This window comes from Pectobacterium sp. 1950-15, from assembly GCF_037136835.1.
GTDB lineage: Bacteria > Pseudomonadota > Gammaproteobacteria > Enterobacterales > Enterobacteriaceae > Pectobacterium.
Window position 1 is genome coordinate 1 of the sequence record NZ_JBBBQR010000014.1, and the last position, 115,343, is coordinate 115,343.

96 protein-coding genes and 4 pseudogenes (1 of these 100 running past the window's edge) are annotated in these 115,343 nt (G+C 52.0%); 61 read left to right on the top strand and 39 right to left on the bottom strand.

The features are described from left to right. The 12 genes and pseudogenes from WCT94_RS15400 to WCT94_RS15450 form a co-directional block, all read left to right on the top strand. Positions 1-9,663: hemagglutinin repeat-containing protein (locus WCT94_RS15400; RefSeq protein WP_442955492.1), on the top strand; the 9,663-nt coding region annotated here is incomplete at its 5' end. Between the two features lies 1 nt (position 9,664). Continuing rightward, positions 9,665-9,922, top strand: a complete 258-nt coding sequence (locus WCT94_RS15405; protein ID WP_336870243.1) for a hypothetical protein — start codon at positions 9,665-9,667, stop codon at positions 9,920-9,922. A gap of 263 nt (positions 9,923-10,185) precedes the next feature. Further along, positions 10,186-10,528, top strand: a pseudogene (locus WCT94_RS15410) (VENN motif pre-toxin domain-containing protein); the annotation flags it as partial. A 61-nt stretch (positions 10,529-10,589) separates the two neighbouring features. After that, a pseudogene (locus tag WCT94_RS20845) lies at positions 10,590-10,754 on the top strand (hypothetical protein); the annotation flags it as partial. Further along, positions 10,751-11,029, top strand: coding sequence for a YrhB domain-containing protein (locus tag WCT94_RS15415; RefSeq protein WP_039512137.1), 279 nt, complete (start codon positions 10,751-10,753; stop codon positions 11,027-11,029). The pseudogene WCT94_RS20845 and the gene WCT94_RS15415, both read left to right, overlap by 4 nt. A 538-nt stretch (positions 11,030-11,567) precedes the next feature. Next, positions 11,568-12,035: a hypothetical protein gene (locus WCT94_RS15420; protein ID WP_336870245.1), complete on the top strand. Its 468-nt coding sequence runs from the start codon at positions 11,568-11,570 to the stop codon at positions 12,033-12,035. A gap of 290 nt (positions 12,036-12,325) precedes the next feature. After that, on the top strand, positions 12,326-13,879 hold the full coding sequence (locus WCT94_RS15425; RefSeq protein ID WP_336870338.1) for a VENN motif pre-toxin domain-containing protein: 1,554 nt from the start codon (positions 12,326-12,328) through the stop codon (positions 13,877-13,879). A gap of 4 nt (positions 13,880-13,883) precedes the next feature. Beyond that, positions 13,884-14,243 (top strand): hypothetical protein, encoded by a 360-nt coding sequence (locus tag WCT94_RS15430; RefSeq protein ID WP_203449034.1) that lies wholly within the window; start codon positions 13,884-13,886, stop codon positions 14,241-14,243. A 167-nt stretch (positions 14,244-14,410) separates the two neighbouring features. Then, positions 14,411-15,937, top strand: a complete 1,527-nt coding sequence (locus WCT94_RS15435) for a VENN motif pre-toxin domain-containing protein (RefSeq protein ID WP_336870246.1) — start codon at positions 14,411-14,413, stop codon at positions 15,935-15,937. A 2-nt stretch (positions 15,938-15,939) separates the two neighbouring features. Next, positions 15,940-16,230, top strand: a complete 291-nt coding sequence (locus WCT94_RS15440) for a barstar family protein (RefSeq protein WP_256543315.1) — start codon at positions 15,940-15,942, stop codon at positions 16,228-16,230. Between the two features lie 178 nt (positions 16,231-16,408). Next, a pseudogene (tnpA, locus tag WCT94_RS15445) lies at positions 16,409-16,801 on the top strand (IS200/IS605 family transposase); the annotation flags it as partial. A gap of 294 nt (positions 16,802-17,095) precedes the next feature. Continuing rightward, positions 17,096-17,386 (top strand): hypothetical protein, encoded by a 291-nt coding sequence (locus WCT94_RS15450; protein ID WP_336870247.1) that lies wholly within the window; start codon positions 17,096-17,098, stop codon positions 17,384-17,386. Between the two features lie 53 nt (positions 17,387-17,439). Here WCT94_RS15450 and WCT94_RS15455 read toward each other — a convergent pair whose 3' ends face one another. Together WCT94_RS15455 and WCT94_RS15460 are read right to left on the bottom strand one after the other, a co-directional pair. Next, positions 17,440-17,658 carry a SymE family type I addiction module toxin gene (locus tag WCT94_RS15455; RefSeq protein ID WP_336870248.1) on the bottom strand — a complete coding sequence of 73 codons (219 nt, stop codon included), beginning with the start codon at positions 17,656-17,658 and terminating at the stop codon, positions 17,440-17,442. A gap of 130 nt (positions 17,659-17,788) precedes the next feature. Next, positions 17,789-18,658 carry an alpha/beta fold hydrolase gene (locus tag WCT94_RS15460; RefSeq protein ID WP_336870249.1) on the bottom strand — a complete coding sequence of 290 codons (870 nt, stop codon included), beginning with the start codon at positions 18,656-18,658 and terminating at the stop codon, positions 17,789-17,791. A gap of 116 nt (positions 18,659-18,774) precedes the next feature. Here WCT94_RS15460 and WCT94_RS15465 point away from each other — a divergent pair, with 116 nt between their 5' ends. The 3 genes from WCT94_RS15465 (at position 18,775) to WCT94_RS15475 (ending at position 22,087) form a co-directional block, all read left to right on the top strand. Further along, positions 18,775-19,701 carry a LysR substrate-binding domain-containing protein gene (locus tag WCT94_RS15465; RefSeq protein WP_336870250.1) on the top strand — a complete coding sequence of 309 codons (927 nt, stop codon included), beginning with the start codon at positions 18,775-18,777 and terminating at the stop codon, positions 19,699-19,701. Between the two features lie 76 nt (positions 19,702-19,777). Continuing rightward, on the top strand, positions 19,778-20,383 hold the full coding sequence (locus WCT94_RS15470; protein ID WP_336870251.1) for a LysE family translocator: 606 nt from the start codon (positions 19,778-19,780) through the stop codon (positions 20,381-20,383). A gap of 582 nt (positions 20,384-20,965) precedes the next feature. Further along, a complete protein-coding gene (locus tag WCT94_RS15475) occupies positions 20,966-22,087 on the top strand; it encodes an ABC transporter substrate-binding protein (RefSeq protein WP_015840400.1) in 1,122 nt (373 codons plus the stop codon). Positions 22,088-22,304: 217 nt separating this feature from the next. Here WCT94_RS15475 and WCT94_RS15480 read toward each other — a convergent pair whose 3' ends face one another. The 3 genes from WCT94_RS15480 to WCT94_RS15490 form a co-directional block, all read right to left on the bottom strand. Next, positions 22,305-24,011 carry a pectate lyase gene (locus WCT94_RS15480; RefSeq protein WP_336870252.1) on the bottom strand — a complete coding sequence of 569 codons (1,707 nt, stop codon included), beginning with the start codon at positions 24,009-24,011 and terminating at the stop codon, positions 22,305-22,307. Positions 24,012-24,117: 106 nt separating this feature from the next. Continuing rightward, positions 24,118-24,870, bottom strand: coding sequence for an oligogalacturonate-specific porin KdgM family protein (locus tag WCT94_RS15485; protein ID WP_336870253.1), 753 nt, complete (start codon positions 24,868-24,870; stop codon positions 24,118-24,120). Between the two features lie 131 nt (positions 24,871-25,001). After that, a complete protein-coding gene (locus WCT94_RS15490; protein ID WP_181844915.1) occupies positions 25,002-25,820 on the bottom strand; it encodes an oligogalacturonate-specific porin KdgM family protein in 819 nt (272 codons plus the stop codon). A 760-nt stretch (positions 25,821-26,580) separates the two neighbouring features. Here WCT94_RS15490 and WCT94_RS15495 point away from each other — a divergent pair. Then, positions 26,581-28,341: a type III effector HrpK domain-containing protein gene (locus WCT94_RS15495; protein ID WP_336870254.1), complete on the top strand. Its 1,761-nt coding sequence runs from the start codon at positions 26,581-26,583 to the stop codon at positions 28,339-28,341. A 37-nt stretch (positions 28,342-28,378) separates the two neighbouring features. On the opposite strand, the gene WCT94_RS15500 is transcribed toward WCT94_RS15495, so the two are convergent. Further along, positions 28,379-28,555 (bottom strand): hypothetical protein, encoded by a 177-nt coding sequence (locus tag WCT94_RS15500; RefSeq protein ID WP_015840395.1) that lies wholly within the window; start codon positions 28,553-28,555, stop codon positions 28,379-28,381. A 147-nt stretch (positions 28,556-28,702) separates the two neighbouring features. Between WCT94_RS15500 and WCT94_RS15505 the strand changes: the two genes are divergently transcribed. Further along, entirely contained in the window at positions 28,703-29,710 is a 1,008-nt protein-coding gene (locus WCT94_RS15505) for a Gfo/Idh/MocA family protein (RefSeq protein ID WP_336870255.1), read from the top strand. Positions 29,711-29,731: 21 nt separating this feature from the next. On the opposite strand, the gene WCT94_RS15510 is transcribed toward WCT94_RS15505, so the two are convergent. After that, positions 29,732-30,628, bottom strand: a complete 897-nt coding sequence (locus WCT94_RS15510) for a helix-turn-helix domain-containing protein (protein WP_336870256.1) — start codon at positions 30,626-30,628, stop codon at positions 29,732-29,734. Positions 30,629-30,772: 144 nt separating this feature from the next. On the opposite strand from WCT94_RS15510, the gene WCT94_RS15515 reads away from it, so the two are divergent. From WCT94_RS15515 to urtE, 10 genes are all read left to right on the top strand, one after another. Then, a complete protein-coding gene (locus WCT94_RS15515; RefSeq protein ID WP_336870257.1) occupies positions 30,773-32,101 on the top strand; it encodes an MFS transporter in 1,329 nt (442 codons plus the stop codon). A gap of 114 nt (positions 32,102-32,215) precedes the next feature. Further along, positions 32,216-33,892, top strand: coding sequence for a glycoside hydrolase family 43 protein (locus WCT94_RS15520; RefSeq protein ID WP_336870258.1), 1,677 nt, complete (start codon positions 32,216-32,218; stop codon positions 33,890-33,892). 221 nt (positions 33,893-34,113) lie between these two features. Further along, positions 34,114-35,916, top strand: a complete 1,803-nt coding sequence (gene atzF, locus WCT94_RS15525; protein WP_336870259.1) for an allophanate hydrolase — start codon at positions 34,114-34,116, stop codon at positions 35,914-35,916. After that, positions 35,909-39,523 carry an urea carboxylase gene (gene uca, locus WCT94_RS15530; RefSeq protein ID WP_336870260.1) on the top strand — a complete coding sequence of 1,205 codons (3,615 nt, stop codon included), beginning with the start codon at positions 35,909-35,911 and terminating at the stop codon, positions 39,521-39,523. The genes atzF and uca overlap by 8 nt, the downstream gene beginning before the upstream one ends. 72 nt (positions 39,524-39,595) lie before the next feature. Next, entirely contained in the window at positions 39,596-40,384 is a 789-nt protein-coding gene (locus WCT94_RS15535; RefSeq protein ID WP_336870261.1) for a GntR family transcriptional regulator, read from the top strand. After that, complete coding sequence (urtA, locus tag WCT94_RS15540; RefSeq protein WP_336870262.1) at positions 40,381-41,649, top strand: urea ABC transporter substrate-binding protein; 1,269 nt, start codon at positions 40,381-40,383, stop codon at positions 41,647-41,649. The genes WCT94_RS15535 and urtA overlap by 4 nt, the downstream gene beginning before the upstream one ends. Before the next feature lie 56 nt (positions 41,650-41,705). Next, positions 41,706-43,295, top strand: a complete 1,590-nt coding sequence (gene urtB, locus WCT94_RS15545) for an urea ABC transporter permease subunit UrtB (RefSeq protein WP_336870263.1) — start codon at positions 41,706-41,708, stop codon at positions 43,293-43,295. Then, entirely contained in the window at positions 43,295-44,371 is a 1,077-nt protein-coding gene (urtC, locus tag WCT94_RS15550) for an urea ABC transporter permease subunit UrtC (protein ID WP_336870264.1), read from the top strand. The genes urtB and urtC overlap by 1 nt, the downstream gene beginning before the upstream one ends. After that, complete coding sequence (gene urtD / locus WCT94_RS15555) at positions 44,364-45,200, top strand: urea ABC transporter ATP-binding protein UrtD (protein ID WP_336870265.1); 837 nt, start codon at positions 44,364-44,366, stop codon at positions 45,198-45,200. The genes urtC and urtD overlap by 8 nt, the downstream gene beginning before the upstream one ends. A 1-nt stretch (position 45,201) precedes the next feature. Further along, positions 45,202-45,900 carry an urea ABC transporter ATP-binding subunit UrtE gene (urtE, locus tag WCT94_RS15560; protein WP_336870266.1) on the top strand — a complete coding sequence of 233 codons (699 nt, stop codon included), beginning with the start codon at positions 45,202-45,204 and terminating at the stop codon, positions 45,898-45,900. A 249-nt stretch (positions 45,901-46,149) separates the two neighbouring features. Here the strand turns inward: urtE and WCT94_RS15565 are convergent, their stop codons facing one another. After that, a complete protein-coding gene (locus tag WCT94_RS15565) occupies positions 46,150-46,545 on the bottom strand; it encodes a hypothetical protein (RefSeq protein ID WP_336870267.1) in 396 nt (131 codons plus the stop codon). 266 nt (positions 46,546-46,811) lie between these two features. Here WCT94_RS15565 and WCT94_RS15570 point away from each other — a divergent pair. The 5 genes and pseudogenes from WCT94_RS15570 to arsC form a co-directional block, all read left to right on the top strand. After that, a pseudogene (locus WCT94_RS15570) lies at positions 46,812-46,925 on the top strand (ABC transporter ATP-binding protein); the annotation flags it as partial. Between the two features lie 72 nt (positions 46,926-46,997). Then, a complete protein-coding gene (locus WCT94_RS15575) occupies positions 46,998-47,444 on the top strand; it encodes a hypothetical protein (RefSeq protein WP_336870268.1) in 447 nt (148 codons plus the stop codon). Between the two features lie 141 nt (positions 47,445-47,585). Further along, positions 47,586-47,906, top strand: a complete 321-nt coding sequence (locus WCT94_RS15580) for a metalloregulator ArsR/SmtB family transcription factor (RefSeq protein ID WP_336870269.1) — start codon at positions 47,586-47,588, stop codon at positions 47,904-47,906. Positions 47,907-47,952: 46 nt separating this feature from the next. Next, a complete protein-coding gene (locus tag WCT94_RS15585; RefSeq protein ID WP_336870270.1) occupies positions 47,953-49,245 on the top strand; it encodes an arsenic transporter in 1,293 nt (430 codons plus the stop codon). Positions 49,246-49,254: 9 nt separating this feature from the next. After that, the gene (gene arsC / locus WCT94_RS15590) at positions 49,255-49,680 is read left to right on the top strand and encodes a glutaredoxin-dependent arsenate reductase (RefSeq protein ID WP_336870271.1); all 426 of its coding nucleotides are present in this window, start codon (positions 49,255-49,257) and stop codon (positions 49,678-49,680) included. Between the two features lie 35 nt (positions 49,681-49,715). On the opposite strand, the gene WCT94_RS15595 is transcribed toward arsC, so the two are convergent. The 6 genes from WCT94_RS15595 to WCT94_RS15620 form a co-directional block, all read right to left on the bottom strand. Further along, positions 49,716-50,540, bottom strand: coding sequence for an amino acid ABC transporter ATP-binding protein (locus WCT94_RS15595; protein ID WP_336870272.1), 825 nt, complete (start codon positions 50,538-50,540; stop codon positions 49,716-49,718). A gap of 24 nt (positions 50,541-50,564) precedes the next feature. Further along, on the bottom strand, positions 50,565-51,509 hold the full coding sequence (locus WCT94_RS15600) for an amino acid ABC transporter permease (RefSeq protein ID WP_336870273.1): 945 nt from the start codon (positions 51,507-51,509) through the stop codon (positions 50,565-50,567). Positions 51,510-51,590: 81 nt separating this feature from the next. Then, a complete protein-coding gene (locus WCT94_RS15605) occupies positions 51,591-52,148 on the bottom strand; it encodes a GNAT family N-acetyltransferase (RefSeq protein WP_336870274.1) in 558 nt (185 codons plus the stop codon). 85 nt (positions 52,149-52,233) lie between these two features. Beyond that, positions 52,234-53,214: an ABC transporter substrate-binding protein gene (locus tag WCT94_RS15610; protein ID WP_336870275.1), complete on the bottom strand. Its 981-nt coding sequence runs from the start codon at positions 53,212-53,214 to the stop codon at positions 52,234-52,236. Between the two features lie 67 nt (positions 53,215-53,281). Further along, complete coding sequence (locus tag WCT94_RS15615; RefSeq protein ID WP_336870276.1) at positions 53,282-54,217, bottom strand: ABC transporter substrate-binding protein; 936 nt, start codon at positions 54,215-54,217, stop codon at positions 53,282-53,284. A gap of 22 nt (positions 54,218-54,239) precedes the next feature. Continuing rightward, entirely contained in the window at positions 54,240-55,568 is a 1,329-nt protein-coding gene (locus WCT94_RS15620) for an LLM class flavin-dependent oxidoreductase (RefSeq protein ID WP_336870277.1), read from the bottom strand. Between the two features lie 320 nt (positions 55,569-55,888). On the opposite strand from WCT94_RS15620, the gene WCT94_RS15625 reads away from it, so the two are divergent. After that, positions 55,889-56,434 (top strand): flavin reductase, encoded by a 546-nt coding sequence (locus WCT94_RS15625; protein WP_336870278.1) that lies wholly within the window; start codon positions 55,889-55,891, stop codon positions 56,432-56,434. 183 nt (positions 56,435-56,617) lie between these two features. Here the strand turns inward: WCT94_RS15625 and WCT94_RS15630 are convergent, their stop codons facing one another. After that, positions 56,618-57,814: a M20 peptidase aminoacylase family protein gene (locus WCT94_RS15630; RefSeq protein WP_336870279.1), complete on the bottom strand. Its 1,197-nt coding sequence runs from the start codon at positions 57,812-57,814 to the stop codon at positions 56,618-56,620. A gap of 341 nt (positions 57,815-58,155) precedes the next feature. Between WCT94_RS15630 and WCT94_RS15635 the strand changes: the two genes are divergently transcribed. The 3 genes from WCT94_RS15635 to WCT94_RS15645 all read left to right on the top strand — a co-directional run bounded on the left by WCT94_RS15635 (position 58,156) and on the right by WCT94_RS15645 (position 62,520). Continuing rightward, positions 58,156-59,136, top strand: a complete 981-nt coding sequence (locus WCT94_RS15635) for an LLM class flavin-dependent oxidoreductase (RefSeq protein ID WP_336870280.1) — start codon at positions 58,156-58,158, stop codon at positions 59,134-59,136. Positions 59,137-59,227: 91 nt separating this feature from the next. Beyond that, positions 59,228-59,752, top strand: a complete 525-nt coding sequence (locus WCT94_RS15640) for a ClbS/DfsB family four-helix bundle protein (RefSeq protein ID WP_336870281.1) — start codon at positions 59,228-59,230, stop codon at positions 59,750-59,752. Between the two features lie 815 nt (positions 59,753-60,567). After that, positions 60,568-62,520, top strand: a complete 1,953-nt coding sequence (locus tag WCT94_RS15645; RefSeq protein WP_336870282.1) for an autotransporter domain-containing protein — start codon at positions 60,568-60,570, stop codon at positions 62,518-62,520. Between the two features lie 77 nt (positions 62,521-62,597). Here the strand turns inward: WCT94_RS15645 and WCT94_RS15650 are convergent, their stop codons facing one another. Next, a complete protein-coding gene (locus WCT94_RS15650) occupies positions 62,598-63,623 on the bottom strand; it encodes a LacI family DNA-binding transcriptional regulator (protein WP_336870283.1) in 1,026 nt (341 codons plus the stop codon). Positions 63,624-64,116: 493 nt separating this feature from the next. Between WCT94_RS15650 and ascF the strand changes: the two genes are divergently transcribed. The 5 genes from ascF (at position 64,117) to WCT94_RS15675 (ending at position 68,969) form a co-directional block, all read left to right on the top strand. Then, positions 64,117-65,577: a PTS cellobiose/arbutin/salicin transporter subunit IIBC gene (gene ascF, locus WCT94_RS15655; RefSeq protein WP_336870284.1), complete on the top strand. Its 1,461-nt coding sequence runs from the start codon at positions 64,117-64,119 to the stop codon at positions 65,575-65,577. A gap of 34 nt (positions 65,578-65,611) precedes the next feature. Beyond that, on the top strand, positions 65,612-67,042 hold the full coding sequence (locus WCT94_RS15660; protein ID WP_336870285.1) for a 6-phospho-beta-glucosidase: 1,431 nt from the start codon (positions 65,612-65,614) through the stop codon (positions 67,040-67,042). Positions 67,043-67,288: 246 nt separating this feature from the next. Continuing rightward, a complete protein-coding gene (gene hisN, locus WCT94_RS15665; protein WP_336870286.1) occupies positions 67,289-68,089 on the top strand; it encodes a histidinol-phosphatase in 801 nt (266 codons plus the stop codon). A 60-nt stretch (positions 68,090-68,149) separates the two neighbouring features. Further along, complete coding sequence (locus WCT94_RS15670) at positions 68,150-68,536, top strand: VOC family protein (protein ID WP_336870339.1); 387 nt, start codon at positions 68,150-68,152, stop codon at positions 68,534-68,536. Between the two features lie 16 nt (positions 68,537-68,552). Then, positions 68,553-68,969 (top strand): hypothetical protein, encoded by a 417-nt coding sequence (locus tag WCT94_RS15675; protein WP_336870287.1) that lies wholly within the window; start codon positions 68,553-68,555, stop codon positions 68,967-68,969. On the opposite strand, the gene WCT94_RS15680 is transcribed toward WCT94_RS15675, so the two are convergent. Next, complete coding sequence (locus WCT94_RS15680; RefSeq protein WP_336870288.1) at positions 68,966-70,102, bottom strand: AAA family ATPase; 1,137 nt, start codon at positions 70,100-70,102, stop codon at positions 68,966-68,968. The two genes, WCT94_RS15675 and WCT94_RS15680, sit on opposite strands and share 4 nt — an antisense overlap. Positions 70,103-70,116: 14 nt before the next feature. Beyond that, on the bottom strand, positions 70,117-71,001 hold the full coding sequence (locus WCT94_RS15685) for an RNA ligase family protein (RefSeq protein ID WP_319847805.1): 885 nt from the start codon (positions 70,999-71,001) through the stop codon (positions 70,117-70,119). 499 nt (positions 71,002-71,500) lie between these two features. Between WCT94_RS15685 and WCT94_RS15690 the strand changes: the two genes are divergently transcribed. Next, complete coding sequence (locus WCT94_RS15690) at positions 71,501-72,094, top strand: hypothetical protein (RefSeq protein WP_336870289.1); 594 nt, start codon at positions 71,501-71,503, stop codon at positions 72,092-72,094. Between the two features lie 245 nt (positions 72,095-72,339). Beyond that, positions 72,340-73,404, top strand: a complete 1,065-nt coding sequence (locus tag WCT94_RS15695; RefSeq protein ID WP_336870290.1) for an MBL fold metallo-hydrolase — start codon at positions 72,340-72,342, stop codon at positions 73,402-73,404. Positions 73,405-73,579: 175 nt separating this feature from the next. Here WCT94_RS15695 and WCT94_RS15700 read toward each other — a convergent pair whose 3' ends face one another. Both WCT94_RS15700 and WCT94_RS15705 read right to left on the bottom strand, forming a co-directional pair. Then, positions 73,580-74,815: a sensor histidine kinase gene (locus WCT94_RS15700; RefSeq protein WP_336870291.1), complete on the bottom strand. Its 1,236-nt coding sequence runs from the start codon at positions 74,813-74,815 to the stop codon at positions 73,580-73,582. 24 nt (positions 74,816-74,839) lie between these two features. Beyond that, complete coding sequence (locus tag WCT94_RS15705) at positions 74,840-75,535, bottom strand: response regulator transcription factor (protein WP_336870292.1); 696 nt, start codon at positions 75,533-75,535, stop codon at positions 74,840-74,842. A 98-nt stretch (positions 75,536-75,633) separates the two neighbouring features. Between WCT94_RS15705 and WCT94_RS15710 the strand changes: the two genes are divergently transcribed. Together WCT94_RS15710 and WCT94_RS15715 are read left to right on the top strand one after the other, a co-directional pair. Beyond that, the gene (locus tag WCT94_RS15710) at positions 75,634-76,392 is read left to right on the top strand and encodes a phosphoethanolamine transferase domain-containing protein (protein WP_336870293.1); all 759 of its coding nucleotides are present in this window, start codon (positions 75,634-75,636) and stop codon (positions 76,390-76,392) included. A 26-nt stretch (positions 76,393-76,418) separates the two neighbouring features. Next, positions 76,419-76,673 (top strand): hypothetical protein, encoded by a 255-nt coding sequence (locus WCT94_RS15715; protein WP_336870294.1) that lies wholly within the window; start codon positions 76,419-76,421, stop codon positions 76,671-76,673. A 174-nt stretch (positions 76,674-76,847) separates the two neighbouring features. Here the strand turns inward: WCT94_RS15715 and ychF are convergent, their stop codons facing one another. Both ychF and pth read right to left on the bottom strand, forming a co-directional pair. Continuing rightward, positions 76,848-77,939, bottom strand: a complete 1,092-nt coding sequence (ychF, locus tag WCT94_RS15720) for a redox-regulated ATPase YchF (RefSeq protein ID WP_336870295.1) — start codon at positions 77,937-77,939, stop codon at positions 76,848-76,850. A 129-nt stretch (positions 77,940-78,068) separates the two neighbouring features. Then, a complete protein-coding gene (pth, locus tag WCT94_RS15725; protein WP_336870296.1) occupies positions 78,069-78,656 on the bottom strand; it encodes an aminoacyl-tRNA hydrolase in 588 nt (195 codons plus the stop codon). A 314-nt stretch (positions 78,657-78,970) separates the two neighbouring features. Here pth and ychH point away from each other — a divergent pair, with 314 nt between their 5' ends. Next, positions 78,971-79,240: a stress-induced protein YchH gene (gene ychH, locus WCT94_RS15730; protein ID WP_336870297.1), complete on the top strand. Its 270-nt coding sequence runs from the start codon at positions 78,971-78,973 to the stop codon at positions 79,238-79,240. A gap of 180 nt (positions 79,241-79,420) precedes the next feature. Here ychH and prs read toward each other — a convergent pair whose 3' ends face one another. The 3 genes from prs to lolB all read right to left on the bottom strand — a co-directional run bounded on the left by prs (position 79,421) and on the right by lolB (position 82,004). Continuing rightward, positions 79,421-80,368 (bottom strand): ribose-phosphate diphosphokinase, encoded by a 948-nt coding sequence (gene prs, locus WCT94_RS15735; protein WP_010274915.1) that lies wholly within the window; start codon positions 80,366-80,368, stop codon positions 79,421-79,423. A gap of 136 nt (positions 80,369-80,504) precedes the next feature. Beyond that, positions 80,505-81,377 (bottom strand): 4-(cytidine 5'-diphospho)-2-C-methyl-D-erythritol kinase, encoded by an 873-nt coding sequence (gene ispE / locus WCT94_RS15740; RefSeq protein WP_336870298.1) that lies wholly within the window; start codon positions 81,375-81,377, stop codon positions 80,505-80,507. A gap of 3 nt (positions 81,378-81,380) precedes the next feature. Continuing rightward, positions 81,381-82,004, bottom strand: a complete 624-nt coding sequence (gene lolB, locus WCT94_RS15745) for a lipoprotein insertase outer membrane protein LolB (RefSeq protein WP_336870299.1) — start codon at positions 82,002-82,004, stop codon at positions 81,381-81,383. A 232-nt stretch (positions 82,005-82,236) separates the two neighbouring features. Between lolB and hemA the strand changes: the two genes are divergently transcribed. The 6 genes from hemA to kdsA all read left to right on the top strand — a co-directional run bounded on the left by hemA (position 82,237) and on the right by kdsA (position 87,602). Next, positions 82,237-83,493, top strand: coding sequence for a glutamyl-tRNA reductase (gene hemA / locus WCT94_RS15750; protein ID WP_225084716.1), 1,257 nt, complete (start codon positions 82,237-82,239; stop codon positions 83,491-83,493). Positions 83,494-83,526: 33 nt separating this feature from the next. Beyond that, positions 83,527-84,609: a peptide chain release factor 1 gene (gene prfA, locus WCT94_RS15755; protein WP_015840345.1), complete on the top strand. Its 1,083-nt coding sequence runs from the start codon at positions 83,527-83,529 to the stop codon at positions 84,607-84,609. Then, positions 84,609-85,454, top strand: a complete 846-nt coding sequence (gene prmC / locus WCT94_RS15760) for a peptide chain release factor N(5)-glutamine methyltransferase (protein WP_336870300.1) — start codon at positions 84,609-84,611, stop codon at positions 85,452-85,454. Before prfA ends, prmC begins: the two co-directional genes overlap by 1 nt. 5 nt (positions 85,455-85,459) lie before the next feature. Continuing rightward, on the top strand, positions 85,460-85,861 hold the full coding sequence (locus WCT94_RS15765; RefSeq protein WP_442955493.1) for a SirB2 family protein: 402 nt from the start codon (positions 85,460-85,462) through the stop codon (positions 85,859-85,861). Positions 85,862-85,863: 2 nt separating this feature from the next. After that, complete coding sequence (gene sirB1 / locus WCT94_RS15770; RefSeq protein ID WP_319847789.1) at positions 85,864-86,673, top strand: invasion regulator SirB1; 810 nt, start codon at positions 85,864-85,866, stop codon at positions 86,671-86,673. Between the two features lie 74 nt (positions 86,674-86,747). Beyond that, the gene (gene kdsA, locus WCT94_RS15775; protein WP_180740953.1) at positions 86,748-87,602 is read left to right on the top strand and encodes a 3-deoxy-8-phosphooctulonate synthase; all 855 of its coding nucleotides are present in this window, start codon (positions 86,748-86,750) and stop codon (positions 87,600-87,602) included. 105 nt (positions 87,603-87,707) lie between these two features. Here the strand turns inward: kdsA and ydgH are convergent, their stop codons facing one another. After that, positions 87,708-88,661, bottom strand: coding sequence for a DUF1471 family protein YdgH (gene ydgH / locus WCT94_RS15780; protein ID WP_336870301.1), 954 nt, complete (start codon positions 88,659-88,661; stop codon positions 87,708-87,710). Between the two features lie 582 nt (positions 88,662-89,243). Between ydgH and pntA the strand changes: the two genes are divergently transcribed. Together pntA and pntB are read left to right on the top strand one after the other, a co-directional pair. After that, positions 89,244-90,770 (top strand): Re/Si-specific NAD(P)(+) transhydrogenase subunit alpha, encoded by a 1,527-nt coding sequence (gene pntA / locus WCT94_RS15785; RefSeq protein ID WP_336870302.1) that lies wholly within the window; start codon positions 89,244-89,246, stop codon positions 90,768-90,770. 10 nt (positions 90,771-90,780) lie between these two features. Continuing rightward, positions 90,781-92,169 (top strand): Re/Si-specific NAD(P)(+) transhydrogenase subunit beta, encoded by a 1,389-nt coding sequence (gene pntB / locus WCT94_RS15790; RefSeq protein ID WP_336870303.1) that lies wholly within the window; start codon positions 90,781-90,783, stop codon positions 92,167-92,169. Positions 92,170-92,302: 133 nt separating this feature from the next. On the opposite strand, the gene uspE is transcribed toward pntB, so the two are convergent. The 3 genes from uspE to ogt form a co-directional block, all read right to left on the bottom strand. Next, complete coding sequence (gene uspE, locus WCT94_RS15795; protein WP_336870304.1) at positions 92,303-93,253, bottom strand: universal stress protein UspE; 951 nt, start codon at positions 93,251-93,253, stop codon at positions 92,303-92,305. Between the two features lie 190 nt (positions 93,254-93,443). Continuing rightward, the gene (gene fnr, locus WCT94_RS15800) at positions 93,444-94,190 is read right to left on the bottom strand and encodes a fumarate/nitrate reduction transcriptional regulator Fnr (RefSeq protein ID WP_010274971.1); all 747 of its coding nucleotides are present in this window, start codon (positions 94,188-94,190) and stop codon (positions 93,444-93,446) included. 268 nt (positions 94,191-94,458) lie between these two features. Continuing rightward, positions 94,459-94,992, bottom strand: coding sequence for a methylated-DNA--[protein]-cysteine S-methyltransferase (gene ogt, locus WCT94_RS15805; RefSeq protein ID WP_336870305.1), 534 nt, complete (start codon positions 94,990-94,992; stop codon positions 94,459-94,461). A gap of 583 nt (positions 94,993-95,575) precedes the next feature. Between ogt and WCT94_RS15810 the strand changes: the two genes are divergently transcribed. Together WCT94_RS15810 and WCT94_RS15815 are read left to right on the top strand one after the other, a co-directional pair. After that, entirely contained in the window at positions 95,576-96,871 is a 1,296-nt protein-coding gene (locus WCT94_RS15810) for a Gfo/Idh/MocA family oxidoreductase (protein ID WP_336870306.1), read from the top strand. A gap of 116 nt (positions 96,872-96,987) precedes the next feature. Then, complete coding sequence (locus WCT94_RS15815; RefSeq protein WP_336870307.1) at positions 96,988-98,307, top strand: ABC transporter substrate-binding protein; 1,320 nt, start codon at positions 96,988-96,990, stop codon at positions 98,305-98,307. Between the two features lie 67 nt (positions 98,308-98,374). Here the strand turns inward: WCT94_RS15815 and sodC are convergent, their stop codons facing one another. From sodC to WCT94_RS15865, 10 genes are all read right to left on the bottom strand, one after another. After that, the gene (gene sodC, locus WCT94_RS15820; RefSeq protein WP_336870308.1) at positions 98,375-98,899 is read right to left on the bottom strand and encodes a superoxide dismutase [Cu-Zn] SodC; all 525 of its coding nucleotides are present in this window, start codon (positions 98,897-98,899) and stop codon (positions 98,375-98,377) included. Between the two features lie 44 nt (positions 98,900-98,943). Continuing rightward, positions 98,944-100,173, bottom strand: a complete 1,230-nt coding sequence (locus tag WCT94_RS15825; protein WP_336870309.1) for a cyclopropane-fatty-acyl-phospholipid synthase family protein — start codon at positions 100,171-100,173, stop codon at positions 98,944-98,946. Further along, positions 100,170-100,895 carry a DUF1365 domain-containing protein gene (locus tag WCT94_RS15830; protein ID WP_336870310.1) on the bottom strand — a complete coding sequence of 242 codons (726 nt, stop codon included), beginning with the start codon at positions 100,893-100,895 and terminating at the stop codon, positions 100,170-100,172. Before WCT94_RS15830 ends, WCT94_RS15825 begins: the two co-directional genes overlap by 4 nt. Then, on the bottom strand, positions 100,888-102,156 hold the full coding sequence (locus tag WCT94_RS15835) for an NAD(P)/FAD-dependent oxidoreductase (RefSeq protein WP_336870311.1): 1,269 nt from the start codon (positions 102,154-102,156) through the stop codon (positions 100,888-100,890). The genes WCT94_RS15830 and WCT94_RS15835 overlap by 8 nt, the downstream gene beginning before the upstream one ends. Before the next feature lie 4 nt (positions 102,157-102,160). Beyond that, positions 102,161-102,877 carry an SDR family NAD(P)-dependent oxidoreductase gene (locus WCT94_RS15840; protein WP_336870312.1) on the bottom strand — a complete coding sequence of 239 codons (717 nt, stop codon included), beginning with the start codon at positions 102,875-102,877 and terminating at the stop codon, positions 102,161-102,163. Beyond that, on the bottom strand, positions 102,874-103,353 hold the full coding sequence (locus WCT94_RS15845; protein ID WP_102116519.1) for a nuclear transport factor 2 family protein: 480 nt from the start codon (positions 103,351-103,353) through the stop codon (positions 102,874-102,876). The genes WCT94_RS15840 and WCT94_RS15845 overlap by 4 nt, the downstream gene beginning before the upstream one ends. A 254-nt stretch (positions 103,354-103,607) precedes the next feature. After that, the gene (locus WCT94_RS15850; RefSeq protein ID WP_336870313.1) at positions 103,608-106,067 is read right to left on the bottom strand and encodes a putative virulence factor; all 2,460 of its coding nucleotides are present in this window, start codon (positions 106,065-106,067) and stop codon (positions 103,608-103,610) included. After that, the gene (locus tag WCT94_RS15855) at positions 106,064-109,051 is read right to left on the bottom strand and encodes a virulence factor SrfB (protein ID WP_336870314.1); all 2,988 of its coding nucleotides are present in this window, start codon (positions 109,049-109,051) and stop codon (positions 106,064-106,066) included. The genes WCT94_RS15850 and WCT94_RS15855 overlap by 4 nt, the downstream gene beginning before the upstream one ends. Positions 109,052-109,053: 2 nt before the next feature. Then, complete coding sequence (locus WCT94_RS15860; RefSeq protein WP_336870315.1) at positions 109,054-110,454, bottom strand: SrfA family protein; 1,401 nt, start codon at positions 110,452-110,454, stop codon at positions 109,054-109,056. A 310-nt stretch (positions 110,455-110,764) separates the two neighbouring features. Further along, on the bottom strand, positions 110,765-111,454 hold the full coding sequence (locus WCT94_RS15865) for an expansin EXLX1 family cellulose-binding protein (protein WP_336870316.1): 690 nt from the start codon (positions 111,452-111,454) through the stop codon (positions 110,765-110,767). Between the two features lie 366 nt (positions 111,455-111,820). On the opposite strand from WCT94_RS15865, the gene WCT94_RS15870 reads away from it, so the two are divergent. From WCT94_RS15870 to WCT94_RS15890, 5 genes are all read left to right on the top strand, one after another. After that, positions 111,821-112,249: an OsmC family protein gene (locus WCT94_RS15870; RefSeq protein ID WP_336870317.1), complete on the top strand. Its 429-nt coding sequence runs from the start codon at positions 111,821-111,823 to the stop codon at positions 112,247-112,249. Between the two features lie 298 nt (positions 112,250-112,547). Then, the gene (locus WCT94_RS15875; RefSeq protein ID WP_336870318.1) at positions 112,548-112,943 is read left to right on the top strand and encodes a cytochrome b562; all 396 of its coding nucleotides are present in this window, start codon (positions 112,548-112,550) and stop codon (positions 112,941-112,943) included. Positions 112,944-113,048: 105 nt separating this feature from the next. Then, positions 113,049-113,603 carry a TetR/AcrR family transcriptional regulator gene (locus WCT94_RS15880; RefSeq protein ID WP_336870319.1) on the top strand — a complete coding sequence of 185 codons (555 nt, stop codon included), beginning with the start codon at positions 113,049-113,051 and terminating at the stop codon, positions 113,601-113,603. A 137-nt stretch (positions 113,604-113,740) separates the two neighbouring features. After that, complete coding sequence (locus tag WCT94_RS15885) at positions 113,741-114,937, top strand: MFS transporter (protein ID WP_336870320.1); 1,197 nt, start codon at positions 113,741-113,743, stop codon at positions 114,935-114,937. Between the two features lie 71 nt (positions 114,938-115,008). Next, positions 115,009-115,343, top strand: the 5' portion of a protein-coding gene (locus WCT94_RS15890; RefSeq protein WP_336870321.1) for a GNAT family N-acetyltransferase. The gene runs 142 nt beyond the window's last position; the window shows 335 of its 477 coding nt (coding positions 1-335); it begins with the start codon at positions 115,009-115,011; the stop codon falls past the right edge of the window.

Sequence of the window (115,343 nt, forward strand, 5' to 3'; positions counted from 1 at the left end):
AAGGATGTCCTCAACCACGGGCAGGTGCTGGGCTCGGATGATCTGCAAGTTGATTTGCGCAATACGCTGGATAACCGCGGTTTAATCAGCGGCAGCACTACACTGGGTATCGTTGCGAACCATATCGACCAGCAGGGGACGCTGGAAGCGCGCGCGCTGAAGGTGGACGCGCAGACGCTGGATAACCACGGAAAAATGCTGGGTGTCGATGCGCTGACGCTGGCGATTGCGGGGACAGCACGTAATCAGGGTAAATGGCTGAGTCAGGGCAGCAGCACGCTGACGGCGGATCGGGTCGACAATAACGGCGGCCAGTGGCAGGCGGGCGACATCACGCTGCAGGCCAGCGATCTGACCAACCGTGGACAGATTTTTGGTCTCAACGCCCTGTCGCTGACGACCACAAATGACCTTAGCAACCAGCAGGGCGGCACACTGCTGTCGCAGGGCATCGCGGTATTACGTGCCGCGAACGTGACAAACGACGGTGACTGGCAGGCAGACCGCCTGACGGTTGACGCGCAGCAGTTGACCAACCGCGGGCGCATTCAGGGGGACCACGGGTTAGCCATCACGCTGGATCGCGCTAATTCGGCTAGCCGGTTAACCAATCAGGGGACGCTGCTCTCCGGCGGTGACGGCTGGCTGAGCGCCAGCCTGCTCGATAATCAGGGCACCGTGTCCGGCGTGGGTAAGGTGACGCTCGACAGTGGTGCGATAAACAACGCGGGTAACGTGATTGCAGACGGTGCGCTGTCGCTCAATGGTGACTATCAGGGCGCAGGCCTGTTGCATACCGCCGACACGCTGACGCTGCGCGGCAATCAGTTGCACAATAGCGGACGCTGGGAAAGCCGGGCGCTGGCGCTAAACGGGGGGACGTTCAGCAATGGCGGCACGGTTATCGGTGAGCGCGGTATCACGCTGGAACTGCGTGATGGCCTGACGGTCGGCAGCACCGGCCAGATTCTGACCAACGGGGCCCTGCAGACGCAGGCGGGCACGGTCGTGAACGACGGGTTCTGGCAGGGCAAGACGCTGGAACTGTCCGCAAACGACCTGACAAACGGCGGCACGCTGCTCGGTCAGGATGCGCTGCGTCTTGAGCTACTGGGCAGCTATCAGGGGAATGCACAATCACGTTTGCTGAGCGACGGTGAGGCTGTTATCACGGCTGACCGTCTGATGCAGAGCGGTGAGATAGCGGCAGACACGCTGAGCCTGACCACCAACACGCTGGATAACAGTGGGCGCGTGCTGGGTAGCAATGGCCTGACGGTCACCAACCGTGATGAACTGCTTAACCGTGCCGGCGGTGAATTGCTGACCAACGGCGCAGGCCGTGTTGACAGCGGGTCGTTTACCAATGCGGGCACGCTGCAGGCGAATGACCTGCAACTGCGCGCGGGTGAAATCGACAATCAGGGGCGTATTCAGGGCACCGATGCGCTGCGTCTGCTCGATGTGCTGCGCTATGTCGGCGATAAAAGCAGCCAGTTGCTCAGCAACGGCGTCGCGACACTGCATGCCACACGGGTGGATAACGCCGGTTTATGGCAGGCGGGTACGCTGACGCTGAACGGCGACACGTTCAGCAATAGCGGCACGGTGGCGGGGCTGAACGGTCTGTTGCTTAACGGCGACGCACTCAACAATCAGGGTGAGCTGTTCTCGCAGGGGACGGTGACGTTAACCGGTAAGACGCTGGAAAACAGCGGCACGCTGACGGGCGTCGGCGGCTTTACGCTAAATCTCACCGACCGCGTTGATAATCTGGCAACGGGGCGGCTGCTGAGCGGCGGTACCGGGGAACTGACGACGGGTGTTCTGAACAATCAGGGGTTGTGGCAGTCGGACGCGTTACACCTGACCGCCCGCGATCTCGATCAGCAGGGCAATCTGCTGGGCGTCCAGCGCGGGACGCTGCAATTGACCGGTTCGTATCAGGGGGCGCAGGGCAGCCAGCTGGTCAGCGGCGGCGACCTGAACCTGACAGCGCATGACATCCTCAACCGTGGACAAATTCAGGGCCGCACGCTGACGTTGGGGGCCGATGAGCTCACGAATCATGGCACGTTACGTGGCGATAGTGCGCTTAACGCAACCGTCGCCAATCCGTTCAGCAATGCGCCACAGGCGCGTTTAAGCAGCGATGGCACGCTGAACGTGCAGGCGGCAACGCTGAATAACCAAGGTGAGATCAAAGCCGCCAACACCACGCTGGCGGGGAATACCGTCACCAACGGCGGCACGGTGCAGGGCACTGCGGCATTGCAACTGGATGCGACAGACCGCATCGTCAACCAGCAGGCCGGACAGCTGTTGTCCGACGGTACCACCACGCTGAACGCCGTAACGGTAGAAAACTACGGCTGGTTACAGGGGCGCGGGCTGGACGTAAATACCGCACAGTTTACCCAGCAGGGTAGCCTGATGGTGCAGAATAAACTGACGCTGAAAATTCCACAGTGGGTAAACAACGGGCTGGTGCAGGCGGGCGAACTGGAGATTATCGCCGATGAACTGGACAACCACGGCACACTGCTGGGCTTAACCCAACTGGCGCTGCAAACGCAGCGGCTGATTAACCGTCAGGGCGCGAAACTCTACAGCGCGCAAGATCTGCGCCTGAAAACCAATGAGCTGCAACAGGACGGGCAACTGGTGGCGCTGGGGAACCTAACCGCCGACATTACCGGGCCGTTGACCTTTACGCAAAGCATGGCAGCGGGGCAACAGCTGGAGCTGAATGTGGCGGGTGACCTCGATCAACGCGGGACGTTACAAGGAAAATCCGTCCAGTTAACCAGCACCGGCACGCTGACCAATCAGGGCAATATTCTGGCGGGCGGCGGGGAATCGCGTATCAGCGCGAAGGACATCGTGCAACTGGAGGCGGGCAGCGTTCAGGTGGGCGGTAATCTGACGCTGGTCAGTGATAACACGCTGAATAACAAAGGACTGATTGGCACCACGGGCGACCTGCTGGTGCAGGCCGGCGGCCTGTTACACAACAGCAGCATGCTCTATGCGGGCGGCAATATGCGCCTGCTGTCCGACTCGCTGACCAACGTCTTTGGCACCATTCTGGCGGGCAATAACCTGTGGGTGCAGCGCGATGCGCAAGGCACAGCCAGCACCTCGCTGCTCAACAGCTCCGGCACCATTGAAACCCAGTCCGGCGATATCACGATTAACACCGGCACGCTGACCAATCAGCGTGAGGGACTGGTGGTGACGGAAACGAAGTTGACGGATGAGTCGGTGCCTGATTGGGCGGGGAAAACGATAGCGAATATTCCGATTGGGTGGTTTAAACCTGAGGATTATGGGATTTACGCCTCAAGAAGTGATACTGGTGGCGGTGGAAATGGAGCTCCCAAATGGCAGACAGAATACATGTATCTCCCTTTTGAAGAAGCTGATACGCAGAGGGTTGTAATTGAGCATAAAACTATAGAAGTAAAATCTGATAATCAAGCTGGGATTATTCGTTCAGGGAGAAACGCTTTCTTATATTCTAATGATTTTGCAAATCAATCATCTATATTGGAAGCGATTAAAAATATCAGTCTGAAAGGTGGTAAATTAAATAATTTTTCATATAAATCAGGTGATTATTTTGGATATTTGGTTTATGAACATATTTCTTATAAAGAAAGGGGGAAAGTATCGAGGCCTAGTAAATTTATAGATAAGCATGATCGTGTAATGAACAAATATATGTCTTATAAATTATCTGGCACCCCAATTTACGAAAAAACCGAGGGCGAAAGCTATAACGCCTTAATTCAGGCGGGCGGCACCATTACCGCCGATTTCAAACAGGATATCAGCAATACCACGCTGCAGCCGGGCAGTGGCGGATTTATGCCGGCGACCACCAAACCGGTGCTGGATGCCATCACCACGCTGTCACCGCTGCAGAAGCAGACCACGCGCCAACTGGTCAGTCAGGATTCGTCGTTTAACGCCGGGGCGGTCGACGTCACCAAAGCAGGCAGCGGACAGGCTGCGCTCGCAGGCAATGCCGCAGGCGTGAATGCGACGGGGAAAACCGTGACGTTGACGCCGCAATCTGGCACCGCGCTGCATGCGGGCGCACAGGCGGACAACATCACGGCAACCATAGCGACGCCGACTGCCACCGGGCCGCTGACGCTGAACACCGGCGACGCAGTGGTGTTATCGCCTTCTGCTTCCGGTCATATCAGCAACCCCGATGCGGTCACGCTGACGCCACAGTCTGGCACCGCACTGCAAGCCGGCGTACAGGCGGACAACATCACGGCGGTCATCGCGGCACCGACTACTACAGGGCCGCTGACGCTGAACACCGACGGTGCGGTGGCGTTACAACCTTCAACCTCCGGCCATGTCAGCAACCCTGATGCCGTTGCGCTGACGTCAACAGGCCAGCGGCCTGATGCGGGCAAGAGCCTGACGCCGGTTAACGTGGACAACACCGCGGCGGGTATCACGATAGCGGGCACGGTGGGCACGCCTGCTGCGTTAGCAACACCGGGCATGGCCGTGATTGATGCACCGAAGCCAACGGTCAGTGCAGACACCCCGCCGGGCGGAACTGCACCTGCTGTACCACAACCTCTCTCTGCCGCAGACTTGCTGAGCGCCATCGGCAACGGGCTGCAAAACCTGAGCACCAACCCGCTTGCCGAGTACCCATTGCCGACCGGCAATAACGGGCTGCTGGTGGTCGACCCGAATGCCGACAGCCGCTACCTGATCCACACCAACCCGAAACTGGAACAGTTGGGGCAGGTCGACAATGCGCTGTTCAGCGATTTGCAGACGCTGCTGGGACAACAGCCGTCAACGGTGGTGCCGGTTGAGACACGCTCGCAGTGGACGCAGGCCGACAAAGTGCTGGGCTCGTCCTACCTGCTGGATAAGCTGAATCTGGATGCGGACCATGATTACCGCTTCCTCGGGGATGCGGAGTTTGATACCCGCTATATCAGCCAGGCGGTATTGAAACAGAGCGGACAGCGTCACCTGAACGGCACGGGCTCCGATTTGGCACAGATGCAAATGCTGCTGGATAACGCGGCGGCGGCGCAAAAAGGCATGAACCTGCAACTGGGCGTCAGCCTGACGCCGGATCAGGTCGCGAACCTCCGCCAGAGTCTGGTCTGGTGGGAAAATATCGAGGTTAACGGTCAGACCGTATTAGCACCGAAGCTGTATCTGGCGCAGGCGGATAAAAGCAACCTGCAGGGCAGCGCGATTGTCGCGAATAAGGTCGAACTGAACGCCGGCGGCAGCGTCACCAACAGCGGGACGCTCAGGGCGGTTGAGGTGCTGGCGATTGCCAGCGGCGACAGGATTGATAACCACGAAGGCGGGCTGATTAAGTCAGACGGCGGCCTGAATCTGGTGGCGCTCAACAACATCACCAACAGCGGCAGCCGGATGGAGGGTAATACGCTGCAGCTCGCCAGCATCAACGGCGATATCATCAACCGCACCGAAAGCCGCACCTTCCAGACCGCGCAGCCGACCTCGTCGCGCAGCGGTACCGGCTCGCTCACGTTCACCGAACTGGGCAAAACCGCTGAAATCGTGGCGGGCAACAGCCTGACGCTCAGCGCGGGCAAGGATATCCGCAACGTAGCGGCCACGCTCAATGCCGGGCAGGACATGGCGCTGAACGCCAAAGGCAATGTGGCGGTTGAGGCGCTGACGCTGACCAATAACCGTGTCGATATCGGTTGGGGCAGCAGCAACACCGCGCTGAATACGGCCGTGCAGGGCAGCACCGTCACGGCGGGCGGTGCGCTGAAGGCGGTCGCGGGTCAGGATATTCAGATTGCTGCCAGCGCGCTTTCCGGCGGCTCGGCGCTGACGCTGGCCGCGGGCAATGATATTCGCCTGACGGCACAGGATACGCTGAAAGAGACGCTGTATCAGGGCGGCAGTACGGCGCAGCGTCGTACGCAGGAGGTGGCTAACAGCCAGCTGCTGAGCGGCGGCGAGTTGAGTCTGGTGGCCGGGCGGGATGTGCTGTCCGAGGCGGCCAGCCTGAACGCCAAAGGCACGGCGACACTGGCGGCAGGACGCGACCTGAATCTGCTGTCTGAAACCGAAGAAACCTACAGCGGCAATTGGTGGAACCGCCACGCCGACTGGCAGCAAAGTATCACCCAGCAGAGTACTGAGCTGACGGCTGGAAAAGGTCTGAACCTGCAGGCAGGCAGAGATATCAATCTGCAGGCGGCGCAGGGCGTGGCGAGCGGTGCAGTGACGGCACAGGCGGGCAACAACATCAATCTGCTATCGGCGACCGAAACGCAGCACACCTTCTTTGAAGAAACCCAGGTCAAGAAGAAACGGCTCTCGAAGACGGTGACGCATACCCTGCAGGAAACGTTGCAGACGAATGAGAAAGGCAGCCTGCTGTCGGGTGACAGCGTCACGCTGGCAGCCAGTCAGGATATCAACCTGCAGGGCTCTTCGGTGGTCGGTGACAAACAGGTGACGCTGCTGGCGAACAACGACGTCAACACCGCTGCCAGCGTAGAGAACTACCAGAATTATGAAGAGCACAGCAAGAAAAAGAGCGGGCTGTTCAGCGGCGGCGGCATTGGCTTTACCATCGGCTCAACGTCAACCAGCCAGAAACTGCGTGACCAGGCGGCGACCCAAAGCCAGAGCATCAGCACCCTCGGCAGCACGACTGATTCGGTGACGGTGAAGGCCGGAAACGATGTCAGCATCAGCGGCACCGACATAGTGGCCGGGAAGGACATTCTCCTGCAGGGCAACAACGTCACCCTCGACCCGGGCTACGACACGCGCAAACAGCAGCAGGAGTTTGAGCAGAAAAGCGCGGGACTGACCGTGGCGCTGTCCGGCGTGGTGGGCTCGGCGCTCAACAGCGCGGTGCAGAGTATTCAGGCGGCGAAAAGTGAAAGCGATGGCCGACTGGCGCTGCTGCAGGGCATGAAGGCCGGGCTGGCCGGGTATCAGGCCTATCAGGGCAGTCAGTCCGAGCTGAACAACAAGGGGGAAGCCTCTTTTGTCGGCGTCAGCATTTCGCTCGGGGCGCAGAACTCACGCTCTAGCCAGACCAGCGAGCAGAAACAGAGTTTTGGCTCGACGCTGAATGCGGCCGGGGATATCGGTATCGAATCGCGCACCGGGGATATCACGGTCGCGGGCAGCCAGCTTAAGGCGGGCGGGGATGTTCTGATGAACGCGGCGCAGGATATCCACCTGCTCTCAGCCCGTAATAGTGAAGCGCTGAGTGGCAAAAACAGCAGCAGCGGCGGCAATATCGGCGTCAGTCTGGGCTTAAGCAACGGCAGCGCGGGGCTCAGCATTTTCGCCAACGTCAATGCGGCGAAAGGGCGGGAAACCGGCACGGGCAACACCTGGTCAGAAACCACGGTGGATGCGGGCAACCACGTCACGCTGAAAAGCGAGCGCGACACGCGGCTGACGGGCGCGCAGGTGAGCGGTGAACGCATTGATGTTGACGCCGGGCGTAACCTGCTGCTGCAAAGTCAGCAGGACAGCGACCGCTATGATTCCAAACAGGTGAGCGGGTCGGCGGGCGGCAGCTTTACCTGGGGCGGCGGGGGCGGCAGCGGCTATATCAGCCTCAGCAAGGACAAGATGCACAGCAATTATGACAGCGTGCAGCAGCAGACGGGGCTCTTTGCCGGTAAAGACGGATTTGGTATAAAGACCGGAGAACATACCCAGCTTGATGCCGCCGTCATTGGCTCCACCGCCAGCGCCGAGAAAAACCGGCTGGAAACGGGGACGCTGGGCTGGAGCGGGCTGAACAATAAAGCCGAATTCAAGGTGGAGCACAGTGGCGCCGGGTTCAGCGCCAGCCCGTCCCTGAACGGCAGTATGCTGTCGACGCTGGCGATGAACGTGCCGTCGGCGCTGATGGCGCTGGGGCACAGCGGCAATGCGTCCAGCACCACCTATGCGGCGGTGAGTGACGGCACCCTGCTGCTGCGGGATACGGCGAAGCAGGTGCAGGGCATCGCCACGCTGAGCCGTGACGTTGAGCACGCGAACAACGCGCTCAGCCCGATCTTTAACAAAGAGAAAGAGCAGAAACGCCTGAAGCAGGCGCAGCTGATAGGTGAAATCGGCGCGCAGGTGATGGATATCGTGCGCACGGAGGGCGAGCTGAAGGCGCAGAAAGCCGCAGAGGCCAAGGGCGACGCCACCGTCGAGCGTCCGAAAGAGGGCGATCCGACGCAGAAATGGGAGGAGTATAAAAAGGCGCTGACGGAATCACCGACCTACAAGGCCGAGATGCAGAAATACGGCACAGGCAGTGACTTCCAGCGTGCGGCACAGGCAGCCACGGCGGCGATTCAGGCCCTGGCGGGCGGTGACATCCAGAAAGCGATAGCCAGCGGTGCGTCGCCGTACCTGGCGCAACTGGTGAAAGACGTCACGCTACCGAAGGATGAGAGCAAAATCACGGCGTCGGATATCGCTACAAATGCGATGGCGCACGCGGTGGTGGGCGCGGTGGTCGCGCAGCTGTCGGGTCAGGATGCGGCGGCAGGAGCGATTGGTGCCTCCAGTGGTGAACTGGCCGCCCGTACGATTATGGCCTTGCAATATCCCGGTAAGACGGCGAACGACCTGACGGAAGCGGAAAAGCAGTCGGTCAGCGCGCTCTCGACGCTGGCCGCCGGGCTGGTATCGGGTCTGGCGAGCAACAGCACGGCCTCCGCCGCCAGTGGCGCACAGTCGGGGCGTAATGCGGTGGAGAATAACTATCTTTCCAGTGATATGTATGCGCTGGACAGAAAAGTGAAAGCCGCCAAAGAAAAAGGAGAGGATATTACTCCTATTCTTGAAGAGGCACGTAAGCAGGCAGAAAAAGACAGGGAAAAACAGATAGCATCGTGCCAAGAGAACCCTGATACGTGTGCATTTGGCCGTGAGGTCGCAAATGATGCTTATAATGAATATGTTGAAAATGGATTCTTACAGGGAATTGACCCGGATGTTGCCAGGTTTGTACAGCAGGAGACAGGTAACGATAATGCGGTTATAGACCGATATGCCAGTGAGTTTGGTAAAGGTCTGGCAGTTGTCTCTGAGGGGGCCGCTTTGCTTGCAGGGACCGGCGTTGGTGTGCTTTTACCCGGTAAAGCAGGTGTTTCAGCTAGAGATTCAAAATTAAGCCAATCTAAAATAAATGAGATTGTTAACACTCCAAAAGGACAACGGCCTGAGCCATCAACATACATGTCAAAAGCTGAAATAGATGCGCATTTGGCTAAGTTTGACGATGGGGCTGTGAGGTTTACCTCAATGGGTGATGTGAAAAAGTATGGAACTCTTGGTCCAGATAATGGGTTTGTGATGCCCAAATCTGAATTCGACAAATTGATAAAAGAATCAAGCGGTAATCTCAGAATTGTGGAGAAAAAACTGGGACTAGAGTCGGGCTACTTAGGTAATTCAAATACAGGAGTTTTTTATATCAAGAAGCAAGATATTAAGAATTTAAAAATCCCATCAGGGAATGAACTTGGCGCAAATAAATTTTGGTTGCCAGGAGGAAAAACATCTGGTGGTATTTCTGAGGCTGTAATGGATTTTTCACACAAGCCAAACGCTCAGTTGATTGATTTGAATAAATATAATGGTGGAAAGTGAAATGAATGATATGGATAAATACTACACAATGAAACCATTTTCATATCCTGAAAAGGCACCATTGGTAGATGACGAATTCTCAACCGAGGATTGGTGGAGAGTAAGAAAATTAAATAATTGCCAGTATGTTTTTTTCTGTTTGTCAGGAACTCAGGGTACTGAAGAACAAAAAGTAGAAATTACAGAAAGTGAATACAATGAGCTAATTAATGGTCGTTTAACAGCAAATGATATTTGTTTGAAATATAAAATTGGCTAATGGGATGCTGTAAAGCGTTTTGTGTACGGGTTCCTCTGATTATGTCCCATGTTGGTTACGTTGAATTAAAACATCCCTGTCCTAAAGCAGGGTAGGATTTTGTGTCTATCATTCAATTACTATTACTATATGGATCAGTACTTGTTCATGCTCAATAGTGATGATGACTGTGGTATCGGTCTCAAATCCCGTATCTTCCGGCTAGACACCTTTGGGATGTAGGCTGGGCTTCGGCTGTAATCGCGCGTCATTTCAGTCTGTATGAAATTGAGCACGCGAACAACGCGCTCAGTCCGATCTTTAACAAAGAGAAAGAGCAGAAACGCCTGAAACAGGCGCAGCTGATTGGTGAAATCGGCGCGCAGGTGATGGATATCGTGCGCACGGAAGGCGAGCTGAAGGCGCAGAAAGCGGCGGAGGCCAAGGGCGATACCACCGTCGAGCGTCCGAAAGACGGTGATTTGGCGCAGGAATGGGAAGTCTATAAAAAGGCGCTGACGGAATTGCCGACCATGCAGAAATACGGCACAGGCAGCCACGGCGGCGATCCAGACACTGGCGGGCGGGGACATTCAGAAAGCGATTGCCAGCGGAGCATCGCCGTATCTGGCGCAGTTGGTGAAAGACGTCACGCTACCGAAGGACGAAAGCTGCTAGCGGCGCACAGTCTGGGCGCAATGCGATTGAGAATAATCTCTTTGGTAAAGTGCTGGTTGAAGGATGTGCTATAGCGGCACCATGTCTAACTAAGTTCGATTTTGATGGGCAATCTGGCAAGGCTGCGGATCTGATTCAGTTTAAGTCATTCCAATTATTGAGGACGCATAAATGATCAGTTTTGATAATGCTTTAGAAAAAGCTAATAAATACTTGGAGGGGGATGAACTTCCCGTAGTAATAACGTTGATAGGCCGTTTTGCTGAAGGGTGGTTTTTTTGTTTTCAATCAAGAGAATATCTTGAAACAGGAAAAATATCTGCATTACTTGCAGGTAATGCTCCATTCATAATTGATAAAGATAGTGGTGAAATACACTCATTAGGAACAGCGTATCCTATTGAAAAATATTTGCAGGATTATGAAGAAAAGAAAAATAACCCGAGTTAACAAAATCTCTGTTCCTAAAAAGGCCGGGATTTTTATATCTGCCTGTCAGAACCGGAGTTCTGCCTCAATGAGCTGCTTACCGCGTTAGATGGTGACGATAACTGATTCGGTGATTCGGCGCAGGAATGGGAAGTCTATAAAAGGCGCTGACGGAATCACCGACCATACAAAAATATGGCACAGGCAGGCTGGGATTGCCAGCGGTGCGTCGCCGCATCTGGCGCAACTGGTGAAAGACGTCACGATACCCGAAGGATGAAAGCAAAATCACGGCGTCGGATGTTGCTGAAATCTCCAAGCTGACCAATAAGGCTAGTTTGGATATAATAAATGATATTGGTTCTAATCTTTATAAAGCTGTTGCCGGTAAATTTGCAGGTCAAGGGATTGAAAAAATGGTGTTAGCCGTGGAGATGTATTCTTTAGAATAAAAGGGGATGATGTTGTTGTGACTAAGCCTGATGGTAGTTTTGTTACTATCTCTTAAAGATGGAATTCATAATACATCTGTGAAAAATGTACTCAAGGGCGAACCGAAATGACGAATCCTTTAGCGCAGTATCAAGAATGGACTAGCTATGTTATTGGTGAGAGGCTTTCAGGAGTAAAGGGAGTGATATATTTTTTTGAAACTCCGGACCTTGAACATCCTCAGCAATTACAGCTTATCTTTTCCAATACTGAAAAAGCATTCAGTTTCAGGTGTGGTAAAGATGGTTCAACCCTTGAGTTAACAGACTCTCCTGTTCAGGAGAATGATCTTGGAGAATACGGTAAAGAAATAATTATGGATGTTTCAAGTTCAATGTCATTTGTTGATTATATTGGAAAGCCCCTATTGAAAGTTTATTCGATATTTTCTTCTATAGAGGATGCATATATAGGAGTGAAGCTGGTCTTTGACGGTGATCTGAATTTGATTGTTTTAAATATTGGTGATGAGATAAATATTTTTGGCTCTTTATCATCATGCGAAAATGATGATATAAAGTATCAAGAGTTATAATTTGTTGATCCCGCCCCCTAAAATAGGCCAGGATTTCTTGTCTGTAATTCAACCATAATACGGTTCTGCAGTTGATCGTGCTCAACGATGACAATTACAGGTAATCCTGCCGCTTTCAGCCTGTTCGTGGATGAGTTGCGGTCTGTTATTGTGGGATACGGCAGGATATCGCCACGCTGAGCCGTGACGTTGAGCACGCGAACAACGCGCTCAGCCCGATCTTTAACAAAGAGAACGAGCAGAAACGCCTGAAGCAGGCGCAGCTGATAGGTGAAATCGGTGCGCAGGTGATGGATATCGTGCGCACGGAAGGCGAGCTGAAGGCGCAGAAAGCCGCGGAAGCCAAGGGCGACGCCACCGTCGAGCGTCCGAAAGAGGGCGATCCGACGCAGAAATGGGAGGAGTATAAAAAGGCGCTGACGGAATCACCGACCTACAAGGCCGAGATGCAGAAATACGGCACGGGGAGCGACTTCCAGCGCGCGGCACAGGCGGCGACAGCGGCGATTCAGGCCCTGGCGGGCGGGGACATCCAGAAAGCGATAGCCAGCGGTGCGTCGCCGTACCTGGCGCAACTGGTGAAAGACGTCACGCTACCGAAGGATGAGAGCAAAATCACGGCGTCGGATATCGCTACAAATGCGATGGCGCACGCGGTGGTGGGGGCGGTGGTTGCGCAGGTGTCGGGTCAGGATGCGGCGGCAGGAGCGATTGGTGCCTCAAGCGGTGAACTGGCCGCCCGTACGATTATGGCCTTGCAATATCCCGGTAAGACGGCGAACGACCTGACGGAAGCGGAAAAGCAGTCGGTCAGCGCGCTTTCCACGCTGGCCTCTGGGCTGGTATCCGGTCTGGCGAGCAACAGCACGGTTTCCGCAGCCAGCGGTGCACAGTCCGGGCGTAATGCGGTTGAGAATAACTCGCTTACCGGGGATAAGGGGCGAGAGTTACTGAAAGAAAGTAAGGAATGGTGGAAAAAACAGGTCCGCGACAAGCTGGGTGAAGGCACTACATCGGCTATTGCGAACAGTATTATCAATGCTGTCGCTGATACTGGTGATGCTGCATTAGGTGGAACAGATTATGTTGCGGATGGTGCGATGGCACTGGCGTCATGTGCTGTCGGAGATGGTTATTGTAATAAGGCTTTAAGCGATCTGGCAGGTAAAAACCAGGCAGCAGCCGACTCGGTGAAAGCGCTGATGAAGAGTGAAACCTGGTCAGCAGTAGCCGACATGATCAAACAGGCGTCTGGTGGCAATCAGGCCGCGCTGGAAGCGACAGGCGGAATATTGGCGAGCATATTTTTACCTGGTAAGAAAGTGCCGGAGTTCGGTGCTGTACTGGGAAAAACAGAAAAGCTGGTCAAGAATGCAGATGGTATTTACGAAATAAAAGTCAATGTTACACCGCTGGAAGGACATGACCGACTTAATACACCGGATCTGGGAGGGAACGGTAAACTAAAACCGGCGGAAGCCGCATCTGCCGCACAATTAGAGCCTACTCTTGGTATAATGGAACGTTATACGCCACCACCAGAGATGATTACTGATAAAACACCTGATTTTGTAATTACGTCAGGCCCCAATAAAGGTAAAACCGTTGATGCCATGTATACGACCGATAGACTGTCACAGAAAGAAATAGACGGATTAAATAAGTTTTATGAGAAAAACATGATTTCTGGGAATGGACAAAAAGTAATTCAAGAACATTTGCAAAAAGCTGATTTTGTTTCTGTTGATTTTAGAGTGCTAACGCCTGCCAACCAAAATGTTTTCATGAATTATATAAAAACACTGCCTAAATCACAGCAAGCCAAAGTTATAATTATGAGGTAATGATATGGGAGCAAGTATTTTTTTTCGTAGAGATGAAACTATCGAAAAACCTGAAGATAGATTGACTTCTGCATTTATTCATAGCAGCTATTGGGATGCTTTTGGCGATCTGCTGGATACTGTGCTTTTACCAGACTATCCCCAACTTCATGAAATAATTAAATCTGAAGAAGGTGAATATCTAAAGTTTTATTCATTTGTTGAGTTAGATAAGGTGAGTTTTAATCAAGCTGTTAAGCTAATCAGAGATTATATTGGAAAGCAGCAAAATCCGACAAAATGGCAAAAGATGGCGAGTGTTGTGTGGGAAGATGTTGCAGAACCTTACATTATTCAGGATGAGCGTTATGACGTTAATTCATGAATAAAATAGCGGCTAGTTAGACTGATGTATTTTATTAAATTGACTAAAACTCTGGCTCCTAAAAGGCTGGGATTTTCTTGTCTGTCATTCAGCCACAATGTGTATCAGCAGTTGTCTTTTTTCAACTGTGATAATGACCGAGGTATCCGTCCCAAATCCAGTGGCGCTTGGTACTGGACATCGCTACGCTGAGCCGTGACGTTGAGCACGCGAACAACGCGCTCAGCCCGATCTTTAACAAAGAGAAAGAGCAGAAACGCCTGAAACAGGCGCAGCTGATTGGTGAAATCGGTGCGCAGGTGATGGATATCGTGCGCACGGAAGGCGAGCTGAAAGCGCAGAAAGCCGCGGAAGCCAAGGGCGACGCCACCGTCGAGCGTCCGAAAGACGGTGATCCGGTCGCGATGTGGGAGGACTATAAAAAGGCGCTGACGGAATCACCGACCTACAAGGCCGAGATGCAGAAATACGGCACGGGGAGCGACTTCCAGCGCGCGGCACAGGCGGCGACGGCGGCGATTCAGGCCCTGGCGGGCGGTGACATCCAGAAAGCGATAGCCAGCGGTGCGTCGCCGTACCTGGCGCAACTGGTGAAAGACGTCACGCTACCGAAGGATGAGAGCAAAATCACGGCGTCGGATATCGCGGCCAATGCCATGGCGCACGCGGTGGTGGGGGCGGTGGTCGCGCAGCTGTCGGGTCAGGACGCGGCGGCAGGAGCGATTGGTGCCTCCAGCGGTGAACTGGCCGCCCGTACGATTATGGCCACACAATATCCCGGCAAGACGGCGAACGACCTGACGGAAGCGGAAAAACAGTCGGTCAGCGCGCTCTCGACGCTGGCCGCCGGGCTGGTATCGGGTCTGGCGAGCAACAGCACGGCCTCCGCCGCCAGCGGCGCACAGTCCGGGCGCAATGCGGTTGAGAATAATGCTTTGGGAGCAGATGCCGGGACGGCGTTAGGGTTCTGGTTAGGCAAAAGCGACGAATGTGGTGTTGCCTGTAAGGCGGAGATTGCGAAAGGCGTTGCTGAGGGTAATCTCATAGTATCAGCCGGTGTGGCTGGCGTTGCCGGAGGCGCAATGATTGTGGGGGCCACGCCGGAAATTGTGGCGGCGGCAAAAGCGGCATTGGAAGGGTGTAAGGCTGCGCCGACGATTTGTCTGAACAATGCCGGATTGCAGGTAGCGGAAGCTGTCACTCTGGGAGGTGTGGGTGCTGCTGGGGCTATCGGGGTTGGCAGGACGGTTGCAGAAGCAACGGTGGCTAAGGCTGAAGCTGTGGCGGCTAATGCAGCAAGAAATGCTAACAATGCTGCGAGTTATGCTGGCTTGAAAATGGACTTAAAAACACCTGAAGCAGCCAATGAGGTTGTGGACAGTTTACGTAGGATAGGGCAACTGCCTCCGAATTACGTAAATAAGGCGCAGGCTAGGGCTAATGGATGGAAGCCAGGGAAAGCCTTAAATAATACGAATCCTGACAGTCAGTTAGGGAGAGATATCTTTGAAAACTCAAATAACTTATTACCTTCGGCACCGGGTAGGATGTGGCAAGAGGCAGATATAGGATTAAAAAACACTATGTCAAGAAGTAACCAGCCGGGGACAAGATTATTATATTCAAATGATGGTTTGCTTTATATCACAACAGATCACTATGAGACTGCGATCTCAATAGGCAAATGGAAATAAGTATGAGTGAAATAATTTTGGATGGGGTAAGTATAGAAACTGAGCTTGACTTCCATAATGCTATGTCTGACTTATTAGATTTTGGTCCTTATTATGGGCGAAATTTAGACGCTCTTAGGGATCGGTTAAGTAATGATGTAGAAAGGCCCGTAAAAATAGTCTGGGTGAATTCTGATTATTCAAAGAGTTGCCTTGGTGAGTGTTTTAATAAAATTGTTCAAATCTTCGAGCAGACGAAACAACAAGATATCCAATTTAACTGGGATGAGAAATTTGATTATATCTTAAAGTAAAAGAATCCCAGCCCTCAGAGGCTGGGATTCTTTTTGTGCCCAGAAAACCCCCAGCTAGGCTGGGGGTTCAGTAAAGCTTTCAGCTTTTAGCCAGTTATAAAAACCCCTTTTGATTTGTTAAAACAGTTTGCGGTCTGGCAACTGCAAACGTTCAACAAGAAATCAAAAGGGGGTCCCAATGAGGGACGAAAAGAGCTTAGCGCACACCCGATGGAACTGTAAATATCACATAGTTTTTGCGCCGAAGTACCGAAGGCAGGTGTTCTACGGGGAAAAACGCAGGGCGATAGGCAGTATTTTAAGAAAGCTGTGCGAATGGAAAAACGTGAATATTCTGGAAGCGGAATGCTGTGCGGATCACATCCATATGCTTCTGGAAATCCCACCGAAGATGAGTGTCTCGGGATTTATGGGGTACCTGAAGGGAAAGAGCAGCCTAATGCTTTATGAGCAGTTTGGCGATTTGAAGTTCAAATACCGTAACAGGGAATTTTGTTGCCGAGGGTATTACGTTGATACGGTAGGTAAAAACACGGTCAGGATACAAGAATACATAAAGCACCAACTTGATGGTGGGTATGCTACAACTGAACAAAATGTGGGGCGTAATGAAACTGCTGTATATAAAAATGAAGCACAGATTAAAATTCCAGAAAATACAAAAATTAATATAGGGATCGTTGGTGAACAAAGACCGGGTAGCGAAAAACCAAAATATGATGGTGGGGCTGTCAAATTTTAATGCCACTAGATTATCCCTTAAAATGGGTAAAATCGGTGCGTGACGGTAAGACTGGTAAAGTCTATACCTATGATGAGTTTAGAAAAGCGTTTCCTGACCAAGTAACAAAGAAAAGGTGAACAGATGTTAACGGAAAATGATATGCAGGATATATCAAGGCTTATAGCATTGTTAAATAAGGTCATTGAGTATGTTGTTGAAAAAGAAAGTCGTGACTCGCTTTGTAAGGGGATCCTTAAATCTTTAAGAATACTTGAAAGTAAGCAACGTAATGGATTTCCAAATTTATATAATTATATCATGGATGATTTTAGAATGATGGTTGATCGAGGGTATTACGGTGAGCAACGGATAGATGAAATAACAAATGAAGTATGTGAAATAATAGACTCAAATGCTTTGTTTTATAAATAGTCAACAATGAGATCACGGCCCCTAAAAAAGGCCGGGATTTTTTTGTCAGCCAGTCAGAAGCGCAGTTCAGTCTCAATCACCAGCCGCCCGTGCTCAACGGTGACAATCACCGTCTGTCCGGTGTTACAGCCTAGGTCTTCCAGCCGCTTGCCGCTGAGCTTAAGCTGGGGGCTGGGCGGTTTTTTGCCGCCGTTGGGGACGTAACCGACGGTGTAATGCTGCCGGGGCTTTTTTACTTCAGTTGTGCAGGAGGGATGACTGACGTTGAGCACGCGAACAACGCGCTCAGCCCGATCAGGCGTATTGCTAGGATCTCACTTTGCCGATCCTCAGACTCAATCACCAGCGTACCATGTTCAACGGTAACGTATAGAATATCAGGGCCATAGAGCGTTTCCTTCTTTACTCAGGGCAGTAAGAATAATGCTGCTGACGCTGGCCTAAAACTATATTTTCTGCAATTTTCCCCCACATGTAAGATGGGTTGGAATACATCGGGAAGTGTCCGCAGTGAGGGACTTCTGCTAGTAAAACACCGTGTTTCTCTATATTTTCGAGATAGCTCAGGGAGCGATTCTGTTCACCAAACATGAACATTTTAGGGAATGGCAGCTTGAGAAATTTGTCCATCAATGCGCCGTGATCGGATAGATGAACCATCGAGCTAAAAATGCCTTTTACCACGTCGACGTGTACTTTATTTGGTAAATTAGCTGCGTAGAGTGCGCTGGAAAAATAAGGCGAAAAACGTGTTCTTTCAATGAAGTTTTCAAAAAAATCACCAGCGTTATCACTAGGATAATTTATAATCTGACGGCTCAAAAAACAATCTTCGGGTGCGATGTTTCCCTCTATATTGGTAAAAGATAATACGCGTTCGGGGTTCTGATCTGCCAAGAGTAATGCGGTTAATCCGCCCATCGAATGGCCGACTAAATGACATTCTCGAAATCCCATTGCATCCAGCATGGAAAGTGCCGTTTTTACAAGAAAGGGGATGGAAACCGACGTAACATCGTTACATTGTGTTTCACCACATCCCGGTGCGTCATAAGCCAGAAAAGGATGACCATCGAACTCAGGGTGTAGAACGATATCTGCGTAGTCCTCCTTAGTCGAGCCGAATCCATGTAAAAACACAATCGGTGCTTTTTCTCCATGACGTGCTATGGCTGAGATAGTGACATGAATTCCATCGATTAATTTAGAGAACTGCTGTTTCTCAAAAGGAGCCATGGTGACCTTAAATAGGGGGAAATTGGCTACTTTCATCTGTCTGTATTGATATGTAAATTCGTTTTTATGTATCTGTATGATACTAAAATAAGAATAGAACTTTACATTCCACTCGCATAGTGTTGATTGGTCTATCAGGCGGAGGCAATACATTGAGTAAAATCGATTATAGATTAATCAAGCAATTGTACTTATTCCTTGCTGTTGCTGAAGAAGAGCATTTTGGTCGGGCGGCAGCGCGACTTGGGATGTCTCAGCCTCCGCTGACTGAACAGATAAAAATACTCGAGCAATCTTTGAAGTTAACATTATTCGAACGTTCACGGCGTGGGACGGCCCTTAGCCCTGCCGGAAAAGCTATTTTGCCGCAGGTCAAAAGATTTGTTGACCATATGGCATCGTTAGAAAAAATGGTGAAAGAAGTTGCTCAGGGAAAGGTCGGTGTGATTCATATAGGTGCAATTACATCGGCGATGTTTGATGTTGTCCCTGAATTTCTGAATTATTTTAAACATCACTACCCCGACGTAACTGTTTTTGTTAATGAGATCGACAGTGCTGAAGCTATTTCATCATTATTATCTGGCAAATTGGACATGGCTTTTGTCAGGGTCGAGGGGGATATTGGACAGACGCTGAAATCTATACCGCTGACAGAAGATTTATTGGGAGTCGCATTGCCTGTAGAACATCCTATGGCCTGTAATGATGAAATTCGGCTTGGCGATCTGAAAGATGAAGCATTCGTTATGTCATCACGACGTGTGAACCCGACATATTTTGATATATTGACCTCGGCTTGCAGAGAAAATGGTTTTAATCCACGAATTCTGTATGAAGTTCGTTCAGTGACGGCACAAATTGCTTATGTGAGTTGTGGGCAAGGTGCTGCTCTTGTCCCTTTGAGCATGAGTCGTTTTATTCCTGGCAATGTCCGTTTAATTCCTCTTAAAGAATCAATAAAAATAGTAACAGCCGCTTTAGTCTGGAATCCTGGTAACGGTCACCCTCTTGTTGAATATGGGGTTAAATGGCTAACGCAATACGTGGCTAATAAGAAATCCGTATTAACCTATTAGGTAATTGGTATTTCACTTTATTACTTAACCTCTCCACAATGTCGTATGCCACAGACATTTAGGATGAAATACGATTGTGAACAGTTATCTGAGTTTTGCCGCTATTGCACTGACCGTTGTTTTCATGCCAGGGCCAGGAACACTAAAGTCGATCGCCAACTCAATAAACTATGGACTAAAAGGGTCTATCGTTGGCATTTCTGGATTAACCATCGGTGTCTGTGCGGTTGCCGGGCTCTCTGCAACCAGTCTGGGGTTGCTCCTTGTCTCATCACCACGTGCCTTTAAGGCCATCTCTTATTGCGGTGCTCTTTATTTGTTCTATCTTGGTGTGAAGTTGTGGTTTACTCAAAGTAAAGTTATGACGATTGAGAATGCGAAAGTCGTTAGAAAAAGACGTATTTTCACAGAAGGCGTGCTCTTACAGTTTACGAACCCAAATGCTATCTTGTTTTTCTTTTCTATTTTTCCTCACTTTATCGATAGTCGACAGGATTACTTACTGCAATTTTTATCTCTGGTGGGAATCTTCTGTTTAGCGTTTGTCTGCGCGCATGCAACATATGCGACGATTGCCTATAAGGCGAAGTCTATTTTTAGCCGTGAAGATAATACGCTGCTGAATAGAATCAATGCTGTGTTCTTTATTTTATTATCTGTTTATCTGGCAAGCAGCTCTTAGCGTAATCACATACATCCCGAACCATGATAGATATAATGTGAATATTAACAGTATTTCATTATTACGTCGGCGGTTGATAGGTATCCACTTTTAAGCGAATAGCAATAATCCCCAGAGTTTATTTTAATGAAAAAATGAGAGGGGGGTAATCCTAATGTTTTCATTTTGTTATGATATCAAACAACATCATTTAAAGTGAAATTATTAATCAAGGTAAGTAATGCAATGCTATCTTATTTTTACCCGCTATGTTAAACCTGTACCGAATACAATAATTCCCTTTTTATCCATTCAATATTTTTAACTATATTGTTCGCTTTTTCTTCGTATGTGTTTTTATTTAATCCTGTAAACTCAATACTTAATTCCCCTAGTAGAAGCAGGGAAATCTGCCTCGGATGGTCGATATAACGACGATGGCTCATACGTTTCTATTCTGATTTTATTTTTGACGATCGCCTATCGTCGATCTAATCCTGCGCGTCGCGGCTTGCGATCCGCTGGTCATACCGTTGCCGTTTTAACGGCGGATAGTTGTCGTTTGCCGGTACGGGTTTTATTCATTAAGTGAAGGAAATCACAATGCAATACACTGGGAAGTACCTGAAGAAAACAGTGCTGATGCTGGCTATGATGGCCGGTCTCAGCGTCGGGCAAAGTCAGGCTGGCGTCGAAATTGAGACGCGCTCGCTGGATCAAATCTATAAGAGCGCGTTGAGAGAAGGCGGAACGGTTACCGTTTATGCTGGCGGTGACGTGCAGTCGCAGCAGGCTGGTTTCAAGCGGGCATTTGAGACACGTTTTCCTGGCATGAAACTAAATGTGATTGTCGATTACAGCAAATACCATGATGCCCGTATCGATAATCAACTGGCGACTGGCACTCTGATTCCTGATGTGGTGCAACTGCAAACGGTGCAGAATTTCCCACGCTGGAAAAAGGAAGGGGTGCTGCTGAACTACAAAGCGCGTGGCTGGGATAAAATCTATCCGGAATTTCGTGATGCCGATGGTGCCTGGACCGGTGCCTATGTCATCGCATTCAGTAATTTGGTCAACACCCAGCTTCTGGATGAAAAATCCTGGCCGCGTGAAGCTAATGATTACCTTCGTCCCAATCTGAGAGGTAATTTGATTCTGGCCTATCCTAATGACGACGATGCGGTGCTGTTCTGGTACAAGCTGGTCGTGGATAAATACGGCTGGGATTTTGTTAAAAAACTACAGGAGCAGGACCCCGTCTACGTGCGCGGCACTAATGTCCCCGGTGCTGAAATCGCGACGGGAAAATATAGCGCAACGTTTACCAGCTCCGGCGCGCTCGTTCCGGCTGCGGATGCAGTGACCCGCTTTGTGCTGCCGAAGTCCGATCCTTTTGTTTCCTGGGCGCAACGCGCCGCTATCTTCAAACAGGCTAAACACCCAGAAAGCGCCAAGCTGTACCTGAGCTGGGTACTGGATCCGCAAACGCAAACTCAGGTTTCGCGTATGTGGTCTGTGCGTACTGACGTTGCGCCGCCAGAGGGTTACAAGCCTATCTGGGAATACCGTAACACCCGCCCGCAGGCGTTTGCTGATTTCATGTACGATCGCGGTGCGGTCGAACGTTTCCGCGCACAAATGAGCCTGTATGTCGGCGAAGCGAAAGGCGAACCTACGCCGGGCTGGCTTGGCGTGCACCCAGAGGTGCCTTTGGTTAACTAACGTTTGAAATTATTGCGTTACTTCATGTCGGCCGCGTTCATCGTGGCCGGCATTGCATCCTGTAAGTTCCACGTGTTAAGTACCCCTCGATTAAGCACTACGCGATTAAATATCAAGCCCGATAATGGTGGTCTTGTTCGATGAAGGGTTGAGTAGGGTAAGCAAGAGAAGATTGCCAATGGCAGCGAACCGCCATTGGCGTGTTGAGGATTAACGCTTACTTCTTATTGTTGGGTTTCAAGGTTTCGCCAACGTTCAGCAGGAAGATCTCGTTATCGCGAGTAGATATGCGAGTTGAACCGTCTTCCATGCGGTAGCCGCCCTCGGTGAAGCCGGCACCATTCAGGAATGGGGCAACGGACTGTGGCTGATTGCGTACCGCGGCTTCCAGCGCTAACAGGGCATAAGGCTCGATGGTATCGACATCCGCATATTGTCTGTTGGGATCGGCCATAAAGAAGCCGTTCTTATAACGTGTGCTGATAATGTTATCGCCCACTTTTTCCGCCAGCGACAGATAGTCTTTCACTTTGCTCGCCTGATACAGATCCAGCAGCGCGAACAGGGCGTAAGGATCGTTGTTCTTGGTTGCGAGATCCACTTTGACGTCTTTACCCGCCGCTGAACCTAACTCACCCAACCCCTGTGCGCGAGCGATGCCGCGTGCGACACGCCACAGTTCGGCGTCCGGTAAAACGGTATAGGCGCGAGCATACGACAGCAGGAATGAGTTATCTGCGGGATAAGGCTTGATCACCGTGCCTTTTTTACCGTAGTAACCATCACGTGGCAGGACGTAGTTGGAGAGATCTTTGCCGTTAGCGAGCATCGGGCGGAACGTGTTATCCGACTCGTTATAGGCGTACTTGGCAAAGGCTTTCAGGCCATCAGTTGTCCAGGTCAGAAGTTCTTTGCCTTCCGCGCCTAAATCTTTACCCAACTGGAGCTGCATAAGCGCATTTTCGGAATAGATCGTACTGGTGCGTCCTTTCAGCATCATATTGCCTTCCAGCGCGGTAGGGCCGAACTCTGGGCCAAACTGACGCTGGGCGCGATCGCCATATTTGGAATGCGTATCGGCATCGTCGGTGGTTTCTTCGCGCTTCAGCGCCTGCGTAAATTGATACACGCCAAGCCCGGTCGCTTTATCCCGCGGCAGCACATACTGCTGTGCAAGACGTTTTGCCCAGACCAGCGCGCCGTCTTCTTTATTGTATTTGTACAGTAGCGAGGCGGAATAGATCAGATCGTTACCCGCATTCAGGAAACTGAGGCCTTTGGTGGCGAAGAAAGGCGGCTGTTGCTCAAACGGACTTTGCCAGAGCGCGCCCATTTTTTGCCCGTATTTACCGTGGCGACTGGTTTCCATGATTTTCCAGTCATAAACGTGCGCATTCCAGAAACCGCGAATAAAGCGCGCGGTGGCCTCTTTATCAACGCTGAACATCAAATCGTAGTAGGGATAGGCATTTTTCAGCTCATGCACCATCTCTTTTTCGCTCGGGCCTTCCGGTTGCAGCGTTTTTAAATCAACGAAACGGTGACCGCCCCAAATCAGCAGGCCGCTCTCATCCTGATAGTGTTGGAAGTGATACTTCACAATCGCTTCGGCACGCTGCTTATAGCTGGGGTTGCCGCTCAGGTTACTTAACCCGACCAGCACGCGCATCAGGTTTTGCTGCGCGGAGAAGTTAGATAACACAGCGTGGCGGCCGTCAGGGAAGATCCACTCCATCTGCTTGCCAGTACGCGGATCGATACCATCGGCGAGCAATGGCGTGGGTGATTGGCCGTGATACTGGTCGCCGGCTTTGGTCAGCACGTTGTCAACATACTGATTGACGATAGTGAGACGGTCTGGTGTAGCGGCGCTGGCCTGTAAAGCAACCAGACCCGCAAGAAGCGACAGCGCAAATTTTTTCATTTTATCTACCTGTATAGCTTTTGTAATAAAGGGATCCTGCTTGATGAACAGGATCCCCGAGAAACATGGCATAGTCGTCAGCTATTGTTAGAAAGCTAAGTCGTTGTTAGAACGTATAGGTGAAGCCGACTTTCCCTTTTCCTTCACGCGATTTTACATCACGCCCGCTGGCGACATCTTCAACGCCAACGTGTGCCGTCCAGTTGTCGTTGATGGTGTAAGACACATCAAAATCCTGCTGATAGTCATGCTTTTTGTTGTTTTGCAGCACATAATCTGCGTGATAGTAGTAAGCGGTGTACGCCAGCGTGAAGTTATCGAAACCTTTGTAGGCCACGCCCGCTTCATAGCGGTGACGGTGGGTGTCATCATCCGTGGTGGTGCGCTTGCTGCGGGTGATTTTTCTGAGGTCATAGCGATATTGCGCATGAAGATCCGTCTTGTCAGTTACAGACCAGGTCAGTTTCAGACCTGGCGTATAGCGTGCGCCGGAACTCTGGCTGGCACCGATATCGCCTACGGTGCCTTCACCGCTGGTGCCGCCGGAGTAGAAGCGTGCTTCCAGATTCGGCGTTAAGGTTAGTTCAGGTGTTAAGCTGTAGGCATAGCCAGTATAAAAAGCATAAGAATTCGAAACGACGTCATCGATGGTCAGATCTTTATTCTTATTATAAAAGTTCAGCTCGACGCCAACGTACAGGCCATTATCCATAAAATGCCGCATGCCAATTTGATCACCGTGGTAGCGATTCATCGTTCCCCAGCTATGTTCATAGCTGAGTTTGGTATCAGAGGCAGAGGCGGAAATAGCATAAATTTGGGCAAAGAGAATACCGGCCACAAGGTAGCGTTTTTTCATTATAGGCACCATTAATATTGGTCGTTAATTGTGAAAACTGTGCGCTGATAGACAAAATTCATTCATGAATTTATTTTTCCCTCAACGCGGCACGAAATACGGCGTGTTTCCTTTATAAAATTCGGTATTTCTTAGAAAACGTAGTTGAAACCAACCTTGATTTTCCCCTGACGGCTTGATGATGTGCTGGATTGACTAATATCATCATACTCAATGTAAGGAGTTAGCTGTTTGTTTAACTTATATTGAACTTTGAACTGATGCTCATAGTCCGTTTTACCATTGTCATAGACGGCGTATTCTCTTTCCGTGAATTCACCCTTGCTATATTTATACGATTTTGTGGTGTTATCACCGATATAGTAGTTAAAGACGTAAGTCAGATTAATATTATCAAAACCAGAATACGTTACCCCAGCATCCAGACGGTGGCGTCCAGTGTCGGATTTTGACAAATAAGATTCCCCTGCGTGACCATATTTATCTGACGTGGAAATGGTCGAATAACGCGAGCTACGTGTCGGTTTCTTATATTCATAACGGTAGCGGCCATAGGTGGACCAGTCGCTGTTAATTCGGTAGTTATATTTCAGCCCCGGCTGATACATCATGCTGGCATTGCCGATGGAGAATTCAAAGCTAGGGGTTAAGGTGGCGGCCTTGCTTAGCTTGAAGTCCTTACCGATCACCATGCCGCCAGAGCCGCCCTGCATGTCATCATAGGCAACGTCGTAGTTGCTGTTCCCGCCTGCTGACGTACTGAATTTGACTTCGTATGACCAGCCGTTGGTTTTCTTGTGAATAAGCTTGATGGAGTCTGCGTGGCGGCGGTCTTCCGTCTTCCAGTTATGTTCGTACTGAAAGGTCGTTTTGCCGTCGGTTTCTGCCTGAGTGAGGAAAGGAGCGAATCCGGCACAAACGATGAGTAGGTTACGTGTGTATATTTTCATTCTGTCTTTCTCTTTCTTGATGAATAAATAATATTATTGGCGAGTGCAGTCTCTATCTTTAAAACCAGACAGTGGATGCCATTTCTTGGGCGTAAAAATAGAATCACCAGAAATGATGATGACGCCATTAATAATGTCAGACAGGGCGAAATCCCTGGTCAATCAGTTTTTTATCAATTCATTTACGCTTCCTTATATACGACGTTGCTTATGCGTCTTTCAATCAGCGAAATGGCTTATGCTGATGAGTGAATGTCGATAATTTACACCGCTTACTGGTTGTCCTAATTATCAGCAGACTTGATAATTAGGTCGTGTGGCATTATGGTGAAAAGGAAACGATGTTTCATTTATACGGATCACACATTTGGTTACTCTTTGAAATTTTTTGTAATCATTTCGTCTGGTTATTGTAAGAGCAAGGAAGGGCGGTAACGACGATCGTTGTTGTCAGGTTGGGAGATGTATCTCTTGATCGTTAATGATGATGGTGATATGTAATTGAACAGTCGTTAACCGGTTATCTGTCTTATTCTCTGCATCATTCCGTGAATATTCTGCGGAAAGCGATTTCCATAAAAATGAATAAGCGACCAATAGCCATCAAATACTCCTGAATATTTTCAGGGAACCTATCGCGTTTTCATTCCACTCACTTATACCCGTCATCCTGCGAGCGGCACGCTTGCTGGCCTTTCTGTGCTCGAATGACGCGGGAGACTCGTTTGTTAGGCCTGATGACAGCAGAATGGAGACAGTAATGATCAATCGTATTGATAACGGAAACCGGTGGGGAAATGCCGCGTCTTTGCCTGCGCAACACAATACAGAAGCGAATCGGCAGGGGGGGCAAACGGCGGCATTGCCCACTGCACGGTCGGGTTCGCGCTCAATCGATTTTGGCGACGCGTCGCCGAGCCTGTCGCCAGTGCCTTCTGGCCTGAGAGCAATGGCACCTGCGCGTGTGCCGCCAACTATGCAAATTGCCGACAGTTCACTGATTGCGGAACCCAAGCCTCCCGTCGATCTTCAGGCGATAGATAGCTCGGAGCACAGTAACGCCAGAGCATTGGAAAAGTGGTCGGCATTGTTGAGCGATCTGCCGGAAAATGAACGCGAAAAGGCGGCAAAGGCGCTGAATCGCCCGCTGGCAGCGGCGAAAATGTTACAAGAGGGCGGCACGAACGCGGAAAAAGCGCTTGTCTATCTGCGTGAAAATCCGGCGATCTACACGGCGATGGATACGGCAAAGGATGGCGGTAGAGCCGACGGACATATCTCGAATCGGGATACCAAATCCTTTATTAAAAGCATGGAGCGACGTGCCAGCGATGCCAGCCATGCTGTGCAGGAATATCGGGAAAAAAATCCGACAGCCGATGCACAGTCGCTGCGGTTAGTGCAATCTTCCGCGCTTTTGCTCGCCAACGAGCCGCTGCTTAATGCTGCCGATGCCAAAAAATCCTACACGCATTCTCCGCCGCAAAAGAACGATCGCACCAGCACCCTGACCGATCTGAACGCGATTATTACCGACAACCCGACGCTGTCACCTCAGCTAAAAACGGCTGCCCGACTGTGGTCTAATCCCGGGCTGTTCGGGATTCTGGAACATGCGGATGTCAAAGGGGAGAAACTGGCGCGAGTCCCACATGATGGCAAACTGATGATGAAGGACATGAAAAGCTGGATCCGCGAACAGGCACCAGTGAACCGTCAGGAAGCGGCAGATACGCTACACAACGCGGCTGCGCTGGGGTTGGCGGCAAAAACTGATATCAGTACGTTGAATGAAGCGGTTTTTACCCGACCGCAGCAGTACAGCGGGGCGCAAAAGTCGGCGACGTTGGTCAAACTGCAACAGACGCTGGAGCAGGTGATGGCGGGGCGCGAGTACCGGAATACCGAAGAAACGGAAAAGGTGTTAAATCAACGTATTGAAGCGCTACAGAAAGACGGGGATGTGATTCAGCATTTTGAGCAGGCAGTGCCGCGTGAAATCAACACCATTTTACTGTCCGATCCGCTGCTTGCGCAGGCGGCGATGAGCCAACGTTTCTCTACGATATCACCGACCGCGCTGCGAACGGTTGGACTTGATGCTTCCCCCTCGGCTGCATTACATGAGGGGACAGGAGTAAAAAGCGATGCGCAGGCGGTGAAAGAGGCCGGGCGCAGCGTGATGAGTTTTGCTAAATCGTCGCTACATGCAGAGGATTTAACCAAGGCGGCGGGGAGTAAAACGGCCATTGGGCTGGCTGGTAAAGCGGGCGCAGCGATTGCCGGAAAAGTCGTGGGTGCTATCGCGGGTGAGGCCGCCGGTGCTGCTGCCGCCTCTGCCGTTGGTGCGGCCGCAGGGCCGGTGGGATGGGCGGTGAGTGGGGCGCTCAGCATCGGTATGGGGATTGCGGAACTGGTGAATTTTTTCAATGCCAAAAGCAAACTCAAGAACCGGCGGGAAGATTTTGCCAAAACGGTTAACCCCGCGCTGGAACAGTTCAATATTCCCAAACCGCGCTGATACGCCAGCTTAAATTTCGAACTTAAATTTCAATGGCTTAAATTTCAAAACCTGGGGCGACTTCTTTCACTGGTTTTTTACACACTTCGGGCTTGGGTTGGTTCGCGGGAAGGTTTTTGCAGTCAGGCGCAAAAGGGTTCAACGCATCGCGATTCAGATAGAGCACAAACAGGATCAGAATGATGAGAGGGATAAGAATACGTTTTCTTTTCATGGCTATCTTTCTTGGTTGCGTTGCGGAAAATGTGGATATGTTAAAAAACGGGAAAAATTCTAACGCGTTACGCGGCTTTTGTCTTTAGCCTGCTCGGTTTCCGCCTTATTGTAGCGGTTTGGCATGGCGATATCGGCAGAGGTGAAGATGAAAAAGATTCGATTTGCGGCGATTGGGTTAGCGCACAACCACATTTATGACATGTGTCGGCAACTGGTCGATGCAGGAGCGGAACTGGTTGGCGTGTTCGAGTCCGATCCAAATAATTGGGAAAAATTCATCTCGCTTTTCCCCTCCGTGCCTTTTGTGGATTCTGCGGAGCAGCTGATTGGCGACGCCTCTATCGAACTTATTGCCTGCGCGGTCATTCCCTGTGACCGAGCCGAACTGGCGCTGCGCACGTTGGAGGCAGGCAAAGATTTCTTCACCGCCAAACCGCCGTTGACTACGCTGGAGCAGTTGAATGCCGTCCAGCGTCGGGTCGCGGAAACCGGCCGCAAGTTTGCCGTGTACTTTAATGAGCGAATTAATGTGGATAGCGCGCTGTTTGCCGGTGAACTGGTGCAACAGGGTGAGATCGGTCGAGTGATTCAGACGATCGGCGTGGGCCCCCATCGTGAACGCGGCGCGCGGCCTGACTGGTTTTATCAAAAGCGTCAGTACGGCGGGATCCTCTGCGATATCGGTATTCATCAGATCGAACAGTTTCTCTATTTTACTGGCAACACCGATGCGCAAGTGGTGACCAGCCAGACGGCGAATTATCACCACCCGCACCAGCCAGAATTTGAGGATTTTGGTGATGCGATGCTGCTGGGTGGCAATGGGGCAACGGGCTATTTTCGCTGTGACTGGTTTACGCCGGATGGGTTGAGCGTCTGGGGCGACGGCCGTCTGACGATACTGGGGACAGAGGGCTATATCGAAATCAGGAAATACGTCGATCTGACGCGTGGCGAAAGCAACGTCGTTTATCTGGTGAATGGCAAGGGCGAACAGCGCTTTACCCCGGCAGGCAGCGTCGAACGCACCTTTTTCCCGAATTTTCTGCGTGACTGCCGTGAGCGCACTGAACTGACGATGTCGCAAGCGCATATCTTCAAGGCGACGGAACTGTCGATTCTGGCACAGCAGGCCGCGAAGAAGATCGCCTGACGCTCGTACGAGCGCTAAACGTCAATCCGGCAGACACGGTGTCATTTGAACTGGGGCCGCTAAATTTTGTGATGCCCAGATCCTGTGTCTGAAGGTGGCGGGGCTACAGCCCATGACGATCTTAAACTTCATGCAAAAATATGCGCTGTCCGTAAAACCAGCATTCTCCGCAATTTCTGCGATTTTCAATTCCGTCGAGGAAAGTAATCGGATGGCATGCTTTATTTTCTTTAATAGCATGTACTTTTTAAACGTCATGCCAAAGTAACTCTTAAATAACCGAGAGAAATACGATTTAGACCAGTTGCAGGCGGCAGAGGCTTCTGCCGTGGTGATCTCAGATTCGGTACTGTTTTCCAGACTGTACAAATATTTTATCAGGGTTGATGCGCTGGACGTGACATCGTGGCTGTTTTCATTTTCTTCCTGGTTTTCAAAAGAAAATACCAATTCCAGAAATGAGGAAAATAACTTTGTTATTAATAGCGATGATTTGTTGTGGGTAAATAACTCATTGCACCAGGACAGAAGGGTATCAATACGTTCAGCATTTTTTTCGTCTATATGGAAGACGAGAGGTTTTGACTTCTTTAACGACGTAATCGATGGGTTTGTTTCATTGATGAAATCATTTTCAAACTGAAATAAGTAGCGCAGATGATCGAGTTGCGGCGATAAAAACATATCATGAATGACGAGGGCGGGGACGAAAATAAGCGTGTTATTCTTAATTTTATACTTGTTGTCATTAATGGAGAAAAGTCCGTCCGCACGCCGGAACCACATAATTTCATTCATGAAGTGATAGTGTGGAATCACATCACAACCGTTAAATTTTGAAACATCATCCTCGACCAGCGTATAAAGCTCCCCGGTTAAAACAGGAATGATTTCGTAAATGGGATGTTCGTCACTCATAGGGTTCACTTTCATTATATTTTTATCTTTTTTTTATACATATCTCCTGAATAAAAATCAATAACCTGATTTTGAGGATGAGAGCGTGAGCCTGCTCTGAATCTAAAAAAGGGTTGAACTCTGTCAAATTGATGTGGGGGAGTTATGTCTGATTCCGCAATAAGTATTAAAGAAAAAATAGGGTATGGATTAGGGGACACGGCCTGTAATTTGGTCTGGCAGACTGTGATGCTGTTTATGGCTTACTTTTACACCGACGTATTTGGCTTATCGCCCGCCCATATGGGAACGATGTTTTTAGTGGTTCGGGCAATTGATGCGGTCATTGACGTCGGTATCGGCGCCCTGGCGGACAGAACGCGAACCCGCTTTGGGCAGTTCAGGCCTTATATTCTCTGGTTCGCCATTCCCTTTGGTGTGGTTTGCACGTTGACGTTTTATACGCCTGATTTCAGCTACACCGGAAAACTGGTTTACGCCTATGCATCTTATCTGCTGCTGTCCATCGTTTACAGCGCCATTAACGTGCCGTACTGCGCGATGATTAACAACATCAGTAACGACTCCCGCCAGCGGGTTTCTCTCCAGTCGTGGCGGTTTTCCCTCAGCGCCATCGGTGGGCTGATCGTCTCCATCTCGGCGTTGCCGCTGGTAAAATACATTGGCAAAGGCAATATCCAGGAAGGCTATTTTTATACCATGATGGTATTTGGTGCATTGAGTATTGTGTTCTTTTACCTCTGTTTCTCCAACACCCATGAGCGATATATCTCTCCGGTAGAGCAAAATTCAGGTTCTGTCTGGCGTGATTTTAAAACGCTGTGCGGGAACCGCGATTGGCGAAGTATGTTCACGTTAAACGTTATCAACCTGATTGCGGTGTTATTCAAAGGCGGTAGTGCGATCTATTATTGCAACTATGTATTAAATCGCCCGGATATTAGCACGTATTTATTAACCACGGTGATTATTTCTGGAACCTTCGGTGCATTCATTTCACCACACGTCTTTAAAAATATTGATAAGGTGAAAGGGTTTAAATATGCGATGTTCCTGGAAGCCATTTTACTGATTATCGTCTATGTCATCACACCCGATATGCTGTGGCTGGTATTCGGCACTGTCATACTGGTGAATATTATTCAGGGGGCGGCGACGCCATTGCAATGGGGAATGATATCGGACGTGGTTGACGTATTGGAAAAAGAGAGCGGCAGGAAATTAAGCGGCATTGTGTTTTCCACCAATCTGTTTGCAATTAAGTTAGGCATCGCACTGGGTGGCGCATTTATTGGCTGGCTATTATCCTGGAGTGGTTATATCGGTGGGGCTGACGTTCAGCCAGAAAATGCTGTTAATACCGTTGCACTCCTGTTCTCTATTTATCCCGCAGTGCTGGTTTTTAGTCTGGTCATTATTATGAATCATTACACCTTGAATGATGCCAGACTTGAGGTAATCACCAAAGCCTGAAAATAAATCGCGTCATAAATACGAACCTCATAGTAATAAATACTAAAAATTCGCCATGCAGATAATGCTGCCTGACGTTATGTTTCTCAAGAGTCGGTTATCACGGAGTGCTTCATGATCCAAAATCCTATTTTTAAAGGGTTCAATCCCGATCCGTCTATTTGCCGTCGTAATAATGATTATTATGTGGCAGTTTCCTCCTTTGAATGGTTCCCCGGTATGCCGGTTTACCATTCTACTGATCTAAAAAACTGGACGTTGCATACCCATATTTTGAGCGATGAAAAGAAAGTCGATTTAACGCGACTGCCGTCGGCAAAGGGAATCTGGGCACCCTGTCTGACGTGGTGTGAGGAAGAACAGCTTTTTTACGTCATTTACGGCGTCATGAACTCGATGCATGGCCGATATTTCGATGTGGACAACTATTTGATCACCGCGCCGGAGATTACCGGTCCCTGGAGTGAGCCTGTCTATTTACATTCGGGCGGTTATGATGCCTCGATTTTGCATGACGAGGATGGGCGGAAATGGATTGTTGCCGTCGATTGGGAAACGCGTGATGGGCACAATGGCGCGATTTCTCTGGTGGAGTATTCGCCAGAAACGCGGTCTGTGATTGGCTACCCGAAAAGGATTTGGTCGGGTATGACGGGGATCGGCGCGGAAGGGCCGCACCTGACAAAGCGCGGGCGTTACTATTATCTGATGTGCGCGGAAGGTGGAACGGGCTACGGGCATTGCGTGACGATGGCGCGGGCGGAACAGGTCTGGGGGCCTTATGAAAGCGATGCGGGTAACCCGATTCTCACGTCGGTGAATCCGGCGTTGTTTGAAAAGAATAACGCGGAATATGAGAAGCCCGATTTTTCTATTCTAGGCGTGAAAGACTATCTGCGGCCGGAGTGTTTTAACCCTGAGGTGAAAATACAAAAAGCGGGTCATGGCAGCTATGTCGAAACGCCGGAAGGAGAGGTGTATTTAGTCCATCTCTGCGCACGGCCTTTCCGGCCAGAATTATGCTGTCCGTTAGGGCGTGAGTCGGGAATTCAGAAAATGCGCTGGACGGTGGATGGCTGGATGCGGCTGGAGGGGGATGACAATATCGCGAAAGAAGTCGTCGAACCGAGTGCCTTGCCGGAAGCGCCGTCATGCACGCCGTCAGTGCGCGACCACTTTGATGATGACACGCTCGCTCTGCATTACTACGCCCCACGGATTCATCCAGACGCTTTTACCGATCTGAAAAGTCGGGCAAGCCATGTCTGCTTACGTGGGCAGGAGTCGCTCAGCTCCACGAATAAAGTCAGCCTGCTGGCGAGAAAATTGACCTCTGTTTATACGACAGTGAAAACCAAAATGTATTTCGCCCCAGAGGTATTCCAGCATAGTGCCGGGCTGGTGCTGTACTACGACAATATGAATTACCTCTACTTAAACAAGCACTATGACGAAGAAAATCAGTGTGCGGCACTTTCCGTCATCCATATGGAAAATGGCGCGAAGCGTGAAGACTGGCAGGGCAGCACGCGACTTAACGCCGACGCGGTTTATTTACGGCTGACGATTGAAGGGCGGGCGATGTCCTTTGCCTGGTCGTATGACGATGTGCATTATCAATCGGTCGGAAAGGTCTATGAAACGATAAAATTCTCGGATGAATACAGCCAGCATGGCGAATTTACCGGGACGTTTGTCGGGATCACCTGCGTAGACAGTGTATTGCACCAGCATGCTGCGGCATTTGATTTCTTCGATTATCAGGCGGACGAAGCCCGAGACGTTGAATAACTATTGTCATAGATGACTATGCGTCAGAAATAACCATGGGATCGACGTCTTGTTTACGCGTTAACCACAGCAGCCGTGCTCCGTGATGGCGCACGGTTGTTCCTTTTCTGTGCACTGTGATGCGGTGATTTAGTCTAATTTCATATAAATCAATAAAATAAAAGCTGGCATGGTTTTCGCTTTAGTGAATTCAATCTTGTATACCAGATGGGATTCACATCATGCCAAGAATGACAGGGCTCACGCTTCAGGAATGGAAACAGCATTATCACCAGCAGGCCGATCGCGTTGGTGATACGCTAGACGCACTACTCGCCAGTTTGTCGACGGACGATCCGGCGTGGATCGCACTGGCGACTCCCGAATTGCTTCAGGCACAAATCGCGGCGCTCTTGCCTCGGTATCGTGAAAATCCAGACGCGCTGCCGCTGTTCGGCGTTCCTTTTGCTGTCAAAGACAATATTGATGTCGCAGGCTGGCCAACGAGCGCAGCATGCCCGGCATTTACCTATCTGGCTGACAACGATGCGACTGCCGTTGCCAAACTGAAAGCGGCAGGGGCGATTGTCATTGGCAAAACCAACCTCGATCAGTTTGCGACCGGTCTGGTCGGCACGCGCTCACCGTTTGGTGAGGTGCCAAACACCTTTAACGCCGAGTACATCAGCGGCGGTTCCAGTTCAGGTTCGGCCTCGGTGCTGGCGCGCGGGCTGGTTGCGTTTTCGCTGGGAACTGATACCGCCGGGTCGGGGCGCGTTCCTGCCGGGTTTAACAATATTGTCGGCCTAAAGCCGACAAAAGGGTGGCTATCGGCAAGCGGTGTCGTACCGGCCTGTCGCCTGAATGACACTATCTCAGTATTTGCGCTGACCGTTGAAGACGCCTTTACCGTCGCTGAACTGGCTGGCGGATACGATGCCGCGGATGCCTACTCGCGCAGCCATCCCGCCAGTGCGCCAGCGGCGCTGCCAGCGACGCCGCGCTTTGCTATCCCCAGCGATCCTACTTTCTTTGCTGACGCTGTCGCTCAGGCGGCTTGGCAACACGCGCTGGTCGAATTAGAAGCGACGGGTGCGACGCTACACCCGATCGATTTCAGTATTTTCACGCAGCTAGCCGATCAACTTTATCAAGGCCCTTGGGTAGCGGAACGTACCGTCGCGGTGGGCGATATGCTGCGGCAACCCGAGAACATGGACCCAGTGGTGCACGGTATTGTGGCGAGTGGCGAACACTTCAGTGCGGTAGAGGCGTTTAAAGCCGAGTACCTGCGTGCTGAACTGGCGCGTCAGATTCAGCAGACGCTGGCGTCGTTTGACGCGTTAGTTGTGCCGACGTCGCCGACCATCCACACGCGTGAGGCGATGAAGCAGGAACCGGTGCGCTACAACTCCCAGTTGGGCACCTACACCAACTTTACCAATCTGGCCGATCTCTCGGCACTGGCGCTGCCAGCCCCTTTCCGCACGGATGGTCTGCCTGCGGGAATCACGTTGATTGCGCCCGCCTGGCACGACCGTGCATTAGCGAGCTTCGGCTTGCGCTGGCAGGCACAGCTGGCGCTCACGCTGGGGGCAACAGGAAAAATGCTGCCTGTAGGACAGGCTACCTTGCCGCCTTCCACATTACACGTTCGTCTTGCCGTCGTCGGTGCGCACCTGACGGGCATGCCGTTGAACCATCAGTTGACCCGCCGTGATGCCGTACGGGTGGAAGAGACGCGCACGGCGGAAAACTATCGTCTTTATGCGCTGGCGAATACGCAACCGGCGAAACCCGGTTTAGCGAAAAGCACAGATGGTGCGGCGATTATCGTCGAGCTGTGGGACATCCCGCTGGCGCGTTTTGGTGAGTTTGTCGCAGAGATTCCGGCGCCGCTGGGTATTGGCACGCTGACGTTAGCCGACGGACGGCAGGTTAAAGGCTTTATTTGCGAACCGGCTGCGCTGAGCGACGCCGTGGATATCACGGAATTCGGCGGCTGGCGCAACTGGCTTGCCCGTCAGGAGGCGTCTCATGTTTAAGACCGTACTGATCGCTAACCGGGGTGAAATTGCCTGCCGCGCCATACGCACGCTGAAGCGTTTGGGGATAACCAGCGTAGCGATTTATTCCGATGCGGATAAAAACGCCCAGCATGTGAAAGAGGCAGACATTGCCGTATCCATTGGCGGCGAGAAGGCCAGCGACAGTTATCTGTGTATCGATAAGGTACTGGCCGCCGCACAGCAGACGGGGGCAGAGGCTGTCTGGCCGGGGTACGGTTTTCTGTCAGAGAGCCTGCCGTTTGCCGCCGCGTGTGAAAAGGCCGGCATTGCGTTTGTCGGGCCAACCGCCCAGCAAATTGGCGAATTCGGCCTGAAGCACCGCGCCCGTGAATTGGCGGCCGCGGCGGGGGTACCGATGACGCCGGGAACGCCGCTGCTGGCCTCGCTGGAGGATGCACTGTCCGCTGCCGCAGACATCGGCTATCCGGTCATGCTGAAAAGTACCGCCGGGGGCGGCGGCATTGGCCTGACTCGCTGTGCGGATGCCGTGGCGTTACAGGCCGCGTGGGAGAGCGTGCGCCGTTTGGGCGAGCAATTCTTTAGCGATGCAGGCGTCTTTCTCGAACGCTGCATCGATCGGGCGCGTCACGTCGAAGTACAGATTTTTGGCGATGGTAAAGGCCGCGTGGTGGCGCTGGGCGAACGTGATTGTTCACTGCAACGCCGTAACCAGAAAGTGGTGGAAGAAACGCCCGCACCGCATTTGCCAGACGCTACGCGCGTGGCGCTGCTGGCCTCGGCGGTGAAACTGGGTGAGTTGGTTAATTACCGCAGTGCGGGAACGGTAGAGTATATCTACGATGCCGAACGCGATGCGTTCTTTTTCCTCGAAGTGAATACCCGTTTACAGGTGGAGCATCCGGTGACGGAGTGCGTCACCGGGCTGGATCTGGTCGAATGCATGCTGCGCGTCGCGGCGGATGAACCATTGGACTGGGCGCAACTGATGCAGGCTCCGCGTGGCGCCGCGATTGAGGTGCGTATTTACGCGGAAGATCCGCTGAAAAACTTCCAGCCTAGCCCCGGTGTGCTGACCGAAGTGGCGTTTCCCGATGACGTACGGGTTGACGGCTGGGTGAGCACCGGCACCGAAGTATCGGCGTATTACGATCCGATGATCGCCAAGCTGATCGTTCGCGCGGAAACCCGTGAACTGACGCTGGAGAAGATGCAGCAGGCGCTGAATGCCACGCGTTTGCACGGTATTGCCACCAACCTCGATTACCTGCGCCAGATTGTCGCTACCGACGCATTCCGCAATGGAACCGTGTGGACGCGGATGCTCGACAGCTTTACGCCGTCTGCCTCGGTGATTGAAGTCATTCAACCCGGCACCTGGAGCAGCGTGCAGGACTACCCCGGACGCCTTGGCTATTGGGATATCGGCGTGCCGCCGTCTGGCCCGATGGACGACTTCGCGTTCCGGCTGGCGAACCGTATTGTCGGTAACGATGAAGCCGCGGCAGGGCTGGAGTTTACGCTGCAAGGCCCGACGCTGCGATTCCACCGCGAGGCGGTGATTGCGCTGACGGGAGCAGACTGTCCGGCGACGCTGGATGGCGAAACGGTGCCGTATTGGCAACCGGTGACGGTAACGGCCGGGCAAACGCTGACGCTGGGGCGCGCGCAGTCCGGCTGCCGTACCTATCTGGCGGTGCGTAACGGCATCGATGTGCCGCAGTATCTCGGTAGCCGTTCGACGTTCGCGCTCGGGGAATTTGGCGGTCATGCCGGAAGAACGCTGCGCGTAGCGGATATGCTGGCGATTTCTCAACCTGACTTGCCCGCCTGCACCACGCCCGCGCCGGTGAGTGCCCCGCAGGCCGTGGACGCCGCACTGATTCCGCAATACGGCGATGAGTGGCGTATTGGCGTGCTCTATGGCCCGCACGGTGCGCCGGATTTCTTTACCCACGCGGCAATTGATGAGTTTTTCGCGGCAGAATGGCAGGTGCACTACAACTCAAACCGGCTGGGCGTGCGTCTGGTCGGGCCAAAACCTACCTGGACGCGGTCGAACGGCGGCGAGGCGGGTCTGCATCCTTCCAACGTTCACGACTGTGAATACGCCATCGGCGCAGTGAATTTTACCGGCGATTTTCCGGTGATCCTTACGCGGGACGGGCCGAGTCTGGGCGGATTTGTCTGTCCGGTGACGATTGCCAAAGCGGAACTGTGGAAAGTCGGTCAAGTTAAGCCCGGCGATCGTATTCGTTTCCATCCCATCAGCGCGGATGAAGCACTGGCATTGGAACAGGCGCAGTCTGACTGCGTTTCCACGCTGGCAGTCGCTCATGCACCTGCGTTTGACGTCCCCTCGCTGGCGACGACAGAACACGGTTCTGCAACCGTGCTGGCTGCGGTACCGGCTACCGCGACTACGCCCGCTGCCGTGTATCGTCAGGCAGGGGATAACTACATCCTGATTGAATACGGCGAGAACGTGCTGGATCTGGCACTGCGGCTGCGCGTGCATCTGTTAATGGCGGCGATCCGCGCTTCAGAGACCGCGGGGATCGAAGAACTGTCGCCCGGCGTGCGTTCGCTACAGGTGCGCTACGACAGTCGGGTTCTCCGTCAACGTGCGCTGCTGGACGTATTGCTGCATCTGGAAAGCCAACTGGGCGACGTCAGCCAGATGACAGTGCCATCGCGTATCGTCCATTTACCGATGGCGTTTGAGGATAGCGCCACGCTCGGCGCGGTGGAACGTTACCGTGAAACCGTACGCGCCAGCGCGCCCTGGCTGCCGAATAATGTCGATTTTATTCAACGTATTAATGGCTTGGCGAGCCGTGACGAGGTGCGCGACATCATTTTTGATGCCAGCTACCTGATTCTGGGGCTGGGTGACGTTTATCTCGGCGCGCCCTGTGCGGTGCCAGTCGATCCGCGTCACCGCTTATTGAGTTCCAAATACAATCCGGCGCGTACTTTCACCGCCGAAGGCACGGTCGGTATCGGCGGGATGTACATGTGCATCTATGGCATGGATTCGCCGGGCGGCTATCAACTGGTGGGGCGCACGCTGCCGATCTGGAACAAATTCCTCAAAAACGATCAGTTCATTACTGGTGAACCCTGGCTGCTGCGTTTCTTCGATCAGGTGCGGTTTTATCCAGTCAGCGAAGCCGAACTCACGGCGCTGCGTGATGACTTCCGTGAAGGACGCGCCGCGATCCGCATCGAAGAAACCGAGTTTGATTTTGCTGAGCACTCACGTTTCCTGACGGATCAGGCCGACGACATTGCCGCTTTCCGTCAGCGTCAGGCCACGGCGTTTGAAACAGAAGTCGCGCTGTGGCAGCAGGAGGATGAGAGTACACCGCAGGAAAGCGTTTCGGCCGCGCCTGTGGAGAACGACGAGAGCGCGTTTCAGGTGAGTGCGGACATGAACGGCAACATCTGGAAAGTGCTGGTGAACGTGGGAGATGTCATCGAAGCCGGACAGCCACTGATTATCGTCGAAGCCATGAAGATGGAACTAACGATTAGCGCGCCGCAGTCTGGTCGGGTGAAACGTATCGGCTGCCAGCCAGGTCGACCGGTCAGCCCCGGCGATGCGTTGCTATGGCTGGAGTAAAGGGCAGGCAGGAATAAAGGGACGCGCCTGAACCCACGGACGAACGGGAATAACGACGAGGCAGAGAAAACGATGCGAGCAGGCACACAAAAGAGCAGCAAAGATCGCCCGGAAGCGCTGGCGGAGCGGGTCTATCAAACGCTGAAAAACGACATTTTCGACTTTCACCTGATGCCGGGCGATCGCTTTAGTGAAAATGAAATTGCCGAGCGGATGTCGGTCAGTCGCACGCCGGTGCGTCAGGCGCTGTTCTGGCTGGAGCGGGAAGGCTATGTCGAAGTCTATTTCCGCAGCGGCTGGCAGGTTCGTCCGTTTGATTTCGCCTATTTTGAGGAACTGTATGACTTCCGCATCGTACTGGAGCGGGAAGCCATTCGGCGACTGTGCGGGATGCCGCCGGGGCGCTGCACCGAGCTATTGGCTGACCTGAAACGCTTCTGGATTGAGGAACCGCGTCTGGATGACGGCAAGACCGTCTCCCGCTACGACGAAGGGTTTCATCGGGGACTGGTGACGGCGGCGGGCAACAGCGAAATGGCGCGAGTTCACGGTGAGCTGACGGAGAAAATCCGCATTATTCGGCGTCTTGATTTCACCCGTGAGGATCGTATCGACGCGACCTATAAAGAACACGCCCGCATCCTGCTGGCGATATTGCAACAGCATACGGAGGAGGCGCAGCGCATTCTGACCGACCACATTGCCGTCAGTAAGGCCGAGGTCAGGAAAATTACCTTACACATGTTACAGCAGGCGCGGCCTCAATCGGTTTCAACGCAATCCGTTTCAATGGAAGTGGTTCCACCTGACGCATCACACGATTCCATTCTCACTCAACACGACTTAAGGGCTAATAAATGAAAAGACGTTCATTGCTAAAAGTTTTTGCGCTTTCTGCGACAGTGGTTGGCATGGGGTTGACCTGGAGCGTGCAGGCGGCAGACACCATCAAAGTCGGCATTATGCACTCGCTGTCCGGCACGATGGCGATTTCAGAAACGCCGCTGAAGGATGTGGCGCTGATGACTATTGATGAAATCAATGCCAAAGGCGGCGTGTTGGGTAAAAAACTGGAGCCAGTAGTGGTCGATCCGGCGTCGAACTGGCCGCTGTTTGCCGAGAAAGCACGCCAATTGCTGACGCAGGATAAAGCGGCGGTGGTGTTCGGCTGCTGGACATCGGTGTCGCGTAAATCGGTTCTGCCAGTATTTGAGGAACTGAACGGGTTGCTGTTCTATCCGGTGCAGTATGAAGGCGAAGAGATGTCGCCGAACGTGTTCTACACCGGTGCGGCACCGAATCAGCAGGCGATCCCAGCGGTGGAATACCTGATGAGTGAAGACGGTGGGGCGGCGAAGCGTTTCTTCCTGTTGGGTACGGACTATGTGTATCCGCGTACCACCAATAAGATTTTGCGCGCCTTCCTGCATTCCAAAGGCGTTCAGGACAAAGATATTGAGGAAGTGTATACGCCGTTTGGCCACAGCGATTATCAGACCATCGTTTCCAACATCAAGAAGTTCTCGACGGGCGGTAAGACTGCGGTGGTTTCCACTATCAACGGTGATTCCAACGTGCCGTTCTATAAAGAGCTGGCGAATCAGGGAATCAAAGCGACCGATGTCCCCGTTGTTGCGTTCTCGGTCGGTGAAGAAGAACTGCGCGGCATCGACACCAAACCGCTGGTCGGCCATTTAGCCGCATGGAACTACTTTGAATCGGTAGATAACCCAACCAATGCCGACTTCGTGGAAGCCTATAAAGCCTATGCCAAATCGAAAAACCTGCCGAACGCGGGCACGGTGGTGACTAACGATCCGATGGAAGCCACGTATGTCGGCATTCATATGTGGGCGCAGGCGGTAGAGAAAGCGGGCACCACGGACGTAGATAAAGTCCGTGCCGCGATGGCTGGCCAAACCTTTGCTGCGCCAGATGGCTTTACGCTGACGATGGACAAGACCAACCACCATCTGCACAAGCCGGTGATGATTGGCGAGATTGAGGAAAACGGCCAATTCAACGTGGTCTGGCAAACGGATAAACCGGTCCGCGCACAGCCGTGGAGCCCGTACATCGCCGGAAATGATAAGAAACCCGATCACCCAATCAAAGCCGCACAGTAAGCATCGTTCCTACACGCCCCGTCCAGCATGTCGGGCGGGGATATTTTCTCTCTTATATGGCGGACATTGCGATGATTAATCGTCAATTATCTACGTTTGTGCTGTCGCTGTGTCTGATGCTGCCCTGGCTGGCACAAGCCGGGCCTGCGGCGGATTTCGCCGCCGCCAGCCGCACGCAGCAGGCCGAACTGTTGCAGCAATGGGCCGCAGCGCCGGAACCGGCGCGTTTGCCGCTGTTACAGGCGTTGCGCGATGAATCGGTGGTACTCGATCGGAACCAGCAGCCGTTTAGGGATATGCAGGGTACGTTAACGCCGCTGGAAGGGAACGTGGAACCGGTTGGCGCGACGAAAAAACTCTTTATGAACAACCGCCTGCGCGTGCTGGTTGCCACCGCGTTGGCCTCACATCAGCTTGTCAGCGACGATGTCGCCACTCGCCTGAATGCCGTACGGCAGTTGCAGAGCGAGAGCAGTGCAGAGCAACTGCCGCTGTTGATGCAGCGCCTTGAGGTAGAAAAAGACGCACAGGTTCACGATGCGCTGAATATCGCCATTGCGACCCGGCAGTTAAGCGATGCCAATCCGCTGGTGCGACTTGACGCGGTCAAACGCTTAGGACAAACCGGCGATCCGCAAATGCAGGCGCTGTTACAGCCGTTAACGCAGGTACAAAATGAATCAGATACCGGCGTACGTGCGGCGGCGCAGGCAAGCCTGGATCAGATTAAACAAAGTTTGATCGTCGGCGATCTGCTGGGGCAGGCGTTTACCGGCCTGTCGCTCGGCTCTATTTTGCTGCTGGCGGCGCTGGGGCTGGCAATCACCTACGGGCTGCTGGGCGTCATCAACATGGCGCACGGTGAAATGCTGATGCTGGGAGCATACGCAACCTGGCTGGTGCAGTCACTTTGCCAACAGTTTGCGCCGAGCTGGCTGGCGTATTACCCGCTGTTGGCGCTGCCTGTCGCTTTTTTCATTACCGCTGGCGTCGGGATGGCGCTGGAGCGCACGGTGATTCGTCATCTTTATGGCCGACCACTGGAAACGCTGCTGGCGACCTGGGGGATTAGCCTGATGCTGATCCAACTGGTGCGGATGCTGTTCGGGACGCAGAATCTGGAAGTGGCGAACCCCGCGTGGCTGTCTGGCGGGCTGCGTGTATTGCCGAATCTGGTGCTGCCGTATAACCGCATCGCGGTGATCCTGTTTGTCCTCGGCGTGCTGCTACTTACCTGGATCTTACTCAATAAGACCCGCCTTGGCATGAATGTGCGGGCGGTGACGCAAAACCGGGCGATGGCGGACTGCTGCGGCGTGCCGACCGGACGCGTTGATATGCTGGCTTTTGGTCTCGGCTCGGGCATCGCAGGTCTTGGCGGTGTGGCGCTGTCGCAATTGGGCAACGTCGGAGCGGAATTGGGACAAGGTTACATCATTGATTCCTTCCTCGTCGTCGTGTTGGGTGGCGTCGGGCAGCTTGCGGGAACGGTGGTGGCCGCGTTCAGCCTCGGCATTCTCAATAAGGTACTGGAACCGCAGATTGGTGCCGTGCTGGGAAAAATCGTCATTCTGGTCCTGATCGTGCTGTTTATTCAGAAACGGCCACAGGGGTTGTTTGCATTCAAAGGACGGGTGATTGACTGATGACACAACCTATGACGATAACCCTGACGCAGCGCGCGCCGCGGATCGTGCTTGGCCTCGGTTCAACGATGTTGCTGGCCTTGCTAATCCTGCCATTTCTCGCGCTGCTGCCCACAGAGAACCCGCTGGCGATCTCCACCTATACGTTGACGTTGATCGGTAAAATTCTGTGCTATGCGATTGTTGCCGTCGCGCTGGATCTGGTGTGGGGCTACGCCGGGCTGCTGTCGCTCGGGCATGGTCTGTTTTTTGCGCTGGGCGGCTACGCGATGGGCATGTACCTGATGCGGCAGGCTGCGGGTGAGGGCATGCCTGCTTTTATGTCCTTTCTGTCGTGGACAGAACTGCCGTGGTTCTGGGCGGGAACCCAGTATTTCGCCTGGGCGCTGTGCCTGATTGTGCTGGTGCCGGGCGTGCTGGCGTTTGTGTTCGGCTGGTTCGCATTCCGCTCCAAAATCAAAGGCGTGTATTTCTCAATCATGACGCAGGCGTTGACCTATGCTGGCATGCTGCTGTTCTTCCGTAACGAAACCGGCTTTGGCGGCAATAACGGATTTACCGGTTTTACCACGCTGCTGGGCTTCCCCATTACGGCCACGGGTACACGCATTGGGCTGTTTGTCGCCACGGTATTGTTGTTGATTGCCAGCCTGCTGGTGGGATTTGCCTTGGCGCGCAGCAAATTTGGCCGTGTGCTGACGGCGGTGCGTGATGCGGAAAACCGCCTGATGTTCTGCGGTTACGATCCGAAAGGTTTCAAGCTGTTCGTCTGGACGCTTTCCGCCGTGCTGTGCGGGCTGGCGGGGGCGCTGTATGTACCACAGGTCGGTATCATCAATCCCAGCGAAATGTCGCCAACCAATTCTATCGAAGCCGCCATTTGGGTGGCGCTGGGTGGCCGTGGGACGCTGATCGGACCGCTGCTCGGTGCGGGTATCGTCAACGGGGCGAAAAGCTGGTTTACCGTGGCCTTTCCCGAGTACTGGCTGTTCTTTCTAGGACTGATGTTTATTCTCGTCACGCTGTTTTTACCGCGTGGGGTGATTGGATTATTGAGGAAGAAGAAACATGACTGAGCCAGTATCTGCATCCTCAGTGGCGGCACCGCCGGTTGCTTCACAGACCCAGTTTGCCCAGCGATACCCGTCAGACCGCCATCGGCACCAGACCGATCCGGTGCTGCAACTCGACAAAATTAATGTGAGTTTTGACGGTTTTCGGGCGTTGACCGACCTCTCGTTGCAGATTGGCGTGGGGGAATTGCGTTGCATCATTGGCCCTAACGGCGCGGGGAAAACCACGCTGATGGATGTCATTACCGGTAAAACGCGCCCGGATAGCGGTAAGGTATTTTACGATCAGTTCACTGACCTGACGACGCTATCGCCAGTGGACATTGCCCGTGCAGGAATAGGGCGGAAATTCCAAAAACCGACGGTGTTTGAAGCGCTGACGGTGTTCGAAAACCTCGAAATCGCATTGAAAACCGATAAATCGGTGTGGGCAAGCCTGCGTGCCAGGCTGAACGGCGAACAACGTGACCGGATTGATGACACGCTGGCGTTGTTGCGGCTCGGCCACGAACGGCAGCGCCCCGCAGGGCTGCTGTCGCACGGGCAAAAGCAGTTTCTGGAGATCGGCATGCTGCTGGTACAGGAACCGCATTTACTGTTGCTCGATGAACCCGCAGCCGGGATGACCGATGCAGAAACCGCCTATACCGCCGAGCTGTTCCGCAGCCTGGCAGGCAAACACTCGCTGATGGTAGTGGAACACGATATGGGCTTTGTCGAGAGCATTGCCGACCACGTTACGGTGTTGCATCAGGGACAGGTGCTGGCGGAAGGCTCGCTGCGCGAGGTGCAGGCGAATGAGCAGGTCATTGACGTTTATCTGGGGCGCTAACATGTTAGAGATTGCTGAACTGAATCAATATTATGGCGGTAGTCACATTCTGCGCGGCTTATCTTTTGAGGTAAACCCCGGCGAAATTACCTGCCTGTTAGGGCGCAATGGCGTGGGGAAAACCACGCTGCTGAAATGCTTGATGGGGCTGATTCCGGCGAAGTCTGGCACGATTCGCTGGCAGGGCGAAACGATTAACACTCGTAAACCTTATCAGCGCGTGCAGGCTGGCATTGCCTACGTTCCACAAGGGCGGGAGATTTTTCCTCGCCTGACGGTAGAAGAGAATCTGCTGATGGGGCTGTCGCGCTTTCCGGGTAAACAGGCGCGGCAGGTACCGGATGAGATCTACCAGCTTTTCCCGGTGTTGGATGAAATGAAGCAGCGACGCGGCGGTGATTTGTCCGGTGGGCAACAGCAACAGTTGGCGATCGGGCGGGCGCTGGCCTGTAAACCACAGTTGCTGATTCTGGATGAACCGACAGAAGGCATACAGCCGTCGGTGATCAAAGAGATTGGCGCGGTGATTCGCCAACTGGCGCAGCGTGGCGACATGGCGATTCTGCTGGTTGAGCAATTTTACGACTTCGCCGCCGAACTTGCCGATAACTATCTGGTGATGTCACGCGGGGAAATCATACAGCGCGGGCGAGGTGAAACGATGGAACAGGACGGCGTACGGGGACTGGTCGCGATTTAATACGCGTGACTTATTATTTTTGTCTGGAATGGTGGATAGGCTGCGTCTATATATTCTCAATATTGCGTAATGAAGAGAGGCAGCCTAAATTTATTTAGTATGGGAATTGCTAGTGCGCTAACTTTTTTCGTTATTCGAAACGTTAACGCATTGCCCATCATTTCGAATTATTCAGGATGTAAAATTATCAATTTTTCTTGATATTTAGAATTAAACCCAAATCCGAAAATTAAGTTAACTGGAAACGAGTTATTCTGCTTTTTGTATTAATAATGTTGCCTTGCCGGCATTGTCATTACAATTATTGTCAACGATATAGGCTACAAACTGCGCTGCTGTTGTATCCACAACCGTCGGACTGCTGGTCACAGAAACTCCCCAGCGTGCATTTTTAAACCCACCTTGCAACATAATACTATCGATAATGCAACTATTAGATGCTCCCATGCAATTCATAGTATTAGAAACGAGGGATACAACATATCTCCCTTGATCTAAATTAAATTTCACGGGGGTGCCTGTTAAGGTGTCAGTATAAGGGGCGCTCAAACAATTTCTTTGAGAATCAATCATTATGTCTGTTGCGGCTTCTGTGGCGAAAGAAAAAAAAGCTAGCATAAATATGCTAAGGGATGTATTGCGCATGAGTAAATCTCCTGGAAAAATAATTTATTGGTAAGTTAATACAACCTTACAATGCATGTAATAATCAATAAATCGGTCCATTAAAAACCGACATCATCTTACTCTATAATACTAAAGAAATTGTCAATGTTTTAACCTATCAATTAACTAATTTTATCAAATATAATTTTCCTAATATTGGTTTTTTATGATTTCTTAAAATCTATTTTTTGGGAATGTATTAAAATTGATACTATATTAAACGTAATGTCCACGTTCAAACGCAGCTAATTCTGAATGAACAGATAGCACGAATACAACCGTCGGTTTTCAACGAAATCGGCGCGGTCATCTGCCAACTGGCACCGCGTGGTGATAGGGCGATTCTGCTGGTTGAGAAAATTGTGTAAAATACGACCTTAAGAGGATAGCTCATTGTTTATCTTCAGCTAAAAAGGAAAGGGAACTTAAGGATGAGTAAACCGCTGAAGATTTTTGCTGTTATCGGCATCATCGTTGCTGCTGCAGTCATTACGATATGGCCTTATATCGAAATGGATTTTTCCGGTAGTGCGCACTATAGCGAACAGGATGAAAGGGAATATGCGTTCTATACCCCCGATATTCTGAAAAACATGCCGCGCATTACCGATCGCTATGACTTCAATTTTTCGAACGTAACCGGCCCGGAAGCTAAAGTATGGACGGTGAACTTCTATGGCACTGAAGATACCAGCAAGGTTCATACTTATTTGACGTCGATGGGTTATAAGAAGCAGGAGCGTTGCGATGTTGAGGCTGAATGTTGGCGAGCGGCGGGCACACATGACGTTGTGACCGTTGCGACGTTTGATACAGATAAAAGCGTGGTGGTTCAGGTTTACAGCAGTCCGTATATTGAGCCATTGCCACTCAAATAATCATGTCAGGCGCAATGGCTCCATTGTACTTAAGTTTCAGCGTCATCTTTTTTTCCTTAAACCACATTTTTCATTAAAGGATTCTAATTTCAACACATATGAATTAACATATGTGTATGCAGAGTATATTGAGAGCCCAGAATGCTACAGCCCGTCCAACTTTTCAAAATCCTTTCCGATGAGACTCGACTATCCATCATCCTTCTGCTCAGAGAAGCGGGAGAATTATGCGTCTGCGATATCTGCTCTGCCACCGTGGAATCTCAGCCTAAAATTTCCCGTCATATAGCGATATTGCGTGAGTCAGGGCTGGTGCTTGATCGCCGTGAAGGGAAATGGATTCATTATCGATTGTCTCCACACATGCCAGCCTGGGCCGCAGAAACGATTAGTACTGCATGGCAATGCCTGCGTGATGACGTGCGCTTATGTCTGGCTGCCTCCTCTGCTTCGTCGTGCTAAACCATAAAGAGACACATTCTTTTTACCATATGTTATGGGGCTGAAAATGTTACTGGCAGGGATAATATTTTTGCTGACGTTGATTTTTGTTATTTGGCAACCCAGAGGACTGGGGATCGGGTGGAGTGCCAGTATAGGTGCAACATTAGCGCTGCTTAGCGGAGTTATTCACCTCAATGATATTCCTGTTGTCTGGAATATTGTCTGGAACGCGACGGTGACGTTTATTGCGGTGATTGTCATCAGCCTATTACTTGATGAATCGGGTTTTTTCGAATGGGCGGCGCTGCACGTATCCCGATGGGGAAACGGGCACGGGCGTCTGTTGTTTACCTGGATTGTTTTACTGGGCGCTGCCGTTTCTGCATTGTTTGCCAACGACGGTGCCGCGTTGATCCTCACGCCGATTGTGATTGCGATGCTGTTGGCTCTGGGGTTCAGCACAGGTACGACGCTGGCATTCGTTATGGCTGCCGGATTTATTGCTGATACGGCTAGCCTGCCGCTGATTGTTTCTAATCTGGTTAATATTGTGTCTGCCGATTTTTTCAATCTTGGGTTTGCTGAATATGCATCGGTTATGGTGCCCGTCGATATTGCAGCGATTATCGCGACGTTGATTATGTTACATCTGTTTTTTCGGAAGGATATCCCTACAACCTACGACGTATCTCGGTTAAAAGTACCGGCACGTGCCATTAAAGATGTGGCAACGTTCAGAGCGGGTTGGATTGTTTTGGTTCTTCTGCTTACCGGATTCTTCGTCCTTGAGCCTTTGGGGATTCCCGTCAGTGCTATTGCGACAGTGGGGGCATTGATTCTGTTTGCTGTGGCAAAAAAGGGCCATGTTATAAACACGGGTAAAGTGCTGCGTGGTGCGCCATGGCAGATTGTGATTTTCTCTCTGGGTATGTATCTAGTGGTCTACGGTTTGCGTAACGCAGGGTTAACCGCCTACCTCTCCGGTATTCTGAACTTGCTTGCCGATAAGGGGTTATGGACGGCCACTCTCGGCACAGGCTTTCTGGCGGCGCTTTTGTCTTCTGTCATGAATAATATGCCCACCGTGCTGGTTGGGGCATTATCCATCGACGGCAGCATTGCATCAGGGGTGATCAAAGACGCGATGATTTATGCCAACGTCATTGGTTGTGATCTGGGGCCAAAAATCACACCTATTGGTAGTCTGGCTACGCTGCTTTGGCTACATGTGCTATCACAGAAAAAGATGACAATTAGCTGGGGATATTATTTCCGTACCGGAATTGTCATGACCTTGCCCGTGCTACTCGTCACGCTAGTCGCGCTGGCGTTACGTCTTTCTGTTACGTTGCCATGAGATATCGATATGACCACAATTAGCATCTACCACAACCCCGACTGCGGTACCTCGCGTAATACGCTGGAGATGATCCGTAATAGCGGCGCAGAACCCACGATTATTTACTATCTTGATACGCCACCTTCACGTGATGAATTGGTGACGCTCATTGGTGACATGGGAATGACGGTTCGTGCCTTGTTGCGCAAGAACGTAGAACCTTACACACAACTGGGGCTTGCTGAAGAACGATTTACTGACGAACAGCTCATTGAGTTCATGCTGCAATATCCGATCCTGATAAACCGTCCGATTGTCGTTACTCCGTTGGGAACCCGACTGTGTCGCCCATCAGAGCAGGTGCTGGATATTCTCCCCGATCCGCAGCGCGGCGCATTCACCAAAGAAGATGGTGAAAAAGTCACTGATAAATCGGGCCAGCGCGTGAAATAGAGCCAGAAGGGAGACATCTGGCTCTATGTGGTTTCTCACAGCACCTTATTCAAAAAGTTGATTGTCCGCGGGTGGCGGGGGTGATTTAGCACCTGCCAGGAATCCCCGCTTTCGACGATTTTTCCGTCCACCATGAACACCACGCGGTCGGCCACTTCGCGCGCAAAGCCGATTTCATGTGTGACGACGACCAGCGTCACACCAGATTGGGCAAGTGATTTGATGACGTCCAGCACCTCGCCGACCAGTTCGGGATCGAGCGCGGACGTCGGTTCATCAAACAGCATCACTTTCGGCTTAAGCGCCAGCGCGCGGGCGATGGCGACGCGCTGCTGCTGACCACCGGAAAGGTGGCGGGGATAAGATTGCGCCTTGTGACGCAGACCGACGCTTTCCAACAGGGTAAAGGCGATATCTTCCGCCTCCTGACGTGAATAGAGCTTATGTGCCAGCGGAGCTTCAATGATGTTTTCCAACACGGAAAGGTGAGGGAACAGATTGAAATTCTGGAATACATAGCCGACGTTGATACGCTGGCGTAACACGTCCTTTTCTTTCAATTCATAGAGCGTATTCCCTTTGCGGCGATAGCCGATGTAATCGCCGTCGATGCGGATAAACCCTTCATCTACGCGTTCAAGATGGTTAATCGTGCGCAGTAGCGTGGATTTCCCCGAACCGGATGGGCCGAGGATTACCGTGACGGAACCGGGCGCCAGCGTCAGATTGATATCCTCCAGCGCTTTGTGTTGACCAAAATGCTTCGCCACGTTGCGAATCTCAATCAGCCCACGCGCGCTTTCTGTCTGTGGCTGAGCGGTGGCACGTGTGTGAGCAAAGTAATCGATAGCTTCAGACATGGTGAATCTCCAGAATTGGGTGAGTTAACGTGCGCGCTTGCGCGTCAGGATACGGACGAGTCTCTGGCGCGGTGTGGGCGGCATTTCACGCACGGCACCGCGGGACACATAGCGTTCCACGTAGTATTGGACGACGGATAGCACCGTGGTGATCAGCAGATACCAGATGGTGGCGACCATCAGCAGCGGGATAACTTGCTGCGTACGGTTGTAGATGACCTGAACGGTATAGAACAGCTCCGGCAGTGCCAGCACATAAACGATCGACGTACCTTTCGCCAAGCTGATGATCTCGTTGAAACCGGTGGGCAGAATCGAACGCAGCGCCTGTGGCAGAATGATACGTACTGTCCGGCGACCGCCGGGTAGGCCGAGTGCAGCGGAGGCTTCAAACTGGCCAGCATCCACACCAAGAATCCCGCCGCGAATAATTTCCGCCGTATAGGCGGATTGCACCAGCGTCAGGCCAAGCACGGCGACGGAAAATTGATCCAGCAAATCAATCGTCGGGTAGCGCAGAAAGACAACGGAGGTAAACGGAATTCCCAGCGCCAGCTCGTCATAAAGATATGAGAAATTGTAGAGAATAATCAGCACCAGAATCAGCGGCAGTGACCGGAATAGCCAGATATACAGCCACGACAACGTGGAGAGCAGATAAGACGGCGAAAGCCGAGCCAGCGCCAGCGCGGTACCGAAAATAATACTGAATAACGTGCCTAGCGCGGTCAACAGCAGCGTTTGCCCCAGACCGGTAAGAATGACCGGATTGAAAAACCACTCGGCAAACACCGACCATTCCCAGCGCGGATTCAGCGCAATTGACTGAATAATCGCGGCAAAAATAAACAGCGAAAACAGCGCACCGGCAAAGCGGAAAGGATAACGCGCTGGAACGATGCGCAACGGCGCGTCCTGCGCCTGGCTTAGCGGCGCTTGCTGAGAAGAGGTGTGTAGAGATTGCGTCATAATCGATACCCTTTGAAGGTGATTCTGAAAAATGTCCTTTTGCTTTTAATCACCGCACAGGGTGAGCCGCAGCGTGCTGGGTCAACACACTTTCAAATGGCGAGCGATCAGCTCGACTTCCGTCGTTTGCCGGGCTGCCCGGTTCGTCGTCGCGTCAAACAGCGCTTTCTTAAACGGCAGTCGCCCATCGTAAGGTGGAATACTGTAGGTCACCGGATCGACGCTGATATCGAACTGAGGCGTATAGCCGTGGCTCAGATAGAGCCTCACGGCTTCGGGCTGTCGGAAACCGGTCGTCAGGAAAAAGTGCTGATAGCCTAACCGGCGGGCGTGTTGCTCCAACTCTTGCATGACTTTCCCTGCCAGCCCCTGACGGCGCAATGTGTTATCCGTCCATACGCGTTTAATTTCGGCGGTGGTACTGTCGTAGCGCTTAAACGCGCCAGTAGCAATCGGTACACCTTGACGCAGCAGTGCAATAAAAATGCCGTGTGGCTGCTGGTAAATTCCCGGCGGATCGCTTTCTCGCTCACCAAAAAAATCGCCATAACGCTGTTCATATTCCGCGAACAGGCCGTCGATAATCGGGGCCACGATAGGGTCTTCGGGCTGAGTAACAATGAAGATGTCGTCGGACATGGCGTGCTCCTGATTCATTTACCTATATGGGTTATCGGTAACCATGACGTTTCGATCGTGGCATCCCGATAGCCATCGGGCGCTATTAATCGCCCAGTCCCGGTGGATTGATTTCTGAACGATCGATACGCTCAATGCTTTCTCCCCAGCGGTTTAGCACCTGGTCGTATTCGCCACTTTTAATCACGCCGTTCAGCGCCGTGTTAATCGGCTGTACCAGTCCGCTGCCTTTGCGCGTGGTGACCGCAATATGTGCGACGTTCGGGTAGCCGCCGTTGACTGTGCCGACATGCTTAACCTTGCCGGTTAGCTCTGCTTTGTACGCGCCGATCACGTTGGGGCCGAAATAAGCGTCTGAGCGACCGGATTGCAGACTCAGGTTGGCAGCCGCATCGTCCGTAACATAAATCGGCTGAAAGGCGGGCAGGCCGTTGGCGCGATTTTGCTTATCCCATGCCAGCAGTACCGCTTCCTGATTAGTGCCGGAGCCGACAATAATCTTCAGCCCGGCGATGTCTTTCGCTTCCTTGATGGACTGAATCTTACTGGTGGATTTCACATAGAAGCCGAGTGAGTCGACGCGGTACGTGGCGAAATCGAACTTTTCCTTGCGTTCTTTAGTGACGGTAATGTTGATGATGGCAGCGTCGTACTTGCCGGAGGACACGCCGAGCGGCCAGTCTTCCCATGAAGTAGGGACGATGTTCAATTCCAGCCCGAGACTGTCGGCCACCAGCCGGGCGATATCCGGCTCACTGCCCACCACGGTTTTGTTGTCGTCGGCCAGAAACGCCAGCGGCGGTGACGAACCCAGTGCGGCAATCGCCACGGTGAATTTACCCGGTGTGACGAATTTAAAATCAGCCGGAATCTGTGCGATAGCCTCCGCGTTCTTCGGGGCATGGATCGGCTGCTGATTGGCTTTCAGGTCGATGGCCGCCTGTGCCGTCGTGACCGAAAATGTGCCGAGCAGCAGCGATCCCGTCAGTAGCCTTGTCAAAAGCGATGCGCGTACGCGCGGGGCGGTGACCGTTTGTGCGATGGTGTGGACACTCTCTTTTTGCATCTGTCTTTCCCTTGCAGGTTATTCGTTATAATAGTGACATTGTCACTTATAAGGTGGTTACTATTACTTAATCGCCGATACCTGGCGGATTCACGACGGATTGCGCGATCTTTTCATCATCTTCACCCCAACGATCCAGAACCTGCGCATAGCTGCCGTTGTGGATTGCGCCATTGATGGCAGTGCTGATTGCCTGTGCCAGACCGTTATCTTTCTGCGTGGTGACCGCGACGTAAGCGACCGTCGGACCTTTGCCGACCATGCGTGTCTTGCCCGTCAGCGCCGCTTTATAGGCTCCGATAGAATGGGGACCGAAAAAGGCATCAACGCGCCCCGACTGAATGCTCAGGTTGGCGGCGGCATCATCGGTGACGTAGACAGGCTGCACGGGCGGAAGGCCGTTGGCGCGGTTTTGCCGATCCCAGCCCAGCAGAATGTTTTCCTGATTGGTGCCGGAACCGACAATCACCTTCAGACCTGCAACGTCCTCCGGTTTGTTAATCGACGTAATCTTGCTGGTTGATTTCACGTAGAAACCCAGCGTATCAATGCGGTACGTGGCGAAATCGAACTTCTCCTTGCGGAGTTTCGTCACGGCGATATTAAAAATGGCAGCGTCGTATTTTCCCGCCGTGATCCCCAACGGCCAGTCTTCCCAGGAGGCGGGAACCAGTTTCAGTTCCAGCCCGAGTCCGTCAGCCACTAGTCGCGCGATATCCGCATCACTGCCAACAATCGTTTTGTTGTCGTCAGCCAGCAGGGACAGCGGCGGTGAGCTGAGCGCCGAGACGGCAATCGTTAGCTTACCCGGCGTCACGAATTTGAAATGAGTCGGGATCTGCGCGATGGCCTCGTCATTTTTCACGGTACGAATGGGAATCTGGTTGGCCTTCAGATCAATACGGCTGACAAATCCCGCGTCTTGCGCCTGCACGTGAGTGACCAGCGCGGTGCTCAATAATGTCGCCATGCCCGTCGCGGTGATAAAAGAGGAACGCTTCACGGTGAATCTCCTGTTGCGCGAATTAGCGCGTGAATTGATTCACCGGATAATCCAGCGCCAGATTTTCCCGCAGCGTATAGCCGGGATACTCCTGACGGAACAGGCCGCGCTGTTGCAGCAGAGGCACGACGCGATCGACAAAATGATTGAGCGTATCTGGCGTACCGCCCTGAATGATGAAGCCGTCAGCGGCACCATTTTCAAACCAGAGCTGCAAGCCATCTGCTACCTGTTCGGGTGTGCCGCTGAAGACTGGGCGCGGTGAGGCCGCTTCCAGCGCAACCTGTCGCAGCGTTAAGCCTTTTTCCTGCGCGTTGCGCTTGATTTCGTCGGTGGTGCTACGGAAGCTGTTTTTCCCCAGATCGCCGATATCAGGGAAGGGCGCATCCAGCGGATGTTGTGAGAAGTCATAGTGCTCAAAGTAGCGTCCCAGATAATTGAGGGCATCCTCAATCGTGACCAACTGGGCGGTTTCCTGATACTGACGCTCTACATCTTCCGCATCGTTGCCGACAATCACGCTGACGCCCTGAAAGACGTGTAGCTGATCGGCTCGGCGACCGTTTTCTTCCAGTTTCTGTTTTACCTCGCGGTAATAACGCTGCGACTCTTCCAACGTGTGTTGGTGGGTGAAGATGGCATCGGCGTGCTTGGCGGCCAGTTTTTGGCCGTCTTCAGACGCACCAGCCTGAAATACAATAGGGCGACCCTGCGCGGATCGCCCAATATTCAGCGGCCCTTGTACCGAGAAGAATTCCCCTTTATGGTTCAGCGTGTGCAGCTTCTCTGGATCGAAGAACTGTCCGCTGGTTTTGTCACGAATAAAGGCGTCGTCTTCCCAGGAGTCCCACAGGCCTTTCGCCACCTGAAGGAATTCATCGGCAATGCGGTAACGCAGTGCATGTTCTGGGTGCTGTGCGCGGGAAAAGTTTTTCGCCGACCCTTCCAGCGGTGAGGTCACCACGTTCCAGCCTGCGCGGCCATTGCTCAGATGATCGAGGCTGGCAAACTGCCGAGCGGTAGTAAAGGGCTCGGAATAGGATGTCGAGAGCGTGCCGACCAGGCCAATATGCGTGGTGACGGTGGCAAGAGCAGACAGTAGCGTTAACGGTTCAAAGCGATTGAGAAAATGTGGGATGGATTTTTCGTTGATATACAGACCGTCAGCCACGAAGACGAAATCAAATTTCCCTTGTTCGGCTTTTTTTACCGCATCCAGAACAAAACCAAAATTAATACTGGCATCGGGCACGACGTTTTTATGTCGCCATGCGGACATATTTCCCGCTGCGCCCTGTAATATTAAACCCAGTCTTAATTGTCGCTTGGTGGAGGTTTGTTTTTCACTCATTGCCAGGAACCTTTTTATTAATTGAATGTGTTTGTTATTAATTGAGCGAACATATTGTTAGTTGAATTAACCTCCATGAAAGTGAAAATAATCCATCACTAAATCGGCTATCAATAAGCAAGCCATCACTAGGGATTCACGTATTCAATAAAAGGTTAATCAGACGTTAATAGCGTGTTTTCACTATTGATGAGACGGGGCATGATGTAAAACAACAAAAATGGATAATAAAATTCAAAAATTTCAGATGATGACGCGGCTTATTTTGTTAGTATAATGTTAACGATCATGTCTCTCGCCGTATTTAAAGGAAAATATCCATGTCTGATCTGATAGTTGAACGACACGTAACCGCGAATGACGCAACGCCCTCTGCTGCGACTATTACGGTTGACCGGCAGGTGTTTCGCGATGCGATGGCAAAGCTGAGCGCAGCGGTCAATGTCGTTACGACGGATGGCCCGGCAGGTAAGGCTGGATTTACGGCATCCGCTGTATCCAGCGTCAGCGATACGCCCGGTACGCTGCTGGTGTGTTTGAATCGCGGTTCGTCGGTATATCCCACGTTTCAGGCGAATACGCATTTATGCATCAATACGCTGGCCGCTCATCATGAAGCGCTGTCGACACTGTTTGGCAGCCCGTCATCTACCGAAGAACGGTTTGCGGCGGCGGAGTGGGATGTGTTGCATTCGGGCTCACCGGTATTGCGGGATGCGCTGGTCGCGTTTGACTGCCGGGTTGAGGAAGTCGTAAGTGCGGCGACGCACGATATCTTTATTTGCCGGGTATTAGCGATTAAGCCGGGCGAAGGCACGGATGGTCTGGTGTATTTTTCCCGCCGTTATCATGCCGTTCGGGGTTAATATTTATAACTTTCTCACCTAATGCCCTCATCGTAATTAATTGATTTATAAAAATTGCTGCCTCCGTCAGGTCAATCTGGCGGAGGTGATGAGTTGATTACGTCAGTCCGATATTAGGAGAGACACGGGATGAGGTTCCCGCAGGGATGCCTCACCCCGTGGTTGCTCCGGGTATCTCGCTCGTCAAACGATCGGCATTACCGCCTGCGGCGGGGTAACTTTCGTGGTACGCAGACGATGCAGCGCAGCCTCCGCCAACTGTGCGAAATAGCGTGATGCAGGCGCAATCGCGCTTTCATCCGGGTTGAATTGAGGATGGTGCAGGCCAAATTCGCTGTTTGAGCCAATACTGACGAACGTGCCCGGCACGTCCTGAAGGTAAAGTGCAAAGTCCTCACCACTCATTTGCAGTTCGGCATTTTCTACCTGATAGCCTGCGTCTCGGGCAATTTGCTTGCTGAAGTCTGCCCATTCGCTGGTGTTCACGACCGCTGGCGGGCCGGGGTACCACTTCAGTTCTGCTTTGGCACCCAGCGCAACGGCAATACCGCCGATCAACTGCTCAATGCGTTCCGGTATTTCCGCGCGAATTGCGGCATTGTAGGTGCGTACCGTTCCTTCAAGTTCTACCGTTTGCGGCAGGACGTTCCAGGTGTTACCACCCTGGATGCGCGTGACGCTGATGACCAGCGATTCCAGCGAACTGAAGCTGCGGCTGGGCAACGTTTGCAACGCATTGACGATATTGCAGGCGGTGACGATGCTGTCGATGCCCTGTTCGGGTTTGGCGGCGTGCGCGCCTTTGCCGGTAATGTGAATGGCAAAGCGATCCACATTGGCATAAAACGGGCCGCTGCGGGTGGCGAAGGTGCCAGCAGGGAGCTCAGGCGCGTTATGCAGGCCAAAAACGGCAGCCACATCGGAAAGCGCACCCGCGCGGATGAACTGCTTGGCGCCGGTAGAAACTTCTTCTGCAGGTTGGAAAAACACCCTGATTTTACCCGGTAAGACAGATTCGCGTTTTTTCAGCAAACAGGCGGCACCCAGCATCACTGCGGTATGGAAATCGTGTCCGCAGGCATGCATGACGCCCGCGTGCTGAGAGCGAAAAGGGACATCCACCAGTTCTTCTATCGGCAGCGCATCAATATCCGCTCTCAGCGCAATCGTCGGACCGCTACCGTGACCGATCTCGGCAACGACGCCAGTCGTTAGCGTCAGAGGCAACAGGCGGATATTTTTCTCTTGTAGCCAGCGGGTGATGTGCGCGGTGGTTTGATGTTCCTGATTGGACAGTTCCGGGTACTGATGCAAGTGCCGTCGCCAGTGAATAAGCTGCTGCTCAAATGACGTATCACAACAGGGGATAGATTCAGCCATATCAATACACCTCCTTAACAAAACTTATACATCGTAAAGGTAGCCGATAGCCACGCTATGGATAAATACCGTCTGGTTATATTTCATGTCTTTTTATGCGCTCGACTTTGTATTCATTTATTATGAATATTTCTGCTAACAAAACCCATTATTGATATTTATATTTTACGCCATTATACAACATGCTTCTTATTCTGTTTTTTCTCTGGACGAATTTTATCGTGAGGCTCTATTTAGAATAAGAGGCTTGGGTGAATATATTTGTATCGAGCGATCTTGAAATAAGCTGTTACTTTTAATAAATAATGCTGAAGAATAATCACTAAAAATAAGGAAACATCGTGGGATATAAGCTCAGTTTATTAGATCAAAGCCCCATCGCCGAAGGAATGAGCGTGGAACAGGCGTTGGCGCAAACCGTATCGCTGGCGAAAGTGGCAGAAGCGCTTGGCTATTACCGCTTTTGGGTTTCCGAGCATCATAATTCCGATGAGTTGGCGGGGTCCTCTCCCGAGGTATTAATCACCTGGCTGCTGGCGCACACGACAACGCTGCGCATCGGTTCCGGTGGGGTGATGCTACAGCACTATAGCCCGTATAAAGTCGCAGAAAACTTCCATGTGATCGGTGCGCTGGCGGGCGGTCGTGTGGACTTGGGGATCAGTAAAGCGCCGGGTGGACTGCCGCTGGCCACGCGCGCGCTACAGCAGGAAATCGGCGAGGCAGAGCGCGTTTCTTTCACAGAGAAATTACAGCAGCTCAACCGTTTTCTCGATAGCCATGACGAAACGGCAGAGCGCCTGAATGCCACGCCGTTACCGGAACACACGCCACAGCGCTTTCTGCTGGGCGCCAGTCAGGAGAGTGCGCGGCTAGCCGCGTCGCTGGGCTGGAGTTTTGTCTTCGCTGGGTTCATTAACGCCAGTGAAACGTTGCTGACGGAATCACTTCTGAGCTACCGGGAATTGAAGCCCGCCAGCGCCCAGACGCTACTGTCGCTGTCGGTGATTGCCGCTGAACGCCATGAGGATGCCAAGGCGTTAGCCAGCACGCAGCATAACTATAAAGTTTATATTGAGAACAAGCCGCCGCTAACGGTAGGTAGCCAGGAACAGGCCGACAATTTCGTTCGGCAGGCGGGTGTAACGGATTTTCGCATCGTGCAGGAGCCGCGCAATGTGCTTTACGGCACGCCGGAGCACATTCATCAGCGTCTGGAAAGCTACCATCAGCGTTTTGGCGTGGATGAGTTCATTATCCATACGCCCGTGACATCCCCCCGCGAGCGTGAGGCGTCGATTCGGTTGCTGGCGCAGCGCTGAGCAATAGCGAAAAACGTGAGCGATGACAAGGCCGTATCGCATTGTGGGCAGTAACCTGATTTGGTCTATGGCAGCATAATCGGGAAAAATAATGGCGGTGCCGGAGAACAAGGAAGCCTTGATTAAGGCAATCAATAGTCAGTTTGCGCTGTTAATGAAGCGCCTCGAAGCCGTTTCCGTCGATCGTGCATTCGTGCCGGAACTGGCTGGGCATGCGCAGGGAACGCAGATGAGCCCGGCAAATCTGGTGGCGTATTTGCTGGGCTGGGGCAATCTGGTGCTGAAATGGCATAAAAATGAAGAGCAGGGCAAGCAGATTGATTTCCCAGAGACGGGTTACCAGTGGAATCAGCTCGGTTTGCTGGCGCAAAAGTTCTATCAAGACTCCGCCCACATCACCGAATGGTCTGATCTGGTCACGCGGCTTGTCGCGAATAAACGGGAGCTCATCGCGCTGGTTGAGCGCTATACCGATGCACAGCTCTACGGTGAATGCTGGTACGGTAAGTGGACGCGGGGTCGGATGATTCAATTCAACACCGCGTCGCCTTATAAAAATGCGGCAGGACGCCTGCGTGCGTGGGAAAAAAACAAGCAACATCATGATAATAAATAAAAAATACAGGGCTAGTTTTTTGGTCTTGTTTTCCTGCGTGTCGGCGCGTTAGCGGCGTTTTTTCAGACAAAACCTTACATATTACCCCTCCTTGATTGTTCTATACTCAGTAATAAGCAAGGTAATTTTTACTGACAGATGAGATAAAGAGGGGGAAGAAAAATGATGGGTCTCAACCTTGTTTCTCCAGTGTCGTATTACGCCATGCCGAACAAACCTGATCATGTTCAGGGCATTTCCCGCTCGTCGCAGCTGTCTGGTTACCCTCATCCCGATGCTTCTACCCGAACCCGGACAACGTACGAAAATAGTGCTTCGATCTTTAAACCGCCTATAGCGGATGGGATTAACCGCCCAACGGAAAATAACCAGCTTAACGTTTATGTTTAGGATGGTATGAACGGGTAAGATGGGCAATCGCGTGCTGTAAACGATCGTTTTCGGTGCGTGCTTGCCCTCTTTGTTTTCGTTTGATTTTCAAAAAGTATCTTCATCCGGGTATTGCCACCCTCTCTGCCGCGCTGCCATTCTTTTTTCTTCTCTACTAGTCACTTGACCATTCTCGATGTCATCCACGCTTAACCCTATGATTAATCAGAATTACACAATTCTGACAATTTCCTTTCGATTTGCCGCATCTTGACATATTTCATCACATTTTCTTTTGTTCCATAGCCTTGGAATGAATATTGCTGCTATTTTTCTTTCCTTAACAACGACATGACCTGGATAAGGTTCCTCTGGTAACGCGGTAAGAATGACCCGTGTTGATAACGATAAGATTCGATTTATAACGAGAAAAGGGAGTGGTGTTCATGTTCAAGCAAGTCGCAGTTGCGGTAGGGATGGCGTGTTTATCTGTACCAGCATGGGCTTATGATTACGGTGATTATGCGCGCGAGACCGTAGATACGCTCATTAATGATTATCCGGGGCGCTATCGCGGTACGGCAAATTTTGCCGGTGCGGCGGACTGGATGACGCAGCGGATGGCACCCGGTTATACCACTGTCAGGCAGGATTTCTCCTGGACGGCAGGCGGTACGACGCGTTCGTCACAGAATGTGCTGGCCTCTAATGTCGGGCTGAGCAGCGAATACATTATTACCGGCGCGCACTTTGATACCTTCTTCGGGCAGCCGACGTTGCAAGGGCTGGATGACAACGCATCCGGTGCATCGATCCTGACAGAAGTGGCGCGTAATTTTAGCGGCATCCAGACGGAGAAAACGCTGGTCTTTGCGGCCTTCGGGGCAGAAGAAGAGGGGTTACGCGGTTCGCGTGCAATGGTTAACGATCTGATTGCGCAAGGAACTGCTGGCGGCCTTACGGCCATGATTAACATGGACAGCATGATTACCGGCGACAAACTCTACGCGCATGCTGGTAATAACAGCGTAGCGAATCCTGCGCTGACAAGCCTGCGTGAGCAGACGTTGCGTATCGCGAATGAATTGGGCATCGAACTGTTTACCAACCCAGGGTTGAATGCGAGTTATCCGGCGGGAACTGGCTGTTGCAGTGACGGCGATAGCTTCAACGCCGCGTTTGCTATTCCCGTACTCTATATGGAGGCCACCAACTGGGATATCGGCGATCAGGACGGCTATGAGCAAACTACGAACCCTGCGGTGCCGGGGGGCGCGACATGGCATGACCCTACGGTTGATAACGAAGCCTTTCTGACCAGCGTGCTGGGTCAGGAACGCATTGACCAGCGCCTGCGTGACGTTTCACGATTGGTGACACGACTGCTACTGGAAATTTCCAATACCGATTTGCTGCATTCGGCCTATTCCGCCGCTGCGATGCAACAGGCAATGGAGGAGAGCCTGAAGCGTCAGCGCCAATCATTGAGTGATTTGCATAATCAGCGCTGGCTGCTGCTGCAAAATACCCCTCGCAGCGTAGGTACGCTGGATACGGCAGTCGGGGTTGAAGGCGATGTGACTCCGTCAAATGGTTTTGACCGTGTACCGCAGCAGCGTTCCCGTCAGGCGATGGCTTATGCGCTGGTCGATTATCAATTAAGTGACGGTGTCACTGTTGGTGGCAGCCTGAGCCTGCTGCGTAGCAAGGATAAGCTTGAGCGTAATGGACATATTGAAAGCGACACCTGGCAAGCTGGCGTCTATGGTTTGCTGAATCAGGGCGGTCCAGCCTGGTTGGGTAGCGACGTGACGGCGGGCCAGGCGGCGATTGCGTCACGCCGCTCGGTGTATCTGCAATCTGCGGGCGGACCGGTGCTGTTGGACAACACGCTGGACGGCAATACCGAAGCGCAATTTGTCGGTGCCCGCGTAACTGGCGGCTATGATTTTCCGCTAGGCGGACTGCGCACCGGTCCGGTTGCCGGGCTGGATTATGCGCGTTATCGCATCAATGCGTTTGATGATAAAGGCAACCTGCGAACTGGCGTGCGGTATGAAAAACAGGATGTGGATTCGCTGGAAGCCAGTCTGGGCTGGCGCGTGCGCGGTAAGGTAGAATTCAGCAACAACGCGTCGCTACAACCTTATGCTACGGTGGCGTGGGTGCGTGAATTGGCTGATGGGCTCGATTCCAGTTTTACGGTGAAAGATCGCGTCGATGGTGCAAACCGCCGTATTGCGGTTGGGGAGCAGGATAAGAACTTTGGTCGCGCAACCGTTGGTGTGCAGTGGCTTGCGGCAGAAAACCTGAATCTGTATTCCGAGGTCGGTAGCCGTTTCGGCCATCGGGATGGCGATCAAACGCGCTATAGCGTAGGCGTACAGTGGCAATTCTAAGTCTGTTGCTGGATGGACTTAGCTGCTGAAAGGGACATTCGGCGTTAAATGGGGTCTGAAACGACCCCGCAGCGGATTCAGGCGGGCTGGTTATCGTACGGCCCGTTCTGAATGGAATCTCTGACCCGAAGTTCGGACAAGAACAGATTGTCTTTCGAGAAATAGCCGCCGTCCAGCATCGCGATCAGGCGGTTAATCACTTCGTTGATCATATCACTCACCGGATCTTTGACGCTGGAGAGCGACGGTTTCAAAAATGGGGCGGTGGGAATATCGTCGAACCCAACGACAGAAACATCGTGCGGTACGGCAACGCCAGCGTCATCCAGCGCTTTTATTGCGCCAATTGCCATATCGTCATTGCTGGCGAGAACGGCGCTGAACGAGACCCGACTATCGCGCAGGGTGGTAATGGCGAGCGATCCGCAGCGCGGCGTCCATTTTCCTTTCACAATCAATTCATCCCGTACCGCGATATTGGCCGCCGTCAGGGCCTCTTTATAGCCGGAAAGGCGCTCGATAGCGGTCGGCGAATCCAGAGAACCGGTGATAAAAGCGATATCTCTATGACCGCGCGCGATCAGATGCTGCGTGGCGTTATAGCTGGAACCCTTGTGATCGCAGCAGATACAGTGGCTCTGGTGTTTACGCAGTTTACGGTTAACCACCATGATCGGCTGCTTGTACTTCTCGATGATGTCATCCATTTCATCCACGTTAAGAAAACGGGGATAGATGATGATCGCATCACAGCGCAACCCCAGCAGAAATTGAATCGCGGCTCTCTCTTCATCGGCGCTGTGTTTGCCATCGACCAGGATCAACTGACGTCCATTGTCCTCCAGTTTCTTGGCGGCCTGTGATAGCAACTCGTTAAAATAGCTGCCGTTATAGAGCGTGTTAGTCACCACCAAACCAATACAGGCGGATTTGCTGGTCGCCAGATTCCGTGCCAGTAAATTGGGCCGATATCCCGTCTCCTCAATGGCCTGATAAACCAGCGCTTTGGTTTCTTCACTGGTATAGCCTTTGCCCGATAGCACGCGCGATACCGTCGCTTTTGATACGCCTGCTTTCTTCGCCACTTCCTGCATTGTCGACATGGGACATCCTGACACGTTGAACACCTGTATCATTTTACACACTTTATATCCGTCATACTTCAAGTTGCATGTGCGTTGGCTGCGTTTAGTCACCCGAATCACTTACTTGAGTAAGCTCATCGGGATGCCTTCTCTTGCCGCCTGCCTGAAACTCGAATTATTTAGGATATGGACTGGCAGCAGGGTGATGAGCGCAGAAGCGAGCTAAGCAGGAGAAGGAAGATGTTATTCATGACGATCGTGGTCACATAAGTAAAATATTCATAACAAATCTATTGAAATAGCATTCATATATAAACACTATCATGTGGAACCGGTTACCCATCGGCGTTTCATCACGTTGCATGGAGCAGGGATACCGGCATGAATACTTTCATAACTGTATGAAATTGAATAATAAATGTGCGTGCATTAAGTAATATCCCCGTTTCGGACGCGTTAAGCCGTTTGTGAAACCTGGGGAGCGTGCGCGATTACGAGAGATTGTCTATCCATGTCAAAGAATTATGCGGCTGTATCCCGTTCGATCGTCGATGCCATCGGTGGTGCTGATAACATCGCCGCCGTGACCCACTGTATGACCCGCCTGCGCTTTGTGCTTAAAGATAATGATGCAGCGAATGTGGCCGAGCTGAAGGCAATAAGCGGCGTGTTGGGCGTCGTGAAAAATGATAACCAGTGCCAGGTCATCATCGGCAATACCGTTTCTCAGGCCTATGCCGAGGTGGTGAAGCTGCTGCCGGAAGGCGCGGCGGCGGAAAAAGCGGTACCGGTAAACAATAAAATTACGCTGCGACGCATCGGGGCAGGCATTCTGGATGCGCTGATTGGTACGATGTCACCGCTTATTCCGGCGATTATCGGCGGTTCAATGGTGAAACTACTCGCCATGATTCTGGATATGACCGGCATATTTGAGAAGGGATCTTCCACGCTGACGATTCTGAACGTGATTGGCGATGGGGCATTCTTCTTCCTGCCAATCATGGTGGCGGCGTCTGCGGCGGTCAAATTCAAAACTAATATGTCGCTGGCGATTGCTATCGCCGGGGTGCTGGTTCATCCGACGTTTATCGATCTGATGGCAAAAGCGGCGCAGGGTCAGCAGGTGGTGTTTATGGGGCTGTCCGTCACGGCGGTGAAGTACACCTACACCGTGATCCCGGCGCTGTGTATGACCTGGATTCTGTCTTACATTGAAAAATGGGTAGACCGCATTACGCCAGCGGTGACCAAGAACTTCCTGAAGCCGATGTTAATTGTGCTGATTGCGTCTCCGATTGCCATCATGCTTATTGGTCCGATTGGAATCTGGATCGGTAGCGGTATTTCTGCTGTCGTCTACACAGTACATGACTATTTAGGCTGGCTGTCCGTTGCCATCATGGGCGCCATCTGGCCGCTGCTGGTGATGACCGGTATGCACCGCGTGTTTACCCCGACCATTATTCAGACCATCGCTGAAACCGGTAAAGAAGGCATGGTGATGCCGTCTGAAATCGGTGCGAACCTGTCGCTTGGCGGGTCTTCACTGGCGGTCGCCTGGCGCACCAAAAACCCGGAACTGCGCCAGACCGCGCTGGCCGCGGCCGCCTCGGCGATTGTTGCCGGGATTTCTGAACCTGCGCTGTACGGTGTGGCTTTGCGCCTGAAGCGTCCGCTGATCGCCTGTCTAATTACTGGTTTCATCTGTGGTGCCGTTGCCGGTATCGGCGGGTTAGCCAGCCATTCAATGGCGTCGCCGGGGCTGTTTACCAGCGTACAGTTCTTCGATCCTGCCAACCCGATGAGCATTGCCTGGGTGTTCGGCGTCATGATTCTGTCTGTCGTGATTTCCTTCTTCGTCACCTTACTGCTGGGCTTTGAAGACATTCCGGTAGAAGAAAAACCGGAAGAGAAACGCGTACAGGGTGATGAGGTTTCCGCACCGCAGCACGCAGCGAACACGAATTAAATGAAGCACTAATGAGTACGAAGGAGAAGAGCGTATGTCTGCATCAACATTTCCCAATGGGTTCTTATGGGGGGGCGCGATTGCGGCCAATCAGGCAGAAGGCGCGTACCTCGAAGGCGGTAAAGGGCTGACGACGGTAGATATGATTCCCCACGGCGTGAATCGTCTGCCGGTGAAACTGGGGCAAGAACCGCGTTTCGCGCTGCGCGAGGATGAGTTTTATCCCAGCCATCAGGCGATCGATTTCTATCATCGCTATAAGGAAGATATCGCGCTGATGGCGGAAATGGGGTTCACGGTGTTCCGTACCTCCATCGCCTGGAGCCGACTTTATCCGAACGGGGATGAGCTGACGCCCAATGCGGACGGCATCGCCTTTTATCGCGATATGTTTGCCGAGTGCAAGAAATACAACATCGAACCGCTGGTGACGCTGTGCCATTTCGATGTGCCGATGCATCTGGTCACCGAGTATGGTTCATGGCGTAACCGGAAAATGGTGGAGTTCTTTGCCCGCTATGCCAGAACCTGTTTTGAAGCCTTTGACGGACTGGTGAAATACTGGCTAACGTTCAATGAAATCAATATTTTGCTGCATAGCCCGTTTTCCGGCGCGGGTCTGGTCTTTGCCTATGGTGAAAATCAGGAGCAGGTGAAATATCAGGCTGCGCACCATGAACTGGTGGCAAGCGCGCTGGCGACGAAGATTGCGCATGAAGTTAACCCGGAAAATCAGGTCGGCTGTATGCTGGCTGGCGGTAATTTCTATCCGTGGTCGTGCAAGCCGGAAGATGTTTGGGCGGCGCTGAATAAAGATCGAGAGAACCTGTTCTTTATCGACGTGCAGGCGCGCGGTACCTATCCGGCGTATACCAGCCGGTTGTTTAAAGAGAAGGGCATCACGATTGCGTCAGAGCCGGGCGATGATGAGATTCTCAAGAACACGGTGGATTTTGTGTCCTTCAGCTATTACGCCTCTCGTTGCGCCTCGGCAGATATGAACGAGCACAATAGCAGCGCAGCGAACATCGTTAAATCGTTAAAGAACCCGCATATCAAGGCGAGTGAATGGGGTTGGGGAATCGACCCGCTGGGCCTGCGTATCACCATGAATATGATGTATGACCGCTATCAGAAGCCGCTGTTTCTGGTAGAGAACGGGCTAGGTGCGAAGGACGAGATTAACGCACAGGGCGAGATTGATGATGACTATCGCATCAGCTACCTGCGCGAGCACATCAGCGCGATGGCGGACGCTATTGGTGACGGTATTCCGGTCATCGGTTATACCTCATGGGGCTGCATCGATCTGGTTGCGGCTTCCACTGGTGAAATGAGTAAACGCTATGGTTTCATCTATGTCGATCGCGACGACCGGGGCGAAGGCACCTTAGCCAGAAAGAAAAAGAAATCGTTCTACTGGTATAAGAAAGTGATCGCCAGCAACGGCGCCGATCTGAGCTGAATGAAATAGTCTCGTTTAGCTATTCTTGTTATAGCCCTCTAACGGTAACGTTTGGGGGCTATTTTTTTACCCAGATATTTTTTACCCAGATACAGGGAATGTGAACTGCAATTTTTTGCTTGATGCTGCATATTCAATAATGTTAACTATGATAATATCTCATAATCGAGCAAAAGTGAGCATTGTGATTTATTATCAATATCCAATGATACCGTCATATAAACGCGCAGGAAGGTGGTAAACACCATGAGTCAGTTACTTCCCGATATTACTTTTTTCCACGAACTCGCCACGCTGGCCAGTCAGGAAACGTTACCGCGTTTTCGTTCCCTCACTGCCAATCAAATTGAGACGAAGCCAAAAGAGGGCTTTCGCTTTGATCCGGTCACGGAGGCCGATCGGGAGGCTGAGCGGGTCATCCGCGAGCACATCACGCGCCATTATCCCAATCACGCGATCATGGGCGAAGAATTTGGCCTGAGCGGGGAAGGCCCGGTGCGTTGGGTTTTGGATCCGGTTGATGGCACCCGACCTTTCTTATGCGGGCTACCCGTGTGGGGAACGCTTATCGGCCTGCTACACCATGAACGTGCCGTGATGGGGATGATGAGCCAGCCGTTTACCGGTGAGTGTTTCTGGGCCGATGGTTCACAGGCCTGGCGTAGCGACCGGAATGGGGAAGTGCGTTTAAGCACGCGCAAAGGCGTGTCGCTCGAACAGGCGATTTTACACACGACCGCGCCAGAAACGCTGAGCATGCACCCGACCGTTCGCTTTGCTGCACTCACCGAACGCACATTGATGACGCGCTATGGCGGTGAATGTTACGCCATGGCAATGCTGGCGGCAGGCCAGATCGATATCTGCGTGGAGTTTGCATTGCAGCCCTACGACATTGTCGCGTTGATCCCGATTATTGAGCAGGCGGGCGGCATTATCACCGATCTCAACGGGCGGCGGGCGGAAGCGGGTGGCACAGTCATTGCGACCGGTAACCCAGCGCTGCATCAGCAGGTTTTAGCCATTCTGAACGGAACGCGGTCATAGCCGCTGTTTTGTATAACTTACCCCGATGATGTGAAAGACAACGCTTAAGAAGGAATCATGATGAAAGTGGCACACGTTGCGTTATGGACGGCCGATCTGGCCGCGCAGGCGGCATTTTGGCAGGAGTTTTTCACCGCTCAAGTGGGAGAAAAATACGTGAGCCGGAATCGACCAGGGTTTGAATCGCATTTCGTTCAACTGAGCGAAGGTGCTTCTATTGAGCTGATGACGCTGCCGGTGTTGACAGAAGCGTTAACCAATAAAGAAGGCTGCGGCTGGGCGCACGTCGCAATTTCTGTCGGGAGCAAGGCGGATGTTGAGGCATTCGCCAGTAAAGCGGCGGAACGCGGTATTCTGGTTGCCCCACCGCGCATGACAGGGGACGGTTTTTATGAGGCGATCGTCAGCGATCCTGATGGTAATCTGATCGAGATAACCTCAGACTGATTCGGAACCCTTTCGTATGCTGCACAAACTGCCCTCATTCGATCGACAACATACCGCGATGCTGATTTGCGCTGGTGAAATTCGGTTTGGTCCGCCTTATTTTTCGCTCTCCATCGACGGAAAAGCACTGAACGATCGCGTTTTCGGCAAGGACATGCTGTGGTCGCCGGATTCGCGTTATCTGGCAGTGCAAGAGTGGCTCTCCACGGCGGAACGCGACGGCCCGCAAACGGCTTTACTCTGTATTGATATGCTCGAAGAAAGGCAATGCCAGATTTCTCAGGCCGCAGGGGGATTTATCGTCCCCGTGCGTTTCGAGGACGATAAATTAATCTATGAAAAACAGTATTTTGGTGCAGGAAGAAACGGTATCACGGAATACGAGATCCCATTTACCACGCTTCCGCGCTGGAGTGCGTTGCGGCTGCGTTAGCTTTCATAGCTAACCGCATGCGCTTCCGTCGGTGCGGGAAGCTCCCATTTCGTCAGCATACCTTGCAGCGTTTTGTTGCTCAATGTGGTGTCCCGTTTACCGTTGCGGCGCAGTAATTCCTGACGCGGGCGCTCCAGATAGACAATTTCCACTTCTGCGCCGTAGGCATAGCACAGATCTAACGTGCGGGTGCGCATTTGCTGGCTCAGATGTGTGGCATTCCACACGAACGGTTCATGCGTTCGCAGCAGTGAACGTGCTTTGTCGGTCGCCCAATGCACTGCTTTTCCTTCGTTTTCGCCGTGTTTCAATCCCAATTCGGTTCGCGCATCGTCGAAAGAAACCACGGGTAAATTGCGCCGATGTGTCCGCACCCAGGTGTCTTTTCCCGCAGCGGGTAAACCGCACATTACGGTGACTTTTGAACCCGGCTCCTGAAACAGTGGATAATCTGGATGCACATCGGCTCCGCGAAAATAGCTCAGGCGCGTGTGTGCATCGACAAACGATCTCGGCTGGCCGTAACAGCCTTCTTCCCGCGCAAGCTCGCGGAACAGTTCAATACTGTCGAGCACGCGTGCTTGATCCTGACAGATGCGCCCACGCATATCGGCTTCCGCCAGCGTTGCCAGCAGCGGAATGCTTAACTGCCACGATAATTCGCGTATCGTGAAGAGTGGCGGCACACGACGCCGCTCATCCTCAAGGCAGTAAAACGGTACCTGATGCACCGCAATTAAGCGGCAAATCGCTTCCCGAATCGCAAACGGAACGCCGGCATCCCACAGTAGCACGCGAGCATCGATGGCGCCTTTGCGTGAATGTCCCGGCTGACCAATCTGACCCGTTACCGGGTCAATCACCGTCGTGCGATATTTCGCAACGTCATGCAGCAACGCGGCAAAAAACAAGATTTCCTGCTGCTCGCGAGTGGCCGTCTGGTAATCGGGAAGCTGCAATAGCGACTCGACAACCATGATGGTGTGTGTCCAGACATCGCCTTCACCGTGATAACGCGGCTCCTGCGGCGTCTCTTTGGCGCGTTGCAGCACCGGAAACGCGTCCAGACAATCAGCAAAATCTGGCTGTGCGCCAGAGGCGGGGACTAATCCCCTAATGGTATTCCAATCCATGATAATCCTACTCCTTACTTATCGGGCATGGCGGCGGCGAGCGCGTCCAAAGAACGCAGCGTATTCAGCCCCAGCATTTCCCAGGATACGGTTGGACAGGGCGCGTACAGATCAACGCCTTCAGCCAGTTGGTTCGGCAAAATAGGACGTCGGGAATGATGCGAGCCGCTGTCCAGGATGGTTTGGATGAAGTCATGGCGTACCAGCTTGTAGCGCGCCAGTACCTGTTCATCATCCTCCACCTTCAGATACAGGCCTTCCGAACGGTCAGATTTATCGGTTTGCTGCCAGCATAGCGCGAGCGGCAAGCCTTCACGCTGCACGGTGGATTCGAACGCGGTCTTCCAGCTCGGGCTTTTCGCCAACGAGCGGAATACCAGCTTCCACAGCAACGCCGGGTTTGTTGGCATTTCTCCGGCGTAAAGTACCGGAACGGACAACACGGGCGAACCGGCCAGCATCGCGTGTCGGCGTGCCGTCGATAAAAAAATGCCGTCACGACGATCGTAAATATCAAATTCGTGAAAGTAGTGCGGCAAACGGTCGTAAAACACGGAATGCTTGCTGTAAGCCCATTCGCCGTACATCACGAAGCGGTCTTCCAGTAGCTCAAGAAAACGCATTTCGTGCGCGGTAGCCCAGAGCTTGAACTGGTTGAACTGCCGTTCCCGTGAACCGCCAGCCAGATAATGGCCGCGCGACTGGAGCAGAAGTTCCGCCGTTTCATTGAAGGATACGCCGCTGTTCGCGCCGTCGATCTTTTCTTCGATCACGACGTAACGGCCTGCCAGCGCTTTCAGTGCAATTTGGTCCGACGCATCATCGCCAGACTGTAAACGCGAACCTTCCAGATGAGGGGTACGCGGATACTTTAATAACGGTATTGAATGTAAATACATGTTTTTCGCCTGCTGCGTTATTGGCGCAGCCAGGCCCATCTAAGGTAAAAAAGAGGGCCGACGAACGTGTTCTGGCGCGAGTCAATAGCCGGCCGCTGGTATTCCAGAGGTCAGAGTCGCGGGGGAGGAAGCGGGAGATTCGTTCTCTGCTCCGCACAATCGCGGGGAAAGAAGGGAATTCGTACCGCAGCCAACGCTGGCGCAGACTGCGCCGAATCGAGGCTGCTTAATGCAGTCGTCGGCGGTTAGTGGGAGGCTGACGTACAGGGCACTTTGGGGCTCCAAATGACACATTGAGGATGAGTAAACGGCGCGATTCTAGCGAAGGAATCCTCCGACAACAAGTTTTTGTATAAAAAATGCTATTCTTTCCTGTGGTTGTAGAATGTGTTGCTGCGTGTAAACGTGCTAAAAAGACCAGCGGTTATCCGCGTTAGCGTGTGAAGAATAACGCGTGGTGGGATAGGGGAATGCACACAATGAATCGTCGAGGAATATAATGAAAATCAGTGTGATAAAGAAAGGGATTGTGGGCCTGTTACTGGCTCTGCCGTTGTACGGTGTCGCAGAGACAAAAGATCCAGATTTGTTCGTCGGCTATACCACGCAGAATTTGACCGATGCATTACCTGCGCAACTGCTGAACATGATTCAGCGGGACAAAGTGGTCGATGCGGCAAACCACATGGTGCAGACCGAATATATCGATCCTACGACAGGCAATAAGGCGCTGGTTTCACTGTATATGCTACCGCCAAACAGCAAAGGGACGATTCCCATCGCTTCGACACCCAGCGATCTGGATGCCGTGATCGCCAGCACGGAAAAAGAGATGCTGCGTCAACGCATCAAACCCGATCAGCGTGCGGGAAATATTGACGATGCGACGCCTTTCCGCTGCTTACAAACGATTCTAAATAACAAGGTCCTGCATTCGCTGTGTTCGACGCTGATTAAAGGTCGTGTGCTGGAAGTGCAGGCCATTAATACGGTCGATAATATGCAGGATGAAGCCGAACGGCATAAGGTCATCGGGCAACAAAATGCATTCGTTATCGAGATGGGAAAAACGCTGCTGGCGCTTAAAAAATAATACACGCCTGATGCACCAGAACGGGTGCCATCGGTGACAGACTGTCACTGTCTCTCATCAGAACCTCAGAGCGAAGGCGAGCACCTTCGCTTTTTTTGCACCAAAAATCCCCTGATGCGCCCTTGCCAGATTCCTGGCGTTCGTGCATAACTGCCGGTGCCAGAAAGTCGATCCCTGACCGTATCATTACGAAACTGTATTCATCACGAAACGACTTCATTACGAAACAACACCGGATAAACCTTATGCTTTTGTTACTCGTTTTGGCTGTGATTGTAGTCGCCGTTTACGGCTGGTTAAAACAGCCGCAGTATGTATCACCAGAGGTCAAGCCCCAGCCGGAAAACCCACTCTTTCGCGATGGTGCGTTTCATAACCCGGTCGCCCGCCCAACGGTGGCGAGTCAGAACCGTTGGGCTCTGCTGTACCGCTTTCTTTTCGAGAAAGACGCTGGCGCGTTGCCCGATACCCAACTGCCGTCGGAAAAGACCGATCTGCATCAGTTAAGTAAAACGGATAACGTCATCATCTGGATGGGCCATTCCAGCTATTTCATTCAACTGGAAGGGAAAACGTTCCTGCTGGATCCGGTATTTAGCGACAACGCTTCGCCAGTGCCGCGCACCAATGTCGCCTTCAAGGGCAGCAATGTGTATTCACCGGAAGACGTTCCCGAAATAGACTATCTGCTGATCACCCACGATCACTGGGATCATCTGGATTACCCTACGCTGAATGCGCTACGCGGGAAAATCCGCCGCATCATTACGCCAACGGGCGTGGGCTCCTATTTTGTAAAATGGGGGTTCCCGCAGAAAGACATTACGGAAGGTGGCTGGTTCAGTAGTCTGAAAGAGAACGGGGTCGAAATCCATGTGCTTCCGACACAGCATTTTTCTGGCCGACTCCTCAAGCATAATCAAACGCTGTGGGGCTCGTTTGCGCTGATTACGGAACAACATCGTCTGTATCTCGGTGGGGACAGCGGCTATGGCGCACACTACAAGGAGATTGCCGCGCGTCTGGGCGGATTCGATATCGCGATACTGGAGTGCGGACAATACGATCGGGACTGGCCCTACGTTCACATGACGCCGGAAGAGAGCGCACTGGCGGCCAGTGATTTGCAGGCTAAAGCGGTACTACCGAGTCATAACAGCAAATTTAAGCTGGCGCACCACAGCTGGAACGACCCGCTGCAGCGTATTTCGCAGGCTAGCCAAGATCAGGCCTGGCGGCTGATGACGCCCCGTATTGGTGAACGCGTTCAGGTTGATAACCCGCAGCAGACGTTTAGCCAGTGGTGGTAGCACTCAGGTTCGTATGAGCGGGAATCACCGTGCCGCAAACATAATGTATAGGCGTTATTCGAGATTATTAATGAAATGCCCCGTGCTGAGTGACAGACGGGGTGGCTCCCACCCATCTGGATAGATGTTGAGATAGGCGGAAACAGACCACTTTGATAAATATCGCCATTCCCGATTATGTTGCGCTGCGTATTTCCAGCGTAAAGCGACAACCTTTTTCTGAGCTTTCGACCGCCATGTTCCACCCCAGATGCTCCACAATGCGTTGTACGATGGATAAACCGAGCCCTTCGCCGCTTTCACGTGAGCTAGGCAGAAAACGTTGAAATTGCTGCGGGTCGATGCTGGGCGGCAGGCCCGGCCCGGTGTCAGAAACGATCAGCGTTGTGCCATGCAGGGCAATGCGTACTTCGCCTTCATCCGTGTATTGGCAGGCATTACGCAGCAGGTTCCAGACCACACTGCGCGCCAGTTCGGCATTGGTGTGCAGATGGGCGTTTTGCGGGACATCCAGCGTGAGTGCCACCGGTTTTTTCGCCAGCCAAGGTTGGCAGCGCGTGATGCATTCCTCGAACAATGGACGTAGAGGCACGTCGGCGAGAGGCAAGGTTTGCGGATCGCGCGAGAGCAGCAATAGGCAAGTCAACTGGCGTTGCATTTCCTGCGTAGTGCGCACGATACGTTCAGCGCTTGGCATCAGGTGACTGTCGGCAGGTAATTGGTACACGATGGTTTCCGCCGCCCCGCCAATGATGGCCAGCGGTGTGCGCAATTCATGGCTGGCATCGCTCACAAAGCATCGCTCGCGCTGTAGAAACCGTTCCAGCTCATCGCTGTGTTGCGCAAATGCGCGCGCGAGCACGCCGATTTCGTCACGTGCATCCTGAAAGGGGAAGGGCTTTTGCTTGCGCTGCACGACGTCGGCCAGACGTATGATGGGAACGGTAACACGAGCCGAAGTTAGTCGACCAATCCAGAACGCACACAAAATACACAGAAGAATGACTAGCGGCGCGAAGCCGTCAATTAGGTACTCCAGATACTCGTAATCCTTGCCATCCTGCAACAGGTAGTAGCGCCGATCGTTAAGTTCGAACACCAGCAGGTGCCAACCATCGGGTTTTTCCATACGGTGGTAGCCCGGCGCATACTGGCGCAGGGCATCGGGCGCGGTCTGCGCATCATAGAGCAGGTTGCCTTCAGGCAGGGTGGGAGTAATGCCTTTGGCAATGTCGGCTTCCAGTTGAGGCAGCACCTCGTTACGCAGGTTTTCTGAGATCACATACGCTCTCAGTTCATCGTAGTCGAGTTGATCTGCTACAACCACAAACGCCATGACTGCCACCATCAGCAGCACGAAGGAAACCATAATGCGCGTCTTGAGCGTCACCTGTTGATAAATGGATTTCATGATGATTATTCTGCCCTTGTATGATTATTCCGGTGCAGCCTCCCCGGGCTTATGCAGGCGTAAACCGATGCCATGCACCGTTTCTATCAGCGCAGATGTGAAGTTTTTGTCAACTCGCTGGCGCAAATCATGAATATGTGTGCGCAAAGCGCCACTATCAGGCGGTTCGTCACCCCAGAGCAAATATTCCATCTCCTGTTTTTTGACGACTGCAGGGGCGGATCGTATCAGGCACAGCAGTAATTTATGCGTGGTTGGGGTCAGGGTGATCGTCTGGCCCTGCCGCTGTGCCTGTGGTGTGCGGGTGTCTACCTGTAGATCTCCCCAGACTAGCGTGCCCTGTACTTGTTGCCCTTGGGCTCGGCGCACCAGGGCCTTGATGCGTGCGTCCAGCTCCTGAAGCGAAAAGGGTTTTATCAGGTAATCGTCAGCACCCAACGCAAGGCCCTGCACGCGATCATCTATCGGATCGCGTGCGGTCAGCATCAACACCGGCACAGGATTCTGAAATTCCTGACGGAGCTTTCGGCACAGCGTCATACCGTCCAGTCGCGGCAGCATCAGATCCAACAAAATGGCGTCGTAATCATTCTGTGTGGCCATACGCAGGCCCGTGGCACCATCACGTGCGTCATCCAGCACATAGCCCAGCGGCTCGAAAAACTCGTACAGGTTGGCAACTAACTCAGGGTTGTCTTCGATAATGAGCAGGCGGGTCATAAATAATTAGCGTCTTAAATAGGTTACCGGAATCTTAACAACATCTTGACACACACTTTTTGATACTACGCGCACTTTCAACTCATTGGGGATTACGCGTGTTTCAACGTCTGTCATCCTTGCAGCTCAACCCGATACAATTGACTTGGGTAGCCGCACTGTTCTTCACCACCATTGGCAACGTTGGGCTGTGGCAAATGCTATGGTCTAACGTGGAGATCAACAGCTTACACGGCTTGCTGTTTTTCATCAGCCTGCCGGTTTTCTTTTTCTGCCTTATCAACCTGTTGCTCACGCCCGTTTTGGCATTACCGTGTGTGCGTAAGCCGCTATTGGCACTCTTGGTTGTCATCAGCGCCAGCTGTAGTTACTTCATGTTCAGCTATAACGTGCTGATCGATCGCAGCATGGTGCAGAACATCTTCGAGACCAATCAGGCAGAACTCGCCTCGTACTTTTCCATTCCCTTGCTGCTCACCATTCTTGTGCTTGGTGTGTTACCTGCTGCGGTGATGGTTTGTCTACCCACCAAACAGACCGAACATCCCTTCCAAAACGCGCCATGGTGGCTGGGCAATGTTCTGGTGACATTAGCTGTGCTGGCCGTGGTGACAATGCTGTTCTACAAGGACTACACCTCGTTGCTGCGCAACAATCTGCAAATCAGGGATCAAGTGCTACCTTTCAACTTTGTGCGTAGCACTAACGGCTACCTTAAGCGCTACCTGAAACGCACGACATCGCAGTTGTTGCGAACCGTGGCAGAAGATGCCACGCGTCCTGCGATTGTGGCCGGAGAACGGCCTAAACTCGTGATTGCCGTGGTAGGTGAAACCGCGCGGCAACTTAGCCGTTAGCCTATTCCCCCATACAGGAGCCGCTTGTGTCAAAAATCAACGTGGAAAAATTCGTTGCTGGAACTCTGGAAAAAAGTTTTGACGTTCCTGCATTCGCCGTAAATATCCTTGCTCAGCTTTTGCCTGCGTTCGCAATGAGTGAGCTTGCTGAGCGAGGTATAGATATTCTGGCTATTGTCGGCGCCAACAAATTGGGTACGCCATATTCCTCTTCGATCGAGGTGGTTGAGGAGGGAGTGCAAAAAAAGGTAGGCATCTCTGTTACCGCCGGCGAGCGATAAGTCCCGTTCCAGCCGGGGCTTCTGAGCCACTGTCGCAACACCAGCCGCGTCTCATTTTTTACTGCGCTGTCATGAGATGGAATGAGACATCATGAAAACAAAAATCCACGCAATGGCGTGGATTTTTGTGATATTCACGAGGTTGCAGTGCACCTCATGAGACAACAGAAGCGATTAGACGTTGAACAGGAAGTTCATAACGTCGCCATCTTTTACGATGTAGTCCTTGCCTTCTGAACGCATCTTTCCGGCTTCTTTCGCGCCTTGTTCACCTTTGTAGGAGATGAAATCTTCATAGGCGATAGTTTGTGCGCGGATGAAGCCTTTCTCGAAGTCGGTGTGAATTTTACCCGCAGCCTGTGGGGCGGTGGCGCCGACAGGGATGGTCCATGCACGAACCTCTTTCACGCCCGCGGTGAAGTAGGTTTGCAGGTTCAGCAGTTCATAACCCGCACGGATAACGCGGTTCAGGCCCGGTTCTTCCAGACCTAACTCAGCCATAAACTCTTCGCGGTCAGCGTCATCCAATTCCGCGATATCTGATTCAACGGCCGCACAGACGGCCACAACGACAGAACCTTCAGCGGCAGCGATGTCGCGCACTTTATCGAGGTACGGGTTATTTTCAAAACCGTCTTCGTTGACGTTGGCAATGTACATGGTTGGTTTCAGCGTCAGGAAGCTCAGGTATTTGATTGCTGCTTTATCTTCATCGCTTAAATCCAGCGAACGCAGCATCCCGGCGTTCTCCAACTGCGGTAAGCATTTCTCCAGCGCGGCCAGTTCAGCTTTAGCATCTTTATCGCCGCCTTTGGCTCTTTTCTGCACGCGATGAATGGCGCGTTCGCAGGTATCGAGGTCAGACAACGCCAGCTCAGTGTTGATCACGTCGATGTCATCCGCAGGGTCAACTTTGTTGTTTACGTGGATGATATTGTCATTTTCGAAGCAGCGCACAACGTGGCCAATAGCTTCCGTTTCACGGATGTTGGTCAGGAACTGGTTACCCAAACCTTCACCTTTGGACGCGCCTTTTACCAGACCGGCGATATCAACAAATTCCATGGTAGTAGGGAGGATACGCTGCGGCTTAACGATTTCGGCCAGTTTGTCCAGACGTGGATCGGGCATCGGCACGACGCCGGTATTTGGCTCGATGGTACAAAACGGGAAGTTGGCCGCTTCGATGCCGGCTTTGGTCAACGCATTGAACAGAGTGGATTTACCGACGTTAGGCAGCCCAACGATACCGCATTTGAATCCCATGTTTATATCACCTTAAATAACTTATTAATCAGGCAATTACTATATTTTGCCTGTCAGAATGGAAACATTTCGGCCGATTATACACGGAATGGCGATTTATCTCGATCTCCCATCCGCATTCTGACCAGTTTATGCTGGTTTGAAGGCATGCAAGCGGTTCATCGCTTTGATCATGTCTTCTTTCATCAGAATTTCTGTGCAGCGCACGGCTTCGTCAATGGCATCGTCGATTAACGTCTGCTCGCTTGTCGGCGGTTTACCCAGCACAAAGCCAGTAACTTTGTTTTTATCGCCCGGATGGCCGATACCAATACGCAAACGATGGAAGTTTGGGTTGTTACCCAATTTGCTGATGATGTCTTTCAGCCCGTTATGGCCGCCGTGCCCGCCACCCAGTTTAAGTTTGGCAATCCCCGGTAATAAATCCAGTTCATCGTGTGCAACCAGAATTTCATCAGGCTGGATGCGATAGAAGGTGGCCATTGCCGCGACGGCTTTGCCACTCAAATTCATGAACGTGGTAGGGACCAGCAGGCGTACATCTTGCCCAGCCAGATTCAGACGGGACGTGTAACCAAAAAATTTGCTTTCTTCTTTCAGCGGCTGACGGTAAGCGTCCGCCAGACGATCGACAAACCAGGCGCCCGCATTATGGCGGGTGGCGGCATATTCAGCGCCAGGATTTGCCAGGCCGACAATTAATTTAATGCTGCTCACGGTATATTCCAGATTGCGTGCTTAAACTGACGCAGGGTAGCGTGATAAACGAAAGCGCTAGTTTACACACCGTATGCTGGATAGCAAAATCTCGGTGTTGGAATGTAAATATCATGTTATTTGTTCAGTGCCGTGATTATTCGGTTTTTTGTCTATTTATTTGTTTAAACGTAAAAAAATATTAACCATCCCTTTTATCTGTGATCCCTCCCGCAATCATCCATGCACATTATTGTCTATAATTACATCAATAATAAGAAAGTAAGCGGTAATGGCACTCCGATTCATCCACAGAATTAATCTGGAGGTGGCAGATGAAACGTAAAAACGTGACAGTATTGGGTAACATGTTGATGGGGCTCGGTATGATTCTGATGATTGGCGGCATTGGCTTTTCCATCGCCAGCCAATTCCCTAAACTGAATGTCCCTGAATATATGACGTATATTGATCTGGTCGGTATTTTCTCTGGTGCAATACTTTGGTTAGTGGGAGCACGTATTAGCGGGCGTGAGGAAGTCGCAGACCGTTATTGGTGGGTTAAACACTTTGATAAGCGTTGCCGCCGCCAACGTCACCCATAATCGTTAATGGCGCCATAGACGTTAATGAAAATTGAACATGAGAGCCGCTGTAGCTTCGCTATGGCGGTTTTTTGTTTTTTATAGCGATAGTGTTTTTTACAGTGATGAAAATAAGAAAGCCACCTTGTTACAGGTGGCTCCCTCATTATCGTTTGCGAGCGGTTACCCGATCAGCAACGATTAATGCTCAAACATCGCAGAAATAGATTCTTCGTTGCTGATACGACGAATCGCTTCTGCCAACATCCCGGACAGCGTTAACGTACGAACATTCGGCAGTGAACGAATGTTTTCCGCTAGCGGAATAGTGTCGCAGACAATCACTTCATCAATTACAGAGTTCTTGATGTTCTCGTAAGCATTGCCTGAGAAGATCGGGTGTGTGGCATAAGCGAATACGCGTTTAGCACCACGTTCTTTCAGCGCTTCCGCCGCTTTACACAGCGTGCCGCCAGTATCGATCATATCGTCAACCAGTACACAGTCACGGCCAGCGACGTCACCGATGATGTGCATCACCTGAGAAACGTTGGCACGCGGACGGCGCTTGTCGATGATCGCCATGTCGGTATCGTTCAGCAGTTTAGCGATTGCGCGCGCGCGCACAACGCCACCGATATCAGGAGAAACCACGATCGGGTTTTCCAGATTCTGTTGCAGCATATCTTCCAGCAGGATCGGGCTACCGAATACGTTATCTACCGGAACATCGAAGAAACCCTGAATCTGCTCAGCGTGCAGATCAACAGTCAGAACACGGTCAACACCGACACTGGACAGGAAGTCAGCAACGACTTTCGCGGTGATTGGCACACGTGCGGAACGCACGCGACGGTCCTGACGGGCATAGCCGAAGTAGGGGATAACAGCGGTAATACGTCCCGCGGAAGCGCGACGCAGAGCATCGACCATCACAACCAGTTCCATCAGGTTGTCATTGGTGGGTGCACAGGTGGACTGGATGATGAAAATATCACCACCGCGTACATTTTCATTGATTTGCACGCTGACTTCGCCATCGCTAAAACGACCGACAGCGGCGTCGCCAAGGCTAGTGTACAAACGGTTGGCAATACGTTGTGCTAGTTCCGGGATGGCGTTACCAGCAAAAAGCTTCATATCAGGCACGAGAAGAACCTCAGGCTTGCGTCCAGAGAAATATTGCGCCTGCCAGGCAGGGAGAACAACAGGCACAATATGCATACGGGTGTATGAATTAAGTTTGCTACAGACTGGCCGCATGGCAGCCGGTGTGTGGCAAAACCTAAAGTTGCCCGGAAAGGGTACGTTGTAGCGGAGAGACGTTAACGCCTCGCGCGACGAAACCGTTTAGCCATTCCGGGGCCTGGTCAAGCACCTGACGGGCTGCGAACTCGGTGTCAAACTCTGCAAACACACAAGCCCCCGTTCCAGTCAGGCGCGCCGGGGCATATTCTAGCAGCCATGAAAGTAGCTGTTCAACCTCACGAAAACGTTTTCTTGCGATAGCTTCACAATCATTGACGAAGGTCTGGTTTAATAAAGTTTCTAAATCACGAATTGGCGAATTCCGCGTCAACTCAGGATCGCTGAAAATCAACGGCGTGGCAATACTCACGCCGGGGTGTGCCACCAGGTACCATTTCTCTGGCGGATTTGCTGGCGTTAACTGTTCACCAATACCTTCAGCAAAGGCGGCATGCCCACGAACAAAGACGGGAACGTCGGCGCCTAATTGCAATCCTAGCTCGGCCAAGGTATCAACGCCCAGCCCGCTTTGCCACAAATGATTAAGGGCGACCAAAACGGTAGCCGCATTGGATGAACCGCCGCCCAGCCCGCCGCCCATCGGCAGGCATTTCTCAATACTGATGTCTGCGCCGAACTGAGCAGGGCGAATATCGTAGCGTTCGCAGTGCTGCTGTAATAAGCGTGCGGCGCGGACGATCAGGTTTTGTTCGTTCTCTACACCGTCCACGGGGGTAAGCAGGTTAATCTGGTCGTCATCACGTGGCCGAATTGTCAGGGTGTCACCGTAATCCAGAAACTGGAATAGTGTTTGCAAAAGGTGATACCCGTCTTTTCTCTGGCCAGTAATATAAAGAAACAAATTCAGCTTGGCGGGGGCAGGCCATGTCTCGATAACCGTCGGTTGCATCGCTTATTTAACCATCCAGTTGTTCATTTTCAGCTTAATACGCTGTTCCCCCTGAACCAGCTCCAGGCTGGTTGGCAGCGGAGGCGTCAGCTCGGTGTTGTAGCTCTGATAGCTGACATTCCAATTTTGATTGCCCTTGCGATAGGTGACGGTTTTCAGCAGAGAGCGCTCATCCAACGTGAATTCGGTGGCGTCGCCTGGGATACCGAGGATCCACTGGCGCAGATTGTTCAGCGGGATTGCCATGCCGGTGAGCTGCTGAATCATGTATTCGGCATCTTTCCCCACGTAGCGCTTGCCCTGATTATCCGTGATTTGCACGCCGTCAGGCTGGGCGCGCAGTTCTAATTCGGTACTGCCGAGCGGGTTGGTCAGCAGCAGTCGATAACGCTGTGGCGGTGTGTCCTGCCAGAAAAAATTGGCTGATACTCTTTTGCTATCGGAGATATAGGCAAAAGCGCCGCGAGTCTGGTATTGGCTGAGTTGCTGTACTTTTTGCTGATGTTGTTGCCACTCTGGCGAGGTGGGACTTGTACTCGTTTGGGTGGGTTGATGAACGCTACAGGCGGCTAGCAACACGCTGGCTAAAGGCAGTAAACGCAGGCATCGGACGGTTTGGGTTGGCATGTCGGTCGTATCCTGTAAATGAACGAAGTTCGTGAAATACGTCACGCTAACGGGCTTACCGCTCAGCGTCAATGGTTGTTATTCGTTAATGGCGTTTATTGTTTTTTGTCAAAAAGTGACTACCTCAGACGAGGTGTATCGCGCGCTGTCGCTTTTCTTGCACTCCTGCATCAAGTAGAATGCGACTCAAACGAAATCCATACTAAGACCGGTATTACTCAGAAACAGCCTAATGACCCTGCTTGCGCTTGGTATTAATCACAAAACCGCACCAGTTTCTCTGCGTGAACGCGTTGTGTTCTCACCAGATAAATTAGGGGTGGCCCTCGACAGTCTGCTACAGCAACCGCTGGTGCAGGGCGGCGTTGTGCTGTCTACCTGCAATCGTACGGAACTCTATCTTAGCGTTGACGAACAGGAAAACCAGCGTGAACAGCTGATTCGCTGGCTGTGTGAATATCATCAATTGCGCCCGGAAGAGGTCAACGGCAGTCTGTACTGGCATCAGGATAACGCCGCCGTTAGTCATTTGATGCGCGTGGCCAGCGGTCTGGATTCGCTGGTGTTAGGTGAACCACAGATTTTGGGACAGGTGAAGAAAGCGTTTGCCGAATCACAGCGTGGTCATTCCCTGTCCAGCGAACTGGAACGATTGTTCCAGAAGTCTTTTACCGTGGCCAAGCGCGTTCGTACGGAAACGGATATCGGTGCCAGCGCCGTGTCGGTGGCATTTGCCGCCTGTACGCTGGCGCGGCAGATCTTTGAATCACTGGCGGATGTTACGGTGCTGCTGGTTGGTGCCGGAGAAACCATTGAACTGGTTGCTCGCTATCTTCGTGAGCACAATGTACAGAAAATGGTGATCGCGAACCGTACCCGTGAACGCGCGCAGGCGCTGGCAACGGAAGTGGGTGCAGAGGTCATCACGTTGGCAGAGCTGGATGAACAACTCGTTCAGGCCGACATTGTGATCAGTTCAACGGCCAGTACGCTGCCGATTATCGGAAAAGGGATGATGGAACGGACGCTGAAGGCGAGACGGAATCAGCCAATGCTGATGGTGGATATTGCGGTTCCGCGTGATATTGAGCCGGAAGTCGGCAAATTACCGAACGTTTATCTCTACAGCGTGGACGATCTGCACGCGATTATTCAGCATAACCTCGCGCAGCGCAAAGCGGCGGCGGTGCAGGCCGAATCTATCGTGCAGCAGGAAAGTTCCGACTTCATGGCGTGGCTGCGTGCGCAGTCCGCGGTGGAGACCATTCGCGATTATCGCGCTCAGGCCGATGAGCTGCGTGCAGAAATGACGGCCAAGGCGCTGGCTGCCATCCAACAAGGCAATGACGTTGAAGCGGTGATTCAGGAACTGACGCACCGTTTAACCAACCGCCTGATTCACGCGCCGACCAAATCCCTTCAGCAAGCCGCTCGTGACGGCGACCAAAATCGGTTACAAATTTTACGTGACAGCCTTGGGCTGGACTAGCATTCATCTCTATTACAGGATTTAACCGCCCGTATGAAGCCTTCTATTGTTGCTAAACTGGAAGCGTTACAAGAACGCCATGAAGAAGTCCAGGCGTTACTCGGTGAGCCCAGCGTCATCGCTGATATGGATCGCTTTCGCGCGTTGTCGCGAGAGTATGCTCAGCTCACTGATATTACTCGCTGTTTCCAGCAATGGCAGCAGGCGCAAGAGGATCAGCAGACCGCAGAAATGATGCTGGACGATCCTGAAATGCGCGATATGGCGCAGGAAGAATTGAAAGAGGGTAAAGCGACCATTGAAGCACTGGAGCAACAGCTTCAGGTGCTGTTGTTGCCGAAAGATCCCGACGATGAGCGCGGCTGTTTTCTGGAAGTGCGTGCCGGGACGGGCGGCGACGAAGCCGCGATTTTTGCCGGCGATCTGTTCCGCATGTACAGCCGTTATGCCGAATCACGTCGCTGGCGCGTCGAGGTGATGAGTGCCAGCGATGGCGAACATGGCGGTTATAAAGAAGTTATCGCTAAAATTTCCGGCGACGGCGTGTACGGCCAGCTTAAATTTGAATCCGGCGGCCATCGCGTGCAGCGCGTTCCTGCCACAGAATCTCAAGGGCGTATTCATACCTCGGCCTGTACGGTCGCCGTGATGGCGGAAGTACCGGAAGCAGAACTGCCGGACATCAACCCTGCGGATTTACGCATCGATACCTTCCGTTCTTCTGGTGCGGGCGGCCAGCACGTTAACACCACCGATTCCGCCATCCGTATTACTCACTTGCCAACCGGTATTGTCGTGGAATGTCAGGACGAGCGTTCACAGCATAAAAACAAAGCCAAAGCGCTGTCTGTGCTGGGGGCGCGTATCCGTGCGGCAGAAGTGCAGAAACGTCAGCAGGAAGAAGCGTCAACTCGCCGTAACCTGCTCGGCAGCGGCGATCGCTCTGACCGCATCCGTACCTATAACTTCCCGCAGGGAAGGGTGACCGATCACCGTATTAACCTGACGCTTTACCGCCTGGACGAAGTCATGGAAGGAAAATTGGATACGTTGATTCAGCCAGTCGTGCAGGAATATCAGGCCGATCAGCTTGCTGCGTTGTCCGAGCAGGAATAATGACCTATCAGGATTGGTTAATCTCTGCGACGACGCAACTGGCGGCGGGAGAAAGCCCGAAGCGAGATGCGGAAATTTTGCTGGGCTTTGTGACCGGTAAGCCCCGCACGTTCCTGCTGGCGTTTGGTGAAACTGAGCTGAACGCGGCTGAACAGCAGCAGTTAGCTAAACTACTAGCGCGCCGCGAACAGGGAAAACCCATTGCTTATTTGATCGGCGAGCGTGAGTTCTGGTCACTGCCGCTGGCTGTGTCGCCCGCTACGCTGATCCCCCGCCCCGATACCGAGTGTCTGGTCGAACAGGCGCTGCTGCGCCTGCCTCAAACGCCGTGTGCCGTATTGGATTTGGGCACCGGAACCGGAGCGATTGCGCTGGCGCTGGCCAGTGAACGGCGCGATTGCCGGGTGACGGGCGTTGATGTTCAACCGGATGCCGTCGCGTTAGCGACAAAGAATGCCCAGCAATTGGGCCTCAATAACGCCCATTTCTTGCCTGGAAGCTGGTATTCACCGCTTGATCAAACGCGCTTTGCGCTCATCGCCAGTAATCCACCGTATATCGATGCGGATGATGTGCACTTGTTGCAGGGCGATGTTCGTTTTGAACCTGCCAGCGCGCTGATTGCTGCCGACAACGGGCTGGCGGATTTACGCACCATTATTGAATCTGCCCCGCATTATTTAGAGGCCGGTGGCTGGCTGCTGCTGGAACATGGCTGGCAGCAGGCTGATGCCGTACGTCAGCTCTTGCAGACACGCGGATTCACACAAATAGAAACCTGTCAGGATTATGGTGGCAATGACCGCGTGTCGTTAGGACGCTGGTTGGATGCCCAAACGCATTAGGAGCAATGGAAGTGATAACTCTTTACCCAGCCATGATATATCTGCATCTGGCAACGGTTGGCATCAGTATTTCCCTGTTTATTACTCGTTTTTTCTGGCTGTGCCGGCAATCAGCGTTACTGCAACAACGCTGGGTGAAAATCCTGCCGCATATTAACGATACCTTGTTATTAATCAGCGGTATTGGTTTAATCACGCTTAGCCACACTTATCCGTTTACTCCCGAGCAAAGCTGGCTGACGGAAAAACTGTTTGGCGTTATTATTTATATCCTTCTTGGCGCGGTCGCCTTGGGGAAACGCCCCCGTAGTCAGACTGTTCGCGGGCTGGCGTTTGTATCTGCTTTAATGTGCTTTGGTGTGGTCGTGCTTTTGGCACTGACTCAGTCACCGTTGCTGATGGAATAATTATGAGTGCTATTGCTGATTTTGAATTCAACCAGTCGCTGCTAAGTGATGGTGTCGTGTTGGTTTCACAGGCTATTCGCCGCGACTTTCCCGCTCAGGATGTGCGGCAAAATCTGCAACAGCTGGTTGAGAGCGCTCGAGCCGCTATTCCGGACGATCTCGAGCAAGATCTTCAGCTTGAAAAGCTGATTGAGCTGTTTTATCACACCTGGGGATTCGGCGGTGCGGGCGGCGTTTATCGCCTGTCTGATGCACTGTGGCTCGATCAGGTGCTTGAATCGCGTCAGGGCCTGCCCGTGTCACTTGGCGTCATCTTCCTGCACATCGCCAATGAGCTTGGTCTGCCGCTGATGCCAGTCATTTTCCCGACGCAGCTGATTCTACGAGCCGACTGGCTCGACGAAGAGATGTGGCTGATCAATCCACTAAACGGCGATACGCTGAGTGAGCATGTGCTGGAAGTCTGGCTGAAAGGTAACATCGGTCCATCAACCCGCCTGCTGGATGAAGATCTGGATGAAGCAGAGAATGTCCTGATCGTGCGTAAAATGCTCGACACGTTGAAAGTTGCACTGATGGAAGAAAAGCAGATGGAACTGGCGTTAAGAGCCAGCGAAGCGGTGCTGCAATTTGACCCAGACGATCCGTACGAAATTCGCGATCGCGGCCTGATTTATGCACAGCTGGATTGTGACCATATTGCGCTGTCCGACCTCAACTATTTCGTTGAACAGTGCCCGGAAGATCCAGTGAGTGAAATGATAAAAGTACAGATTCACTCGATAGAGCAGAAACAGATTGTCTTGCATTAAAAAAACAGTCTTACATTAAGAACCGTTTTGCAGTAATGCAGCGTTAATTTATTTCCCGACATGAAGGTAAAAGTATGACGAATAAAGTGGTCAAGATAGGGGATATCCCCGTCGCCAATAATCTGCCTTTTGTGCTGTTTGGCGGTATGAATGTTCTTGAATCACGCGATCTGGCGATGCGCATTTGTGAGCATTACGTCACGGTCACGCAGAAGTTGGGCATTCCTTACGTGTTCAAAGCGTCATTCGATAAGGCTAACCGCTCCTCGATTCACTCTTACCGTGGTCCTGGTCTGGAAGAAGGGATGAAGATCTTCCAGGAACTGAAACAGACCTTTGGCGTAAAAATTATCACTGACGTGCATGAAGCACACCAGGCGCAGCCTGTTGCCGATGTGGTTGATGTGATCCAGCTTCCTGCGTTTCTGGCACGTCAAACTGACCTGGTCGAAGCGATGGCGAAAACGGGTGCGGTAATCAACGTGAAAAAACCGCAGTTCGTCAGCCCGGGGCAAATGGGTAATATCGTCGATAAGTTCATCGAAGGCGGCAACGATCAGGTCATCCTGTGCGATCGCGGCAGCAACTTCGGTTACGACAATCTGGTTGTTGATATGCTCGGCTTCAACGTCATGAAGCAGGTTTCTAACGGTTCACCGGTGATTTTTGACGTTACGCATGCGCTACAGTGCCGCGACCCGTTTGGTGCCGCGTCCGGTGGCCGTCGTGGTCAGGTGACGGAACTGGCGCGCGCCGGTATGGCTGTTGGTCTGGCAGGGCTGTTCATTGAAGCTCACCCAGATCCCGCGAATGCAAAATGCGATGGCCCGTCTGCGCTGCCGCTGGATAAACTGGAGCCGTTCCTGCAACAGATCAAAGCGATTGACGATCTGGTGAAAAACTTCCCAGAACTGGATACCAGTAAGTAATCCTCTGCTTACAGCAAAATTGATTACTGACATAAAAAAACCCGCGATATCGCGGGTTTTTTGTTGATAACGTTTGTGGCTTTCTACAACGCTGCAAGCTCGTTGTTATTTATAGAGATCGGCGCTGATGGTCATGTTGTTGCCTTTGCCTTCCCACTGTCTGGTGATGTGGTAGTACTTGGCACCTTTCTCGCCCGCACGTTTAGCAACGGCTTCAGATATCTGTGTAATATTGGTGTAGCTACCACGGAACTGGATGGAGTCGAAAGGCACCATCTGTGCCGCCGTGGCATTGTTCAGTTCCTGAATCTGTGTGCCATCAGATAGCGTTACCGTGTAACGTCCACCTTTCGAGGATTGCGTTTCAAAGAAGTTGCCCACGCTGCGGCTAGGGCTATCCGAGTAAGCAACGCCTGGGATTTCTACTTTCGCTGCTTCTGCACCACCGGCAGCCAGTGCAGCGCGCCCCGCATCAGAATCGGCAGGGATCGCATCAGGTCTCTGAAGCTGGCGCTTTGGCGCATCGGCTTTATAGATAAATGCGGTTGCCCTTTGGTTCGCACTATTCGAGTTCACATCGATTTGGCGCACAATGTAGAACGAATCAGCATTTTTCTCTTTTGCTGCTTTCGCAATCGCATCGATCAGATCAGGCTGAGTGCTGAATAAACCGCTCACCGTGACGGTGTCATAAGGCTCCAGCAGGTAAGCCGCATCTTTCGGCAATTCTTTCACGCCGTAGATGGTGCGATATTGCACGTTCTGTTTCGCTTTAGGGGCATCTTTATGGTACAGATCGACAGTCACATTCCAGGATTCGCCTGAATTAGCATCCGTCATAGACTGAACATAAAACGACGCTGCACCCAACTTGTCTGCACGTGTTGAGGCCGCGGCAACCGCTTCATTGATCGCATTAAAACGCCCCTTGAACGTAATGCGTTCAAAAGGTTGCAGGGATTTTGCCTGCTCAGGTGTCAGTTCCTGTGCAGCCTGCGCTGAAAATGCCGAGAGTGATAACAATAACGTGGACGCAATAACAGTAGTCTTCAGCTTCATAAAAAATCCTTTCGCCTTCCTGCAACTCGAATTATTTAAGGTATAGCAATCAACCTGTAACGGAATAGGGCTGATTATCGCACGGAATAAATTCTTGTGCTTTAGCATTTTCAACGAGGCTGAAAAGCCGTAATGCTTCGGTGCGGAACAAGAAAAGTGCTAATAATAACGGTTAATGATTGTTTTGCCATCATAAGGGATATTTATGTGATTTATCACATTAACAACCTTGTAACACACCATTTTTGTGAAACAGCACCGAAAAATACTTCTGTAATAATGCTACAAAAGGCAGAGAAGAGCATGATTTTCGACCAAGAAAGGCTGGCATAACCTGTGATAACTCGGCTTTTCTGTGAAATTCATTTTATTTATGGATCATCGATCACATTTTCAGTACGTTATAAATGAGTTCGCCTACAGTGAGACGCCCCAAAAAAGCGTGTGGCAAGAAGATGATAAGACCCTCTTCCTACCGCGTGAATGCGGGGATACAGGGTGCAGCAGGTCTCGGCGAATTCGTATAACAGAGTAGGGTGAGAATAATAACCTTCGTTAAAAATAAGCGAAAAGGGTATCAGTATGCGTATTGGTGTACCAAGAGAGCGGTTGGCCAATGAAGCCCGTGTAGCAGCGACGCCGAAAACGGTTGAACAACTGCTGAAACTGGGTTTTACGGTCTCGATAGAACGTGAAGCGGGAAAACTGGCAAGTTTTGACGATGCGGCATATGAAGAAGCCGGCGCGTCGATTGTTGACAGTTCGGAAGTCTGGCAATCCGATATCGTCCTGAAGGTGAATGCGCCGCAGGATGATGAAATCGAACTGACCCGTGCGGGCAGTACGGTTGTCAGCTTTATCTGGCCAGCGCAAAATCCGGCACTGCTGGAAAAACTGGCGGCCCGTCAGGTGACGGTGATGGCGATGGATTCCGTGCCGCGTATTTCGCGCGCGCAGTCACTCGATGCGCTCAGCTCGATGGCCAACATTGCTGGTTATCGCGCCATCGTTGAAGCCGCCCACGAGTTTGGTCGCTTCTTTACTGGGCAAATTACCGCTGCGGGTAAAGTTCCACCTGCCAAAGTCATGATTATCGGTGCTGGTGTGGCTGGTTTGGCTGCGATCGGCGCTGCGGGTAGCTTAGGTGCTATCGTTCGTGCTTTTGATACCCGCCCTGAAGTAAAAGAGCAGGTTAAGAGCATGGGGGCCGAGTTCCTCGAACTCGATTTTGAAGAGGAAGCAGGCAGCGGTGACGGCTATGCTAAGGTCATGTCTGAAGCCTTTATCAAAGCCGAAATGGAACTGTTTGCTGCACAGGCGAAAGACGTCGACATTATCGTCACTACGGCACTGATTCCCGGAAAACCGGCACCACGCCTGATCACCAAAGACATGGTGCTGAGCATGAAGCCCGGCAGTGTGATTGTCGATTTAGCGGCGCAGACAGGCGGAAACTGCGAACTGACCGTGGCCGATCGCGTTACCGTGACGGAAAACGGCGTCAAAATTATCGGCTATACCGATTTACCCAGCCGTCTGCCGACGCAATCCTCACAGCTTTACGGCACGAACCTGGTTAACCTGCTGAAATTGCTCTGCAAAGAGAAAAACGGCGAAATCGATGTCGATTTTGACGATACCGTGATTCGCGGTGTGACCGTCATTAAAGAAGGTGAGATCACCTGGCCGGCACCGCCAATCCAGGTTTCAGCGCAGCCACAGCAGGCCAAACCTGCCGCAGTGGTGAAAGAAGAAGCCAAGCCGACGTCGCCGTGGAAGAAATACGCGTTCCTCGTGATCGCCATTCTGCTGTTTGGCTGGCTGGCCGATGTTGCACCGAAAGAGTTCCTGTCTCACTTTACCGTTTTTGCGCTGTCCTGTGTGGTGGGCTACTACGTTGTCTGGAATGTCAGCCACGCCTTGCACACGCCATTGATGTCAGTCACTAACGCAATATCAGGCATTATCGTTGTCGGAGCATTGTTGCAGATCGGTCACGGCGGATGGGTGTCGTTCTTCTCATTCATTGCCGTATTGATCGCCAGCATCAATATTTTCGGTGGTTTCACCGTGACTCAGCGCATGCTGAAAATGTTCCGTAAAAACTAAGGGGTAACACATGTCTGGTGGATTAGTAACTGCTGCATACATTGTTGCCGCAATTCTCTTTATTTTCAGTTTGGCGGGCTTGTCCAAGCACGAAACGTCGCAACAAGGGAACATCTTCGGTATCAGCGGGATGGCGCTTGCGCTAGTCGCAACGATTTTGGGGCCTGATTCTGGCAACGTTGGCTGGATCATCGTTGCCATGGCGATCGGTGGATCAATCGGTATTTATCTGGCACGTAAAGTTGAAATGACCGAAATGCCAGAACTGGTCGCTATCCTCCACAGTTTTGTGGGCTTGGCTGCGGTACTGGTTGGCTTTAACAGCTTCCTCGATCACGGTGAAATTACCGATCCGGTGATGGTCAATATCCATTTGACGGAAGTCTTCCTGGGGATCTTCATCGGTGCCGTGACCTTCACGGGCTCGGTTGTTGCTTTCGGCAAATTGCGCGGAAAAATCTCTTCCAAGCCGTTGATGCTGCCTCATCGCCACAAAATGAATCTGGCGGCGCTGGTTGTATCCTTCCTGCTGCTTCTGGTTTTCGTCAATACGGGCAGCGTAGCGCTGCAGGTACTGGCGCTGATTCTGATGACGGCGATTGCGCTGGTGTTTGGTTGGCATCTGGTTGCGTCGATTGGCGGTGCAGACATGCCGGTCGTCGTTTCTATGCTGAACTCCTATTCCGGTTGGGCGGCAGCGGCCGCAGGCTTCATGCTGAGCAATGACCTGCTGATCGTTACTGGTGCTCTGGTGGGTTCTTCGGGTGCCATTCTGTCTTACATCATGTGTAAAGCGATGAACCGCTCCTTCATCAGCGTTATTGCCGGCGGTTTTGGTACGGACGGCGTTTCTTCTGGTGAGAGTGAAGAGGTCGGTGAATACCGTGAGGCTTCAGCGGAAGACGTGGCTGATTTGCTCAAGAACTCAACCTCAGTCATCATCACTCCAGGATACGGTATGGCCGTCGCACAGGCTCAGTACCCTGTGCATGACATCACCGCAAAACTGCGCGCCCGTGGTATCAACGTTCGCTTTGGTATCCACCCGGTTGCGGGTCGTTTGCCTGGTCATATGAACGTGCTGTTGGCTGAAGCAAAAGTGCCTTACGACATCGTGTTGGAAATGGATGAAATTAATGATGATTTCACCGATACCGACACCGTACTGGTCATTGGCGCGAATGACACCGTTAACCCGGCAGCGCAGGAAGATCCGCATAGCCCAATCGCAGGCATGCCTGTGTTGGAAGTGTGGAAAGCGCAGAATGTTATCGTGTTCAAGCGTTCCATGAATACCGGCTACGCTGGCGTACAGAACCCACTGTTCTTTAAAGAGAACACACAGATGCTGTTTGGCGATGCCAAAGACAGCGTTGAGGCGATTCTGAAAGCGCTGTAAGCGTGGCAGGATGTATAAAACGAAAGGGGCGAATCATCGCCCCTTTTTTACGCCTTATCGTTTGTACGCCACAAAAATAATGCCAGCGCTGAGAGGCTGGCATTATGTGGCTCAAATAGAGTGAAACGTGGAATCAGCTGTTATCACCGTCTTCCAACGTAATCGGCGAAACGAAGTCATCGGGTTTAATTGCAAGCAGGTCACACTTCAAATGATCGATAACATGCTCGACGGTGTTGCCGATAAACGCAGCGGAAAGGCCGGTTCTGCCCAGTGACCCCAACACCACGACACCCGCCTGTAAATGCTCCGCCAGATCGGGAATCACTTCTTCAGGCAAGCCTTTTTCTACGTGCGTCACACGCTCATCCAGGCCGAATTTCTGCCGTAGTGACTTCATGGCAATAAGATGCTGCCCTCGAATCGCATCGTTATAGACGCTGGGATCGAAATCAGGCAGTTCAATAGCGATATTAATGGGGGTAACGGGGTAGGCACCGACCAGATGAACCTCGGTTTGGTCAACCTGCTGCGCCAGTTCAAGCGTTTCCGATACCAGTTTGATATTGAGTGGATCGTGATAAGGGTCTTCGCTGGCCAGATTGACGGCAACCAGCGCTCGGCCTTCGGTTGGCCAAGGCTGATCTTTTACCATCCACACGGGGCAAGGACATTTACGCAGTAACTGCCAGTCGGTAGGCGTAAAGATGACGGCCTCCAGCCGGTCGTGCTGATGCGCCATTTTCAACAACAGGTCGTGCTGGCCGGAAATCACTTCCCGAATGAGGGCTTCAAAGGGTTTATTGTGCCACACCACTTTGATTTCGATTGGAACGCCTGCTTCAAGGTAGTATCTGCACTGTTCCGCAATCCACTCCGTCCGCTGCTGGATAACGCCCTGACGCATTTCCACCCGTTCATCAGGGGAAAGCAGGGTTGTCATTTCATAAGAGAAATCATAAATCGGCAGAAATGCCTTGATGCGGCCGCCAAGTCGCTGAACCAGGTAAACCGCCCGACGCAGCGCTGGTTGGTCATCCTGATTTGGGTCAATAGCTACCAGTAAGTTCTGATACTTTGCCATAGCTCCTCCAAACAGCTGTTACTCCACAGCCTGTCAATCAAGAGTACCGCAATGGAATCGTTTTGGACAACAGAGATAAGCCGCAGAATAGCAAAATAGGAAATATCACGGATGGTGAGAGAAGAGGGAGGATCATCGACGCTGCCACAATAGAAAAAAGTGGCAACGTCAAATAGTTAGGCGGTAAAGATTATTTACGTGAGGAACCGGCTAATTCGGAAAGCGCATCAAGATTCTCGATCGTGATGTATTTTCCTTTTACTGCCAGCGTACCGCTTTTCTGGAAACGGCCTAACAGACGGCTGATGGTTTCAACGGTCAGCCCCAGATAGTTGCCGATATCACCACGCGTCATAGTCAGGCGGAACTCACGCGGCGAGAAGCCACGCTGAGCGAAACGACGGGAAAGGTTGTAGACAAATGCCGCCAGACGCTCTTCAGCATTCTTCTTCGACAGCAGCAGAATCATGTCCTGATCGCCACGGATTTCGCCGCTCATCAGGCGCATCATCTGCTGGCGCAGGTTAGGCATTTTCCCTGAGAGATCGTCCAGCGTCTCGAAAGGGATTTCGCAGACCATTGACGTTTCCAGCGCCTGAGCGAAGCTCGGATGCTGAGCCGTACCGATCGCATCAAAGCCCACCAAATCACCCGCCAGATGAAAACCAGTGATCTGCTCGTCGCCTTGCTCTGTGATGGTATAGCTTTTTATCGTACCGGAACGGATGGCATACAGCGATCTCAATTCATCGCCTGCTTTAAACAGCGCTTGCCCCTTCTGGATAGGCTTCTTCCTTTCGATGATGTTGTCGAGCTGATCGAGCTCGTGTTCATTCAGGGTGAAAGGGATGCACAGCTGACTGATACTGCAATCCTGACAGTGGATTGCACAACCGCCAGACTGGATGCGTCGGATAATTCGCTTTTCCGGGATCATAGGCTTTGCTCAGGCAATAATTGATATTGGTCAATTTTAACAGCTTTTATCGGCCGTGATAAGACCGGCAATCACTGGAATAGACCAATAAATAGTGAACTAACTATAATTTTTCGATTTTGCTGGAAAATATTCCGATATATAAGGTCTGCTCGGCGATAATATTTTTTCCATTACGTTACCGAACGGTTAACACATTGATTAATCCGAATCGCTTACGGCGATAAGCAATTCGGACGGACATTTTCACGCGTGGGAAGCGCAAGAATTATAACGCCAAACTATTCAGTGGAGGTAAATAGCCTTCGTGAGCTAACAGCCACTGTTTGCGGTGAATGCCGCCCGCATAGCCAGTCAGCGCACCGCCAGTACCGATGACGCGATGGCACGGAACTACGATGCTGACAGGGTTTGAGCCGTTTGCCATGCCGACTGCACGCGCTGCGCCGGTGCGACCCAGCAGCGTCGCGAGTTCGCCGTAGGTGGTAATTTCTCCACAGGGAATGCGACGTAATTCTTTCCAGACCTGTTGTTGAAATTCGGTCCCAACGGAAGCTACGGGCAGCGTATCAATAATCGCTAATTCACCCTCAAAATAGCGTTGCAGGCTCTCTGTCAGGCCTCCGGGATTATGACGCGGCTGTAACGAAAAGGGATCATTTCGATAACTGCGATTGAGCATGCGAAATAAATCGTCTTCATACTCGCGCCACTCGACTGCACGCAAATGATTATTTTCATCCGCAATAATCAATAACTCCCCAAGTGGAGTTGCCATGGTGTCCTGAAAAAAAGTCTGCATAGTGATTCCTTACGCGCTTATCGCTTTCTTGCTTCTCTCATTAGTTACGTGTCGATTATCCGGCATCCTCAGACGGATTGAAAATAAAATGCGAGGTATGTCACGCAGTGAGGTGAAAAAAGAGAAAACCATCACGATCGTGACCCCGTGTCACGGCCTGGCAGGAGAGAGGGGCTTTGAAGGTGCTGGCAGCGCCATTTCAGAGAGAATCCCCTTGGCGCATGAGCACTTAAGAGCGTCGATGCATATTTAACGTGAGAGGTGTGGGATAAACCGCATCTAACATTACCAATAAAATCAAACAGTAATATAGTAAATATTCAATTTGTATTTATGAGAGATGGAGCAGGCCAATCTTTATCCTACTGCCAGATAAACGCATCACATGGCAATAATATGAAGGTGAACGATGTGGGTATGTTCTATTTTTTTATGGCAAAGGCGTAAGAGTGTGGCTATGGCGAAAATCACTATACCAACCCCCTCAATCGGCATGTGTTTGCCAATTTGGCGAGGTTTTTCAGCGTCCCGATTTATGTACGAATAGCTATGTGCCCGACGTTATTTGGAGGAAATGCGCAGAATGAAAAAGAAATATGCCGTTGTGGGAACGGGGGGCCGCGCAGGCCTTTATTTGGAGTCAATTGCCAGGGATTATCAGGATCAGGGGGTGTTTGTTGCGTTTTGCGATACAAACCAGACGCGAATGAATTATGCCAACCAGATTGTCCATAAATATGGACACGATAATGTACCGACATATCGCGCTGAACAGTTCGCGCAGATGATCGCGGAAACCAAACCCGATGTGGTTATTGTGACTTCTCTGGATCGGACGCATCACTATTATATTATCCAGGCAATGGAATTAGGCTGTGATGTCATCAGTGAAAAACCGATGACGATCGATGAAGAAAAATGTCAGGCGATTATCGATGCGATTAACCGCACCGGCCGTAAATTACGCGTGACCTTTAATTACCGCTACGCACCACATCACAGTAAAGTTCGTGAGTTGATCGCCGCTGGGTTGATTGGCGAAGTGTATTCGGTTCATTTTGAATGGCTGTTGAATACTGAGCACGGGGCCGACTATTTCCGCCGTTGGCACCGTGACAAACGCAATAGTGGCGGGCTGTTGGTGCACAAATCCACGCACCATTTTGATCTGGTGAACTTCTGGCTGAATAGCGAACCGGAAACAGTCTATGCGCAAGGCGATTTACGTTTTTACGGTAAAGCGAATGCCGAATCACGTGGGGTCACAGAATTTTATTCGCGTTCCCATAATAGTGCCGCAGCAGAAAACGACCCGTTTGCGCTACATATGAACCAAAGCGAACAGCTCACGGCATTATATTTAGACGCCGAACATGAAGACGGTTATTTCCGCGATAAAAGCGTGTTTGATGACGGCATTAATATTGAAGATGTACTGGGTGTGGTGGTGCGTTATAAAAGCAAAGCCATCATGACGTACTCACTTAACGCGTATTTGCCCTGGGAAGGGCTGAACGTGGTGTTTAATGGCAGCAAGGGCCGGTTGGAAATGAAACTGGTGGAAAAATCTTACGTAAACGGAGGCGGACAAAAAGAGGATGAAGGTGCGCTGAATGAATGTGAAATAAAGATCTATCCGATGTTTGACGAGCCTTATGTCGTGCCGGTTGAATTTAAAGCTGGCGGGCACGGTGGTGGCGATCAGGTCATGTTAAACGATCTGTTTGGTACACCGGAACCGGATCCATTACATCGTGCAGCAGATTATCGTGATGGAGCGATGTCGATTCTAACCGGCATTGCAGCCAATCGATCATTACGCACCGAACTGCCAGTGAAAATAAGCGAACTGGCCGTTAACCTGAAAAGAGGGAATTAATCAGAGTCTCTGACCGGATATTTCGGGCAGTAAACGCTTCCGCATCCGTAGTACCTGTCTGTCTGCATACCGGCAGACAGGTGGAAACCTCCGAATACTATTATAAGGGTTTTATTATGGCGAAAACACGGAACACATTATCTCACCTACTCCTGCTCTGTGCTGCGCTTCCTTTCGGCGCAACATTTTCTCATTCTGCTGATGCTGCCGAGATCCGCATCTCCTGGTGGGGCGGTAACCAACGGCACGAAGCGACACTCGCGGCGATTAACGCGTTTCAAAAAGCCAACCCGACCATTACCGTCAAAGCCGAATACGCCGGCTGGGACGGTTACCTTTCCCGCCTGTCAACCCAGATGGCTGGCGGGCAGGAACCGGATGTTATCCGTATTGACTGGAACTGGCTGCCGCAGTTTTCCCGCAATGGCGACGGCTTTTATGATTTGAATAAGCAAAAAGAGATTCTGACGCTGGGAGATTTCCCGCCTAACTACCTGCAAACCTCGGATGTCAAAGGGAAGCTGCAAGGTCTCCCGATTTCGATGACGTCCCGCAGCATGATTTACAACAAAGCCACCTGGGACAACGCGGGCGTCGCCTACCCGAAAACCTGGGACGAACTGTTTGCCGCCGGCCCGGTGTTTAAACAGAAACTGGGCGACAATTATTACCCGCTTGGTGTGGCCCAAGGGGCAAGTGATGTGTTGGATATCCTCACGCTCGGCCGTAGCTACATGGCGCAGAAATACGGTATCGACCTCATCGATGAGAAGAAGCAGAGCATTGCCTATAGCCGCGATCAGGTACGGGAACTCTTCGGTTTTTATAAAAAGCTGGTTGATTCCCATGTGATACCCGATCAGCGCTATTTCTCCTCGTTTGGACGCACTAATGTCTATGAGATTCGTCCGTGGATTAACGGTGAGTTAGCCGGTATGTACCTGTGGGATTCGGCCATCTACACCTATTCCAGTAATATGCCGAAAGAGGTGGTGCTGGAAACCGGGCCATTCATCACAATGCCAAATGCCAAAGATTCAGGGCTGACGAGCAAACCGTCTTCGCTGTTTGCGATCAGCAAGAACAGTAAGCACCCTAAAGAAGCGGCAATGCTGATGAGCTTCATGCTGAGTAATCCGGAAGGCGTGAAAGCGCTTGGGCTACAAAACGGGATGCCCGCTAATCCGAAAGCACAAAAACTGCTGGAAGATATTGGCGTGATTAACCCCGGTAACCTGTTAGCAAATGCCTATCGCGCCGCGGCGGAGCAACCTGCCTCTAAGGTTCCTGTTTCACCGTTTATGGAAAATCAGGAGTTGGTTCAGCTGTGGACGACCAGTCTGCAAAAACTGGATTACGGTAACGGAGAAGTGAATAAGGTGGCCGATGACTTCCTCAACGGCGCTAACCGCATATTAAAACGCGCCATCCGCTAACCACCACTGTTAATGTGCGATGCCGTATCGCGAAAGATATGGCATCGCACGCTCTGGCCTCAGTATCTTACTTAATCACACCACATGCCATTCTGGCTCCGCCACCGCCCAGTTTTGCTGGCATATCAGCGTAGTTATCCCCGCCGGCGTGAACCATCAACGCGTGATTTTTCACCTCAGACAGCGATTTTATCCGAGGGGCTAACAGTGGATAGGTTGATGTGCCGTCTGCATTCACAACCAGACCGGGCAGATCGCCTAAATGTCCTTGGTCGTTATAAGGCCCAAGGTGTTTGCCGGTTTTTTTCGGATCGAGATGGCCGCCTGCCGCCAGTGCAGGAACCGATTTACCGTCCTGCTCGGCAGGTTCACAGCTGGCATTTTCATGCACGTGGAATCCGTGAATACCCGCTTCCAGTCCTTTCAGGTTCGGTGTGAAAAGTAGGCCGTACGGCGTTTCCGTAATGGAGATCTCACCGATACTGCTGCCAGCGCCCGTTGGCAGCGCTTCATTCAGCGTCACTGTGGTGCTGGCCGCGAAGGTGGAACAGGAAAAGAACACGCCTGTCAGGATAAGTGCCTTCAGTTTCATTGTCTTTTGCCTCTTAGGGTGTGAGTGTACGCGATGCCTTTTGCTCATGGCCTTTCCGCGGTGAGCTGTACCGTGCTAATGGTGCGGGCGCGAAAGCCCGCTTCGCAGTAGCAAAGGTAAAACACCCACAGGCGCTGGAAGGATTCATCAAAGCCTTGAGCATTCAGCGTATGCCACTGCTGATAAAAACGCTGTCGCCATTCGCTGAGAGTACGGGCATAGTCCTGACCGATATCAAACAGATCGCGGGTGATAAAGTCGGTATGCCGCGTCATGGTGGTCGTCATTGCCGTGATCGAGGGCAGAAAACCGCCGGGGAAAATGTAGCGTTGGATGAAATCGACATTACGGCAGTAATGGTTGTAGCGCTGATCGGCAATTGTGATCGCTTGCAGCACCATACGGCCTTGCGGACGCAGCAGTTGCTGACAGCGCTTGAAGAAGGTGGGTAAATAGGCTTTGCCAACCGCTTCGATCATTTCGACCGACACCAGCTTGTCATACTGACCGGTCAACGATCGGTAATCCTGTCGCAGCACCGTCACTTTATGGCTCAGATCGGCTTGCTGAATGCGCTCCAGCGCATAGTCATACTGCTGTTGCGACAGCGTGGTGGTAGTCACGCGACAGCCATATTCACGCGCGGCCAGTTCGGCTAATCCTCCCCAGCCGGTGCCAATTTCCAACAAATGATCTGTTTCACACAGCGCTAGCTGTTCACAGAGACGATGTAGTTTAGCGCGCTGTGCCTCTTCCAGCGTCATCTCGGGCTGCGGATACCAGGCGCTGGAGTAGAGCATTTCGCTATCGAGAAAGCTGCGGTAAAAGTGGTTTCCCAGATCGTAATGGGCGGCGATATTTTTCTGGGCCTGCTGCGGGCGGTTACGACGACACCAGTGGATAAACCGCTGAAATGGCCCCGTCAGCCAGCCAAAACGCGTTTCAAGCGTATCGACCAGCGCCTGATTTTGTGCCAGAAGCTGGAGAACGAGCGTGAGGTTGCTTGAACTCCAGTCGCCATCGATATAGCTTTCGCCGGCAGCGATACTTCCACCGAGTAGTACACGGCGATAAACACGGTGGTTATGTATCGTGATGTCACCTTGCAGCGCCGCGTGTTGATCCCCGAATAACGTTTCGTTGCCTTCTGGTTCGCGAAGGCGCAAACCTCCGCCTTCTATTTGACTAAGCAGAAGAAATACCACTTTTCTGGCCCGAGTATAGCGAGAGGTATTGCTCGGGTGACGCACCAGCTGTGTTTCCGTTGAACTCATGGGTTGTCCTTCTTTCCAGACTGCGGATGAGGGTAAACGGGCGAACGTTTAATCCACAGTTTCAAGGCCTGCCAATATATGGTGCAGGCGGTTTTCATCGTCATTAGCGGCAGAGACCAAAGCTGAGCCCGCAGGGCGGCACGAGTAAGCGGCTGTCGATGCAGCACCAGCGTTGCGTCAAACTCGCGTCCTTGTCTGTGGTTCTCAATGTGGATCCTCAAACGCGCGTCGGGCGGCGTGAGCCGCCAGTGATACACCATATCCATCGGGTTAAAAGGCGACACATGAAACGCTTTGGAAACCGGCGTAGAACCATCAGGGACGACGGCATAAGTATGACGTTCGTTCCAGGGCGTATTACGCACTTCTGCCAATAACCAGCGTAGTTCGTTATGCTCATCGTACAAATAATAGAAATTGACCGGATTAAAATAGCAGCCCAGATAGCGGAGTTGGCACAGCAGTAGCACCTTCCCCGTGAGACGCTCCCCAGTCAGTTCCGCAATCCGATCCTGTGCTTTGATTTTGATATCGCCACCGCCCAGATAATCGCCGCGATAAAATGACGCGGGGGAAAAGCGCTCCAGCGCAATGCCGACATGCGGCAAGGCGTTAATCTCATCTAAATCGATTAGCGTCATGAATAACGCATAGTCGAAACGGTGCGTGACGGGCGTGAAACGTCGATGGCGAACGTTGCCAACATAGAGTGCGCTATTCATGTTGCGCACTCTGATAGAGTCGGTTGACGACATCCAGCGCGCTTTTGACGCCATCTTCGTGAAAGCCGTTGTACCAATAGGCACCACAAAACCAACTGCGGTTGTGCCCATTAATACGTTCGCGCTGCTGCTGGTGCTCTGTTGTCTGCTGAGTAAACACCGGGTGATGATAAATCGCGCGATACAATATTTTATTCGGGTCGATATCCTGCTGAGGGTTCAGCGAGACACAGAATGTGGTCGATGAGCGAATACCTTGCAGGATGTTCATATTGTAGGTGACGGAGGCCCGTGCGCGGCTAAACGCCTGATCGACCGGCAGGCGGTAATTCCAACTCGCCCATGCCCGCCGGTTATGGGGCAGAAGCCGGGTGTCGGTATGCAGAATCACGTGGTTCGGCTGATAGGGCATGCCGCCGAGGATGCGTTGCTCATCGGGCGTACTCGTTGCCAGCAGTGCCAGCGCCTGATCGGAATGGCAGGCAAAAATCACCTGATCGAACCGATACGTCTGATCGGCGGTATGTACGCTAACACCTGCATCATCGCGCGTTACCTGACTGACGGGGGTCTGAGTGTGGATTATCGCCCGATCGTGGATACGTTCTGCGATACGCCGTACATATTCCCGTGAACCGCCAGGTACCACCATCCACTGAGGACGGTTGACCAAATCCAGTAGCCCATGATGGTTAAAGAAGGTCAGGAAAAGCGACAGAGGAAAATGCCGCATATCCTCAAGCGACGACGACCAGATCGCCGCGCCCATCGGCAAAAGATAGTGTTGGGCAAAGAATGGCGAGAACTTTTCCTGCTGCAATAAATGGCTTAGCGTCAGCCCCTGATAATCGCCGTTGGCAAGATACTGCTTGCAGACACGGTTAAAACGCACAATTTCCGCAACGAAACGATAGAAACTGAGGCGGAATAGGTTGCTGCGTTGGGCGAACAGCGTGTTTACCGTATGGCCGTTATATTCCAGACCCGAAACCGGATTACTGACTGAAAAGCTCATTTCTGTCGGCTGACCGGTTAACCCCAATTCATCCAGCAGCGCAATAAAATGGGGGTAGGTCCGTTCGTTATAGACAATAAATCCCGTATCGATGGCGTAGGTCACGCCATCCTGAACCACATCGACCGTTGCCGTGTGGCCACCCAGATAATCGTTCGCCTCAAACACCGACACCTGAAAGCGATCGGATAACCGGAGTGCGCAGGTTAAGCCTGAAATACCGCTACCGATGATGGCAATCTTCATACTTTTACCTTACTAACCGGCTGGCGAGCAGACGTTGCCATGACTGTGGGAGAACCGAAACCGCTTTGAGCAGTAACGCAAAGCGCAGAGGAAAGGCGATCTCGCGTTTTTTCTTTGCCAGACCACGTCGGATCGCCTCCGAGGCTTGTGATACAGAAATCAGCATCGGCATTGGGAAATCATTACGTGCGGTCAGCGGGGTATCGACAAAACCGGGCAGGATCAGCGACACGGTGATATTACGGATCTGCAAATCCAGCGACAGGCTGCGGGCGAAATAGGCCAGCGCGGCCTTTGAAGCGCCATAGGCTTCCGCTCTTGGTAGCGCAACGAGGCTGGCGGTTGAACCGACCAACGCCAGATGGCTACCGTTGGCAAGCTGTGGCAGTAGCACCGACAGACAATTCACCGGGCCAATCACGTTGGTTGTCAGCACCCGACTGACTTTTTCTGCTTCAACGACGCCGTTATCCAGATACTCACAGGTTCCTGCACTGAGGATCACCAGATCGGCCGTGACACCGTCCAGTGCCTGCCGCGTATCCTCCAGACTCGTCATATCAAATGCCGTGGTACGAATAGTTGGGAAGGTGGCTGTCAATGCGTGCAGCCGCGCTTCATCGCGTCCGCAGGCGAGGACGTCCCAGCCGTCTCTGGCATAATCCAAGGCCAGTTGCTGACCTATTCCCGAACTGGCTCCGGTAATCAGCACGTGCTTCATGACTGCATTCTTGTTTTTAGGTAGCCGATTAGCGAGTTCAGCACGGGGATGTGCTGATAGAGCATTTCACCCATATCGTAATAATCACGGTGATAGATAACTTTGTCGTCGGCGAAGAGCAGGTGGCTACAACCTGCCAGCGTCAGCGGTTCGTTATTTTTTAGCGAAGGATGGGCATAGTGCAGGGTCCAAAACAGTGTTGCACCACCGCGGAAGGTATGGATATCGGAGAATTCAAACTGACAGTAACGCAGATTTTCGAGTGAACGGGAAAAGTAGCGATGCAAGTCATGCAACCCATGATGGCTGGATACGGGGTCGATAAAGTGAATATCCTGATGGTAGATATCACCCAGTGTCGTTAACCCTTCGTTTGTCAGCTCGCGATAGAATGCCTTTATTTTCAAAATAATAGGCTCATATTCACCATTTTCTACCGAGATGCCGTCTTCCTCGCGCGCTTTTTCTATCGTCATAACCACTCCTGTTAAGGTCACCCACTCCCACTTGGTGGAAATGGCCAACAGATAGAGGAACGTCAACGCTTATTAATTGAAAGATATCAATTTAGGTATAGATTGAATCCACCGTTCGTCAATAAGATTTTTCAGAATGGCTAAGGAGGGAGAGACATTTAGAGGGACGGGATGGCAGAAAAACAGGAAACATGGCGCAAAATTAGTGACAATGTCACGCCATGTTTTCTGGATTGGCAGCGGTAAAGTGAACGCTATTTCTCAGCGGGCTTAATCAACGCCAAAATCGTGCCCAACTGTTCACGTTGTTTATCGCTGACTTCGCGCGCAGCGGAATAGCCCGCATTCTGGATAATCATCTCATTCAGGCCAACCAGCCAGTCATAGATATAAAACGCCGTATTATTGGTGGGCGTCAGCGACAGTTTGGTTAAGCGCTGAGAAGCACCGAAGCTGACCGCCTGTTTTTCGGGTTTGGCGAAAATTTTATGACCGCGATTGATGCGGCTGGCAGGGCGCAGGGATTCATCAAGCTGCTGGAAGCCGAGCCAGGCGACGAAGTCACCGAGAATGGTCAGCACGCGTGAAACCTGACGGTCAGCTTTATTCTCGCGGTTGATGCCCAACTGCTCACCATCAACCAGCATATCGACCAGCGCCTCTTCGATCCGCAAACGGATGCTGCCAGTGATCAATTCTTCGACCAGCATTTCGATCGTCGCTTTTGGCACATTCAGTAGCTCAAGAAGCGGTGCATTCTCTGGCAAGCTGCGTAAGTGGTTAATCCAGAAACGGTAAACGCCGTGCGCGTAATCTGCCTCATAGCCATGATCGACTGTCAAAGCCGGCATTGCAGGCTGGTCGAGCGCGATCGGTTCATCGGCAAACAGATCGATTTCGATCCCAACGCCAAACGGATCGCTATTGGCTAACGGGGCGGAAAGGTCTTCAGTATCAGCATGGAAACCGCCATAGTTTGCCCCTTGCTGTTGCAGATACAGACGGCGTAGTTCATCACGCGAAGGCAGCAGCCGTTCCAGCAGTTCGCCATGTACGCCGGTGCGGGTCTGGAGCGATTTGAGCAGGGTCTCTGCGATGCGCTGTTTTTCCGCTGGATCGTCAACATCGACAGGCAGATACCAGTTACCCAGCAGGTTATCGCTGAGTTCACGTTGCAGTTCGTTAAGCTGTTCGCTGATGCGCCCCAGTTTTACATCCCGGTGAACTTCAGCCCCCAACCAGGTTGCCATACGCGCGACGCCACGTTTGTCCATCGCCAGCATGGTGCCCCAGGCGTCGCCCGGATTACCGACATAGCGTTGTACCGCAGCATCGTAGTTTTGTCCGTGCGTAATACGACGATCGTGACGGGTAACCGCCCAAATCAATCCCGGTTTGCGGTGGCTACGCACCTGTGCGTTTTCGCCCTGAGTCTGTTTAACCCAGTGATCCAGCGCTTTGCCAACCACTTTAACGTCGCCACGATCGCCTGCGGCGCTGCATACCATCAGAACGTTCATTTCCTGATTGTCGGTATAGCGCTCCAGTAGATAGGCACGCTTCGCCCGTAATAGCGTGTGCGCCAGTGGATGCTGTGTGCTGCGTTTTGCTGGTGGCTCGTCCCGCGTTTCGCGGAGCTCACCAAAGCCAGGGAAATCCAGCACATCAACCTGCTCGAACAGCGCTTCTTTAGGCGGTAAATGCAGTGGGATAAGCAGCTCCGCCGTTAGCATCGTTAGCTCGGCCAGCGAAAGCTCTGTCGTTTTCCCCGCACGGCCATTCTGAACTGGCCGCACCAACACGCCGGGATCGTCGGCGCTGTGCAAGCGTTCCAGCGCCGAACCATCGATCAGGCCGTCTGCTGGATTTAACTCATCATCCACCAGTGTCCGCAGCGGCGCTAACAGCTTACGTGTACCGGACAGGTGTTGCAGCGTGTGGCTGAAATGGCGATACGCAGCGGTCAGCGAATTCAACTCGCCCCACAGTACGGAGAAGAGCTGGGCGCGATCGTCAACGGTGAGATAAGGTGCTAATTCAATCGCCACCGGCCAGAAGTGCGCTTCCAGCTGTTTTTGCCGTTTGACGTCGTGACGCGCAAGGTAGTCCCAGAGTTCGACCACTTCATCGCGGCTCATCCCTTCAACGGGTTCCGGCTGGCGGTGCATCAGCAGCGTTTTAATGTGTTCGGCAATATGGCGCTCATCCAGCTCTTCAAACGTTGTCTCTTGATTGAGATCGTTCAAAAACGCGTTGGCCATGATCTTACCGATGTCCAGCTCGCTGAGCAGTTGCAGTTGAACGGGGAACGATTTGTTCTTTACACCCGACTGCCGGCTAAAACGCGTCACGAGCGCAGTGGCCCGGTCAGACGGGTTAATGTGCTCGATAAAATCCAGCTGTTGCCCTTCAAACGCGGTTTCCAGCTTGCCGTTTTCCCCCCCGGCTAGCGAAGCGATAAGATAAGATTTCCCCGCCTGAGACAGGCCAAAAAAGCCGATGGCAATCTCTTTCTGCGCCACATCGGACAGATGCTGCGCTTTATTGTGATTACGGCGCAGTTTGACGATCAGACGATCGGCTTCGATATCCAGACGCGGAGCGTTCTGGCGTGTGGTTTCAACCCAGCCGATGGCCTGTTCAACACCTTGCGCGACGGCCTGTAGCTGGCCGTGGAGTCGGGTAGAAAGCTGTTTGGGCGTTAATCGTTTCATTTTTTAAATACACTCCCACTATCGATCCAATAATGGGTCGCTCCTGAACCGTTAGCGGATAATGTGTTCAATTTGAGTCGTAAATGCTGTGGCGGAACGCGAGTGCCGTCTTCCAACACCGCATCGGCAATTTCAAAGCGCTCAGGGCTGTCTTGATCGTCACTCTTCGTCACGGCTAGCCGGACGCGCAGTTTACTGTCGCCGACGACTTTACGGGCTAAATCCTGATCGACAATCGAGAGCATATAAAGCGAGGAGGCCGGCCAGCGCTCGTTGTCCAACTGGCGGAAACCAAGACAGAGTGAGCCACGTACCTGGAAGCTATGTTGTGGATCCAACACGAAATCCGGCGCATCCAGATCGATATCGCTGTAATAAACGTTATCCAGCGTCAGCGCGTTGTTGCTGTCCATCATGCCGAGGTAGCGCACGGTGGAATACGGCTGGAAATCACCGACCTTAAAGTAAAAGCCCGGCAGGCGCAGATCGAGCGCCAGCAGGCACAGCATCGCGCCGACGGCCGCGGTGGATTTCGGGTTATCGATACGTCCACGTTTGTTAAACGGATACCAGTCATTAGTGTGATATCCATCGAGAGACAGCATCCGGTTAATTGGCAGCGGTTGCAGGTGGCGGAACAGCGCCTGAATTCCCGGGAAGCGCGAAGGGCGGCCAGTCAGCAGCAGCACATCGCACGAATACAGCGACACCACTTCAGACATCAGGCGCAGGTTCTGCGTGATGTTCATTTTGTTCGACAGGAATTCGCCGTGCAGTTTGCTCAGTTTGAGGATGAGCGGCACCTGTAAGATATCGAATACGCTATCGCTAACCGGCAGTTCACGCTGTACTTCCGTATTGATGTATTCCAGCACTTTTTCCGTCGGCGCCTGCTCCAGCAATTCGCCGAAGGTAGATTCGATTTCGGCGCTGGTATCCAGCGGGTCAAAGCGCTCATAGGCTTCCAGAATCGCGCGACCGATCGGGATGAAGACCTGTAACGTTACCTGCTGGCGCAGCGTAAGCTGGGCGTCCATACGGCCTTCATTGCCGAACAGCTTCGCCATCAGCGCATCCGGGCTGGCCAGTCCGGCGGTTTTCAGCGCAGCCTGTAGCGCAGGAAGGATATAGAGCTGAATCACATCCAGCAGAATATCGTCGCCAGCGACCTTAAAGCCTTCACGGAACAGCAGGCGGGGAATGATTTTAACGTTGTTGCCGACGCCGTCATCGAGCAGATATTGCGTAATGGCGAGGTCGGTGGTGCCGCCGCCGATATCGATTGAGGCGATGCGCAGCGTTTTTCCCGCGGGTTCGCCCTCATCAAGCTCCTTATCAGGGCGCGCCATACTAGCGAAGAAATCTTCCGCACGGCCACCAAAGTTCACCTGCGCTTCGTTATACAGGTAAACCATCTGTCCGCAGGTGGCTTCGTCCCACTCGATTTGCACGTCAGGCACCGGAACCCGGCTCTGCTGCTTGTCGGCTGGTGTGGTGAAATCCTCATCCATTGGGTGCCAGTCCATCGCTTTCCAGACCAGCGCGATCGCTTCATGCATACGGCGACGGAAAATTTCACGCTCGGGTTTCGGCATCGCGGAAGGCAGCGTCAGAATAATATTTCGCAACTGGCGCGGCGCGCTGCTGTGGATCATCTTCAAACGCTGAGCGGCGCTGTTCATCTGCATCAGCGCCTGTGCCAGCAGTTCGGAGAGCATGAATGTCATGATCGAACTGCGGCTATAGTGCGGCGAAAACACCGGTAGGCGTTCTTCCAGCGGCTGGTTGTAAAGTGGTTGGCCTTCATCATTCAGCATGATGGTCAACGGCATGGCTGTCGCTAGCGGTTCGGTTTGCGAATGCGCGTCCGTCTGGCTGAAACGCCAGCCTGGCGCATAGCTTTCTTCATCCCACAGGTAGCGACGCGGGCTGGAAATACCGCTTGAACCTTCCGTTCCCTGACGCAGTAGCGCCATGTGGCTGGCTTCTCGTCCGACACGGGTGATGGACGGCCAGATAAAGGCATCATCACGGCCGCTTTCTACAGAGAAGTTTTCTTTGCCGAACTTCGCCTGTGAAAACTCAACGCGGCTCTCGAACAGTTCGTTATACAGATAATGTGGCTCACTCAGATCGCGCAACTGCAGTTCATAGGTCTGCTTCAGGCCGTTGCTTTCGTCTGCATGATCCTCAACCAGAATGCCGCAGGTGTGTGAGTTACCGACGTCCAAAATCAGGTCAACGTTGACGGCGGGTTCCTGCAGCGTGCTGGTATTGATGCGAATTTCCGGTATTTCTAGCTGGTTGCCCAGCATATCCAACACATTCAGGTAATGTGCCTGATATTCAAACCCTCTGAGCGCCACTTTCACATCGTGGCTATCGCGGTTTTCCAGCGCTTTAACCCGCTGAGTAAAGACTTCGCGCAGCCAGCCGTCGACCCAGGTCTCATCAAGGAATTCACCCAGTTCGTCGCTGTGATAAGCCAGCGCGAAACTCCCACCGGTTTTGATGTCATTGGCATTCGGTGCCAATGACTCGTACTCGTGGCCTTCCGGATACGTTTTGGTATCGAATGCCAGACAGATGCGGTGCGTGTTGCCGTCCTGATCGGGCGTATCCAACGCCAGAATCTGCATCCGCGCCCAGTTATCCGGCCCGCCCATAAAGGTGCGCGGCGGATTAAAGCGGAAGAAGGGCAGCGGCAGCCAGATGTTCTCCAGCAGTTTCAGCGATTGCTCAAGCGAAATGCTCAACTCTGGCTTCACCACTTCCGGCGGCATCCCTGTGGCTGAAGGCAGCAGGAATTTGTCCGTATGCGCATCGTAAAGCAGGTGCAGCAAGGGCCCGTTGGCACTTTTGCGTACGTAGCAGTTAGGTTGTTCAGCCGAAAACTGCGGCTTTAAGGCAAAATCCAGAAACTGAATCCCGCTGTCCTGAATCAACGTAATGCGTTGTTTATAATCGGTAATCGTCGCCAGCATGATTATTTACTCTCGCGCTTTATCGTCATCGGGAAAACGGTGTCTGCATCATAACGGCCGATACACTCCGCTGCAGTGCCGGAAGCACCTTGTTTACAGACCAGTTCTGGCATTTGGAAACGAGAATTATCGGAACAACGTGCACCAGAACGGCTGTTGATGATCAGATTGCCAGAGCTCATTAACCCTGCTTCAACGTTGGCACGACACGTGACACCGTCACCATGAGTAATTCGCGCGGTACCTTTTCCATTTTGAATCTGGTAACGCAGGCTAGGCGGCCTGCCGGTAATCGGCGCTTTGCCATCAACAATGACGCGCCAGTTGCCGTTCAGGAACTTGATGGAACCGATTTTCACCTCGTCAGCAGGCATGACTAAATCATCTTTGCCCGCAGGCATTGCTGGCACCTGCTCCACAACCGGCTCAGCCGGCGGCGTAACAGGCTCTTTCGGTTCAGTGGCTGCATGGGCTTCTGGTTTCACCGCTTCTGCTACAGGTGCAGCAGGAGGCGTTGCAACCGCTGGCTCAGCGGCTTTCACCTTCTCTTTTTCTGCGACAGGCGGAACCGGGGCGCTTTCTTGCTGCGGCGCAGGTTCCGCCGGCGTGGAAGAAGGCAGAGCACGTTTTTCCTGTTTGACCGTCGCAGCCAAATCGGGTGCTGGCTTGTCGTCTTGCCCAGACACGCAGCCGCGGATTTGCAATGAAAGAATTGCTAACAGCGCAGCGGCAGGTAACAGCCACCACAGTCGGAAGAACGCCGGACGAGCAGGAACGGCTGCTGCCGCAGCGACAGGCGCAGGCGTTGGCTCGACGGGCTCCGGTGGACTGACAGGCTGTGGTTCCGGTTCGGGAACGGGATCGACCAGAGGCCGCGTTGGTGCGGCAGCAGGGGCAACAAAAAGCGGTTCCACTTCTTTGATGACAGGCCGCAAGCAATCCAGCGCATCAAGACGGGATTTTTTATCGAGATTAACGAAGCCCCAGAATGTTAAGACCGGTTTGCCATCAACCAGATAGACGTGGTTCGCCCCTGGGAACTGTATCGCTTTTGCCAGCAGAACACCGAAAAGTTTCTGCCCGGCTTTCTCTGCATTTTGCGCACGCTGGCTGATGTCGGCCACGGCGGCCTGATAGGTTTCCAGTAATGCCAGCGCTTTTTCTCGTTCTTCTTCGCTCGCGGCAATCCAGGAGGTGACTTTACCGTCAACCGGCGAATACCAGTCAATACGGTCGCCATGCTCATTGGGTTGGGGAATCGCCAGACAATCGGCAATCTGCTGCTGTTTTCTGAGACGTAACGTTTCCCGCAATTGAAGTGCCGATGCGTAAACTGGCTGCCCGTTCTCGCCCAGCGCCAGAAAATCATCCAAACTTCCACTACGTAAAAATAATTTTGCCACGCAAAAGAGACCTTTTGTAATGATGCCTAAAGCAGAAAATAGAGTGTAATCTGCGACAGGGTATACTGTAGTGCGAATGATGGCGAATCAAACGCTTAAAGAAGTGATAAAACTAACAAATATTTGAGCAATAGAAAAAGTGGGAAACACAACGAGTACGCACGTGCAGCAGATAACGTCCAGCTAATGTGATGAAAAGGCTGACAAAAACGATGCTTACGTTTTCCACTGTGATTTTGCCGACCGGTGGTTTTGCAGAACAGAAACGAGGGACGCTGCGTGATGTCAGCCTCCCTCAAGGCAGTGAGGATTAAAGTTGAACGTTGCCCGTGATCAGATAAGCGGATGAGGTGCTTTGGGACATCGGCGGTAGCGTATCACTGAGGACGTTGCCCTTTACGTCGGTAAATTCAATCGGAATATCGTTCATTCCAACGTGCTCAACAATAAAGTGGTTGTAATCGGTTTTCTGTGCGGCAATCCACTGGTTATTGCGCAGATATTTCATCTCAATAACCGGGTATTTTACATTCCTGAATTGCACCGCAGCCCAATAAGGATTTGAACCTTCCTTTATACGATAAATAACGTTGCCATTTATCGGCGCTTCGATCAGCGTCCAGTCGATATTAATTTTCCCATCCCGTAGATCGCCTATTTTCTCAAAGGCGTTAAACGATAAATCCAATGCGCAATCTCCACCTTCAGGATAGAGATCGGTAACATAAACCACCGTGCTGCCTTTGGGCCCGTTAACTTTCAGGTAGGCCCCTGCGAGCGACGCCTTAACACCACGATAATCCAGCTGGCTCCGATTTAACGCGGTAATCTCCATGTTCTGTGGGATAGGGTCCAGTAAAAGGGCGCCACCCTGATAGCCAGACCCTGTTGCGGTAGCATAGCCGTAACAGATGTCGTCCAGTTCCCATTGGGCATGAGCGGTATTAATCAGGGGAATAATGCATAATGCAGATAAGGCTAATGACGTTATTTTATTCATGTTTCACATCCAATATGATTCAAGATTAATAACAATAGGTGAGTTGTAAAAATAAAAACGCCAGAACGGAAGTCCATTTTTTGAAAACCCATTATCTGGTGTGCCAATAATCTGCATTTTGTATAAATAGGTAAATCGGCTTTATCTTAAAATAATAAAGCAGTGAATATATCAGCCGGTTTATTGCTCTGCGGTAAAATTATTATGCGAATGAAATAATCGATTTGGGTTTCTTCCCAATGTGTTCTACGGTTTAAAGGGTATGACGACAGCATCAATTCGCTCCAACGCGGATAGCTGCCAATGGCTAATCTCTACCCTAAATGATTCGAGTTTCAGGCAGGGTAACGATGAAGAGGAGACAGTATGACCATTCACAAGAAAGGGCATGCGCATTGGGAAGGTGATATCAAGCAGGGGAAAGGCACCGTCTCAACGGAAAGCGGTGCATTGCAGCAGCAACCTTATGGCTTCAATACCCGCTTTGAAGGCAAGCCCGGCACGAATCCGGAAGAGCTGATTGGCGCAGCGCATGCGGCCTGCTTCTCTATGGCGCTATCGCTGATGCTAGGTGAGGAAGGCCACAAGCCTGAGTCGATTGATACCACGGCAGATGTGGCGCTGGATAAAGTCGATGGCGGGTTTGCGATCACCAAAGTCGCGCTGCACAGTAAGGTGAAATTGGCGGGTATTGATGACGCCACGTTCGATAGCATCATCCAAAAAGCGAAGGCGGGCTGCCCGGTGTCAAAAGTGCTCAAAGCCGACATCACGCTGGACTATCAACTGAATTAAGAGCTAGCGGCTGAACGAAGGTTGTTCGCCTGTTTTAGCGATAAAAATTGGGCTGAGAGAAAGGCTTACCGAAGTCGTACTGGTAAGCTTTTTTACATTTATACAATTAAAAAAAGCGGAACGATTAAAAATAATTTAACATCTTTACAGTAATCACCATAAAATCAGAATAGCCATTACGATGTAATCTGGTCATGGCGTAGGACGCAATATAACAAGAGCAATATTGGGCTGGCCAGCTTGTGGAGGCCAGATTCTCTGAGTATGTCGTGCTGTGGAACACAAGCGAGAGTTCAAGATGAATAAAATGACCAAGATCTGTTTTTCTGTGCTGTTGGCCGGTAGTTTGCTGACACCTGTTTTGGCAAACGCTACCACGTCGGAAGATATGCGCGGTATGCAGAAAAGCTATACCGCCGCGACTAAAGCGGACGATGCCGCCGCGCTGAAAACGGCGTTGAGCACATTCCGTGAGCACGTCGAGCACGCTAAAACGCAGGTTCCACCTGATTTCGCCAAACAACCTGCCGATGGCCCAGACAGAAAAGCCTATGTGGAAGGTCTGGATAAAATTTTACAAAAAGTTGACAGCGCACAGGCTCTGGCGGATGCCGGTAAACTGAACGAAGCCAAAGCGGTGTTAGCTGAAATCAATACCTTGAAAGGTGAATACCACAGTAAATTGAGAGGCTAAGCCGCTTTTCGTTTACTATAAGCCGCCAGTGGGAGCGATCCCACTGGCGGCTTTTTTTGTTATAAAGGTTACGACAGTCAGGATTGCCAGCTAAGGGGAAACAAGATGACGTCAGCATCACGCGATGCAACACAGGATGGCAAAGATACGCAAAGCAAAATTCTTGAAGCCACGTTGGAAGTCATACTGGATCACGGCGTGAGAGGGGCAACCTACCGCAAAATTGCGCAGCAGGCTGGGTTATCTCCAGGGACGCTGACCTACCGTTATAGCAGTATTGAATTGCTGCTGAGCAGCGCGTTCGTCTATATGGTTGATGGTATCTCACATGCATTCCGTGTCCGCCTCAAGCAGGCAAAAGATATCGACAGCGCGCGCGAAGCCGTGGTTGACCTGATCTGTGGAGACATCTGGGCGACGCCGCGTCATCTGACATTAAGCTTTGAACTCTATGCTCTGGCCTCGCGGAAAGAGGAGTATCGACTGATATTGCAGGAGTGGATGACGCGCAGTAGAACATCGCTTCATCTCCATTTCAGTATCGCGACTGCATGCTCACTGGATGCCATAATTGAAGGGTATACGATCCATAACTATCTCAATAATGAAGCCGTTAGCCGCGAAGACATCCTCAATACGGTGATCAAACTCACCTCCTGATCCCGCCTGGAGCGATCTTTTCAGGCTTCTTCTCCGTTAAAAAAGAACGCAATTAAACAGGTGCAAAACGCTATATATTCGTGCGATAGTTATTCGTACATATGTACGAATCTATTTAAATAAAGATGACGAAAACGATGACCACAAAACCCGCTATCAATAAATTTGCTCTGTTTGGGCTGATGTTCATTCCCGGTTTTACGTGGGCAACCTGGGTGACTCGAACGCCCGTGATGCGCGATGTTCTGAATGCGTCAACGGAAACGATGGGCATGATCCTGTTTGGTTTTTCATGTGGTTCTATGCTCGGCGTATTGGGCGCTGGGAAGGTCATTAACGTCCTTGGCATTCGTAAAACCATGGCCGGCGGGTTCCTGCTGCTTCTGCTTGGGCTACTCATGCTGGCCGTTTCACTTTCGATTCAGAGCACGCCCAGCGCTTTTATGGGGTTGTTAATTTTCGGCGCAGGTGTCGGCCTGGTTGATATCGCCATTAATATCGAAGGGGCGGCGTTTGAACAGCACCTGAATAAAAGCCTGATGACAACGCTGCACGGTTTTTTCAGCCTGGGAACGCTGGTCGGTGCCTTGACAGGGATGGCGATGACAGCTTTCGGCATTAATACGACGCTGCATTTTGTCGTCGTTGTGGCACTGTCGATACTTACCGCGATCATGCTGATGCGTCAGATGCCGTGGCTGAGCGACCTGGCCAATGCGGAGAAAGAAGAAAAGGGTGATTATAAGACTCAGGTCTTCAATGAACTTAAAGACAGCCGCCTGTTGATTCTCGGCGTAGTGATTCTTGCGATGGCGCTGGCAGAAGGGTCTGCCAACGACTGGCTACCATTACTGATGATCGATGGTCACAACTTTGGCCACACGACGGGAACGCTGGTTTATGTCGGGTTTACTGCAGGTATGACGCTGGGTCGCTTTGCCGGCGGGTATTTTGTCGATCGCTTTGGCAAGGTCAATATGCTCCGCTTCAGCGCCGCGTCAGCCGCGCTGGGGCTGACGCTGGTCATTTTCTCGGATGCACCGTTGCTGGCTGCCGCTGCGGTTATCTTCTGGGGTATTGGCGCATCGCTGGGGTTCCCGCTCACCATTTCCGCCGCGGGCAGCGGAGAAAACAGCGCCGTTCGCGTCACCATTGCCGCAACGCTGGGGTACTTTGCTTTTCTCGTCGGCCCGCCGGCGTTGGGCTTTCTTGGCGAGGTTGCAGGGTTACGCATCGCCATGCTGCCGGTTCTTTTTATGGTGGTTCTGGCCTTCGTCTGTTCGTCTTCCGCCCGTGAACGTTCGGTCAGAACGGTATCTGATACCGTACCCTGATGTTTCTACGCGATACTGTTGCGTGTTACGGAGCTGTGCACACCTGAATAGTCATATTGTCGTGAGGGAAAATGGTTAACTTAAAAAAGATGTCTGCTGGTGAATTTGCTGCGTATCGCCAGTGTTTTATTCTGGAATATGCTCAGGATCTACAGGATTCTCGTGGCTATGACGCAGAAAAAGCAAGGGCGATCGCAACACAATCGATTGATATCGCGTTACCTCAAGGCCCTGATACGGCAAAGAATACACTCTGGTGTATTCACACTGATAACACAGAGCTGGTAATTGGCTACCTCTGGGTGGTGTTTAATCAACAATCTGCCTGGGTATCCGACTTTTTCCTTCTGCCTGCGTGGCGTGGACTCGGTTTGGGAAAAGCCTCATTACTGGAAATGGAAGCCGC

Bases quoted from the DNA above. Each gene is read 5' to 3' on its own strand.
- WCT94_RS15575 (WP_336870268.1), top strand. From the start codon at position 46,998: ATGAGTAAACCGCTGAAGATTTTTGCTGTTATCGGCATCATCGTTGCT.
- pntA (WP_336870302.1), top strand. From the start codon at position 89,244: ATGCGTATTGGTGTACCAAGAGAGCGGTTGGCCAATGAAGCCCGTGTA.
- WCT94_RS15510 (WP_336870256.1), bottom strand. From the start codon at position 30,628: ATGAGTGACGAACATCCCATTTACGAAATCATTCCTGTTTTAACCGGG.
- WCT94_RS15605 (WP_336870274.1), bottom strand. From the start codon at position 52,148: ATGTCCGACGACATCTTCATTGTTACTCAGCCCGAAGACCCTATCGTG.
- WCT94_RS15515 (WP_336870257.1), top strand. From the start codon at position 30,773: ATGTCTGATTCCGCAATAAGTATTAAAGAAAAAATAGGGTATGGATTA.
- WCT94_RS15650 (WP_336870283.1), bottom strand. From the start codon at position 63,623: ATGTCGACAATGCAGGAAGTGGCGAAGAAAGCAGGCGTATCAAAAGCG.
- WCT94_RS15500 (WP_015840395.1), bottom strand. From the start codon at position 28,555: ATGAAAAGAAAACGTATTCTTATCCCTCTCATCATTCTGATCCTGTTT.
- fnr (WP_010274971.1), bottom strand. From the start codon at position 94,190: ATGATCCCGGAAAAGCGAATTATCCGACGCATCCAGTCTGGCGGTTGT.
- WCT94_RS15880 (WP_336870319.1), top strand. From the start codon at position 113,049: ATGACGTCAGCATCACGCGATGCAACACAGGATGGCAAAGATACGCAA.
- WCT94_RS15670 (WP_336870339.1), top strand. From the start codon at position 68,150: ATGAAAGTGGCACACGTTGCGTTATGGACGGCCGATCTGGCCGCGCAG.
- WCT94_RS15640 (WP_336870281.1), top strand. From the start codon at position 59,228: ATGGCGGTGCCGGAGAACAAGGAAGCCTTGATTAAGGCAATCAATAGT.
- WCT94_RS15505 (WP_336870255.1), top strand. From the start codon at position 28,703: ATGAAAAAGATTCGATTTGCGGCGATTGGGTTAGCGCACAACCACATT.
- WCT94_RS15850 (WP_336870313.1), bottom strand. From the start codon at position 106,067: ATGAAACGATTAACGCCCAAACAGCTTTCTACCCGACTCCACGGCCAG.
- WCT94_RS15430 (WP_203449034.1), top strand. From the start codon at position 13,884: ATGGGAGCAAGTATTTTTTTTCGTAGAGATGAAACTATCGAAAAACCT.
- prfA (WP_015840345.1), top strand. From the start codon at position 83,527: ATGAAGCCTTCTATTGTTGCTAAACTGGAAGCGTTACAAGAACGCCAT.
- WCT94_RS15450 (WP_336870247.1), top strand. From the start codon at position 17,096: ATGTTAACGGAAAATGATATGCAGGATATATCAAGGCTTATAGCATTG.
- ascF (WP_336870284.1), top strand. From the start codon at position 64,117: ATGTCAAAGAATTATGCGGCTGTATCCCGTTCGATCGTCGATGCCATC.
- hemA (WP_225084716.1), top strand. From the start codon at position 82,237: ATGACCCTGCTTGCGCTTGGTATTAATCACAAAACCGCACCAGTTTCT.
- WCT94_RS15610 (WP_336870275.1), bottom strand. From the start codon at position 53,214: ATGCAAAAAGAGAGTGTCCACACCATCGCACAAACGGTCACCGCCCCG.
- WCT94_RS15595 (WP_336870272.1), bottom strand. From the start codon at position 50,540: ATGTCTGAAGCTATCGATTACTTTGCTCACACACGTGCCACCGCTCAG.
- WCT94_RS15645 (WP_336870282.1), top strand. From the start codon at position 60,568: ATGTTCAAGCAAGTCGCAGTTGCGGTAGGGATGGCGTGTTTATCTGTA.
- WCT94_RS15425 (WP_336870338.1), top strand. From the start codon at position 12,326: ATGGATATCGTGCGCACGGAAGGCGAGCTGAAGGCGCAGAAAGCCGCG.
- WCT94_RS15700 (WP_336870291.1), bottom strand. From the start codon at position 74,815: ATGAAATCCATTTATCAACAGGTGACGCTCAAGACGCGCATTATGGTT.
- WCT94_RS15865 (WP_336870316.1), bottom strand. From the start codon at position 111,454: ATGAATAAAATAACGTCATTAGCCTTATCTGCATTATGCATTATTCCC.
- ydgH (WP_336870301.1), bottom strand. From the start codon at position 88,661: ATGAAGCTGAAGACTACTGTTATTGCGTCCACGTTATTGTTATCACTC.
- arsC (WP_336870271.1), top strand. From the start codon at position 49,255: ATGACCACAATTAGCATCTACCACAACCCCGACTGCGGTACCTCGCGT.
- WCT94_RS15690 (WP_336870289.1), top strand. From the start codon at position 71,501: ATGAAAATCAGTGTGATAAAGAAAGGGATTGTGGGCCTGTTACTGGCT.
- WCT94_RS15480 (WP_336870252.1), bottom strand. From the start codon at position 24,011: ATGAAAAAATTTGCGCTGTCGCTTCTTGCGGGTCTGGTTGCTTTACAG.
- WCT94_RS15675 (WP_336870287.1), top strand. From the start codon at position 68,553: ATGCTGCACAAACTGCCCTCATTCGATCGACAACATACCGCGATGCTG.
- ychF (WP_336870295.1), bottom strand. From the start codon at position 77,939: ATGGGATTCAAATGCGGTATCGTTGGGCTGCCTAACGTCGGTAAATCC.
- urtC (WP_336870264.1), top strand. From the start codon at position 43,295: ATGACACAACCTATGACGATAACCCTGACGCAGCGCGCGCCGCGGATC.
- ogt (WP_336870305.1), bottom strand. From the start codon at position 94,992: ATGCAGACTTTTTTTCAGGACACCATGGCAACTCCACTTGGGGAGTTA.
- WCT94_RS15485 (WP_336870253.1), bottom strand. From the start codon at position 24,870: ATGAAAAAACGCTACCTTGTGGCCGGTATTCTCTTTGCCCAAATTTAT.
- urtE (WP_336870266.1), top strand. From the start codon at position 45,202: ATGTTAGAGATTGCTGAACTGAATCAATATTATGGCGGTAGTCACATT.
- WCT94_RS15815 (WP_336870307.1), top strand. From the start codon at position 96,988: ATGGCGAAAACACGGAACACATTATCTCACCTACTCCTGCTCTGTGCT.
- WCT94_RS15580 (WP_336870269.1), top strand. From the start codon at position 47,586: ATGCTACAGCCCGTCCAACTTTTCAAAATCCTTTCCGATGAGACTCGA.
- WCT94_RS15845 (WP_102116519.1), bottom strand. From the start codon at position 103,353: ATGACGATAGAAAAAGCGCGCGAGGAAGACGGCATCTCGGTAGAAAAT.
- sirB1 (WP_319847789.1), top strand. From the start codon at position 85,864: ATGAGTGCTATTGCTGATTTTGAATTCAACCAGTCGCTGCTAAGTGAT.
- prmC (WP_336870300.1), top strand. From the start codon at position 84,609: ATGACCTATCAGGATTGGTTAATCTCTGCGACGACGCAACTGGCGGCG.
- WCT94_RS15680 (WP_336870288.1), bottom strand. From the start codon at position 70,102: ATGGATTGGAATACCATTAGGGGATTAGTCCCCGCCTCTGGCGCACAG.
- WCT94_RS15835 (WP_336870311.1), bottom strand. From the start codon at position 102,156: ATGAAGATTGCCATCATCGGTAGCGGTATTTCAGGCTTAACCTGCGCA.
- WCT94_RS15875 (WP_336870318.1), top strand. From the start codon at position 112,548: ATGAATAAAATGACCAAGATCTGTTTTTCTGTGCTGTTGGCCGGTAGT.
- WCT94_RS15630 (WP_336870279.1), bottom strand. From the start codon at position 57,814: ATGGCTGAATCTATCCCCTGTTGTGATACGTCATTTGAGCAGCAGCTT.
- WCT94_RS15810 (WP_336870306.1), top strand. From the start codon at position 95,576: ATGAAAAAGAAATATGCCGTTGTGGGAACGGGGGGCCGCGCAGGCCTT.
- WCT94_RS15490 (WP_181844915.1), bottom strand. From the start codon at position 25,820: ATGAAAATATACACACGTAACCTACTCATCGTTTGTGCCGGATTCGCT.
- WCT94_RS15535 (WP_336870261.1), top strand. From the start codon at position 39,596: ATGCGAGCAGGCACACAAAAGAGCAGCAAAGATCGCCCGGAAGCGCTG.
- WCT94_RS15660 (WP_336870285.1), top strand. From the start codon at position 65,612: ATGTCTGCATCAACATTTCCCAATGGGTTCTTATGGGGGGGCGCGATT.
- kdsA (WP_180740953.1), top strand. From the start codon at position 86,748: ATGACGAATAAAGTGGTCAAGATAGGGGATATCCCCGTCGCCAATAAT.
- WCT94_RS15620 (WP_336870277.1), bottom strand. From the start codon at position 55,568: ATGAGTGAAAAACAAACCTCCACCAAGCGACAATTAAGACTGGGTTTA.
- WCT94_RS15415 (WP_039512137.1), top strand. From the start codon at position 10,751: ATGATCAGTTTTGATAATGCTTTAGAAAAAGCTAATAAATACTTGGAG.
- ychH (WP_336870297.1), top strand. From the start codon at position 78,971: ATGAAACGTAAAAACGTGACAGTATTGGGTAACATGTTGATGGGGCTC.
- WCT94_RS15495 (WP_336870254.1), top strand. From the start codon at position 26,581: ATGATCAATCGTATTGATAACGGAAACCGGTGGGGAAATGCCGCGTCT.
- uspE (WP_336870304.1), bottom strand. From the start codon at position 93,253: ATGGCAAAGTATCAGAACTTACTGGTAGCTATTGACCCAAATCAGGAT.
- WCT94_RS15520 (WP_336870258.1), top strand. From the start codon at position 32,216: ATGATCCAAAATCCTATTTTTAAAGGGTTCAATCCCGATCCGTCTATT.
- WCT94_RS15855 (WP_336870314.1), bottom strand. From the start codon at position 109,051: ATGCTGGCGACGATTACCGATTATAAACAACGCATTACGTTGATTCAG.
- WCT94_RS15830 (WP_336870310.1), bottom strand. From the start codon at position 100,895: ATGAATAGCGCACTCTATGTTGGCAACGTTCGCCATCGACGTTTCACG.
- WCT94_RS15405 (WP_336870243.1), top strand. From the start codon at position 9,665: ATGAATGATATGGATAAATACTACACAATGAAACCATTTTCATATCCT.
- pntB (WP_336870303.1), top strand. From the start codon at position 90,781: ATGTCTGGTGGATTAGTAACTGCTGCATACATTGTTGCCGCAATTCTC.
- ispE (WP_336870298.1), bottom strand. From the start codon at position 81,377: ATGCAACCGACGGTTATCGAGACATGGCCTGCCCCCGCCAAGCTGAAT.
- urtA (WP_336870262.1), top strand. From the start codon at position 40,381: ATGAAAAGACGTTCATTGCTAAAAGTTTTTGCGCTTTCTGCGACAGTG.
- WCT94_RS15420 (WP_336870245.1), top strand. From the start codon at position 11,568: ATGACGAATCCTTTAGCGCAGTATCAAGAATGGACTAGCTATGTTATT.
- WCT94_RS15475 (WP_015840400.1), top strand. From the start codon at position 20,966: ATGCAATACACTGGGAAGTACCTGAAGAAAACAGTGCTGATGCTGGCT.
- sodC (WP_336870308.1), bottom strand. From the start codon at position 98,899: ATGAAACTGAAGGCACTTATCCTGACAGGCGTGTTCTTTTCCTGTTCC.
- WCT94_RS15705 (WP_336870292.1), bottom strand. From the start codon at position 75,535: ATGACCCGCCTGCTCATTATCGAAGACAACCCTGAGTTAGTTGCCAAC.
- WCT94_RS15600 (WP_336870273.1), bottom strand. From the start codon at position 51,509: ATGACGCAATCTCTACACACCTCTTCTCAGCAAGCGCCGCTAAGCCAG.
- WCT94_RS15685 (WP_319847805.1), bottom strand. From the start codon at position 71,001: ATGTATTTACATTCAATACCGTTATTAAAGTATCCGCGTACCCCTCAT.
- lolB (WP_336870299.1), bottom strand. From the start codon at position 82,004: ATGCCAACCCAAACCGTCCGATGCCTGCGTTTACTGCCTTTAGCCAGC.
- uca (WP_336870260.1), top strand. From the start codon at position 35,909: ATGTTTAAGACCGTACTGATCGCTAACCGGGGTGAAATTGCCTGCCGC.
- WCT94_RS15840 (WP_336870312.1), bottom strand. From the start codon at position 102,877: ATGAAGCACGTGCTGATTACCGGAGCCAGTTCGGGAATAGGTCAGCAA.
- atzF (WP_336870259.1), top strand. From the start codon at position 34,114: ATGCCAAGAATGACAGGGCTCACGCTTCAGGAATGGAAACAGCATTAT.
- WCT94_RS15765 (WP_442955493.1), top strand. From the start codon at position 85,460: ATGGAAGTGATAACTCTTTACCCAGCCATGATATATCTGCATCTGGCA.
- WCT94_RS15585 (WP_336870270.1), top strand. From the start codon at position 47,953: ATGTTACTGGCAGGGATAATATTTTTGCTGACGTTGATTTTTGTTATT.
- WCT94_RS15870 (WP_336870317.1), top strand. From the start codon at position 111,821: ATGACCATTCACAAGAAAGGGCATGCGCATTGGGAAGGTGATATCAAG.
- WCT94_RS15565 (WP_336870267.1), bottom strand. From the start codon at position 46,545: ATGCGCAATACATCCCTTAGCATATTTATGCTAGCTTTTTTTTCTTTC.
- WCT94_RS15695 (WP_336870290.1), top strand. From the start codon at position 72,340: ATGCTTTTGTTACTCGTTTTGGCTGTGATTGTAGTCGCCGTTTACGGC.
- hisN (WP_336870286.1), top strand. From the start codon at position 67,289: ATGAGTCAGTTACTTCCCGATATTACTTTTTTCCACGAACTCGCCACG.
- WCT94_RS15440 (WP_256543315.1), top strand. From the start codon at position 15,940: ATGAGTGAAATAATTTTGGATGGGGTAAGTATAGAAACTGAGCTTGAC.
- WCT94_RS15625 (WP_336870278.1), top strand. From the start codon at position 55,889: ATGTCTGATCTGATAGTTGAACGACACGTAACCGCGAATGACGCAACG.
- WCT94_RS15460 (WP_336870249.1), bottom strand. From the start codon at position 18,658: ATGAAAGTAGCCAATTTCCCCCTATTTAAGGTCACCATGGCTCCTTTT.
- WCT94_RS15825 (WP_336870309.1), bottom strand. From the start codon at position 100,173: ATGAGTTCAACGGAAACACAGCTGGTGCGTCACCCGAGCAATACCTCT.
- urtD (WP_336870265.1), top strand. From the start codon at position 44,364: ATGACTGAGCCAGTATCTGCATCCTCAGTGGCGGCACCGCCGGTTGCT.
- urtB (WP_336870263.1), top strand. From the start codon at position 41,706: ATGGCGGACATTGCGATGATTAATCGTCAATTATCTACGTTTGTGCTG.
- WCT94_RS15885 (WP_336870320.1), top strand. From the start codon at position 113,741: ATGACCACAAAACCCGCTATCAATAAATTTGCTCTGTTTGGGCTGATG.